Below are 83,547 nucleotides of genomic sequence, written 5' to 3'. Positions count from 1 at the left end.
GTGTGGCGGACGACCGCCTCACTCGCGGCGTACGTACGCGCCGAGGTGCGTCACCCGATGCCGGACGGCAGCCCGGGTCAGGGCAACACCATGGGCGACGCCCTGCTGTTCGGCCCCATGGCCGCGCTGACCAACCCCATCTTCCTGAACACGACGTCGCGAGGCTGACGTTCGGCCGTAGTTCCTGGGCGCGGCGGGGCTCACCCCTCGCCGCGCCCGGCCGGCGGCACGTCGGAGCCGACGTGAGGCGTCACTTCGGCGTGCTGCCCGGCGACGGAGCCGTCCTTGCGCGGTCCGTCTCCGACATCCCCGCACAGCACACCTAGGGCACATGCCTCCGGGCCCGCAGCGCCAGGCTGAGGGCCAGCACCGTCTGCGGGTCGTCGAGGTCCGTGCCCAGCAACTCACCGATCCGGGCGAGCCGGTTGTAGAGGGTCTGCCGGTTCAGATGCAGTTCGCGAGCGGTCTCCGCCTTGCGGCCCGCATGCGCCAGATACGTCTCCAGCGTGGGCAACAGCGGCGGCCTGGAGCGCAGGTCGTGCTCGCGCAGCGGGCCGATGGCACGGTCCACGAAGGCCGCCAGGTCCGGGTGGTCGCGCAGACGCCACAGCAGGAGGTCGATGTCGAGGCGGCGGGCGTCGTACCAGGGGTGCTCCGGCAGCCCCTGCGCCGCCGCCGCCGTCTCCGCCGCGTGCCGCAGCCCCGCCGACGCCGCCGCCCAGCCGCCCGCGACGCCGACCACGACGACCGGCGGCCGCACACCGGGGCGTTGTATCCCGGCCCGCTCCACTCCCGCCCGCAGCGCCGCCGCCACCCGGTCGGCGACCGCCGAGCGCTCCGACTCCGAACGCAGACCCAGCAGCAGCGGCACCCGGCCCTCCACCGGCCGGACACCCAGCAGGAGCGGCACGCCCACGGAGGCCAGTTCCTCCGCGACGGCCCGCGCCAGGACCGCCCAGCCCCCGCCGCCCGGCGCGAGGCCGTCCGCGAGCCGCATCACCACCGGCAGCAGGGGGCCGCTCCCCGGTCTGAAGCCGAGCACCCGGGCCTGCGCGGGTGCGTCCTCGGCAGCGATCCGGCCCTCGGCGAGGTCGGTGAGGAAGTCACCGCGCCCGCGCGCCGCCAGCTCCTCCTCCTGCCGGGCCTGCATCAGTACCACCGCGAGGATGCCCGCGGCCCGTTCGGCGGCGATGCGATGCACCGGCGCGACCGGCGCGCTCACCGGTAGCAGCACCAGCCTGGCCCGCACGGAACCGGTGCCTGGCCCGCCGCCCGGCACGTCGACGAGCGTCGTCCCGGCCGGGGGCTCGTCCTTGTGCTGGCCCCGCAGGCCCTCCCACACCTGGAGCGGGTCCGTGTCCGCCGGGCCCGTCCCGGCGGCGTACAGCAGCTGACCGTCGGCTGTCTCCAGGAACACCGGATTGCCGCTGAAGTCGGCCAGGATGGCGAGCACTTGGGGCACCCCGCCGCCGCCGAGCAGCGCCTCGGTGCAGCGGCGGTGCACCTCCTCGGCCTGCTGGAGCAGGGCGTAGTGGCCGTTGACGATCTCGGTGTGGATCTCCTCGGTGACCGCCACGAACGGCACCTCGCGGTGCAACTGGACGAGCGGCAGCCCGGCCGTGCGGGCCGTCTCGACGAGTGCGGCGGGCAGCCGGGCGAAGCGCGGGCCGAGCTCCACCACCAGGGCCGCGATACCGCGCTCGGCCAGCGTACGGACGAACGCGCGCTGGTCGGCGGGGCGGGTGCCGAGGCCGTAACCGGTGGTCAGGAGCAGCTCTCCGCCCTTGAGCAGCGAGGCGATGTTCGGGACCTCGCCCGCGTGCACCCACCGCACCGTCCGGTGCAGCCGGTCCGCGCCGGCCAGTACCTCCGGCAGCCCGCTGCGCAGCCCGGGCAGTTCCAGTGCCCGCCGCACGGTGATTCCGGCGCCCTGGGCGTCCTCGGGGTCGAAACGGCTGTCCATGCGGTGACGCTACCTGCGCAAAGGCCCCGGGCGCACCGCCGGCCCCGGTCAGGCGGGCGGGATGTTGTGGTTGTACCGGAACACGTTGTCCGGGTCGTACTGGCGCTTGACCCGGGCCAGCCGGTTGAAGTTCTCGGTGCCGAGGCCGGCCACCACCCGGTCCCTGCCCTCGTCCCCGATGAAGTTCAGATAGACCGCCCCGGTGCTCCAGGGCCGTACGTCGGCGCGCAGGTCCCTGACCCAGCGCAGAGCCTGCTCGTCGTCCGCCGGGTCCTCCCAGACGCCGAAGGGGTGCACGGTCCAGGCCGCACCCCGGTAGGGGACCGGGTACTCGCCGGGTCCGGAGGCGATCGCGCCGCCCTGTGGGAAGAGCACATGCTGACACTCGGAGGGCACGGGCATCGCGGGGGCGCGGGCGCAGAAGACGTCGACCAGTTCGTCGGGCAGGCCGGTCACGTACTCGACCGACCAGTAGTTCCGCAGCCCGGGCGGGTCGTCGAGCATGCACTGCAGGTCGGCGTAGGGCATCGCGGCGACGACCTCCGCCTCGTGCGGCAGCGCCAGCAGCGGCTGGGCGATCTTGCGCAGGCCTTCCTCGCCGCCGACATAGGTGACCAGTGCGGTGCACAGCAGTGTGCCGACCAGGTGCTCGGGGACGAACGGCTCGGGCGGGCCCGTGATGTACAGCACGGCGCCGCCCACCTCCGGCGGTCCGGTGGCGATGATGTCGCGGTAGGTCCGCACCACCTCCGGGCCGGTCTCGGGCAGGAACACGAGCAACGCGACGGAGAACTCGGGCAGCTCGTGCAGCTTGAGGGTGAGCGCGGTGGCGACGCCGAAGTTCCCGCCGCCGCCGTGCAGGGCCCAGAACAGCTCGGGGTTCTCCTCGGCGGTCGCGAGCACCGTGGTGCCGTCGGCGGTCACCAGCTCCACGCCGAGCAGGTTGTCCACGGCGAGGCCGAAGGCGCGGTCCAGCCAGCCGTTGCCGCCGCCGAGCACGAAGCCGCCGACGCCGGTCGTGGAGACCCGGCCCCCGGTGGTGGCGAGAGAGTGCGGCTGGGTGGCGCGGTCCAGATGGCTCATCAGGGCGCCACCCTCCACCCGCACCGCCGCGGACCCGGGATGGACCGTGATCGCGTGCATCCGGCGCAGGTCCACGACCAGGCCGTTGTCGTTCAGCGCCATGCCCGCGACGCTGTGACCACCGCCGCGGACCGCGATCTTCAGATCCAGATCCCGGGCGAAGCGCACCGCCCGGACGACGTCGGCCGTCCCCTCGCACTGCGCGATCACGGCCGGGTGGCGGTCGATCAGCGCGTTGAAGACGGTCCGGGCCTCGTCGTAGCCCGAGTCACCGGGGGCGAGGACCTCGCCCTCGAGGTCCTCACGGAGCACGGCGAGCGCCGCGCCCGCCTTCGACGAGGAAGCCATGGCAGCCTCCCCTTCCAGCGAGGGGACACATCTGCCATCAGCCTAGGCGGGCAGGGCGCACCGGTCTTGTTCGGCGGCGGCGTGCGGAGGGGACGGACTCAGCCGCCGTACGCGCCGGATGCGGTCAGCCGCAGGGCGGTGTCGATCAGCGGGACATGGCTGAACGCCTGCGGGAAGTTCCCGACCTGCCGCTGCAGGCGCGGGTCCCACTCCTCGGCGAGCAGGCCGAGGTCGTTGCGCAGGGCGAGCAGCTTCTCGAAGAGCTTGCGGGCCTCGTCCACACGGCCGATCATCGCGAGGTCGTCGGCCAGCCAGAAGGAGCAGGCGAGGAACGCGCCCTCGTCACCCGGCAGCCCGTCCACGCCCTCCTCCGCGCCCGCGGTGGGGTAGCGCAGGATGAAGCCGTCGGGAGTGGACAGCTCGCGCTGGATCGCCTCGATCGTGCCGATCACGCGTTTGTCGTCCGGCGGCAGGAAGCCCATCTGCGGGATCAGCAGCAGCGAGGCGTCCAGTTCCCTGGATCCGTAGGACTGTGTGAAGGTGTTGCGCTCCTTGTCGTAACCCTTCTCGCACACGTCCCGGTGGATGTCGTCGCGCAGCTCGCGCCACTTCTCCAGCGGCCCGTCCGCGTCGCCGGACTCGATCAGCTTGATCGTGCGGTCGACGGCGACCCAGGCCATGACCTTGGAGTGCACGAAGTGGCGGCGGGGCCCGCGCACCTCCCAGATGCCCTCGTCCGGCTCGTCCCAGTGCTGCTCCAGGTAGCGGATCAGCTTCAACTGGAGCAGCGAGGCGTAGTCGTTGCGGGCCAGGCCCGTCATATGGGCCAGGTGCAGGGCCTCGGTGACCTCGCCGTACACGTCGAGCTGCAGCTGGTGGGCGGCGCCGTTGCCGACGCGCACCGGGGCCGAGTTCGCGTAGCCGGGCAGCCAGTCCAGCTCGGCCTCACCCAGTTCCCGCTCGCCCGCGATGCCGTACATGATCTGCAGGTTCTCGGGATCGCCGGCGACGGCCCGCAGCAGCCACTCGCGCCAGGCGCGGGCCTCTTCGCGGTAGCCGGTGCGCAGCAGTGAGGACAGGGTGATCGCCGCGTCGCGCAGCCAGGTGTAGCGGTAGTCCCAGTTGCGCACGCCACCGATCTCCTCGGGCAGCGAGGTCGTGGGTGCGGCCACGATGCCGCCGGTCGGCCCGTAGGTGAGGGCCTTCAGCGTGATCAGGGAGCGGACCACCGCCTCGCGGTACGGACCGTGGTACGTGCAGTGCTCCACCCACTCGCGCCAGAAGTCCTCGGCCGCCTCGAGCGACTGCTCGGGCTCCGGCAGCGGTGGCGGCTTCTGGTGCGAGTGCTGCCACGAGATGGTGAACGCGATCCGGTCGCCCGGCGCGACCGTGAAGTCGGCGTACGTCGTCAGTCCCTTGCCGTAGGTCTCGGCCTGGGTGTCGAACCACACAGAGTCGGGTCCGGCGACGGCGACGGTGCGGCCCTCGTGCTTGTGGACCCAGGGCACGACCCGTCCGTACGAGAACCGCATGCGCAGCGCCGACCGCATCGGCACCCGGCCGGTGACGCCCTCCACGATGCGGATCAGCTGCGGGGCGCCGTCACGCGGGGGCATGAAGTCGACGACCCGGACCGTGCCGCGCGGGGTGTCCCACTCGGACTCGAGGATCAGGGAGTCACCGCGGTAGGAGCGCCGGGTCGCCGTCGGCGGCTGGGCGTTCGGCGCGTGGGCAGGACCGAGCCGCCAGAAGCCGTGCTCCTCCGTGCCGAGCAGTGCTGCGAAGACGGCATGGGAGTCGAATCGGGGCAGGCACAACCAGTCCACGGTGCCGTCCCGGCAGACCAGCGCCGCGGTCTGCATGTCTCCGATGAGTGCGTAGTCTTCGATGCGCCCGGCCAATTGAACTCCAGTCGAACGGCCACGTCGCCCTCGAGGGGCGGTCGCTCTTGCGGTCATGGGGTTGGTGAGAAAGTTCGTTGTCCACCGACCCATTCGGAAAAGAAGCAGTCGATGTTCAACGATCTGACGAGCTCTTGTTGTTCCGGTGACGGGCGGGGGGTGGTGCCCTTTTCCGGATGTGCTCGGCAGCGAGTGTCCGAGCAGGATACGACGCACCTCCATGATCCGCGCGCCGCTCCGGATAACGCGAGTGCGCCGAACGAGTGGGGCGCGGGTGACTGTCGCGCGTCTGTGGTGACACATGCGCGGAGCGTGGCCGGAAGCAGTCCCGCCCGGGCGCTGATACGCTGGTAGCCCGTGGACCGGTGGGCACGAAACCCCCGAACCGCAGCGACGGCACCCCCGACATCCCTCGGAGGACCAGCCGTACCGCACCAGACCGCGACCACGGGAGCCCCCTCTTGGCCATGCCGCCCGCTGCTTTCCGAACCAGCAAAGCCACGACGACCAAGCACATCTTCGTCACCGGGGGTGTCGCCTCCTCGCTCGGCAAGGGCCTGACGGCGTCAAGCCTCGGCATGCTGCTCAAGGCGCGGGGCCTGCGCGTCGTCATGCAGAAGCTCGACCCGTACCTGAACGTGGATCCGGGCACCATGAACCCCTTCCAGCACGGTGAGGTGTTCGTCACCAACGACGGCGCCGAGACCGACCTGGACATCGGCCACTACGAGCGCTTCCTCGACCGCGATCTGGACGGCTCCGCGAACGTCACCACCGGGCAGGTCTACTCGACGGTGATCGCCAAGGAGCGGCGCGGCGAGTACCTGGGCGACACGGTGCAGGTCATCCCGCACATCACCAACGAGATCAAGCACCGCATCCGGCGCATGGCCACCGACGAGGTGGACGTGGTGATCACCGAGGTCGGCGGCACGGTGGGCGACATCGAGTCGCTGCCGTTCCTGGAGACGGTGCGCCAGGTCCGCCACGAGGTCGGCCGTGACAACGTCTTCGTGGTGCACATCTCACTGTTGCCGTACATCGGTCCCTCGGGCGAGTTGAAGACCAAGCCGACCCAGCACTCGGTGGCCGCCCTGCGGAACATCGGTATCCAGCCGGACGCGATCGTCCTGCGCTGCGACCGCGAGGTCCCGACCGCGATCAAGCGCAAGATCTCCCTGATGTGCGACGTGGACGAGGCGGCGGTCGTGGCCTGCCCCGACGCCCGCTCGATCTACGACATCCCGAAGGTCGTGCACACCGAGGGCCTGGACGCCTATGTCGTCCGCAAGCTGGACCTGCCGTTCCGCGACGTGGATTGGACGACCTGGGACGACCTGCTCGACCGCGTCCACAACCCGGAGCACGAGGTCACCCTCGCCCTGGTCGGCAAGTACATCGACCTGCCCGACGCCTATCTGTCGGTGACCGAGGCGCTGCGCGCGGGCGGTTTCGCCAACAAGGCCCGCGTGAAGATCAAGTGGGTCACCTCCGACGACTGCAAGACCCCGGCGGGCGCCAAGAAGCAGCTGTCCGACGCGGACGCGATCTGCATCCCGGGCGGGTTCGGCGACCGCGGTGTGTCCGGCAAGGTGGGCGCCATCCAGTACGCCCGCGAGAACAAGATCCCGTTGCTCGGACTCTGCCTCGGCCTGCAGTGCATCGTGATCGAGGCGGCGCGCAACCTGGCCGACATCTCCGACGCGAACTCCACCGAGTTCGACGCGGCCACCGGCCACCCCGTCATCTCCACCATGGCCGAGCAGCTCGACATCGTGGCGGGCGAGGGCGACATGGGCGGGACGATGCGGCTCGGCATGTACCCGGCCAAGCTGGCCGAGGGCTCGATCGTGCGCGAGGTGTACGACGGCAAGGAGTACGTCGAGGAGCGCCACCGCCATCGCTACGAGGTGAACAACGCCTACCGGGCCGAGCTGGAGAAGAAGGCGGGCATCGTGTTCTCCGGTACGTCGCCCGACGGCAAGCTCGTCGAGTACGTCGAGTACCCGCGCGAAGTGCACCCTTACCTGGTGGCGACGCAGGCGCACCCAGAGCTTCGCTCCCGTCCGACCCGACCGCACCCGCTCTTCGCCGGCCTGGTCAAGGCGGCCGTCGAGCGCAAGAACGGCAAGTGACACAAGAGCTGTACGGTGGCCGGGGTGCGCGTCCCGCGGGAGGCGTACCCCGGTTCGTGCGAGGGCGTGGGAGGAACAGGGCGACATGACGATCAAGGACACCCCCGAGGAGTGGGAGGTCAGGGCGAGTCAGACCCCGTTCGTCGGCAAGAAGACCTCGGTCCGCACCGACGATGTGGTCATGCCCGACGGCTCGGTCGCCCGCCGCGACTACCAGGTGCACCCCGGCTCGGTGGCCGTCCTCGCCCTGGACGACGACGACCGGGTCCTGGTCATCCGCCAGTACCGCCACCCGGTGCGCCACAAGCTCTGGGAGATCCCGGCCGGACTCCTCGACGTCCCCGGTGAGAACCCGCTGCACGCCGCCCAGCGCGAGCTGTACGAGGAGGCGCACGTCAAGGCCGAGGACTGGCGTGTGCTGACCGACGTCTACACCACCCCCGGGGGCTGCGACGAGGCGGTGCGCATCTTCCTCGCCCGAGGTCTGTCCGAGGCCGACGGCCGGCGCTTCGAGGTGGAGGACGAGGAGGCCGACATGGAGCAGGCCAGGATCCCGGTCCAGGAACTGGCCCGGGGCGTGCTCGCCGGCGAGCTGCACAACAACTGCCTCGTGGTCGGCGTCCTCTCACTCCTCGCCGCGCGCGGCGGCGACGGTCTCGACGCCCTGCGTCCGGCCGAGGCGCCGTGGCCGGCACGGCCCTTCGAGGCCTGACCACCTCTGAGGCACCTTCGCTCACGGGCCTCACAACCCTCCGACCATGGCGGTCGTACCATCGGCTGATCCGATCGGGGGATGTGCCCGCCGTGGTCCACCGGGATCGTCGCAGAGCGTCAACTAGGCTCTGGGAACGACCCGCCCCAAGGCATCGGCGGGCCCGTGTGCGCAGTGGGACGGGAGCGTGGCCCGTGGCGGATCAGGCGGTGGAGACACCCGGCGTCGAGCTGTGCCGGGGCGAGCGGCCCGCCGCCCCCGTGGACGGTCAGTTCCTCGGCCGCACACGGGAGTTGAAGGAACTCATGCTCGACATCGAGCGTGCGGGACTCGACACCCTCTCCGGCCGCAAGACGCCCCGGGCCCGGGTGCTGCTGATCGCCGGCCGCCCCGGTTGCGGCCGCACCGCACTCGCCGAGGAACTGGTGCGCCAGGTCGCACACCGTTACGAGGACGGCGTGCTGCGGGCCCGCCTCAGAGAGCCCGACGGCACACCCGTACCGACCGAGCGCACCGCCCGCGAACTGCTGACCGCCCTCGGCCTGCCCGCCCCCGCGGGCGCCGACGGGGACGAGCTGGGCCAGGCGGTGCGCGAGGGCCTGGCGGGTCGTCGCGTGCTGCTTCTGCTCGACGACGCCATGACCGCCGAGCAGGTGGACCCGCTGCTGCCCGAGGCTCCCGACTGCCTCGTCGTCGCCGTCTCCGAGGGCCCGCTGACCGGTATCGCGGACGTCCGTCCCTGCACCCTCGGCGGACTCGACACCAAGTCGGCCCAGGAACTGCTCACGCGGTACACCGGATCGGTGCGCGTCACCGTCGACCCGAGCGCCGCCGAACGGCTGGTCGAGGAGTGCGCAGGCCACCCCGCCTCACTCGTCCTGGCCGGCGGCTGGCTGGCCGCCCGTCCCAAGGCGGGCGTCGCCGACCTCGGCAAGCAGCTGCGGGCCGGCGGCGACGAGGGACCGCCACTGGCCCGGGTCTTCCGGCTCGCCCACGCGGGGTTGCCGGGCACCGCCCAGCGGATGCTGCGCCTGCTCCATCTCGCCCCCGTCGGCCTTGTGGACCCGCACACCGCCTCCGCGCTCGCCGGCTGCTCGATGGACGACGCCCGCACCGCCCTCGAGGAGTTCACGGCCCACGGTTTCCTGCGACGCGTCGCCTGCGCCGTACCGCAGTACGACGTACCCGGCTGTCTGCTGCCCCTGCTGCGAGGCCTCAGCGGCAGCCAGGACCGCCCGGCCGAGCTGCAGCTGGCCCGGGCGCGGATGCTGGAGCGGACCGTACGGCTGCTGCAGTCCTGCCGCGCGATCACCGAGACGGACAGCCCGCAGGCCCGCGAGAAGCTGGCCGGACTGCCCAAGGCCCTGCGCTTCGAGAGTCCCCGGGCCGCGGAGGACTGGTTGCGCGTACGGCAGCCCGCGCTGCTGGCCGCGGCCCGCCTCGCGGTCGCCGACGGCGAGCTGGACACCCTGGCCAGGCGCCTCATGGCCGCGCTGGTCAGGGCCGTGGTGGCGCACTTCGGTACCCAGGCCGCGGCGCCCGAGCTGTACGGCATCCACCGGCTGGTACTCGATGTCGCCGAGCGCCGCGACCTGCCCCGTGAGCAGGCGGCGGCCCTGCTGAACCTCGCTGACCTGGACGCCCAGACCGGCCGTACGACGGAGGCGCTGGCCCGCTACCGGGCCGCGCTGGACGCCGGACGGCGCGCCGAGGACCCGTATGCGACGGCGCGCGCAATGGAATCCGTAGCAGGCGCCCATCAGGAGCTGGGCGACTACGACCGGGCCGCCGACTGGTACGGCCGGGCGCTCGCCCAGCGGCTCGCCCGCGACGAGGGCGCGGACGCCGCCCGGCTCTACGGCCGCATCGCGGCCGTCCACACCTACGCGGGCCGCTACGGCGAGGCGCTCCGCAATTGGCGCGCGGCGGTGGCGGGACACCGCAGGAACGACGATGTCGCCGCCCACGCACGGGCCTTGAGCGAGCTCGCCCGGGTCCAGGAGTACGCCGGCCGGCCCGAGGAGTCGCTGCGCACCTGCCAGGAAGCGGTGGAGTGGGCGCGGCGCGCCGAGGATGTACGGCTCCAGGCGGCGCTGCAGCTCAGGCTGGCCGACACTCTCGAACGCCTCGGCGACCCTGCGGCCGCCGGTCTGCAGCGGGGGGCCGCCTCGCGAATGCTGGGTGAAGTGGGTCCGGAAGACGCCGAAAACCAGGAACCCGCCGGTAACGCCTACGAAATCCGCATTGCATCAGCTGAAGATTGATGCAATGAAAGGCTAGACAGCGGGAACACCTTCATTAGACTGGCTCTGCCGCACATTCTCCGCGGTGTCTCCCGATGTGCCCCTGCACGTCCGGGTATGCAGTTCAATGCCCCACATTCCCTGAGTCAAGGACCGTGATCGACGTGAAGGTCGGCATCCCCCGCGAGGTCAAGAACAACGAGTTCCGGGTGGCCATCACCCCCGCCGGCGTGCACGAGCTGGTGCGCAACGGCCACCAGGTCGTCGTCGAGCGGAACGCCGGCGTCGGCTCCTCGATCCCGGACGAGGAGTACATCGCCGCAGGCGCCCGGATCCTGGACACCGCCGACGAGGTCTGGGCCACCTCCGACCTGCTGCTGAAGGTCAAGGAGCCCGTCGCCGAGGAGTACCACCGCCTGCGTAAGGACCAGATCCTCTTCACCTACCTGCACCTGGCCGCCTCCAAGGAGTGCACGGACGCCCTCCTGGAGTCCGGCACCACGGCCATCGCGTACGAGACGGTCGAGCTGCCGAACCGGGCGCTCCCGCTGCTCGCCCCGATGTCCGAGGTGGCGGGCCGGCTGGCCCCGCAGGTCGGCGCCTACCACCTGATGGCCGCCAACGGCGGTCGCGGTGTGCTGCCCGGCGGTGTCCCGGGCGTGCCGGCCGGCAAGGCCGTCATCATCGGCGGTGGCGTCTCCGGCTGGAACGCCGCGCAGATCGCCATCGGTCTCGGCTTCCACGTGACCCTGCTCGACAAGGACATCAACAAGCTGAAGGAGGCGGACAAGATCTTCGGCACGAAGATCCAGACGGTCGTCTCCAACGCCTTCGAGCTCGAGAAGGCCTGCCTCGACGCCGACCTCGTCGTCGGCGCCGTCCTCATCCCGGGTGCCAAGGCCCCGAAGCTGGTCACCAACGAGCTGGTCTCCCGGATGAAGGCGGGAAGTGTCCTTGTCGACATCGCGATCGACCAGGGCGGCTGCTTCGAGGACTCCCGTCCCACCACGCACGCCGAGCCGACCTTCAAGGTCCACGAGTCGGTCTTCTACTGCGTCGCCAACATGCCCGGTGCCGTCCCCAACACCTCCACCTACGCGCTGACGAACGCCACGCTGCCCTACATCGTGGAGCTCGCCAACCGCGGCTGGGCCGAGGCGCTGCGCCGCGACGCCGCGCTGGCCAAGGGCCTCAACACCCATGACGGCAAGGTGGTTTACAAGGAGGTCGCCGAGGCGCACGGCCTCGAGCACGTGGACCTGGAGACCCTCATCGGCTGAGCGGGCCGCGACCCGGGTTCGATTACCCGGCACTACAAGGCGATAGGTCAACACGCCTCGTCAACACCCGGCACCCGGCCGGACCTTGCCCGACAAGGTCCGGCCGGGTGTGTGTATGGTCACTTTGCGGCACTCGTTCAACTCGCCTCGAACGCAACCCTTCCACCGTTTCGTACACCGGTGAAACCTGGCGAACGGTGCCCGGACACCCTTGACAGCGGGATGTTTCATTGCCGACACATCGGGCCGGGTCCGGCGGATTGTGTTGCTGCGGACCGCCGACACGCCATAGAGTCGCCAACCGTCGGCATGGTGCCACGCTGACCTATCTAGAAGTTTCCTGGTCACCAAGGAGGTAAGACGACTTGTGAATGAGTCGACATTTGCTCCCGGGGGTGGTCAACCAGGAATGCCTGCGCGGGGCACGGGCCCCACGGGGCTCGAGGCTGTCGGCTCCGTCGCTGTCCGTACCTTCGCTGCCCACCAGAGCCAGAGCCCTTACCTGGCTGAGACAGCACATCAAAGCTTGGATGGCCAACACGTGAACGCCATGGCCGGCAACGGAAGTGGCGGGGTCCACAACCACTTCGCCGACTACGACGAACTGCCCGAAGGGCACTTCTACGACCCCGACGCCGAATACGAGCCCGATCCCGAGTACGCGGCCACGCTCGCGCCCGACGCGGCCCGCCAGCGCCGCGAGCGCATCGGCCCGACGGGCCGTCCGCTGCCGTACTTCCCGATCCCGGGCCCGCTGACCGACCACGGCCCGGCGAAGATCATCGCGATGTGCAACCAGAAGGGCGGCGTCGGCAAGACGACGTCGACCATCAACCTGGGTGCCGCGCTCGCGGAGTACGGCCGCCGTGTGCTGCTCGTCGACTTCGACCCGCAGGGCGCGCTGTCCGTGGGCCTCGGCGTCAACCCCATGGAGCTCGACCTCACGGTCTACAACCTGCTCATGGAGCGGGGCATGTCCGCGGACGAGGTCCTGCTGAAGACCGCGGTCCCGAACATGGACCTGCTGCCGAGCAACATCGACCTGTCCGCGGCCGAGGTCCAGTTGGTGTCGGAGGTCGCGCGCGAGTCGACGCTCCAGCGGGCGCTGAAGCCGCTGATGCCCGACTACGACTACATCGTGATCGACTGTCAGCCCTCGCTCGGCCTGCTCACCGTGAACGCGCTCACCGCCGCGCACAAGGTGATCGTGCCGCTGGAGTGCGAGTTCTTCGCGCTGCGTGGTGTCGCGTTGCTCACCGAGACCATCGAGAAGGTCCAGGAGCGACTCAACCCCGAGCTCGAACTCGACGGCATTCTCGCCACGATGTACGACTCCCGGACCGTGCACAGCCGTGAGGTTCTCGCGCGTGTCGTCGAGGCATTCGACGACCACGTCTACCACACGGTGATCGGCCGGACCGTACGCTTCCCGGAGACCACGGTCGCCGGCGAGCCCATCACCACGTACGCCTCCAACTCCGTCGGTGCCGCCGCCTACCGCCAGCTCGCCAGGGAGGTGCTCGCCCGGTGTCACGCCGAGTGAGTCTGCCCGGGGCCGACGAACTGTTCCGTACCACCGGGGGAATGGCGCTCCAGTCGTCCTCTCCCAGGCGCCAGGCCAACGGCGAGGCCCGGGTGCCGGCTCCTGCGGGCGAGAGCGACGCGACGGCCGCGACGGAGGACGCACCGCCGTCGGTGCCCGTCCAGGGTGGTGACGGGGAGGGTGACGAGCACGTCGCGGCGGACACGGCCGAGGCGGAGGCGGGGGAGTCCCGCACGCGGTCCCAGGCCGCGGAGCGGTCCGCGCGCCGGCAGGCGGCGCAGGAAGGTTCTCCCGCCTCTTCGACGGCCCAGTCGCGCAAGCGGGCGCGCGCGGCCGGGCGGCGGCCCAGCGGGCGGGAGCGGCACGACGAGAAGATCACCGTGTACGTGTCCGCGGAAGAACTGATGGACCTCGAGCACGCACGTCTTGTGCTCCGGGGTGAGCACGGGCTCGCGGTCGACCGCGGGCGCATCGTGCGTGAGGCGGTCGCCGTCGTACTGGCGGATCTGGAGTCCCGGGGGGACGCCAGCATCCTCGTGCGTCGGCTCCGGGGGCGATGAGCAGGTAGCCTGCGACGGCTATGACCTCGTACGACGGCTCCTCATCCGCCCCCGGCTCCGCCGGCCGCCGGCGTGCGCTGGGGCGCGGGCCGGGCGCCGCACCGGTGGCCCAGGATGTGTCTCCCGCGGAAGCGGAGCCCCTCGATGAGACCCCGCTCGGCCCGGGTCCCGAACCGGAGGCCGACTCTCAGGGGAGCGAGCCGCAGGCCGCTCCCCAGGATCCCGAAGCCGGACAGGACCGCCCGTCCGAGGGGCCCGCGCGGACAGCCCTGTCCCGCACGCCCGCGCCCACCGTCCCCTCCCGAGCAGGGGCGGAACTCCCTGTCGCCGACGTGCCGGGGCCTGGTTCCGCGGCGGAGGAGTCCGGGACCGGCACGTCGTCGGTGCTCGAAGCGGAGGCTCCTGCCGAGACGGAGCGTGAGCGGGGAGCCGCCCCGGAGGAGTCCCGGGTCACCGTCCCCTCGGCCGCAGCGGACGTCTCGGAGGCGGCCGGGGCGGGTGTCGCAGCACCGGAGGGCGAGCCGGAGGCCGTGCCCGGCCCGGCGGCCGTCGTGACGTCGGTACCGGAGCCCCGCCCCGCCGTCGCCGCCGAGGCGACCCCTGTCGCGGTGGTGACCGCGCCGGGTTCCGGATCCTCAGGCGAGGCCGCCGGCACTCCCGGCGCACTCCCGGCCGAGCAGGAGCCCGACGACGGTGTCTTCAAGGTCCGGCTGTCCAACTTCGAAGGGCCCTTCGACCTTCTGCTCCAGCTGATCTCGAAGCACAAGCTCGACGTCACCGAGGTCGCGCTGTCCAAGGTGACCGACGAGTTCATGGCCCACATCCGGGCGATGGGGCCGGACTGGGACCTCGACCAGACGACCGAGTTCCTCGTCGTCGCCGCGACCCTGCTCGACCTCAAGGCGGCACGGCTGCTGCCCGCCGCCGAGGTCGAGGACGAAGCGGACCTCGCGCTCCTTGAGGCACGCGACCTGCTGTTCGCGCGGATCCTGCAGTACCGCGCCTACAAACAGATCGCCGACATCTTCAACCGGCGCACCGAGGACGAGGCCCGGCGTTACCCCCGTACCGTCGGCCTCGAACCCCACCACGCCGAGTTGCTGCCCGAGGTCGTCATCAGCATCGGAGCCGAGGGGTTCGCGAAGCTGGCGGTCAAGGCGATGCAGCCCAAGCCCAAGCCTCAGGTCTACGTCGACCACATCCACGCCCCGCTGGTGTCCGTGCAGGAGCAGGCCGGGATCGTGGTCGCGCGGCTACGGGAACTGGGTGAGGCGAGCTTCCGCGTGCTCGTGGAGGACGCCGACGACACGCTCACCGTCGTGGCGCGCTTCCTGGCCCTGCTGGAGCTGTACCGGGAGAAGGCGGTGGCGCTGGAGCAGGAGACAGCCCTCGGCGACCTGGTCGTGCGCTGGACCGGCGGGGTCGGCGAGGAGGCACCGGTGGTGACGGACGAGTTCGACCGGCCGCCCGAGGATCCCGACAAGAGCGGCACGAAGACGGAGGAGAAGGCGTGAGCGAGAAGACCGCCGAGGTTCCGGCCGGCCTGAACACGGTGGCCGGACTCGACCTCAAGCCCGCCCTGGAGGCCGTCCTCATGGTCGTGGACGAGCCCGCCACCGAGGAGCACCTGGCGAAGATCCTGGAGCGTCCCCGGCGGCAGATCGCCGACGCCCTGCGCGAACTCGCCGACGAGTACACGGTGCAGGGGCGCGGCTTCGAGCTGCGGTTCGTCGCCGGCGGCTGGCGCTACTACACTCGGGCCGACTACGCGCCCGCGGTCGAGCGCTTCGTGCTCGACGGCCAGCAGGCCCGGCTCACCCAGGCCGCACTGGAGACCCTGGCGGTGGTGGCCTACCGCCAGCCGGTCAGCCGCAGCCGCGTCTCGGCGGTCCGCGGAGTGAACTGCGACGGGGTCATGCGCACCCTCCTCCAGCGCGGTCTGGTCGAAGAGGCGGGCACGGAACCCGAAACAGGTGCGATCCTGTACAGGACGACGAACTACTTTCTGGAGCGGATGGGCCTGCGCGGCCTGGACGAGCTCCCGGAACTCGCGCCCTTCCTCCCGGAGGCGGAGGCGATCGAGGCCGAGACCCAGGAGGGCGTTCCGTCGTTCGACCCGGACGCACTCGATGCTCCGGACGCGGACGGCGATCACACGACCAACACGACGACGGAATTTTGATGCGAAGCAGCGGCAGCGGCAGGAACGACGGGCGCGGCAACTACCGCGGTGCCGGTAACAACAGGGACGAGCGGCAGGGCCGCCCCCGCAAGCCCCGCCCCGAGGAGCGCCGCTACGACGTGGGCCCCGGGGCCTCCCAGGACGGCCCGAAGTCGGGTCGCGGCTCGGACGCGCGGGGCGGCGCCAAGGGCGGTCCCAAGCAGTCCCAGCAGCGTGGCGGCCGTACGACGCCCTCGCGCTCCCGTGAGTACGAGGCGCGGACCGAGGAGCGCAACCGCGAGCGGTACGCGGGCAAGCCGAACCTCAAGCTGCCCAAGACCTTCCCGGGCGCCGAGCAGGAGGGCGAGCGGCTGCAGAAGGTGCTCGCTCGCGCGGGCTACGGCTCCCGGCGTGCCTGCGAGGAGCTGATCGAGGAGGCCCGGGTCGAGGTGAACGGCGAGATCGTCACCGAGCAGGGCCTGCGGGTCGACCCCGACAAGGACGAGATCAAGGTCGACGGGCTGACCGTGGCCACACAGTCGTACCAGTTCTTCTCGCTGAACAAGCCGGCCGGTGTCGTCTCCACCATGGAGGACCCGGAGGGCCGTCAGTGCCTCGGCGACTACGTCACCAACCGCGAGACCCGGCTCTTCCACGTGGGCCGGCTCGACACCGAGACCGAGGGCGTCATCCTGCTCACCAACCACGGCGAGCTGGCCCACCGGCTGACCCACCCCAGGTACGGCGTGAAGAAGACCTACCTCGCGCACATTGTGGGCCCGATCCCGCGCGACCTGGGCAAGAAGCTCAAGGACGGCATCCAGCTGGAGGACGGGTACGCGCGCGCGGACCACTTCCGGGTGGTCGAGCAGACCGGCAAGAACTACCTCGTCGAGGTGACCCTGCACGAGGGCCGCAAGCACATCGTGCGCCGCATGCTCGCCGAGGCCGGCTACCCCGTCGACAAGCTGGTGCGGACCGCCTTCGGCCCGATCACCCTCGGCGACCAGAAGTCGGGCTGGCTGCGCCGTCTTTCCAACACCGAGGTGGGGATGCTGATGAAGGAAGTCGAACTCTAGCCACGCTCCACGCCCGAGCGGCCGGTTCCCGCGGTGCGGGAGCCGGCCGTCCTCTTGTGCGCTGACGTCCGCTCTGTTTATAGTCAATGCGACCATTAACGGGGTGGGGGTCGTGGGGACCGTGCAGGCCTATGACAAGTACGCCTTCGAACCCTTCGCCGTCACCGTCGACCTGGCCGTCCTCACCCTCCGCGCCGGCGCGCTCCACGTCCTGCTCGTCGAGCGCGGGCAGGAGCCCTACGCGGGCCGCTGGGCGCTCCCGGGCGGCTTCGTGCGGCCCGAGGAGTCCGCGGAGGACGCGGCCCGGCGGGAACTCGCCGAGGAGACCGGGCTCGCGGACGTCTCCGGGCTCCATCTGGAGCAGCTGCGCGCCTACAGCGACCCCGGCCGCGACCCCCGTATGCGGGTCGTCTCCGTGGCCTTCGCCGCGCTGCTGCCCGACCCTCCCGAGCCGCACGGCGGCGGCGACGCCGCGCAGGCCCGCTGGCTGCCGTACGAGGCCGCCGGGCCGCTCGCCTTCGACCACGACCGGATCCTCGCCGACGCCCAGGAACGCGTCGGCGCCAAGCTCGAGTACACCTGTATCGCCACGGCCTTCTGCCCCACCGAGTTCACCCTGGGCGAGCTGCAGCAGGTCTACGAGACCGTGTGGGGCACCTCGCTCGACCGCCCCAACTTCCGGCGCAAGGTCCTCGCCACCCCCGGCTTCGTCGAACCGGTCCCGGACGCCGCCCGGCTGACCGGCGGCCGCGGCAAACCCGCCGCGCTCTACCGTGCGGGCGGCGCCACCGCCCTGCACCCGCCCCTGCTCCGCCCCGCCACGGAAGGACGGCTCTTATGACCGGCACGGCCCTCGCCAAGCACGCCGCCACCGGATCCCTGATCGGGCTCGCTCTCGGCGACGCCCTTGGATTTCCCACCGAGTTCAACGATGTGCCGGCGATCCTCGCCAAGTGCGGGCCGTGGCGGGAGATGGAGCTGCCGAGGCCCGCGATCGTCACCGACGACACCCAGATGACGCTGGCGCTCGGACGCGGGCTGCGCACGGCCATGGACCGCGGTGTCCTGGCGCCGAAGCGGATGCAACGGCCGGTGCGCGAGGAGTTCGTCGACTGGTACCACTCGCCGGACAACAACCGGGCGCCCGGCCGGACCTGCCTGGTCGCCTGCAATCTGCTCAACGACGAGAGCCGGCCCTGGCAGCAGGCCAGCCAGATCGGCTCCAAGGGCTGCGGGGCCAACATGCGTGTGGCGCCCGTCGGGCTCGCACCGGGGCTGAGCGACGAACAGCGGGCCGGCGCCGCCCAGTTGCAGGCCGCGCTTACACACGGCCACCCCACGGCGCTCGCCGCCTCCGATCTCACCGCCCGCGCGATACACCTTCTTGCGCAGGGTGCCGAGCCGACCGGCCTGGTGGGACTGCTGCGGTCGTACGCCTACGAGAACCGCAGCCGCTACCACGAGGAGTGGCTCGGCGATCTGTGGACCCGCGCCCAGGACCCCACGCCCGAGCACTTCATCGCGCGCGGCTGGGACGAGTGCCTGGAGATCCTCGAACGCCTCCAGGAGGCCGTGCGGACCGTCTCGGCCGAGATCGACCCGTGCCTGGCGACCGGCGAGGGGTGGATCGCGGAGGAGGCCCTCGCCACCGCTCTGCTGTCCTTCCTGCTCTTCCCGGACGAGCCCGTCACCGCGCTGCGCCGGGCCGCGTGCACCTCCGGCGACTCCGACTCGATCGCCTGCCTCGCGGGCGCCTTCGCGGGCGCCCACCTCGGCGCCGAATCCTGGCCACGGGAGTGGGCGGACCGCATCGAGTACGGAAGCGAACTGCAGGCGCTCGGGGCACTCTGGGACGCGTGACCCCCGGTAGACGCTGCCCTCGACCGGGATCCGCTCAGCGGGCAGCGGGCGTGTCGCCGCCCCGGGCGCCCCGACATGCCCGCTGGGCCACCGGTCCCGGTGAGCCGGCCGCCGCCCCGGCGCCGAGGGGCGCACGGGGGCGTTCGCGTCGCGGCCGGGTGCCGTCTCGCCAGACGGGCGTCGCGCACCAGTACGTTCCGGGCTGACTACGCTGGAGTGATCAGAGGTTTCCGTAGATCAGCGAGGAGCGACACCGTGGCGGTACGAGCGGTCCGGGGCGCCGTCCAACTTGAGCGGGACGAGGCCGGGCACATGAGCGAGCAGGTCGGCGCCCTGCTCACCGCCGTCCTGGAGCGGAACGGCCTCACCACCGACGACCTGATCAGCATCTGGTTCACCGCCACACCCGATCTGCACAGCGACTTCCCGGCGGCCGCCGCGCGCAAGCTCGGCATCGTGGACGTGCCACTGATCTGTGCCCAGGAACTCGACGTCGAGGGTGCGATGCCCCGCGTCGTCCGCGTCCTCGCCCACATCGCGTCCGACAAGCCGCGGGCCGACATCGTGCACGTCTACCTCGGTGCCGCCGCCCTCCGCAAGGACATCGCCCAGTGAGGTCCGCGCTCGTCATCGGTGCCGGACTGATCGGCACATCGGCGGCCCTGGCGCTCGCCTCCCGCGGTGTCACCGTGCACCTGACCGACCGCGACCCCGAGCAGGCCCGTACGGCCGCCGTCCTCGGTGCCGGCACCGACGAGGCCCCCGAGGGGCCCGTCGACCTGGTCGTCGTCGCGGCCCCGCCCGCCCATGTGGCCGCCGCGCTCGCCGACGCCATGCGGCGCGGTCTCGGACGCGGCTACCTGGATGTGGCCAGCGTCAAGGGCGGGCCCCGCCGCGAACTGGAGACGCTCGGCCTCGACCCGGACCTCCTGTCCCGGTACATCGGCTCGCACCCCATGTCGGGCCGTGAGAAGTCCGGTCCGCTGGCGGCCACCGGCGATCTCTTCGAGGGCCGCCCCTGGGTGCTCACCCCGACCCGGGACACCGACACCGAGGTGCTGAACCTCGCCCTCGAGCTGGTCTCGCACTGCCGTGCGGTGCCGGTCGTGATGGACGCGGACGCCCACGACCGGGCCGTCGCGCTCGTCTCGCACATGCCCCACCTGGTCTCCAGCATGGTCGCCGCACGCCTCGAGCACGCGGAGGAGACGGCCGTACGGCTGTGCGGACAGGGCATCCGCGATGTGACCCGGATCGCCGCCTCCGATCCCCGCATGTGGATCGACATCCTCTCCGCGAACCCCGGCCCGGTCGCCGACCTGCTCTCCGACGTCGCCGCCGACCTCGAAGGGACCGTGCGGGCCCTGCGCGCACTGCAGTCCTCCGACGAGGACAAGCGGCGCGAGGGCGTCGACGGGATCCACGACGTTCTGCGCCGCGGCAACGCCGGCCAGGTCCGGGTGCCCGGCAAGCACGGCGCCGCCCCGCGGGTCTACGAGACCGTGGCCGTCCTCATCAGCGACCAGCCCGGTCAGCTGGCCCGCATCTTCGCGGACGCGGGAGCGGCGGGCGTCAACGTCGAGGACGTCCGCATCGAGCACGCGACCGGGCAGCAGGCGGGTCTGGTCCAGCTCATGGTGGAGCAGAAGGCGGCCCCGCTGCTCAGCGCGGCGTTGCGGGAGCGGGGCTGGACGATTCGCCAGTAGCGGTGGGCCCGCCGTCCGTCAGTCATACCGGGTCCGGCGACCCAGTAACCTTGTGCGGGGCGCCCCGGACGCTGTGGCCGTATCCCGCCTGCCCCGCCCGCCCTCCGGGCGGACGACGGGAGGGCGACGACAGGGTCTGTGTACCCCCGCACCCACCACCTCGCACCAGGAAGGTGTCCTCACCGTGGAAAACGGCGCCGCCCGGACCGCCCAGGCAGTGATTGTCGCCATCGACGGCCCCTCCGGCACGGGCAAGTCGAGCACCTCGAAGGCCGTGGCCGCGCAGCTCGGGCTGAGCTACCTGGACACCGGCGCCCAGTACCGCGCGATCACGTGGTGGATGGTCAGCAACGGCATCGACACCGCGGACCCGACGGCGATCGCGGCGGTCGTGGGCAAGCCCGAGATCGTCTCCGGCACCGACCCGTCGGCGCCCACCATCACCGTGGACGGAACGGACGTCTCCGGCCCGATCCGCACCCCGGAGGTCACCGCCAAGGTGAGCGCGGTCAGCGCCGTGGCCGAGGTGCGGGCCCGGATCACCGAGCTGCAGCGCTCCCTCGCCGCCGCCGCGGAGACCGGCATAGTGGTCGAGGGCCGCGACATCGGCACGACGGTGCTGCCGGACGCCGACCTGAAGATCTTCCTCACGGCCTCCCCCGAGGCGCGGGCCGCGCGACGCAGCGGCGAGCTCAAGGGCTCGGACGTCCATGCCACCCGTGAGGCGCTCGTCAAGCGGGACGCGGCCGACTCCAGCCGCAAGACCTCCCCTCTCGCCAAGGCGGACGACGCGGTCGAGGTGGACACCACCGAGCTCACCCTCCAGCAGGTCGTCGAATGCGTCGTCACGCTCGTCGAGGAGAAGCGGGCGGCCAAGTGAGCACCCGTCCGTCACCCGGCCGTGACGCCTCCGCGAGGCGCCCGGAGCCGCCCCTGACCCCCGCGTCCGAGCGGGGCGCCGAGGTCGGGCGGCGCATCGGCGTACCCCTGATGCGCGGGCTGTGGAAGCCGCGTGTCCTCGGCGCCTGGAAGGTCCCGGTCACCGGTCCGGCGATCTTCGCGGTCAATCACTCCCACAACATCGACGGTCCGATGGTCCTGTCCGTGGCGCCCCGGCCGACGCACTTCCTGATCAAGAAGGAGGCGTTCATCGGCGTGCTCGGCTCCTTCCTGACCGGCATCGGTCAGGTACAGGTGGACCGCACGGTGACCGACCGCACGGCGATCACCCGGGCGCTGTCCGTGCTGGACAACGGCGGTGTGCTCGGCATCTTCCCCGAGGGCACCCGGGGCGAGGGCGACTTCGCCTCGCTGCGCGCCGGGCTCGCCTACTTCGCGGTGCGCAGCGGAGCGCCGATCGTGCCCGTGGCGGTGCTGGGAAGTTCTGAGCGGCGCGGCCGGTTGATAAAGGCGCTGCCGCCGCTGCGCAGCCGCATCGACGTCGTCTTCGGAGATCCGTTCGATGCGGGCGACGGGACCGGCCGGCGTACGCGCAGGGCGCTGGACGAGGCGACCGAGCGCATCCAGAAGCAGCTCACCGAGCACCTGGAAATGGCCAGGCGCCTCACCGGGCGCTAGGCGACACTTGAGTAGTGGATCACCGCGGTGCGGTGCTCCACCGATCACCACGATGAACGAGGTACGGACTTCATGAACGACCACATCCAGCCCGACGGCTCGGCCGAGCACGAGTACGAGCACGGGGCGCTCGGCGACGCCGAGTACGCGGAGTTCATGGAGCTTGCCGCGGAAGAGGGCTTCGACCTCGAGGACGTCGAGGGCGCCATCGAGGCGGCCGGACACGGTCCGCTGCCCGTGCTCGCCGTCGTCGGCCGCCCCAATGTCGGCAAGTCGACTCTGGTGAACCGGATCATCGGCCGTCGTGAGGCGGTCGTCGAGGACAAGCCCGGTGTCACCCGCGACCGTGTCACCTACGAGGCCGAGTGGGCGGGCCGCCGCTTCAAGGTCGTCGACACCGGCGGCTGGGAGCAGGACGTCCTCGGTATCGACGCCTCCGTGGCCGCGCAGGCCGAGTACGCGATCGAGGCGGCCGACGCGGTCGTCTTCGTCGTCGACGCGAAGGTCGGCGCCACCGACACCGACGAGGCGGTCGTGCGCCTGCTGCGCAAGGCCGGCAAGCCCGTGGTGCTGGCCGCCAACAAGGTCGACGGCCAGAGCGGCGAGGCGGACGCGGCATACCTGTGGAACCTCGGTCTCGGCGAGCCGCACCCCGTGTCCGCCCTTCACGGCCGCGGCACCGGTGACATGCTGGACGCCGTCCTGGAGGCGCTGCCCGAGGCGCCCGCCCAGACCTTCGGTGCCGCCGGGATCGGCGGACCGCGCCGCGTGGCCCTGATCGGCCGTCCCAACGTCGGCAAGTCCTCCCTGCTGAACAAGGTCGCGGGCGAGGACCGCGTGGTCGTCGACGAACTCGCCGGCACCACCCGCGACCCGGTCGACGAGCTGATCCAACTCGGCGGCAAGACCTGGAAGTTCGTCGACACGGCCGGCATCCGCAAGCGGGTGCATCTGCAGCAGGGCGCCGACTACTACGCCTCGCTGCGCACCGCGGCCGCCGTCGAGAAGGCCGAGGTCGCCGTCGTGCTGCTCGACGCCTCCGAGAACATCTCGGTCCAGGACCAGCGCATCGTCACCATGGCGGTGGAGGCCGGGCGCGCGCTCGTCCTCGCCTACAACAAGTGGGACACCCTCGACGAGGAGCGCCGCTACTACCTGGAGCGGGAGATCGAGACGGAGCTCGCCCAGGTCGCCTGGGCGCCGCGGGTGAACGTCTCGGCGCGCACCGGACGGCACATGGAGAAGCTGGTCCCGGCGATCGAGACCGCCCTCGACGGCTGGGAGACCCGGGTTCCCACGGGCCGCCTCAACGCCTTCCTCGGCGAGCTGGTCGCCGCCCACCCCCACCCGGTCCGCGGAGGCAAGCAGCCGCGCATCCTCTTCGGCACGCAGGCGGGCACCAAGCCGCCGCGGTTCGTGCTCTTCGCCTCCGGTTTCATCGAGGCCGGCTACCGCCGGTTCATCGAGCGACGGCTGCGCGAGGAGTTCGGCTTCGAGGGTGCGCCGATCCACATCTCGGTGCGTGTGCGCGAGAAGCGCAGCAGGAAGAAGTGACGTAGGGACACCGAAGACGTCGAAGGGGCGGCTCCATGGCGGGCCGCCCCTTTCGCATCGTCCTCACAGCCCCCTGCGCGGTGCGGGCGGTAGCGCCGGGACGTGGTGCATGCCCCTCGCGTGCCGGGCCACCTGCTGCCAGACGTCGTTCGCCGTGGCCGACTGGCCGTGCTGGGCGGCCAGTTGCCCGGTCGCGTGCCGGGGGGTGCCGTGGCGGATGCCGTACGTCCCCGTGCCGTAAGAGTCCGTGTCCCGGGGGAAGTTGGCGAAAGGGACGAAGTCCGTGTCCTCCTCGCCGCTGCGGTCGCCCGGGAAGGCCTTGAAGGACGTGACGTACTCGTCGTAGAGCGCGTCGTAGATCGGCGTGGCCGATGAGCCGCCCGGGTCCTGGTCCGCTCGCCCGGAGGGGATCGGCTGGTAGGACTGGCGGCGGGGGACGTCATATGCGTGCACGTAGGTGCCAACGACACTGCAGCCCAAGGGATGCGGTCGATTAGTCCGCTTCGTCACAAGTAAAGCCCCCGCGCTCCGACTGGGGCGCGGGGGCTGTACGCAGGTGTGCCGCCGCCGTACAGGCACACCCGTCTATGGGGCGGGAGCCGCTGGAACAGGGTCGGGGAGCTGAGCGATCAGCAACCGCGGCACGCCACTTGACGGGCGAGCCCGCATCCCGTGAGGGGGTGCGGGAACCGTGCGATCGACCGCGGCGGACCCGCACCTCCCGACCCGGCCCTGGAACGGACCGTCCCGGAACCTCAGGTCCCGGCCAGCGGCAGCGCGGCGGCGACCAGCTTGCCGTTCGCCGCCGCCTTGTCCAGCGCGTCGCGCAGCAGATCCTCCCGGGGCTGGCGGCCGATCGAGCCCACCGGCGCGGCGAACATCAGGATCTGCTGGTGCTTGTTGGCGGCCGCCCGCCACCCGTCCGTGACCTGGAGCGGCTGGTGCGCCTGCCACCAGGCGACCGGCTGCCCGCCGTTCGCGCCGGGCTGCAGCACGGCGTGCAGCTGGCCCATGGCGAGCAGTACCGACCAGCCGTGCAGCACGGGCGGCACGGACTCGATCACGGTCAGCGGCATGAACCCCTGCTCGATGAGCAGGGGCAGGAAGTCGTCGCCGATCCCCATCGTGCCCGGGCGCACGATGGGCGCGGTGGGCTCCACGACCAGCGCCGGGTGCAACTCCCCGGCGATCAGCACCAGTCCGCTGGTGACGCCCAGCACGGCCTGCTCGGGGGCAGCCGTGCTGAATTGCTCGTCGGCGGTGATGGAGCGCACCGCGCCCTGCAACTGCTCCTCGGTGACCTGGACGACCTGGGAGGGCAGGCAGGTGGCATGGGCGAAAGCGAGGACGGCGGTCTCCTCGCCGATGAACAGGACGGTGCTGGTGCGCTCCTGTTCGGAGTCGCCGGGCGTGCGGCACGAGGTGCAGTCATAACTGCCCGGGGCGTTGTCTCCGGCGAGCAGCCGGTCGGCTTCTTCGTCGCCGATCTCGGCGCGTACGGCGTCGCTGACGTCGAGCATGCGCGGCACGGGTGGCTCCCTCGGGATGCGGTACGTGACGGTGCCGGGTGGCTCCCGGCCCATGAGCCCGGCGGTCCCCGGCTCATGAAGAAGACAACGGCCGATCTGTGGCCGGAGTCACGCCCGGGAGCGAACGGATTCGCACCATCCGCTGCGCTGGGTGAACGTGCCTGCGGAACCGGTTACTCCATGTCAACTCTTGCAGGGCTCAGGGAAGTTGATTGCGTGAAGTGGCTCACAGACCATCGAGCTGCCTGGCCGACAAATCCTGAAATCAGCGAATGAAGTGGGTGGCCGAAAATCGACGATACCGGGGGTAACGGCGAACTGGCCTGGAATGACTAGGAGTTGGTTGAAAACGGGCGGTGGATCTCCCTACATTCCTCCGCCGTGTGCAACGAGCACCGCCCGGGTACGTCCACCGGCCGCGCCGCACAGCCGGCGCGCAGCACCACCTCCGGTGGACGGGGCGGCACACGACGGCCGCGAATCATCCGCGGATCGACGTGTCCCGCCTTGGGGGATCCCGGGTTTGTGGAGAGGGAATTACATGTCTGAATGTGCCGACAACACCCGTAAGACCCGTACGACCCGTACGACGGCGGTCCTCGCCGGCGCGGCCCTGCTCGCCCCGCTCGGACTGCTCGCCGCGACCGGCAACGCCGCCGCGGCCGACGGCGGAGTGTGGGACCGCATCGCCCAGTGCGAGAGCGGCGGGAACTGGCACATCAACACCGGCAACGGCTACTACGGGGGACTGCAGTTCTCTGCCGGCACCTGGCGCGCGTACGGCGGAACGGCTTACGCCGCGACCGCCGACCAGGCTTCCAGGGAGGCGCAGATAGCCGTGGCCGCCAAGGTGCAGCACGCGCAGGGATGGGGCGCATGGCCCGTCTGCTCGGCGCGTGCCGGAGCCTACGGAAGCGCGCCCGCCGGGTCGGGCGGGCAGTCGGCCACGAGGTCGTCCTCGGGTTCCGCCACCACTGAGTCCGCCCCGACCACGCGTCCGGCGAAGGCGCCGGAGCACTCGGCGGGACACACGGCCCGCGGGGCGTCCCGCGGCGACTACACCGTCCGCAGCGGTGACACCCTCAGCGGGATCGCCGAGCGCCACGGGATCGACTGGCGGGAGCTCTACGCGCGCAACAAGACGGTCATCGGCGGCGACCCCGACATGATCGTGCCGGGACAGCGGCTCGCACTCTGAGCGTGTCCGTGCACCGGGCTCCGGCGTCGCATCGCGGCGCCGGAGCCCGGCGGCGTTCCGGCCACCATCCCTGTCGGGTCCGGCACCGGGCCCGGTCGCCGGCGGCGCGATGCGACGCCTGCCGGGGCAAGAGGCCGCAGGGCGGCGCGTGCGACCGCCGGCCGACGTCGCCGACAGGCAGCCGGTGTTCCGCCGTCCCAAGGCCGCGCTGCGGGTGGAGCAGGGAGAGGTCGAGGCCAGGCCGTTCTGGACGGCGGACCGCGATCTGCCGGTCTTCGTCAGCCCCTTGGCCCGTACCCCCTCGCGGACAGTCGCTGTCCGCAAGGGCTGGCAGACTCGGGGCCATGCTGGAGACCTCGGCACGACTGCTGCGCCTGCTGTCCCTGCTCCAGGCCCACCGTGAATGGTCCGGGGCCGATCTGGCCGAGCGCCTCGGCGTCAGCCCGCGCACCGTGCGCCGCGATGTGGACCGGCTGCGCGAACTCGGCTACCCCGTCAGCGCCAGCCCGGGCACCGGCGGGGGTTATCAGCTCGGCGCGGGGGCCGAACTGCCGCCGCTGCTCCTGGACGACGACGAGGCGGTCGCCGTGGCGGTCGGGCTGCGCACGGCCGCGGGACAGGGCATCGAGGGCATCGGTGAGACGTCCGTACGCGCCCTCGCCAAGCTCGAACAGGTCCTGCCGAGCCGGCTGCGCCGCCGCGTGAGCGCCCTCAACGCCTTCACCGTGCCGATGCTGCGCGGTCCCGGGCCGTCGGCGGTCGACCCGGCCGTGCTGACCGAAGTCGCCCATCTGTGCCGGGACGCGGAGCGGTTGCGCTTCGAGTACCGCGACCACCCCCGGTCCCGGACAGGCTCGGGCGGAGAGAACGCCCTGGGCGCCCTGACCCGCCGCACGGTCGAGCCGCACCGCCTGGTGTGCACCGAGCGCCGCTGGTATCTGGTCGCCTGGGATCTCGACCGCGACGACTGGCGCACGTTCCGCGTCGACCGCATGGTCCTCAAGCCGCCGCACGGACCCCGCTTCACACCGCGGACGCCACCGGCGGAGGACCTGGCCGAGTACGTCTCCAGGGGCGTCTCCACGCGCGCCTACGCCGCCCAGGCCGTCGTACGGCTGCTGGTGCCGCTGCACGAGGCGGCCGAGCGGATCTCGCCGTCGGCGGGCACCCTGGAGGCCGAGACCGAGGGCAGCTGTCTGCTGCGCACGGGAGCCCCGAACCTCGACGTGATGGTGATTCACGTGATGATGACGGGCCTCGAGTTCGAGGTGCTGGAGCCCGCCGAACTGACCGGGAGGCTCCGTGCCGCACGGGACCTGCTGTCCCGCGCCGTGGAACGGTCGTCGTAGCGCGAGGCGGGCCCGAGGCCGCCCGGCCGGGGTAGTGGATTCTGTGTTGAATCCGTGTACTTCTTATGCGGGACCGGATGCATACCGGCCGCCGAATGGGGAATGCAATCCGCTTGTTCGACCGGCACCGCGCATTCCGCGGTTATTCACACTCCTTCCGGTGATGGCGGAACAGTCCCGAATTACGTTCGAGGTGTTGTCCGTGGATGAGAACCCCTCGTACGTGTGACAGTCGCGTCGACGAAACGAGTGTCGTGATTCTGTGACACAAGCGTGACAGGAGAGGGATGTGTGGCAGAAGAGACGGCTGTGCACTTCCCCGGTGAGATCCCGCGGCCTACCGTGGCGGCATGGCACCCATTCACCCCCCTGGAGCCGAACCCGACGACATCCCCGAGACGTACGTCGGCCTGGCGGCCGATCGTGCCGAGCGGCTGGCCCGTGAGCGCGGCTGGAGCACGGTCCGTTCGCTGCCGCCGGGGACGATCATCACCATGGAGTACCGCGTCGGACGGCTGAACTTCGAAGTCGTGGACGGCACGGTCAGGCGCTGCTGGAAAGGCTGACAAAGGGCCCCGAGGCCCGGCCCCGGTGACGCCCACGGCGAAGGCCCCGGCTCGATATGAGCCGGGGCCTTCGCCGTGCGGGGAGGTCGTGCGTACCGGTCCCCGCGTCGTAGTCGCTGGTCAGCTTCCCGTCAGGGGCCGGGCCGAGGGGGTGCCGCGCGACACCCGGTCCGAGTTCGGCGGACGCCGGCTGCCCACCGGGGTCACCGGGGTGCGCTCGCCACGGCTCGTGTGCGGACCGGGGGCCATGTACACCGGCGCCTTGGTCGTCCGGGTGACCCCCACCGGTTCCCGGACCTGGGCCTCCTCCTCGCTCGGCACGCGCGGGGCGACGAACGCCGGGCGGGCGGCGACCGGGGCCGGAGCGGGCACGGGGACGGCACGGCGGCTGCGCCGACGGTCCCGCAGGGCGAGGATGGCGATCTCCGCGCGGGCGATCAGCGGCTCGAACCAGGGCAGCGCCAGCAGGATCAGCAGACCCGCGGCCCAGCCGAGGAGCACGTCGCTCAGCCAGTGCGTCCCGAGGTAGACCGTGGTCATGCCGACGCCCAGGGAGGTCACCGCGGAGAGCGCGGACAGCCAGCGCCTGGCCCGCGGCGTGGAGGCCAGATACGCCAGAATCCCCCAGGTCACCACGGCGTTCGCGGTGTGGCCGGAGGGAAATATATCGCCGCCGCGCCACATCTCGTTGGACCCGATGACGGTCGCGTAGTGCGGTCCAAGGCGGCCCATCCCGTACTTGGCGGCGCCCACCGTGATGTTGAGCAGGAGCAGCGCGGCGCCCAGGGTGAGCAGCGGGCGCAGGGTGTGCTGCCGCCAGGAGCGCCAGCCCAGCCAGGCCGCGACCATCACCGCGGTGGGGCCGCGCTGGCCCAGCACCACGTAGTAGTCGAGGAAGGCGTGGATCTGCGGCCACTGCTGGTACGGCCGGAAAAACATGACCTGCCAGTCGAGCCGGACCAGCCATGAGGAGACGACGACGGCCCACACGATCGCCGTGTAGAAGGCCAGAGTTGCCGAGAAGAGAACCACTCGGTGCCGGCTCATCCTGGGCACGTCAATGTGAGCTGGTCGTTCCGGCTCACGGTCCAACCGGGCGAACACCCGGTCTGGACGGCTCAGCTTTCGTTCGGTACGCACTCAATCGACGTTACAGCGAGTGAGCTCCACACCCACGCGAATCACCGGGGTTGTGATGACGATGTGATGTGGGATTCCTCTCAACAGCGGGTTTATTTCTATGGATTCCGCTATCGGGGTCACACTCGGCCTTCAATTCCATTGATCGACAACGCCTCCGTTTTATGCCCCTTATCTATTCGTTCACCGAATGCTCGGGCGGACTTACCCTGCCGGTCACCGGTCGTCGCGAACGATCACGGCGGACCGGAGCCGTTGAGCCAGAACGCTCCGTAGAGGGCCGACGCCACCGCGACACCGCCGAGGACCGCCGCCGACCTCGGCGGTCGCACCCGGGCGAGACCTCGGGCGAGGGGGAGCAGCAACGGGAAGGCGGGCAGCAGGAGACGGGGTTTCGAGCCGAAGTAGCTCGACGCGCACAGGGCGAGCGCGGTGACGACCCCCGCGTACACGAGCAGCGGCAGCGGCTGACCCTGCCGTACGCACACCACGTACAGCCAGACGATCGCGGCGACACCGATGATCAGCCCGATGCCCGCGAGGGCCGAGGGGAAGGAGGCGAAGGTGTTCGCGATGAAACGGGCGAAGGCGTAGCCGCCGTCGAAGCCGTTGCGCCACCCGGCCTGGACGTCCAGGTAGCCCAGAGGGCCCCGGCCGGTGCGGTGGCCGACCCACAGGACGTAGCCGGCGGCGCCGAGCGGGGCGAGAAGCATGCCGAGGGCCCGGCGAGGGAATGGTGGTCCGCCGGTCCGGCGCTCACGCCCGTCCCGTATGTACGAGGCGATCGCCGCCGCCCACACGGCCGCGACGACGGCCGCTCCCACCGGCCGGGTCAGACCCGCCAGCGAGGCGAGCACGCCCGCCGTCACCCAGCGGTCCGTCAGGACCGCGTACAGCGCCCAGGCCGCGAGCGCCGTGAACAGGGACTCGCTGTATGCCATCGACTGCACGACACCGACCGGAAGCACCGCCCAGAGCAGGGCCGCGCAGACGCCGACCCGGCGACCGTACACATGGTCGGCGACGGCGAAGATCCCCCAGGCGGCCGCGAGCGAGGCGAGTGTCGAGACGAGCAGACCCGCGTCGGCGTACGACAGAGGGGTCACCGCCGCGCCGAGCTGCTCCAGCCAGGGCAGCAGCGGGAAGAACGCGAGGCTGGAGTGGACGTCGCCGTTCGGGAGGCGGACCTCGTAGCCGTAGCCGAGGGCGGCGACCCGGGTGTACCAGAGGGAGTCCCAGCGTGCCGTGAGCAGGGTGTGCGGGCTCGCGCCGCGCGCCGCGCTCCACACCGCGAGCACGACCAGGCCCAGGGCGCGGACGGCCGCGTATCCCGTCAACGCGGGGGCGGCCCGGCGCAGGGCGCCGGTGCGGGTCGGCGCCGGGCGCGTTCCAAGATCGGTCACGCGCTCGATTATCAGTGCATTACGGAACCGCAGACGCCACCGGCCGCGTGATGGACGCGGGGGAGGTGGCGTACGCCACACCCCTCCCGGGGAATCATGAGAGGTCCGCCACGCGACGCCCGCGGGAACTCGCGTACGCTGACGACTCGCTCGCTTCGTCGCGTGGCCCCGGGACCCCGCTCCTCCCGGCCGCAGCCGCGGGGAGTCCCCACCCCGTCGATCCGCCGGAGCGAGGGACCATCTGGGAGGTACGTACATGTCCGGGACGACCACGGCCGCCGCTGGGCTGCGCCGTCGGGCGGCCGGGGCCGGTACCAACCGCTGGGTCGTTCTCTTCGTCCTCTGCGTGAGTCTGCTGCTCGTGGCCGTCGACGCCACCGTGCTGCACGTCGCGATGCCGGCCGTCACGGAGGACCTCAAGCCCAGCGCCATAGAACTGCTCTGGATCGTCGACACCTATCCGCTGGTCTGCGCCTCGCTGTTGATCCTGTTCGGCACGCTGGGCGACCGGGTCGGCCGCAGACGGGTCCTGCTGCTCGGCTACGGCCTCTTCGGCATCGCCTCCGGTCTCGCCGCGCTCTCCCGGGACCCGCAGGTGCTGATCGCGGCGCGGGCGCTGCTCGGTGTGGGCGGCGCGATGATCATGCCCGCCACGCTGTCCATCCTCCGGCAGGTCTTCCCCGACCGCCGCGAGCGGGCGACCGCGATCGGTATCTGGAGCGCGGTGGCCGCGGTGGGGGCGGCGGTCGGGCCGCTGCTGGGCGGCTTCCTCCTCGAGCACTTCTGGTGGGGTTCGGTCTTCCTGATCAACATCCCGCTGATGCTGGTCAGCCTGCCGGTCGGGCGGCTCCTGCTGCCGGAGTCGACGGGCGACCGCGACGGTCCCTGGGACGTGGTCGGAGCGCTCATGGCCGCGGGCGGTCTGTTCGGACTGGTCCTCGGCGTCAAGCGGCTCGGTGGCGGAGCGCCGCTGCTGAGCGCGTGGACGCTGCTGCCGCCGGTGGTGGGCGCGGCCCTGATGGTGGCCTTCGTACGGCGGCAGCGACGCCGTAGGCATCCCCTGGTGGATCTGCGGATGTTCGCGCGTCCGGCGTTCAGCACGTCGGTCGGCTGCATCGTGCTCGCGATGCTGGCCCTGGTCGGGCTCGAGCTGATCGCGGCCCAGTACCTGCAGCTCGTATTGCACCTCTCGCCCCTGGCGACGGGGCTGAGGCTGCTTCCGCTGACGCTCGCGGCGATGGCGGCCGGCCTGGTCGGCTCGAAGGCGCTGCGCCGCTTCGGTCCGCGACGCATGGTCGCGTTCGGTTTCTGTCTCACGGCCGCGGCGGTGATCACGCTGACGGCGATGGGCGACCGGGACAACCCGTCACTGCTGCTGTCCGGTTTCGTCCTGCTCGGCTTCGGTCTTGAGACGACGCTCTTCGGGGCGTACGAGTCGATGCTGAGCGAGGCGCCGCAGTCGCAGGCAGGCGGAGCGGCGGCGATCGGTGAGACCTCGTACCAGCTGGGCGCGGGCATCGGGATCGCGCTGCTGGGCAGTGTGATGAACGCGGCGTACGCGCCGGGCCTGTCCTCGGTGCCCGGGGTTCCGGCGTCGGCCTCCCGGGCCGCCGGTCAGTCGCTGGGGGAGGCGTACGAGGTGGCCGGCCGGCTGGGCGGGGCACGCGGCGCCGTCCTGCGGCACGCCGCGCGCGACTCCTTCGTCCACGGCCTGCATGTGACACTTCTGGTCAGCGCCGCGCTCTTGCTGTTGGGCGCGGTGATGGCACTGCGGCTGCCGAGGGCCATGAACTGCGAGGCGCCGCCCGCGCCCGGCTCGGCCGCGGTGCCCGCACAGCGCGAGGCCGCGGACTCACGCGTCACCGCCTGACGGTGCCCGCGGACCGGACGGCGCCCGATACTGGACGTACGGCCCGCCGCGACGTACGGTCGGGCCGTCCGGTTCGGTTAGCGCTGCTAGTTTTCAGTGTCACGGAGGCTGCTCCATGTCCGCGTCCTCGACGTTGCCGCCCTTCGACCCCGCCGATCCGCTCGGGCTCGACGACCTGCTGGAGGCCGAGGACCTCGCCATCCGCGACACCGTGCGGACCTGGGCGGCCGAACGCGTACTGCCGTACGTGGCCGACTGGTACGAGACGGGGGAACTGCCGGGGATCCGTGAACTCGCCAAGGAACTGGGCTCGCTCGGTGCGCTCGGCATGTCGCTGAGCGGGTACGGCTGCGCCGGGGCCAGCGCCGTGCAGTACGGGCTCGCCTGTCTGGAACTGGAGGCCGCCGACTCCGGCATCCGGTCCCTGGTCTCCGTCCAGGGCTCCCTCGCCATGTACGCGATCCACCGGTTCGGGAGCGAGGAGCAGAAGCAGGAATGGCTGCCGCGCATGGCGGCGGGCGAGGTCATCGGGTGCTTCGGGCTCACCGAACCCGACCACGGCTCCGACCCCGCCTCGATGCGCACCCACGCCAAGCGCGACGGCGGGGACTGGGTGCTCAACGGCCGCAAGATGTGGATCACCAACGGTTCCGTCGCCGGTGTCGCCGTGGTCTGGGCGCGCACCGACGAGGGGATCCGCGGGTTCGTCGTCCCGGCCGGCAGTCCCGGCTTCTCCGCCCCGGAGATCCGGCACAAGTGGTCCCTGCGGGCCTCCGTCACCAGCGAACTCGTCCTGGACGACGTGCGGCTGCCCTCCGACGCCGTACTGCCCGATGTCGTCGGGCTCAAGGGGCCGCTCAGCTGTCTCTCGCACGCCCGGTACGGCATCGTGTGGGGTGCCATGGGCGCGGCCCGGTCGTGTTTCGAGTCCGCCGTCGGGTACGCGAAGAGCAGGGAGCAGTTCGGCAGGCCCATCGGCGGGTTCCAGCTGACCCAGGCGAAGCTCGCCGACATGGCGGTCGAACTGCACAAGGGGATTCTGCTCGCCCACCATCTGGGGCGGCGCATGGACGCGGGACGGCTCCGTCCCGAGCAGATCAGCTTCGGCAAGCTCAACAACGTGCGCGAGGCGATCGAGATCTGCCGTACCGCCCGCACGATCCTCGGCGCCAACGGGATCTCGCTCGAGTACCCGGTGATGCGGCACGCCACCAACCTGGAGTCGGTGCTCACCTACGAGGGCACCGTCGAGATGCACCAGCTCGTGCTGGGCAAGGCGCTCACCGGACTCGACGCCTTCCGGTGACCGTGCCCGAAGCGGGCAGGGCCGGTGAGCGGCCCTGCCTCAGCTCTGGTTGAAGAAGCCGTTGTTCTGCCGGCTCGCGGCGTCGCCGCTGACGATCTCCGTGTTCGCGGGGGTCAGCAGGAACACGCGGTTGGAGACACGGTCGATCGAGCCACGCAGGCCGAAGATCAGACCGGCTGCGAAGTCCACCACACGCTTGGCGTCGGGCGACTCCATGTTCGTCAAGTTCATGATGACCGGGACGCCGTCCCGGAAGAGTTCGCCGATGACGCGGGCGTCCCGGAAGCTGTCCGGGGTGACCGTGCCGATCCGGCGGCCCTTCTCCTCCGCCGACTCGGAGGCGACCTTCACGTGCGGGTCGGTCACCCAGGTGTCGCCGTGCTCCTGGCCCTCGGCGTAGTCGTCTTCGTAGTAACGCTCGTCATCGTTGTCGTCGACGAGGCCCAGCCAGGCGCTCGCCTTGCGTACCGATCCCATGGACGCCTCCTCTCACAGCGGTCCTTCATGCTTTCCGCAACCCCATGGTCGTCCATGATGCGGATGCAGCGCCAAGTGGATAGACGGCGCGCGGGGGTTTCGTGACGGTACTGGTGCACGGCCAATACGTCGAGAGCCCGCGTACCCCAAGGGCTGTAAGACATACGGCTGCTGACTGAGAGTGAAATATTATGTTCGTTGGCGTTCGGGTGACGGTCGGAGCGTACGGGTGAACGAAGGGGTCGTTACGATGCCGCAGCTCAACGTCGAACGAGCCACGGGGGAGTGTCGTGTTCGGAATAGTCCGGCCCTGCCGTCACCGGCTGAGTGAGGGCCTGAGAACCCAGTGGATGGCGCATCTGTGCGGGTTGTGCCTCGCGCTGCGCGGCGACCACGGTCAGCTCGCCAGAGTCGTCACGAACTACGACGGTCTGCTCGTCTCGGTTCTGACGGAGGCTCAGTCGGAGCGGACCGCGGGGTGGCGGCGCACCGCGGGCCCCTGCCCGCTGCGTGGAATGCGCACGGCCTCCGTCGCCCGGGGTGAGGGGGCGCGACTCGCGGCGGCGGTCTCCCTGGTGCTCGCCTCCGCCAAGGTGCGCGATCACATCTCCGACGGTGACGGGCTGTTGGCGCGCAGGCCCGTGGCGGCCGCCGCGCGCCGGGTCGCCGCGAGCTGGGGCAGGGCCGGCGCCCGTACCGGATCCGCGGTCGGGTTCGACACCGCCGTACTCGTCGACGCCGTGGACCGGCAGGCCGGCCTTGAGGCGCTCGCCGGGCCCGGCACGGCGATCCTGACCGTCACCGAACCGACCGAGACCGCCACCGCCGCCGCCTTCGCGCACACGGCGGTCCTGGCCGGACGTCCCGGCAACGCCGAGCCGCTCGCCGAGGCGGGCCTGCTCTTCGGACGGCTCGCCCACCTGCTGGACGCCGTCGAGGACAGGGCGGCCGACGCCGCGTCAGGTGCCTGGAACCCTCTGACGGCCACCGGTACCTCGCTGGAGGAGGCCCGTCGCCTCGCCGACGACGCGCTGCACGGCATACGGCTCGCGCTGCGCGAAGTGACCTTCGCCGACAAACGTCTCGCGCACGTCCTGCTCGTCCACGAGCTGCGGAACTCCGTGGACCGAGCCTTCGGTACGACCGCCTGCTCGCACGACGCGCCCCGGCTGTACGGGCCACCGCCTTCGGGGCCGTACACGCCGAGCGGACCGTACGCGCCCGGCGGCCCCGGGGATCCGGGAGGCCCGCCGCCGGAGCCGCCCCGCCGCGACCGGCGCGGGCTCATCGCGGGCTGCGCGGTGTGGCTGGGCCTCGCCTGCACCTGCCAACTGTGCTGCGGGACGTACGAGGACCCCTGGAGCCGGGAGCGCAAGGAGGGGGCCTGCCAAGACTGCTGCGACTGCTGCGACGTGTGCGAGTGCTGCGGCAACTGCTGTGACGGCTGCGATGGTTGTGACTGCTGCGACTGCGGCTGCGACTGCTGAGGCGCTGCCGGTACGCCCCCTGACGGGGCATCGTGCTGGGAGAGCCGTCCGTCGATTCCGGCGGCGGGCCCGGTGATCACCGAGTTCGCCGCACGCGGTCAGGGACAGGGGCCGCCGGCACGGTGCGGACACAGGTGAAGAAAGCCGTGGCGGGAGCGTGAGGACGCACGCATGGTCTGCGGTCTCCTGGGAGCAGAAGGCGGAACAGCGCGAGGGAGGGGAAACGCGAAGAGGGGAGGGAAACGCGTGTGAAGGCGCGGGAGGTACGCGGAAGAGGCCCGGCAAAACCGGGGCGAGCAGGGGGTCGGCTCAACAGGAACAGGACCACACACGACCGAAGTCGATGTGGGAGCGGGTGACCAGCCGCTGCTGTCGATGCATGTGCCAAGTGGAACAGGCTTCCGTATCCACGTCAACCGACTTGAGACGCACAGCTCACAGTATGGACAGCCTTGACAGCCGGGGGAAACGCCCCCGTACCCTCGGTGGGCGGCCCTGCTGAGGGGCTCGGCCGCATGTCGCCTGTGTGAAGGCATCCCGTGTTCGACTCGACGCATCACGGAGCCTTCGCATGTCCTCCGACACCCTCGTCCCACCGGCCGCGGCAGCCGAAGAAGCCGCACCCCCGCGTATCGTCCCCCGGCACCGTCCGGGCCAGTGGACCGCGGGCTCTCTCGTCCCTGCGGGAGTCCTCCGATGAGGCCTTCTCTGGTGATCGTGGGAGCCGGGCCCCGGGGGACCGGTCTGCTGGAACGAATCGCCGCCAACGCGCCTGAGCTGTATGCCGGTTCGGAGCTCGACGTGCACCTCGTGGACCCGTACCCCCCGGGCGGCGGACGCATCTGGCGCGAGGCGCAGTCACCGCTGCTGTGGATGAACTCGCACGCGGAGGACGTGACCATGTTCACCGACGAGACGGTGACCATGGAGGGCCCCGTGCGCGGGGGGCCGACGCTGCACGAGTGGGCGGGCGTCGAGGGGCGCGTCTTCGCCGACCGGCAGCGGCAGGGCGCGTACCTGCGCTGGGTGTACGAGCAGACGGTCGCCGCCCTGCCGCCCGGTATCCACGTCCACCACCACCCCCGTCTCGCCCTCCGGGTCGAGGGGCCGCGTGAGGGCCGGCAGCTGGTGTGGCTCCAGGGACGGCCCGAGCCGCTTCTCGCCGACCTCGTCGTTCTCACGCTGGGCCATCTCGACGCCGAACTCGACGAGGAGCAGCGCGCCCTGGCGTCGTACGCGCGCACGCACGGCCTGGTCCATCTGCCGCCCGACTTCACGGCCGACACCGAGCTGTCCTCGCTGAAGGCCGGCGAATCCGTCCTCGTCCGTGGCTTCGGACTCGCCTTCGTCGACCTCATGGTGCTGCTCACCGAGGGGCGCGGCGGACGGTACGAGGGCGACGTCTACGTCCCCTCGGGCCGAGAACCGGTCCTGTACGTCGGCTCCCGGCGCGGCGTGCCGTACCACTCCAAGATCGGCTACGACTGGACGGGCGAGCGGCCGCCGCTGCCGCGCTTCTTCGGTCCCGCCCAGGTCGACGCCCTGCTCGCGCGCCCGGGAGGCTTCGACTTCCGGCGGGACGTGTGGCCGCTGGTCGAGAAGGAACTGGGCTTCGCCCACTACCACCGGCTGTTCACGGCCCATCCCGAGCGCACCGCCGCCGCCTGGACGGACTTCGAGGAGAAGTACGCCGTGGCCGACCCGGCGTCGCTGCCGGCGTTGGTCGCCGCCGCCGTTCCCGACCCGGCCGACCGGCTCGATCTCGCCGCGCTCGACCATCCGCTGGACGGAGTGCGCTACCGGTCCCACGAGGCGCTCCAGGACGGGCTGCGCGCCTATGTGGAGGCGGACCTGGCACGGCGGCACGACTCCGCGCACAGCCCCGACCTGGCCGTCTTTCTCGGACTGCTCTCCGTTTACGGGCAGTTGGTGCGGCTCGGCGACATCGGGTCCTGGTGGCACGGCTTCTTCAGCTATCTGGCGTCCGGGCCGCCCGGGCCCCGGCTGCGGCAGATGCTCGCGCTGTCCCGGGCCGGTGTGCTGAGGTTCCTCGGCGCCGGCATGACGGTCACCGCCGAGGACGGGGTGTTCCGGGCGGCGAGCGCCACCGTGCCCGGCGTGTCCGTCGAGGCCCGCGCGCTGGTCGAGGCGCGGCTGCCCCACCCCACGGTCGAGCGCACCCGGGACCGGCTGTTGCGGGAGCTGCATGCGGAGGGGGCCGCGGCCACCGCCGAGGGACTGCTCGCGGTGGACCCCGCCGACGGGCGTGTCCTTGACCGGTCCGGCCGCCCTCATCCGCGGCGCTTCGCACTCGGCCCGCACACCGACGGCCGGGGCTCGGGCGCGTTCACCCGGCCCCGCACGGGCGGACCGGCGTTCCGGCAGAACGACGCGGCGGCACGGTCCGCGCTCGACTTCCTGCGCCGGCTGTCCCTTCGCACCGCGGCCTGACCGTGCCACCGGACATCCGACGGACCGTCATGGAGACAGGCGGACGGCGGTGCTTCTCCGGTACTGCCGGGCCTTCGCCGCGGAGGCGGACGAGTTCGTCCGGACGGACGCGGCCGATGGGTTCATCCTCAAGCCCCGTCCGTCCCGGGCGGACGGGGCGAGTTCGCGGACCGGGCCGAGCCGTTGCTCCAGCAGCGCGGTCCGGTCCGAACGGAATACACGCGGGGCACGCTGCGCTCGCACCTCGGGCCTGCGGATCCCATATGGAAGGGTTGATCACATGACGACGGACGCATCCGACGAGTGGAAGCAGTGGCACGAGCACCGCACCGCCCAGGTGTCGGAGCCCTACGGGCCGCTCGCGCTGACCGGCACCTCCTGGCTGGAGGACTACCCGGAAGGGCGAATTCCGAACATTCCCGGCCAGTGGGCGGACGACGGTGACGCGGTGGTGCTGACGGCGACCGAAGGCGACGGTCTGACCGTCGACGGGAAGCCGTTCGCCGGCGAGGTCCGCCTCGACGCCGACCCCGGACCCGTGACCGCGGCCCGCGTCGCGGCAGGCGAGCACCGTCTGGTCGTCCTCGTCCGCGAGGGAGTCAGGGGCGTTCGGGACTACGATCCCGCCGCGCCCGCCCGCCAGGCATTCAAGGGCATCGACGCCACGCCCTACGAGCCGCGCTGGTCGGTCGAGGGCCACTTCACCCCGTACGGCGAGGACCGCACCGTACACGTCGAGAACGCCGACGGCCGGCATCGAGGCCTCGGCCTCGGCGGAGTGCTCGCCTTCACGCTCGAAGGACAGGACCTCACGCTCCAGGTGTCGGTGCAGGGCGACGGCTCCCTGTGGGCCGTCTTCGCCGACACCACCAGCGGGGACAGCAGTTACCGCTTCCGGTTCCTGCGGCCGCCCGCGCCCGACGCCGACGGGCGTACGACGGTGGACTTCAACCGGGCTCTGCTGCCGCCGTGCGCTTTCGCGGACCACTTCATCTGCCCCTTCCCGCCGCCCGGCAACACGCTGGGCGTCGCGATCGAGGCGGGGGAGCGCACCTTGCTGTAGAAGTCCCTCAATGTATCCGGCTCGTCCCTAAGTTGAACGCTGCACGGCCGAAAGGCGCCCTTGCGTCGGTCGGTCGTGTGGCCGAATACTCCCCCACAGCGCTTGTCAGGAGCACGACTTGTCCGGAATCCGGGCAGGGCGCCCTTGGCTGCGCCTCACGGGCCCCAACCCCACGTGGGCCCCCGACTTCCCTTGGAGGGAACGAAAAGTGAGGATCAAGCGCACCACCCCCACAAGCGGCATCGCGAGACGGACCCGGTTCATGGCCGTGGCCACCGGATTCGTGGCCGCTGCCGCGATCGCGGTCCCCAACGCGAACGCGAGCGACGTGCACACCTTCAGCGCGAACCAGCTCACCAAGGCGAGCGACTCGGTGCTCAACTCCGATGTCGCGGGTACCGCCTGGGCCGTCGACCCCGCGACGAACCGCGTCGTCGTCACCGTCGACAGCACGGTCTCCAAGGCCGAGATCGCGAAGATCAAGAAGGCTGCCGGCGGCAACGCCGGTGCCCTCACCATCAAGCACACCCCGGGCAAGTTCAACAAGCTGATCTCCGGCGGCGACGCCATCTATGCGAGTAGCTGGCGCTGCTCGCTGGGCTTCAACGTCCAGGACTCCAGCGGGAACTACTACTTCCTCACCGCCGGTCACTGCACCGACGGCGCCGGTACCTGGTGGTCGAACTCCTCGCACACCACCACGCTCGGCACCACGGCCGGCTCCTCCTTCCCGGGCAACGACTACGGCATCGTGCGCTACACCAACAGCTCGGTCACCAAGTCGGGCGCCGTGGGCAGCCAGGACATCACCAGCGCGGCCACGCCCTCGGTCGGCACCACCGTCTACCGCCGCGGCTCCACGACCGGGACGCACAGCGGCCGGGTCACCGCGCTCAACGCGACGGTCAACTACGGCAACGGTGAGATCGTCTACGGCCTCATCCAGACCACGGTCTGCGCCGAGCCCGGTGACTCCGGCGGCCCGTTGTACGGCGGCTCCACCGCCTACGGTCTGACCTCCGGCGGCAGCGGCAACTGCACCTCCGGTGGTACGACCTTCTTCCAGCCGGTCACCGAGGCGCTCAGCGCCTACGGGGTGCACGTCTACTGAGCCCGGCATTCCGGCATCCGGGCACGGCCCGAGCCCAGTCGGCAGCAGGTGGGCCCCCGCACGCAACTGGCGTGCGGGGGCTCGCCCTTGGGCGCACCGCGGAGTTACCGTCGAAGTACACGCGGTGAGTGCGGCGTGTTCCCCTCAACACGCCCGCTTCGGACCCCAGGGGGCCGGCATGGTCGAGGAGCTGTTGACGGCGGGAGCGGCCCTTGTGTCCGTGGGCGCCGTCTATGCGATGGCGGCGGCCAGGGTCGTCAAACAGTACGAGCGGGGCGTGGTGTTCCGTCTCGGGCGGCTCAGGCCCGGGGTGCGGGAGCCCGGACTGACGATGGTCGTGCCCTTCGTCGACCGGCTCCAGAAGGTCAATCTGCAGATCGTGACGATGCCGGTGCCCGCGCAGGAGGGCATCACCCGGGACAACGTCACGGTGCGCGTGGACGCCGTGGTCTACTTCAAGGTGACCTCGCCCGCCGACGCGATCGTCCGCGTCGAGGACTACCGGTTCGCCGTCTCACAGATGGCCCAGACGTCGCTGAGGTCCATCATCGGCAAGAGTGAGCTGGACGATCTGCTCTCCGATCGCGAAAAGCTCAACCAGGGGCTGGAGTTGATGATCGACAGCCCGGCCGTGGAGTGGGGCGTCACCATCGACCGGGTCGAGATCAAGGACGTGTCGCTGCCGGAGACGATGAAGCGGTCCATGGCCCGGCAGGCCGAGGCGGATCGTGAGCGGCGGGCCCGCGTCATCAACGCCGACGCGGAACTCCAGGCGTCCAGGAAGCTCTCTGAAGCGGCGCAGCAGATGGCCGCGACACCCGCGGCGCTGCAACTGCGGCTGCTGCAGACCGTGGTGGCCGTCGCCGCGGAGAAGAACTCCACGCTCGTCCTGCCCTTCCCGGTGGAGCTGCTGAGGTTCCTGGAGCGGGCGCAGCAGCCGGTGGCCGGGGTCCCCGGGCAGCAGGCCGCGGCGATGCCGGCCCCGCAGACCCCGGCGCCCCCGACGGCGGAGCAATCGGTGCAGGAGCAACTCCCGTCTGTCGTCCCTCTCTCGGATCCGGACCCCGAAGGGTCGAAATCAAGACAGGATTAGACCTCGTGCGGGGCAGAGGGATAACCCTTCCGGAACGTTTGCAGCGGGAATCGATCCGGAGGGTGAAGCAGAAGCGGTCATGGGGCGGGGGGCGTACGGCCGTTGGCCTGCGCGCGTCCTGAAGTCGACCTTGTGTGCTCCCTGTGGGCCTCGGAATAGTGGGGCCATACGGTGGGTGCGGACGTGGCTCGTGTGCCGCGCCGCCTCCGTACCCGTTCGCCTTACGGTCGTGGCGGTCCCCACAATCTCCGCGGCCGACCCCCCACAGGAGGACGTGAGTTGAAGCACCGACGCATATCCCGGCGGCGGGCCGCCATGGCAGGCGGGGCCGTCGCCGCGCTGATCGCCGCGGGTGTCACCTTGCAGAATGCGAACGCGAGCGAGACCGGCCAGGCCGAGGCGCCCCACACGCTCTCAGCCGTCGCGGCCGGAAAGCTCGCCTCGACGCTCGGTCAGGACCTGGGCACCGACGCGGCCGGAACGTATTACGACGCGAAGACGAAGCAGCTCGTCGTCAACGTGCTGGACGATGCGGCCGCGCGGACGGTCCAGGCCGCCGGCGCCCGGGCGAGAATCGTCCAGAACTCCCTGGCCGAACTGACGGGCGCCCGCACCACGCTCAAGAAGGACGCGACCATCCCCGGCACGTCCTGGGCGACCGACCCCACGACCAACACGGTCGTCGTCACCGCCGACAAGACCGTCTCCGGGACCGAGTGGGCCAAGCTCACCAAGGTGGTCGACGGACTCGGGGCCAAGGCCGAGCTCAAGCGCTCCAAGGGGGAGTTCAAGCCCTTCATCGCGGGCGGTGACGCCATCACCGGCTCCGGCGGGCGCTGCTCGCTCGGCTTCAACGTGGTCAAGGACGGGCAGCCGTACTTCCTCACCGCCGGGCACTGCACCCAGGCGATCTCCAGCTGGTCGGACTCCAGCGGCCAGGTGATCGGCCAGAACGAGCAGTCCAGCTTCCCGGGCAACGACTTCGGTCTGGTGAAGTACACCGCGCAGGTCGACCACCCGAGCGCGGTCGACCTCTACAACGGCTCCACGCAGACGATCACCAAGGCCGGCGAAGCGACCGTCGGCGAGAAGGTGAGCCGCAGCGGTTCGACGACCCATGTGCACTCCGGCACGGTCACCGGCCTGGACGCCACCGTGAACTACTCGGAGGGCACGGTCAGCGGCCTCATCCAGACGGACGTCTGCGCCGAGCCCGGTGACAGCGGCGGCTCGCTCTTCGACGGCGACACCGCGATCGGCCTCACCTCCGGTGGCAGCGGCGACTGCAGCGCGGGTGGCGAGACCTTCTTCCAGCCGGTCACCGAGGCGCTCTCGGCGGTCGGCGCCCAGATCGGCTGATCCTCCCGCCGTCGGCGCAGTCCCGCCCCCGCGCTCATGGGGGCGGGACTCCCTTTTGTCCCTGGGCTCCCGTATGCACGCTTATGTCCGGGACTCCCGTATGCGCTCCGGTGGGGCGGCCCCTCCGGTGGGCCCCACCGCACGGTCCAGGCGCCCGCAGTCGCGTGGCATCACCGTGTCCGCGCAGACCGGACACGCTCGACGGATGTCGCACGAGAGTTCGAAAATTGGTCTATGGTGGGGATGGGGGAGATGGGAACTGGCGTTCGAGAGCCGTGTGCGGAACTCACGGGTACGGGAGGTGCGTGTGCCGGGTTTCACGCATCTGCACACCGCCTCCGGGTTCTCCCTGCGCTACGGCGCCTCGCACCCGGAGCGGCTGGCCGAGCGCGCCGGTGAGCTGGGCATGGACGCCCTCGCGCTCACCGACCGGGACACCGTCGCGGGCGCGGTCCGGTTCACCAAGGCCTGCGCGGCGGCGGGCGTCCGGCCGCTGTTCGGGGTGGAGCTCGCGGTGGGGGAGCCCGGGCTCGTACGGCGGACGGGGGGCACCCCTGCTCCTGGGGGTTCCCCCGATCGAGCGAGGCCGGGAGCGGGGGACGAGTCGAGAGCTTGGGAGAGACGCCGTACTCCCGTACGCGGGGGTGCCTTCATCGACGAGTCGACACCGCGCGCGGTCTTCCTCGCCCGCGACGGCGCCCGCGGCTGGGCCGATCTGTGCCGGCTGGTCACCGCCGTCCATTCCCCCAGGCCCTCGGCTTCTCCCTCATCCGAGGGCACCCCGTTGCTGCCCTGGGCCGACAACCACGGCGACGGTCTGACCGTCCTGCTCGGCCCCGCCTCCGACGTGGGCCGCGCCCTCGCCGCGGGACGGCCGGACCGTGCGGCCAGGCTGCTGGCGCCCTGGCGCGAGATCTACGGCGACGCCCTGCGTCTGGAGGTCGTCTGGCACGGCCGCACCGGCACCGGACCCGGCTCGCTGCGCCTGGCCGCCCGCACCCTCGGCCTCGCCGTCGAGCAGGGCATCCGTCCCGTGCTCAGCAACGCCGTGCGGTACGCCGACCCGGGCCTCGGCCCGGTCGCCGACGTCCTGGACGCCGCCCGCCGTCTCGTCCCCGTCGACCCCACCAAGGAACTGGACTCGGGAGAGGCCTGGCTCAAGGACGCACCGGCCATGCTCACGGTCGCCGAGCGGATCGTCGAGGCCGCGGGCTACCGCCGTGACACCGCCCACCGCCTGCTGGAGCAGACCCGGGACACCGCCGCCGAGTGCCTGGTCGACCCCGAGGACGACCTCGGCATCGGCACGGTCCACTTCCCCGAGCCGTACCTGGTGGGCGCCGGCCACCGCACCGCCCAGCGCGCGCTCGCCTCCCGGGCGGCCGCGGGCATGGTGCTGCGCGGCTACGACACCAGGCGCGCCTACTGGGAGCGGATGCACGACGAACTGGACATCATCGCCCACCACGGGTTCGCGTCCTACTTCCTCACGGTCACCCAAGTCGTGGATGACGTACGGAAGATGGGAATCCGGGTCGCCGCGCGCGGCTCCGGCGCGGGCTCCCTCGTCAACCACCTCCTCGGTATCGCGCACGCCGACCCCGTCGAGCACGGTCTGCTGATGGAGCGCTTCCTGTCCAAGCGCCGGTTGGCCCTGCCCGACATCGACATCGACGTGGAGTCCGCGCGCCGGCTCGAGGTCTACCGTGCGATCATCGGCCGGTTCGGCACCGAGCGGGTGGCGACGGTCGCGATGCCGGAGACCTACCGTGTCCGTCACGCGATCCGCGACGTGGGCGCGGCCCTGTCCATGGACCCGGCCGACATCGACCGCATCGCCAAGTCCTTCCCGCACATCCGCGCCCGTGATGCCCGCGCGGCCCTGGACGAACTGCCCGAACTCAAGTCGCTGGCCGCGGAACGGGAGAGCTACGGAAACTTCTGGGAACTGGTCGAGGCCCTGGACGCCCTTCCGCGCGGCGTCGCCATGCACCCGTGCGGGGTGCTGCTCTCCGACGCCTCCCTTCTCTCCCGTACACCGGTCATGCCGACCAGCGGCGAGGGCTTCCCCATGTCGCAGTTCGACAAGGACGACGTCGAGGAGCTCGGGCTGCTCAAGCTCGACGTGCTCGGCGTGCGGATGCAGTCCGCGATGGCGCACGCGGTCGCGGAGGTGGAGCGGACGGCGGGGGAGCGGCTCGACCTGGACTCCCTGCCGCCGGGCGACCCGGCGACGTACGGCCTCATCCGCTCCACCGAGACGCTGGGCTGCTTCCAGATCGAGTCACCGGGTCAGCGGGACCTGGTGGGCCGGCTCCAGCCGGCCGACTTCCACGATCTCGTCGTGGACATCTCCCTGTTCCGGCCCGGTCCGGTGGCGGCCGACATGGTCCGGCCGTTCATCGAGGCGCGGCACGGACGGGCGCCCATCCGCTATCCGCACCGGGACCTGGAGGAGCCGCTGAAGGAGACGTACGGCGTCGTCGTCTTCCACGAGCAGATCATCCACATCCTGGACATCATGACCGGCTGCGGGCGCGACGAGGCGGACCGGGTGCGGCGCGGGCTGTCCGACGCGGAGTCGCAGGGGCGGATCCGGGTCTGGTTCGCCCAGCGGGCGGCGGCGAACGGATATGACACAGAAACGATTCGGCGTACCTGGGAGATCGTCGAGGCCTTCGGTTCCTACGGCTTCTGCAAGGCGCACGCGGTCGCCTTCGCCGTCCCGACGTACCAGTCGGCGTGGCTGAAGGCCCATCACCCGGCCGCCTTCTACGCCGGGCTGCTCACCCACGACCCCGGGATGTATCCCAAGCGGCTGCTGCTGGCGGACGCGCGGCGCCGGGGGGTGCCGATCCTGCCGCTGGACGTGAACAAGTCGGGGTCGGCACATCGGATCGAACTGGTGTCTGAATCCATGGGATCCACCGGGCGTTGGGGGCTCCGTCTCGCCCTCTCCGACGTGCACGGCATCAGCGAGGCCGAGGCGAAGCGGATCGAGGCCGGGCAGCCGTACGCCTCGCTGCTCGACTTCTGGGAGCGGGCCCGGCCGAGCCGTCCCGTCGCCCAGCGGCTCGCCCAGGTCGGCGGGCTGGACGCGTTCGGCGCCAACCGCCGCGACCTCCAGTTGCACCTGACCGAGCTGCACCGGGGCGCCCGGAGCGGAGGCGGCGGCCAACTCCCCCTGGCGGGCGGGCGGAAGACGGCCTCGGCCGGGCTCCCCGACCTCTCCGCGGCCGAGCGGCTCAGCGCCGAACTCGGCGTGCTCTCCATGGACGCCTCACGCAATCTGATGGACGACCACCGTGCGTTCCTCGACGAACTGGGCGTGGTCCCGGCACGCCGGCTGCGCTCGGCGCGGCACGGCGAGACGGTACTGGTCGCGGGCGCCAAGGCGGCCACCCAGACCCCGCCCATCCGCTCCGGAAAGCGGGTCATCTTCAGCACGCTGGACGACGGCACGGGTCTGGTCGACCTCGCCTTCTTCGACGACTCCCACGACGCCTGTGCCCACACCGTCTTCCACTCCTGGCTGCTGCTGGTGCGCGGAGTGGTGCAGCGGCGCGGACCGCGCAGCCTGAGCGTGGTGGGCTCCGCCGCCTGGAACCTCGCCGAACTGGCCGAACTGCGCGCCGAGGGCGGCCTCGACGTGGTGGCGGAGCGACTGGCCGAGCCCGCGCCGAGGCAGCCGGACGACGACGGCGACGGTGACGCGGCGAAGGGCCGCCGCATCCGGATGTCCACGGGGTACGAGATGAACCCCTGGGCCGATCTGCGTCCCGCGGGCGAAGGCCCGGCGGGTGGAAAGAAGTTGTGGCACCAGAGTCCGGGGAGTGCGGGATGACCATCCTTTGCGTACGTTTCCAGCTGCCTGTGATGTATGAGGCGGCGCTGCCGGGGCTGCTCGGACTCCTCGAGGAGTTCACCCCCGTCGTCGAGGCGCTGCCGCCCGACGGGGCGCTGGCCGATCTGCGGGGCGCCCAGCGCTACTTCGGACGGGACGCCGCCGAACTGGCCACACTGATCCGGGTACGGGCCCTCGCGCACCACGGGGTCGACTGCGCGATCGGCGCCGGGCCCGGGCCGATGCTGGCCCGTATGGCCCTGCGGGAGGCGGCGCCCGGGACGGTCCGCGTGGTCCCCGGGGAGCCGGACGCCGTCACCGCGTTCCTGGCCCCTCTGCCGGTCCGGGCCCTGCCCGGGGTCGGCGGCGTCACCGCCCGCACTCTGTGCGAGTACGGGCTCGACACCGTCGGCAAGCTCGCCGATGCGCCCCTCTCGGCGGTGCAGCGGCTCGTCGGCGCCCGGGCCGGACGCGAACTGCACGAGAAGGCGAACGGCGTCGACCGCGGCCGGGTCGTACCCAACGCCGTCTCGCGCTCGCTCTCCACCGAACGGTCCTTCGAGCGCGACGAACTGGACCCGGTCCGGCACCGGCGCGCCCTGCTGTCCGCCACCGAGGAACTGGGCACCCGGCTGCGCGACCTCGAGCGGGTGTGCCGCACGCTCACCCTCACCGTGCGCTACGCCGACCGCTCCGCGACGACCCGCAGCCGTACCCTCGCCGAGCCGACCGCGCACTCGGCGGCGCTCACCGCCGAGGCGTACCGCATGTACGAGGCGCTCGGGCTGCAGCGTGCCCGGGTGCGCGCGTTCGCCCTGCGCGCGGAGGGGCTGACCTCCGCCGAGCAGACGGCCCATCAGCTCACCTTCGACCCCGTGGACGAGAAGGTCCGCCGGATCGAGGAGGTCGCGGACCGCGCGCGAGCCAGGTTCGGGCCGCGCGCGGTGATGCCAGGGGCGCTGGCCGCGTAGCTGTTCCGCCGGTCAGCGGGCCCACGGGGGAGCGATCCGCGTACCGTCGGCGAGTTCCGCCTCCAGACCGATGGAGGTGGTGACCCAGGAGACGGCGACCTCACCCGTCGGATTCTCGACGCCGAGGGTCGTACCGGGATTGACGATCACCGTGTCCCCCGCGGTGATCCGCTCGGTGCGGCCGTCGAGCGTGATCAGCAGCTCACCGCTGAGCAGATGGAAGATCTCCTCCCGGCTGACCGTGTGCGAGGGGGCGCGGGTACCGGCGGGGATCTCGCCGCGCCAGGCGCACAGTTCCTTGCTGCCGGTCGAGGAAGTGGCGTACGCGACGAAACGGGCTCCGTGTATCTCGTGGGTGACGGCTTGGCGGGAACGGACGACGGGCATGGACGCCTCCGGAGAGAGATGGTCAAGTTGCTTGACTACCAGACTATGGTCAAGCAGCTTGACCATCTGGTCAAGGGTGTTTCAATGCCTGCGTGCAGAACTCCGAAGCCATGGCCCTGTCCGCCGCCCTGCTCGCCGTCGCGGGTGAGCTGACCCAGCGCATTCATGCCGGTGTTGTCGCGCGGGGCTTCGAAGGGCTGCGGCCCGCACACGGTTTCGCGTTCGCCCGGCTCGCCCCGGACGGCGCGACCGTCACGGAGCTGGCCGCCCACCTCGGGGTGACCAAGCAGGCGGCGAGCCAGCTCGTGGACGAGATCGTGCGCAAGGGGTACGCCGAGCGGCGGCCCCATCCCGGGGACGCTCGCGCCCGGCTGGTGGTGCTGACCGAGCGCGGCCGCGCCTGCACCCGGGCCGCCGAGGAGGCCGCGGCCGAGGCGGTGGGGTCGTGGGCGGAGCTGCTCGGAGAGTCCGAAATGCGCTCACTGCTGCGTCAGTTGCTGTCCATCGCACCCTATGGGCCGGTCAGGCCCGCATGGTGACGGGTCGTCACATACGTTCAGCCCATTACCAGATGCCGCTGGTGTGGTGGGCTATCGGTGAAAGTTTTTACTGACGCGTAACTTCCCAGAAGACCTACTCGTTCGTAACTTGACGAGTGCACAGCATCCTCGTGATCCGGATCACAGGACGTAGAGCCGTCGCACCCCCCATGAGCCACAAGGAGATCACCCGATGCTGCCCTGGAAACGCCTGCTCAGACCGCTTGCAGCGCTTCTGCTGACCGCCTCGGTCGCCATCGTCCCGGCCGCCACGGCCGAAGCCGCCGCCCCGAGCAGCGGCTGGAACGACTACTCCTGCCAGCCGTCCGCAGCCCACCCCCGCCCCGTCGTCCTCGTCCACGGGACGTTCGCCAACTCCGTCGACAACTGGCTGGCCCTCGCCCCCTACCTGGAGAGCCGCGGCTACTGCGTCTTCTCCCTCGACTACGGCCAGCTGCCGGGCGTCCCCCTCTTCTACGGGCTCGGCCCCATCGCCACGTCCGCCGAGCAGCTCCAGACCTTCGTCGACAAGGTGCTCGGCGCGACCGGCGCCTCCAAGGTCGACATCGTCGGCCACTCCCAGGGCGGCATGATGCCGCGCTACTACCTCAAGTTCCTCGGCGGCGCCGCCAAGGTGAACGCCCTCGTGGGCGTCGCGCCCGACAACCACGGCACCACCCTGAGCGGACTGGCCAACCTGCTGCCGTACTTCCCCGGCGCCGAGGAACTCCTCTCTGCCGCCACCCCCGGGCTCGCCGACCAGGTGGCGGGCTCCGCCTTCCTGGCCGAGCTCAACGCGGGTGGGGACACCGTGGCCGGCGTCCACTACACGGTCATCGCGACCAAGCACGACGAAGTGGTCACGCCGTACGGTTCGCAGTTCCTCAGCGGGTCCGACGTCAACAACGTCCTGCTGCAGAACCTGTGCGCGCTCGACCTCTCCGAGCACTTGCTGATCGGGCTCACCGACCGGATCGCCTTCCATGAGGTGGCCAACGCGCTCGACCCGGGGCACGCCACGCGGACGACCTGCGCGTCCGCGTTCAGCTGACCCCTGCTGCCTGCCGACCACCGCGAGACGTCCGCAGCCGTCCCCAGCGGCTGCGGCCGTCGCCAGGGCCTGTCCGACCTGAGCCGCCGGACAGGCCCCGGAGTCTCACCGCCCGCGCCGGCCGCCATCCGACGCGCGGTCACGGACCGACGCGGACAGGGCCGCGGTGAGCACGAGCGGGACCACGCCGACAGACGGCTCCACAGCCGGATGTGACCTGCGGCCGATCCCGTGGGGGGCGATCAGCAAGCTAGCCCCGGCAGCCGTCGAAGTCGCCTGCCGGGGGCGGAGGGAAGAGATCCTTATGGCGCCGTTAAGGCAGGCCTAACCGAGCGCTGAGGGAGAGGGGTTCGAAGGCCCCGGCTCACCTGCGTCTGTGCGGCGCCATCGTCCGTGGCAGTCCGTGTTCGTCCGCAACCAGACGCCGTGATGGGCTCCCAGAATGGCTCCCTCGCGCGGAGAGGACACCGGGACAGCACTGTGGCGCCCGCCCTTTTGCGGCTCACCTCCGCTCGATGTCGCCATCGATGCCGGATTCCGTGGTGCGCCCCCTCGTCGCGCCGGCCAGTCGCTGATTGCCGACGGCCCCCGTCCCGCGGATGACCCGTCTCGCCCCGTCCGTAGATGACCGCCCCGACACGGCCCGTTTCACGGATCGGCCCACCTCGCCCTGCCCCGTCCCACGGATGGGCCCCGGCCCTGCCCGCACGAAATGCAGCCCGCACCCTGAGAAAACGGGCAGGTCAACGAGATGCCCGGACCGGAGATGCGATCACCGGGGTTCGGCGATGCGATGGAGTCATGGCCACGACCAAGCGGGGCGCGGCGCGCCTGCACTGCCTCTTCGAAGCCAGCTGTGACCGGGTGCCCTCGGCAACGGCACTGGAGTGCGGGGAGCACGTCCTGACCTACGCCGAACTCGACGCCCGCGCCAATCGGCTCGCGCACCTTCTCCGTGGGCTGGGCATCGGCCAGGGGTCCCGGGTCGCGATCCTGCTGCCGCGATCGGTGGACATGTACGCCGCGCTGCTGGCGGTGGGCAAGGCGGGCGCCGCGTTCGTACCGGTCGACCCGACGGCGCCCCCGGACCGGGTCGCCTTCATCACGGCGGACGCGCAGGTGGACGCGGTGCTGACGGTGTCCGAGCTGGCGGCCGGGCTGCCGGCGGAGGTGTCGGCGGGGGTGTCGGACCGCGTGAAGCCAAGCCTCAGGAAGCCGAACCTCCGGGAGCCGAACCTCCGGGAGCTGGACCGCGAGAAGCCGGACCTCGGGGAGCGGACGCGGCTGGTGGAACTCGACCGGTGCGGGGCCGCGTTGGCCTCCGTGCCGGCCACCCGGCCGGACACGCCGCATGTCCGGGATGGGGCGACAGGCGTCCGGCGGGGAGCGGCGGGCCTGCGGGCCGACGAGCCCACCGCCTGCACGGCCGGCGACGACCCCCTCGCCTACATCATGTACACCTCGGGCTCCACCGGCCGTCCCAAGGGCGTGGCCATCGCGCACTCCAGCATCTGCAACTTCCTCGACGTCGTCCCGGACATCTACGACATACGTCCGGAAGACCGGGTCCACCAGGGCATGATCATCGCGTTCGACTTCTCCATCGAGGAGATCTGGCCGACCTGGACGGTCGGCGCAACCCTCGTCGCAGGGCCTGTCGGCTCCGGAACCGGGCTGTTCGGCGCCGAACTGGCCGACACGCTGGAGGAGTCCGGGATCACGGTGCTGTACTGCGTGCCGACGCTGCTGGCGACGATCCCCAGAGACCTGCCGGGGATCCGTACCATCGTGGTGGGCGGCGAAGCCTGCCCGGCTCAGCTCGTCGAGCGGTGGAGCCGGCCGGGGCGCCGGATCCTCAACACGTACGGGCCGACGGAGACGACCGTCACCGCGACCGTCACGGAACTCCGGCCGGGGCGGCCGGTCACGATCGGCACATCGCTGCCCACCTACACGGTGGTGCTGCTGGACGACCGTCGCCGGTTGGTCCCCGCGGGGGCGGTCGGCGAAATCTGTGTCGGCGGTCCCGGTGTCGCCCGGGGCTATGTGGGGCGTCCGGAACTGACCGCGGAACGCTTCATCGAGCACCCGCTGGCCCCCCGGGACAGCCGGCTCTACCGCACCGGCGACCTCGGCCGGCTCACGGTGGACGGCGAGATCGAGTTTCTGGGGCGGGCCGACGACGAGGTCAAGGTCCGGGGATACCGCGTCGATCTCGGCGAGATCGACAATGTGCTGCTCGAAGATCCCGGCGTGGCCGAGGCTGCCACCGCGCTCGTCGCGATACCGGACCAGAACGGAGCGGGGAACCGCCGGGAACTGTCCGCATACGTGGTGCCGACGGCACATGGCACGGCGCGGCGGACCGGCACGGTACGGTCCGGGACGGGGGACGAGGATGCCCTGATCGCCCGCCTGCACGGGCACCTGCGGCAGCGGCTCCCCGCCTATATGGTCCCGCACTTCCTCGACATCCTGCCTCGGCTGCCCGCCTTGCCGAGCGGCAAGGTGGACCGGAAGCAGCTGCCCGCCCCGACCGGCCGACGGCTGGTCAGCGGGGGGCGTGTGAAGGCCCCGCGGGGCGAGTTGGAGACCCAGGTGCGGGACGTCTGGGCGGAGGTCTTCGGCATCGCCCCCGACGCGCTGTCCACCGAGGCGGACTTCTTCGTCGATCTCGGCGGGCACTCGCTGATCGCCGCCCAGGCCGTGTCGCTGCTCCGCGGCCGGGGCATCGGGGCCGGCGTCGGCCCCACCCTGCGCGACCTCTACGCCAACCCGACCGTGGGCCGGCTCGCCGCACGCCTGGACACGCCGGACGACACCGCCAGGATGCGCGGCGAGGGCCCGGTCACCGCTGTCGACGGCTCGCCCTCGACACCCCTGGCCCGCCCCGGTCCGCTCCGGCACGGCAGCGGCCGGATCGCCGCCGCCGGTCTGGTCCAGGCCGGAGTGATCTACCTCCTGCTCTCCCTCGTCACCCTCCCCTTCGCCGGTGTCGACAGCTGGCACGGGGGACACGTCACCAGCGGGACGGTCCCCGTGCAGTCCGTACTCGCGGCACTCATCAGCTACTTCGCCATCCGCTGGCTGCTGCCCGCCGTCCTCGCCCGCCCCCTCGCCGCCGGCATCCGGCCGGGCCGATACCCCCTGTGGGGCGCGACCTACATCCGCCTCTGGGCGCTCGCCCTGCTGCTGAGAGTCAGCCCGCTGCCCGAGCTGAGCGGCTCCCCCCTGGTGGGGTGCTATCTGCGGCTGCTGGGCGCCCGGATCGGGCCGCGGACGACCCTCGCCACCAGCGCCGTCCCGCTGCCGTCCCTGCTCCAGGTCGGCGCGGACGCCTCGGTCGGCTACGGCGTCACGCTGGGCGCCTGGCGGGTGGCGGACGGCTGGGTGACGGTCGCCCCGATCGACATCGGCCCCCGCGCCTACGTGGGCGCGCACGCGGTACTGGAGCCGGGCGCCCATATGGAAGCCGGTTCCGGGCTCGGCGAGCAGTCGGTGCTCGGCGAGGGCGAGGTGGTGCCGGCCGGGGCCCGCTGGGCCGGATCGCCGCCGGTCCCGGTGGAGGCGCTGGCCCCGCACATCGAGGACATGCTGCGGGCCGGCGGCACGGCCGAGCGCCGACGGCCCCGGTATGTCGCCGCGGCGCAACTCGGCGTCGTCCTCCTCGAAATCCTCAGGCTGGCCGTCGCGCTGCCGAGCGCCGCGCTGATCTGGTTCACCTGGCTCGCCTGGGGCACTCCGCTCGCGGTCCTGGCCGCCCTCGTCCTGGCGGGCCCGCTCTACGTCGTCACCGCCTGCGCCGCGATCGCCCTCGCCAAGCGGCTGGTGCTGCGCCGCTCCCCGGTCGGCACCCACCCGGTCCGTTCGGCCCTGGGCATCCGCAAGTGGCTCTCCGACAAGCTGCTGGAATCCAGCCTCGCCATCACCAACTCCCTGTACGCCACCCTCTACACCGTCCCCTGGCTACGGCTGCTGGGTGCGCGCATCGGCCCCGGTGCCGAGGTCTCCACCGCCTCCCATCTCGACCCGGACCTGCTCGCGCTCGGCGAGGGCAGCTTCGTCGCGGACATGGCGGGGGTCGGCGGCGCCGCCTTCGCGGGCGGCCGAGTCGACTGCCGACCCACCGAGATCGGCCGCCACGCGTTCGTCGGCAACGCCGCGTACCTGCCTGCCGGGACGCGGACCGGGCCGGGCTCCCTGATCGGCGTCGGCACTGTTCCTCCGCAGGACGGGGTGCCCGCCGGCACCTCCTGGCTGGGCTCGCCCGCGATCCACCTTCCGCAGCGCCAGAGCAGCGGCAACTTCCCCGAGGAGCTGACGTTCCGGCCCACGCCCAAGGCGGTCCGCCGCCGCCTGGCCATCGAGTTCTTCCGCGTCACCATGCCCGCGTCCGTTCTGGGTGTGACCGCCTTCCTCTTCTTCCTCGGCCTCTCCGGCGTCGCCCACGACACCGGCCCGGCCCTCTCCGTCCTCCTCGCCCCCCTCCTCCTCATGACCGCAGGCCTGACCGTCATCGCCTACTGTGCCCTGCTCAAACGCCTCGTCATCGGAACCTACGAGCCGCACGTCGCGCCCCTGTGGAGCTGGTTCGTCCGCCGCACCGAGTTCGTCACCGGTCTCTACGAGGCGGCCGCCGTCCCGGCCGGTCTCGCCACTCTCACCGGCACCCCGTTCCTGCCGCCCGCGCTGCGCCTGTTCGGCGCGCGGATCGGCCGGCGCACGTGGATCAGCACCACCTTCCTCACCGAGTTCGACCTGGTCGAGGTCGGCGACGAGGCGGAGATCGGCCCAGGCGTAAGCCTGCAGACGCACTTGTTCGAGGACCGGGTCATGAAGATGTCGAAGGTCACCGTCCGGGCAGGCGCCACCGTCGGCAGCCGCACGGTCGTGCTGTACGACGGGGTCGTCGGCGAAGGCGTCTGGCTCGACGCTCTCTCCTTGGTCATGAAGGGCGAGTACCTCACCCCCGGCACGGCATGGCGCGGCGTCCCCGCCCAGGGCCGGGCCCTCCGTCCCGCCGACGACCCGTCACCCCAGCCGACCCCTCGCCACACCAGGCGCTCCCGGTGACGACCACCAACCGTGGCGGTGAGTATCCATGCCACCTGCTTCCGACTTCCTCGACTCCCTTCGCCGGGCCTTCGGTGCCCGGAGCACCCCGGAACAGCCTCCGCTCCCCGCTCCCGGCGGGCGCCCCCTGGCCCTCGTCTACCGAGGCCCGGCCGCCCGCCCCGCCGGCTGCTCCGAGGCGGTCGCCGCACTGCTCGCCTCCGGCCCCTGGGACCTCGACGTCCGCTACACCGGACCGCACGAGGAGATCCCGCTCTCCGCCGCGGCCCTGGCCCACGCCCACGTCTACGCCCAGCCCGGCGGGGGCTCCCTCTCCGCCGCGTACCGCCGCCTGAAGAAGCACGCCGACGAGATCCGCGACTACGTCCACGGCGGCGGGCGTTACCTGGGCTTCTGCCTGGGCGGCTATCTGGCCGGCGCCACCCCCGGCTTCGCCCTCCTCCCCGGCGACACCGACCAATACATCGCCACACCCGGCGCCACCGTCCGCAACGACCGCGACACCCTGGTGGAAACCACATGGCGCGGCATCCCCCGCACTCTCTACTTCCAGGACGGCCCGCACTTCATCCTCGACCGCGACGCCGGCGTCACCATCCTCGCCACCTATCCGAACGGCACCGTCGCCGCCCTGGTCACCCCCTTCGGCAACGGCCGCGTCGGCGTCGTGGGCCCCCACCCGGAAGCCACCGACGCCTGGTTCCTCGACGAGGGCCTCTCGGTCCACCACACCCACGACCTGGGGCTGGACCTGGTGGGGGCAGTGCTGGAGTGACCAAAGCCCGCTCCCGCACGGCAAGTTGAATGCCCGGCGTACGGGGTGGAACGCGTCGTATCCCTCGGTCGCCGCCCGGGGCCCTCGCGTTTTCCGGACAGGTGTCTGACCGTCCGTTTCACGCGGGGATCCGCAACTTCTCGTACTCGGCGTGGACTACGAAGGTCGTACGGTCCGTCGCCGAGGATCGACGCCCGACCACCACCGAAGCCGACAGAGGCGCCCGGGTCCTCAGTTGCCGAGGACCTCGACCGGGTGAACCATGTCATAGGTACGGTTTGTCACGCTTCGAGTAATAAGGATGAGGTTTCGTCGAGGATTGCACGTGCGACCTGTGGAGGACTCATGTACACGACTCGATTCCGTGCACGTTCCGCCGCCGTCTGCGCCGCCACCCTGTGCGTCATGGGTGCCACGTCGCTCCCGGCCCTCGCTTCGTCGTCGTTCTCGCTGTCACCGGTCTCCACCCTGGACGGGCAGCTCCTGACCGCGGCCCATCAGGGAAACCTGTGGGAAATCACGGTCAGTCAGCAAGCTCAGCGCGCCGCGACCACCGCCTGTGTCAAGCGGGTCGGCGCCGACTTCATCCACGACCACACCGCCCTTGACGCCGGTGTCGTCAAGACCGCGGCAAAACTCGGCGTGGTACTTCCGTCCGGGCAAACGGACGCACAGCTGAGGCAGACCGCCGCCCTCGAGGCCCTCGCCGGGACGCCCGCCTACGATGCCGCGTGGCTCAAGGCCCAGTACCCCGCCCACGTGGAGACCCTCGCGCTCATCGACAAGGAGATCACCTCGGGTACCAACCCGCTCGTGAAGTCCCTGGCCAAGAGCGCGCGCCCGGTGGTCGCACGTCACACCCAGATGGTCAACAACGGCATGTGCCATGCGTAGGGGCCCTCATCCTCGGCCGCACCGCGGCTACTCTGACGCCCAGAGCGGTTCAGCGACCTGGCGCGGATGCCGAACTGGCTTCCATGCCAAGCACTTCGGTTGATGCCGCAACGTAGGGGGCGACTCACGGGCGCGTACAGGTGCGCCTGGGCGCGGACAGGTGCAGGCTCCGGTCGCCGCCCGATCCTCAGCCCGGGGAGACGAAGCCGGACTCGTAGGCCGCGATGACCGCCTGTGTGCGGTCCCGTGCGTCAAGTTTCGCCAGTACGGAGCTCACGTGCGACTTGACGGTCTCGGTTCCCACGACCAGGCGCGCGGCGATCTCCGCGTTGGACAGGCCACGCGCCATGAGACGCAGCACGTCCCCCTCCCGCTCGGTCAGTGCGGCACGCTTCATGGCGGTCCGGGCCGCAGCATTGCCGTGGTCCCGGCCGTAGGAGGCGGCCAACTGCCGCACCGCGGCCGGGAACAGCAGGGAGTCGCCCTCGGCCACCAGCCGTACGGCGTGCACGATCTCCGCCGGCCGTGCCCGCTTGAGCAGGAAGCCGTCGGCGCCCGCGCGTAGTGCCCCGTACACGTACTCGTCGTTCTCGAAGGTCGTCACCACCACGATCTTCGGCGGGTCCGGCACCGTGCGCAGCACCGTCTGCGTGGCCTCGATGCCGTCCATCAGAGGCATGCGTACGTCCATGACGACGACGCCGGGGCGTAGTTGCCGTACCAAGGGGATGACGGCGGCCCCGTCGGCGGCCTCGCCCACCACTTCGATGTCCGGTTGGGCCTCCAGCACAGCGCGCAGGCCGGCCCGTACGAGCGGCTCGTCGTCGACCAGGAGAACGGTGAGCGGCATCCGGTCAGCCTAGATCACCGCAGTGGCAGATCGACGTGCAGCAGCCACTGGCCGCCGTCCTGCCCAGCCCGGGCCTCGCCGCCGAGCATCGCGGCACGCTCACGGATTCCGCGCAGCCCGCTGCCACCGCCCGTGCCGGCCATCGATGCCTCTGCAGGCAGCGGATTGCGTACCTCGAGGCGCAGACGCGCCTCCTCCACAGCGATGCGGACGCCGATGCGGACGGGGCCTGCGTGCCGCAGCACATTGGTGAGAGCCTCCTGGAGCATCCGGTAGGCCTCACGGGAGACCGGCCCCGGAAGGTGCTCCAACGTCCCGGTCACCTCGGCGTCCACCCGCGCACCCGAAGACCGCGCGGACTCCAGCAGACGGCTCGCCTCGCCGAGAGCCGGCCGGGTACCGGCCGGCCGCCCCGTCTCGCGCAGCACGAGCAGGACCCGATCCAGGTCCTCCAGCGCGGCCCGTCCCGTCTCCTCGATGGCCTCCAGCGCCCGATCGGTGAAATCCGGGTCGCCTGCCGCCCGGGCAGCACCCGCCTGCACCACGGCCAGAGTCAGCGCGTGGCCGAGGGTGTCGTGCAACTCCCGTGCGATGTGGTTGCGTTCCAGCAGTTGTTCGGTGCGCTTCTCCAACTCGGACAGACGCTCCTTGACCGACGGCCCGAGCAGCCGGCGAGCAGCCCGGGCCATGAGCGCACCCGCCCCTGCGGCCACCATGACGAGCGCCAGCACGGGCACCGGTGCCAGCAGGACGTACACCCAGCCCGCACCGGAAACGTGCAGGATCGGGTCGGCGAGGCCGGGATCCTCGGCGGTCGCCCCGGCAAGCGACAGTGCGAGCGTCATCAACTCGTTGGTCACCAAGGCCATGGCGAGCCCCGTTTCCAGACGCAGGACCAGCCAGGCACCGGTTCTGGCCCGGTCGGTCCATGAAGCGGAGGAGACGGTGGAGACACCCGGGTCCTCGTCGGTCCTCACACGAGCGTGAGGACCGGGAAACAACATCAGCCGCGCCTGCAGCCCCTCCGCACGGCGGACCGAGGGCACCACGGCGGCGGCCAGGACCAGGGGGACCGGAAGGACCGCGATCAGCAACCAGTCGTCCAGCGACGGGTCAGTCAGCCCCGGATAGACCATGGCGCAGGCGAACGGCACGATCGCACCCACCAGCATGTGCAGCCAGCGGGTGTACGTCACCGCACGTGTCAGCGGCAGCAGGAGGCCAGGCATGCCGTCATCGTGGCAGAGCGGCAGGGGCCGGCGTCTCCCCCGCGTGGGGGAGACGCTCTCCTCCAGCGGGGGATGCCCGGCCGCGCTGCCCCGGCCACGCTGAGGCCATGACCAGCATCGACGTCGAAGACCTCACCAAGGAGTACGGCGGCACCCGGGCCGTCGACCGTCTGACGTGCAGCATCGGACCAGGCCGGGTCACCGGGTTCCTCGGGCCCAACGGCGCAGGCAAGTCCACCACCATGCGACTCGTACTCGGCCTCGACCACCCCACCTCCGGCACCGCCACGGTCGACGGCCGCCCCTACGCAGCGATTCACGAGCCCCTGCGCACGGTCGGCGCCCTGCTGGACGCGCAGGCGGCCCACGGTTCCCGCACCGCCCATGACCAGCTGCGCTTCCTCGCCGTCAGCAACCGCCTCCCGACCCGCCGCGTGGACGAGGTCCTTCAGGACACTGGTCTCGCCCCCGTGGCACACCGCCGCATCAGAACCTTCTCGATCGGCATGCGCCAGCGGCTCGGCATCGCCACCGCGCTCCTCGGTGATCCGCCCGTGCTCATGCTGGACGAGCCCACCAACGGCCTCGACCCGGAAGGGATCGTCTGGATCCGCCACTTGCTGCGCCGACTCGCCCGCGAAGGCCGTACGGTCCTGGTCTCCAGCCACCTGATGAACGAGACCGCGGCCTTCGCCGACCACCTCGTCGTCCTCGGCCGCGGCCGGCTCCTCGCCGACATCCCCACACGGGACTTCATCGAACAGCACAGCCACGCACGCGTACGCATGCGCACCAGTGACCCCGCCCGGCTGCGGGCCACACTGCTGGCCCAGGGACACACGGTCGCGGAAGACGACGACGGCCGATGGGTGGTCGAAGGCGCCACAGCCGAGCAGGTCGGAGCCGTCGCCGCCCGGGAGGGCATCCCCGTTCTCGAACTCACCGACGAACGCGCCTCCCTGGAGCAGGCCTATTTCGCTCTCACGACGGCCGAGACGGAATTCGCCGCCGCGGCTCCCACGTCCGCGACCGTCCAGCAGGAGGCCTGACCATGTCCGTCACCGCGGTGCTCCACTCCGAGTGGATCAAGATCAGGTCCGTCCGGGCGAGCTTCGGATCGCTCATCGCGGTCTTCGCCGCCACGCTGGCCATCACCCTGCTCGTCTTCGCCACCGTCGGCCGGGCGGAGGCGCAAGGTGGCGGGGATCCCGTCTTCGGGGCCTTCTACGCGATCAACTTCGCGCAGATCGCCGCGATCGCCTTCGGGGCCACCGCCGTCTCCTCCGAGTACGCGGGCGGTGCCCTGCGGATCTCCCTGTCGGCCGTGCCGCACCGGGGCCTGTTCTACGCGGCCAAAACGGCAATCGTGGCCACCGCCGCCCTCGTCGTAGGGCTCGCCACCGGGTTCACCACTTTCCTGGTGGGCCAGGCGTTCCTGGGGCAGTACGCCATCGGCCTCGGCGAGCCAGGAGCACTGCGGGCCTGCATCGGCGCGGGGATCTACCTCACTTTGATGGCCCTGTTCGCCGCGGGACTCACCTTCCTGCTGCGCAGCGCCGTCGCGGTGCTGAGCCTGCTCGTCCCGTTCATCCTGATCGTGTCCTTCGTGGTCGGAGACATCGCCGAGGGCGCCGCCGCCTGTCTTCCGGACCGTGCTGGACAACAAGTCCTGCACCAGGACCCGGCGGGAGGCCTCGGCCCTTTGACAGGTCTCGCAGTGACGGCGCTGTGGGCGGCAGCCGCGCTCCTGGCCGGTTGGCGGGCCGTGCGCCGACGCGATGCCTGACACTCCGGTACGTGTCACTCTCGCCGAGCGGGTGACGGCACCATGAGCGAGTTCATTTCAACCTGGCGGCGCGGTCCGTCCCGTTCGGTCCTTGGGGGGTCCTTTTCTGAACTGGCCTTCCGGGCGGGTGGTGTTGGACGGCCCGTCGAGTTCGACGCGCATTCGACCGGCACGCTCCGGCCGTGCGGGATGCTGCCGGTCCGAGGGCATCTGCATCGCCCGGGACGGGGTGTGTGGCGGGCGCGGCCTCTTCACCTCGGCCTCTCGGCTGCGGCCGCAGCTATTCCCAAGCAACTTCGATCAATAACTCACAGTGACTGTCTCATCACTCTAACGGGTGGCATCGGATGGCGGCTCCATCCACCCCGTTCCTAGCCTGGGCTCATGCGTTCGATTCGACTGGAACGCATGAACCACTCAAGGAGGTCAAACCATGACCCGCACCAAGTTCCTCGCCCTGGCCGCCGCCCCCGCCCTGGCCGTCGCCCTGGCGTCCCCCGCACTGGCCATGAGCATGACCGACCCGCCCCCCGTCGCGAGCAGTTCGGTCGAGTCCATCGCCGGTGGCCAAACCAAGGTCGTCACGGTCACCTGCCCCGCGGGCACCGGCGCCCTCAGCGGTGGCTGGAACGTGTCCTCCGCCAGCATCGACGTGACGGGCAACCGTGCGGTGAGCCCGACACAGTGGCAGATCCAGTTCCAGAACGAGTCGCAGCAGTCCGGCAGCGTGCAGGCTTTCGCTCGCTGCGCGCTCTGACGGCGGACACTCGCCGTGGCAGGCCTTCCCGTTCACCGCCAGGGGCGCTGAACGGGAAGGCCCTCGCCGCCGCGGACTCGATCCTGGCTCAGGGCATGAGGAGCAGCTTGCCGACGATCTTGTCGACGCGGCTGCGCGGGCCGACGATGCTGACCGCGCAGTAGTCCATGTCCTCGGTCTGGGTCTTGCCCACGGCGGCGATGAAGTCGCTGTAGACGCGGGTGCTCTGAACGCCGCGAAGCCGCCGGCGTGCAGACCACGATGGTCTACGAGCACGTTCAGCCCCGCTGCATCGAGCCGACCCGTCCGGATCGCCCCCGCTCCTCGCGCAAAGTCCGCTGACTGGTCTCCTCACCGCGCTCGCGCATCCGACCGCCATGACCACCGGCACGGCGGCAGGCCTGATTGAGCGATCAGGAAGGGCGGTTGAAGGAGCCGGCCGGCTCAGGACGGTGGACCTCAGGCTCAGGGGCGAAGTCAGAGAGACAGCGCACGCACGAGCGCGGCTCGGTCTGCCGGTGCCCCGTGCGCCGGGAGCACGACCTCGACCGGCAGCGCGAGCAGCGGGCGCAGTCTTTCGACGACCTGCTGGCGTGTGACGCCGCCCCGCAGCCAGTCGTTGATCTGCAGGCCGTGGCCGAAGTCGACCAGAGTGTCTCCGGGGATCAGGGCCGCTGCGCGGTCGGCCCAGAGCCCAAGGTCGTTGTGCTCCCTGCCGGCAAGCGCCTCGATCCCCATCGGCAGCCGGTCGCCCGCCGCGTACAGACGCCCTTTGCCGCTGTCCCCGGTGAAAAGCCAGGCGACGTCAGGGCTGCCTCCGCCGGCCTGCTCGTGCGTGATGCCGAACTTGCGTACGAGGTCGTCGGCGGTGTCGGGCGGCGGCACGAACACCGGCGTGTCGAGGCTCTCGACCAGGCTCCGCGTGTCGCGCTCGTGCCACGGCGCGGTGAGCACCACCACCGGCTCGCGGTCGGCGGCGAGTTCGAGGAGTTCGTCGGGAACGGACAGCGGGTCGAAAAGGAGAAGGCGGGCGCCGTCGTCGATGGCGTACGACGAGACCGGCTCCGGCCACCGTTCGTCCGGCGTCCAGTCCGGGTGCGGCGCGTGCCAGTGCCAGACACCGGTCGCCACTTCGCGCATGCGTGGACCCTACTGGCGCTCGGCGTCCGGTGAACACCCCTTCAGAATCCGCGAAGTCACGGCTGACGGAGCCGCCCGAGGCCCCCTCCCGGCCCGGAGGAGGGGGCCTCGTGTGAGCTGAGCGGCAAGGCATTTGGCCCCCGCGCGGCCCGTCCGGCCCGGAACCGGCGGGCCGACGTCGCGGGGTAAGCGGAACCTACGCCTCCCTCGACCGAAACGGAAGACCTAATTCCTCTTGTTCTTCGACGTGCACCGACGCAATCTGAACCCCCCACGCACTGCACAACCTGAACCCCCCACGCACTGCAAGGGAGCAGACCATGGGCCGCGCCACTCAGACCCACCGCGTCGTCGAGTACTGGACGGACAAGGGCACCCACGTGATCTTCCCGGTCGAGCGAAGCGAGGAAGTCGACCGCATGACCGACCGGCAGGTGATCGCGAAGTACGGGGACCCCGAGGCCGGGGCGGTCAAGCGCGTCGCCTCATAGGCGGGTCGCCGACTCGCCGCGTGCGCGGACGGTCCACGGAGCCGCGCGGCCGACGTGGTGCCGGGCAGAGGCAGCTGCCCTTCAACACGGGCGCGGGGCAGGGGTGGCGAGCGGACCGGCTCAGCCGTCCGGCCACCACACACGTGCGATGTCCTTGCGCACCTCTTTGCGCTCGACCGGGCGCTCGTCGGCCCCGTCGCGCACTCGGCGGGAGTCGGACCTCTTCAGGGGCTTGTGCACGGTCACTCGGCGCATGGCTGCCTCCTTGTGTCTACCGGGTTCCGCGTTTGGGTGGAGGTAGACCCTTTTGGCGAGGGTTGCTCATAGATGGCTGTCTGTCTGTGGCGGCTGTCACGATTCGACTGTCAGTGGTGCCTGTCACCCTGGGGTCATGACCAGGCATATGACCAGGTACATGACCAAGAACATGGCCAGGAACAACCGCTCCGAAACCTCGGGGGGTGGCTCGGGCGTGGACTGGGACGCCGCGGCCGCCGCCTTCGACGACGAGGCGGACCACGGGCTGCGCGATCCCGTGGTGCGTGAGGCGTGGGACGCGCGCATGGGCGAGTGGCTGCCGCAGCAGCCCGGTGACGTGCTGGACCTGGGCTGCGGCACCGGCAGCCTGTCACTCCTCGCCGCCGAGCGGGGGCACCGGGTGACCGGCGTCGACCTGTCTCCGGCCATGGTCGCCCTCGCCCGGGCCAAGCTGGCCGGCCGTGACGCCGTGTTCCTTGTCGGTGACGCGGCGGCCCCTCCCGTCGGCGAGCAGCTCTTCGACGTCATCCTCGTCCGTCATGTGCTGTGGGCCCTGCCGGATCCGGGCCGGGCGCTGCGGCACTGGCGGGGACTGCTGCGTCCCTCGGGCACCTCCCATGCGGTCGGCAGCGGGGGAGGACGTCTGGTCCTGGTGGAGGGAGTATGGGGGACGACAAGTCCGGTGGGCGTGCCCGCGGACCGCCTGACCGCCCTCCTCGCACCCCTCGTGCGGGACATACGTGTCGAGCCGCTGTCGCACGACGCCCGGCTGTGGGGGAAAGAGGTGGACGACGAGCGGTACGCGGTGGTGGCGGTGACCTGACCGCCGGCGGCTCAGGCCAGCAGGTTCCCGAATCCGTCCCCGCGGGCGAGGAGTTCGAGGGCGTCCAGGGCGCGCACGGCGGCCTCGGCGGCGTGCGGGTCCCGTGCCGCCAGGCCGCTCGCCGCGAACTCGTCCTCGTCCAGGCGGAGTACGGTGCCGCCGTCTGCTGAGCGCCACAGGTCCAGGTCGAGGTCCTCGACGACCAGTTCGCCGCCGGAGAGCGCGGCGGGGCGGGTGATGTCGCAGTACCAGCCCTTCAGGGTGCCCTGCCCCGTGCGTACCTCCTTGACGGCGTACCAGCGATCGCGCCAGTAGTACTCGGTGAAGACGTCACCGGGCTCGAACCGCACGAAGCCGAAGTCGCGCACGCCGTCGCCCGCCCAGGGCGCGCGGACGGTGATCCGGGTGCCGTCGTCGTGCAGCAGCTCAGCGGGGTAACGGATCTTCACACGGCCCGACTTGACGAGGGCGACGTCCACCCGGTCCGCGGCGTCAGCCGAGTTCGCGGACATGGCGCACCTCCGTCGCGCGGATCTCGTAGCCGAACCACTTGTTGATCGCGATCATCGGGCCGTTGCCGGCGTCGTTGCCGGTAAAAGCCTCGGTGTACCCGGCGGCCCGGGCGCGGTGCAGGGAGTGGTTCTTGGCGAGCTTGGCCAGGCCCCGGCCGCGGAAGGCACGGGCGGTGCCGGTCATCACCGTGCCGTAGCGGACGCCTCCGTCGGTGCGGGCCATGCTGAAGGCGACGGGGCGGCCGTCGACCACCGCGACCGAGGTCAGCTCCGGGCTGAACAGGGGGTGCCGCCAGGTCTCCTCGAGCCAGACCTCGTATTCGGTGAACTCATGGCCGATGTCGCTCGGTTCGTCGGAGATCGTCTCCGCGTCGAGACGGAACAGGGGACGGGGGTCGTCGGCGAAGTCCGATCCCGTGCGCAGTTCGACACCCTGCGGGGCCTCCTCGAGTGGGGGAAGGTCGTGGTTCGCGAGGTCGAGGCGGAGGAAGTGCGCCGAGCGGCTCGGGCGATAGCCGTGCCGTTCGGCGAAGGCGCGGTTGCCCGGCTCGTCCAGGACCCAGGCGAAGACGGTGGTGGCGCCCACGGAGGCCAGATACTCCTCACCGGCCCGCACGAGAAGCGATCCCGCGCCGCGACGGGTGCGATCCGGCTGCACGTAGATGTTGAGGTACGCCTGGCCGGGCTCCGAGCTGTCGTGAGCGAGACCCACCTGGGCCGTCCCGATCGTCTCGCCGTCCTCCTCGGCCACGAGCGGGCGGTAGTGGGCGTCGGGGTGCATATGGCCGATGTCGTAGCCGATCGACTCCGGGGTGAACAGAACGAAGGGGAGGGCCAGTCGCCGGACCCGGGCGAATCCCTCGGCGTCGGCTCGTACGGAGGGGCGTAGGTCGCGCACGCTGATGGTCATGGGCGTGCACGCTACGCGGGGCCGGTAGGGGAGTCCTCCCAATTTTCCGCGGGTGCGGGACAATCGGCGCGTGACCTTGAAGATCCACATCACGGAGGCGGGTGCGCCGTACGAGCAGGTGCGCGCACAGATCGCCGAACAGGCCCGGTCGGGGGCGCTCCCGGTGGGATACCGGCTGCCGACCGTGCGCGGGCTCGCCGAGTCGCTCGGTCTCGCGCCCAACACGGTGGCCAAGGCCTACCGCGCGCTGGAGACGGACGGGGTGATCGAGACGCGGGGGCGCAACGGCACGTTCGTGGCTGCCGCAGGCTCGGCCGCGGAGCGGGAGGCGGCGGCAGCCGCGCAGGCCTACGCCGAGCGGGTGCACCGCCTCGGGCTCAGCGAGGCCGAGAGCCTGGCAGCGGCCCGGGACGCCCTGCGGGCGGCCTACGGGGGGTAGCCGCACCTTCCGGGGCCGGGTTCACAGCTGTGCCGTGTCCGCCGTCCGCAGACGCCGTGGCGTGCGGGTCACCGCCAGCCCTCCCGTCGCCGCCACCCGGGCGAACACCGACGCGTCCAGGACCGCCGCCGCGTGCGGGTCGTTGTTGAAGTAGGCGTAGACGTCCTGTTCGTCGGGCCAGGCGGCCGCGATGCGGTGGACCCAGGAGATCAGGGACCGGCGGCCGTAGTGCGGCCACGGCCGGGCGCGGCCCGCGTGGAAGCGGACGTATCCCCAGTCGGCGGTCCGCCACAGCGGGGTGACCGGGCGGGAGAGCACATCGGCCCAGCACAGCGCCGCGCCCCTGGCCTCCAGCACCTCGCGCACCTGCGGGGTCCACCAGGAGTCGTGGCGCGGTTCGACCGCCACCCGGGTGCCCGGCGCGAAGCAGGCGAGGCAGTCGTCCAGGAGGCCCGGGTCGGCGCGCAGACTGGGCGGCAGCTGGAGCAGGATGGGGCCGATCCGGTCGCCGAGTCCCGCCGCGTGGCTCATCAGGCGGTGCACCGGCTCCTCGGGCTCCTTCAGCCGCTTGATGTGGGTCAGATAGCGGCTCGCCTTGACCGCCACCACGAAGTCCGGCGGAACCCGCTCCCGCCACGCCTCGAAGGTCTCCTGCGACGGCAGCCGGTAGAACGCGTTGTTGATCTCGACCGTGGCGAACCGTCGCGCGTACTCCTCCAGCCACAGCCGCATGGGTACGTCGGCGGGGTACAGGACGTCGCGCCAGTCCTTGTACTGCCACCCCGACGTGCCGACGAACAGGGTCATACGTCCATCAAAGCACCGACAGCGGGCTTCCACCGGCAGGGCTACAGGTACAGCCCCGAGTCCGCTCCCGCCCGCGGGTCCGGCACCGACGCCGGAGATGTGCCCCGCCGCAGCGCGTACAGCTCCGCCAGCGACGCCCCGTCACGGCCGACGCCCTCGTCCCGGCCCAGCCAGCCCACCGCCTCGGAGCGGGTCAGGTGGCCGACCTCGATCCGGGCCAGGCAGCGGCCGGGGCGGACGACGGCCGGGTGCAGGCGCTCCAGGTCCTCGTTCGTGGTGACGCCCACCAGGACGTTCCTGCCCTGCCCGAGCAGTCCGTCCGTCAGGTTCAGCAGCCGGGACAGCGCCTGGCCCGCCGTGTGCTTGGCCTCGCCGCGGATCAGTTCGTCGCAGTCCTCCAGCAGGAGCAGACGCCAGCGGCCCTTGCCCGCCCCGTCCTCCTCGCCGATCGCGATGTCCATGAGGTAACCGACGTCTGAGAACAGACGTTCGGGGTCCAGTACACAGTCCACCTGGCACCAGTCACGCCACGAGCGGGCCAGTGTGCGCAGCGCCGAGGTCTTGCCCGTGCCCGGCGGACCGTGGAGCAGCAGCAGACGGCCCCCGATGTCCTCGGGCGTCGTCTTCATCAGACGGTCCATGGCGTCCGCCACCGGCGCCGTGTAGTTGGCCCGGACCTCCTCCCAGGTGCCGGCCGTGATCTGGCGTGTCGTGCGGTGCGGGCCCCGCCTCGGCGACACGTACCAGAACCCCATGGTCACGTTCTCCGGCTGCGGCTCGGGTTCGTCCGCCGCGCCGTCCGTCGCCTGGCTGAGCACCTGTTCGGCCAGTTCGGCGGTGGTCGCGGTCACCGTGACGTCCGCACCGCGGTTCCAGCGCGAGATCAGCAGCGTCCAGCCCTCGCCCTCCGCGAGCGTGGCGCTGCGGTCCTCGTCGCGGGCGAGCCGCAGCACCCGGGCACCCGGTGGCAGAAGCGTGGCCCCGGAGCGTACGCGGTCGATGTTCGTCGCGTGCGAGTACGGCTGCTCGCCCGCCGCGAAGCGGCCGAGGAACAGCGCGTCGACGATGTCGGAGGGTGAGTCGCTGTCGTCGACGTTGAGCCGGATCGGCAGCGCGTCGTGTGGGTTCGCGGACATGCCGCCATGATCCGTCACGTGGGCGCCCCGTGCATCCGGTTTCCGAGGTGCGTCGGGTGTGTCGGCTGTGTCCCGTGCTTCCGGTACGTCCTGTTACGGGGATGTCGTATGACAAAACCTGCCCCTGGGTCGACCTCCGCCGTTACTGTTGTCCATGATGGGATGTCATGGGTGGGTTTCGGGGGGTCGGTGGTGGCGCCTCACCGCGCTGCTGGGCGCGGCCGTGGTCGCACTGGCCCTGGCGGTGACGCTCGGCACGCTGCCCGACGGCGGAAGCCTCAGAGGTACCACCACCGAGGGCGAAAAGGTGCACGGCACACCGGGCACCCCGCCCGAGAACACGGCACCCGACGTCGGCTGGGGCTTCACCCACACCCAGTTCAGCGCCGACGACGGCAGCGACGGAGCCACCCGGCGGGTCGAGGACCTGCTGTCGGCGAACCGGATGCCGCAGAACCAGCACCTCATGGGCTGGGGTGCCGGCAACCCCGAGCCGGTCAAGGGGCATTACGACTTCGCGGAGATGGACCGCCGCATCGACTTCATACGGGAGTCGGGTAGCACCCCGGTCGTGACGCTGTGCTGCGCCCCGGACTGGATGAAGGGCGGCCGAGCGGGCGTCGACAGGACCGACTGGAGCCAGGCCGCGCTGGAGACCGCCCCGACCCGCGACCACTACAAGGACTTCGCGGCTCTCGCCGCAACCGTCGCCAAGCGGTATCCGGACGTCCGCCACTTCGTGGTCTGGAACGAGTTCAAGGGCTTCTGGAACAACTCCCGGGCCCGCTGGGACTACGAGGGCTACACGGAGCTGTACAACCTCGTCTACAAGGCGCTCAAGCAGGTCAACCCCAAGATCATGGTGGGTGGACCGTACCTCGTCATGGACAGCGTCGACCCGCGGCAGCAGCACGACGCCTCCACCACCCTGCGCGGGCCGTGGGGGGCGATGGACCAGCGGGTCCTCGACGCCTTCGACTACTGGAACGAGCACAAGGCGGGCGCCGACTTCGTCGTCGTGGACGGCTCCAGCTACACCGACGAGAACGAGCTGCTGCCCGACGAGTTCGGTGCCACCGACAAGCTCACCGATGTCAGCGCCTGGGTACGGCGCCAGACCGGCGACCTGCCCCTGTGGTGGGCCGAGTACTACGTGGAGCCCTCCGACGGCAACGACGACCGCAAGGGCTGGAGCGAGGACCACCGGGTCGCCGTGCAGGCCGCCGGGATGATCGCCATGGTCAAGGGCGGCGCCACGTCGGGTTTCTACTGGAACCCGGAGGAGGAGAGGGGCCCCGGCTGCCCCGGCTGCCTGTGGTCGCCGACCGACTCCGCGAACGGCGGAAGACCGCTGCCCATGTACGACCTCGTCTCCCGGTTCGGCAAGGAGTTCCGGCCGGGGACGAAGTACACGACGGTCCAGGTCGCCGAGGACGTGACCCCCGATGTGCGCGTCCTCGCCACCGACAAGGCCGTTCTGGTGGTGAACACCCAGGGCCGGACGATCAGCGCCGGGATCGACGGCAAGAAGTTCGACATGAAGGCGTACGAGGTGAAGTGGCTCGAGCGGTGAGCCGCCGCACCCCGTAAGCCGGTTGACGCTCAGCCCTTGCCCAGGGTCAGGAACCGCTGGACCAGCGAGGCCAGCAGCACCGCCACCAGAGGCAGGGAGAACCAGAAGCCGGCCCGCAGCCATCGCAGCCGCCGCGCACCGGGCCGCACCGCGACCCGCACGACCTCCCGTGCCGTGAGCAACGGGACCAGTACCAGGGCCGCGAGAGCCCCGATGACCGACCACCGCGTCCAGGTCACCCGAGGGCCGATCGGACCCGTTTCCGGCTCCGCCACCGCGCCCGCGGGCTGCTCGCGCAGCGCGTACAGGGTGACGTCGTCGTTGACGAGAACCTTCGTCAGTTCCTGGCGGTCGTCCAGGTTCGCGATGAGCCGCGACTCCCAGGTCGGCGAGTAGCCCGCGCCCATCTGCAGAGAGACCACCTGACTGGCGTTGACCATGAGATACGAGTTCGGGCCCGCGTCCTTGAGCGCCTTCACCAGGCCCGACACCAGGACCGGATCGACCGGCGCGAGCGTCGGCACGTACTGCACCTTCTCCATGTCCCTGGCGCCCCACGGCATCGCCGGAGTGACGTCGTCGGACGTGTCGTTGCTCAGCCACAGCAGCCGTACGGTCGGGTCGTCGTGCGCGTACACGTAGTCCATCGCGGCGACCTCGCCCGCGCGGACCCGCTCGAACGGCTCGTTGCCCCAGCGCGCCACCAGGAAACCGCCCATCAGCAGCAGGCCCGTCAGGAGAGCCGCGACCGGGGCGAGGTGCCTTCGGTCCTCGGCCCGCTCGGCAGCCGTCACCCCTGTGCGCGGGAAGAGGGCGAGCCCGGCGAGCAGGGCCGCGCCGGGCACGGCGAACATGAAGACGCGCAGGGCCATCTCGCCGCCGTACGACTGCATGCCGAAGCCCAGGAACGGGACGAAGGCGAGGACGAGCAGCGACCGCTCCCGGTACTTGTACGCGCGCCGCCGCCACCAGCCCCAGCACGCGAAGGCCAGCACGAAGCCGGCCAGCATCACGCGCGTGTACAGCACGAGCTTGTGAGTCGGGTCGCCGCCCTGGATGCGCCCCGAGACGGAGGTCGACACATTGCTGCCGAGGCCGCCGACGCCGCCGAAGAGTTCGTCGAAGTGCCCGGACCAGTACGGCTCGGCCATGAAGCAGACCCAGAACGCGACCAGCACCGCGAACAGCAGGGGAAGCCCCCGTAGTTCGCAGCGGCCCACCAGGACGAGTGCCGCGAGCACGCCCAGCATCATGAACGGGGTGAGCTGATGCGCCGGGACGCTCGCCGCGTACAGCCCGATCAGCACCGTGAGCAGCACCGCCCGCTGCCCGCGCCCGGCCGGTTCGACCTCCGCCTCACCTGGCCGTGCCGTCGTCCAGAGCACGCGCGGGGCCCGGAACCACACCAGCAGCATGGCCACGAAGACCAGGTAGAGCAGATAGGTGAATCCCTGCGGGGAGAAGTAGTCCTGGCCGACCCAGCCACTGAGCACGAAGATCCAGATTCCGGACCACTTGGCCCGCCAGCTCGCTCGCAGTGAGCGGACCAGGAGGAACATGGGCGCCAGATACAGGAGCTGGATGGCGAGCGGCCACCAGCGGATGACCTCGGTGAGGTCGGTGACGCCGCAGGCCTTCGCGACGAACGCGGTCGCCGCGAAGAAGCCGGGCCAGCTCCAGCGCGCGTCCAGGTCGGGCACGGCCGACCCGGTCCGGTCGATGTAGTCGAGGAAGCCGAGGTGCTGCCAGGCCGTCGGGAACCGCGGTTCGGTCTCGATCACCGCGGGCAGCGCGTGCAGCGAGACGACTGTGACCAGCAGCGTGGCCAGCAGCAGAACCCTGGACTCGCGCTCGCGCCGCAGCAGCGCGGCGAAGACCACGACCAGCAGCGCGGCCCCGGCCAGGGTCGGCAGCGGCAGGACCGAGACAAGGCCCAGACCGTCCATCCGCTCCAGGGCGGCGTCGTCCAGTCTCAGCGCGGGCACCCAGTACAGCAGCAGCGCGCAGGCGAGCAGGCAGCCCAGCAGAAGCCCCGCCCGGGTCGGGCGGAACCGGTGGGCTCCGCCGGGAGAACCGGAGGAGAGCGGGTCGTCCGTGAGCGGTGCGTCGTCCGTGGCTTCTCGCGCCGGGGCAAGGAAGGACTCGTCTGCCTCCGAGCCCGCCTCCCGGCCCCGGTCTCGCTCGACCGGGGGAACCTCCGGCTCGGTGCGCTGGTCCACCTGACCGTCGGGTGCCGGGAGCCGCAGCGCCGGGGCCGGTCCGTCGTGACCGCCGGACACCGCTGGGATCCCGGTGGGCGGGGTGCCCGGGCCGGGGCGCACGTCCGGCCGGCGTTCCCCATGGTCGAAGTCGACATGGATGCCGAGCGCGAGGGTGTCTGGGTCCGGGTTCTTCGCCCAGGACGGCCCGCTCCTCGGCGCGGGGACTTCGCGCGCCCCCAGGTCGGCGAGGTCACCGTCCGGTGCCGCGTCCTCGGGCGCGGTGTCCGCCGGGGACGCGCGCAGGATCTTGTACAGCTTCGGCGCCGCGATCGCCACGATCACCGCCAGGCTGGAGATCTCCGCGACACCCGCGCCGGTCAGCCCCATACGGGGGAGCAGCAGCAGGGTCAGCCCGAGCACCAGGACGCACAGCAGGCCCTGGAGATAGGCCAGTCCCGAGGTGCGGCTCTGGGCGCGCAGCACCGCGAAGTACGTCTCCATGACCACCCGCAGCGCCGCGCCGACCGCGAACCAGCGCAGCAGCGGAGTCGCCGCCTGGGCGTACCCCGCGCCGAAGACGTGCAGGATGAAGGGTGCGCCGATGAACAGCACCGCGCACACCGGCAGCAGGATGCCGGCTATGCGCTTGAGCGCGGCCCGGGTGTTGGCGGCGAGCCGCACCGGGTCGTGCGAGCCCTCGACGGTGAGCGAGGCGCCCATGTTGACGGCGAGCAGGTTGATGGTGCCGCCGATGGCGGTCGTGACGTAGAAGTACGCGTTGTCCGCCGCACTGACCTGTGAGGCCACGATCACCGGGACGAGGTAGACGACCGCGAGCGAGAACAGTGAGCCGGTGTAGTCGCCGGCCAGGAACCGCCCGATCTCCTTCGGCGACGGCGGGTCGGTGTGCTCCGCGGTCGCCTTGGCGTGCCGGGGCACCAGGCGCCGGAACACCAGCCAGCCGAGCGGGACGACGGACGTGGCGATGGCCGCGATCCAGGAGACGAAGACGCCGGTCGTCGGGATGGCCACGGCGAAGGCCACGAGCAGCCCGAGCTTCACCACGGAGAAGACGCTGTTGCCCACCGGGACCCACGGCGCGCTGCGCAGACCGGTCAGCACACCCTCCTGGAGGGTGAGCAGGTTCCAGGCCACGACGGCGAGGACGAAGCCGAGTCCGTAGACGGTCCCGTGCAGAAAGCGGTACGAGGGCCCCCAGGCGTGCAGGGTCAGCAGGAAGACGCTCGCGGCGCAGGCCACGACGACCGAGCTGCCCACATACGTACGCAGGATCAGCCGCCGGGTGCTTCGCCCCGAGACCGGGATGAAGCGCGCCAGCGCGCCGGTGAGAGTGACCGCGGTGAGCCCCGCGAGGAACTTCATCGCCGCGATCGCTGCCGAGCCCTGGCCGACCGCGGAATCGGAGTAGTAATGGGCCGCTACGAGCCAGTAGCCGAGGCCGAGCACCGCGGAGATACCGGTGTTGAGCATCAGCGCGTAGGCGTTGCGGAACAACTGGTTGCCGCCTCCGCCACGTCCGCGAAGGCGCAGGCGGCGTCCGGACCGCTCGGGTGACGCGGTCGTGGACTGAGCGATCTGGGCTGTCGTCGTGTCAGACACGGGAAAGGACGGCCTTCCGGCGAACCTGTCGCGCTCGTCGGACCACGGCGTACCCCTTGGTCAGGGCGCGGTCCCTGGCGAAGTTGCGGGCGATCGCACGGCCCTGGACGAGCCGTTCGAACTCGTCGGCGCCGGTGCTGCGGCGCACGGTGACGCGTTGCAGCGCGTACGGGCCCTGGCGGCGGCGCGCCAGGGCGTTGCCGACCGCGAGCGACTGGCGGTACCCCGTCTCCCGCACCGCGCGGCGCACCCGGCGGCTCGAGTAGCCGTACGGGTAGGCGAACGACATGGGGCGCGTGCCCAGTTCGCCGGTGATGATCTCCGCGCAGCGCAGCAGTTCGAACCGGAGAGGGTCGTCGGCGAGCTGGTCCATCTCCGGATGCGTGTGGCTGTGCCCGCCGATCTCGACCCCGGCGGCCGCCAGTTCGCGGACCTGGTCCCAGTCGAGCATGGTGTCCAGGCCGCCACCGGTGTCGTGGGCGCCCCGGATCCAGCCGGTGGAGACGAACAGCGTGGCTGCGAAGCCGTGCTTGGCGAGCACGGGCAGGGCGTGCCCGTGCACGCCCTCGTAGCCGTCGTCGAAGGTGATGAGGACGGGCCGCTCGGGCAGCGGACCGCCGCGCCGCCAGCTGCGCGCCAGGTCGGCGGTGGTGACCGGGGTGAATCCCAGGTCCGCGAGTTGGGCCATCTGCTCCACGAACGCCTCGGGCGCCACCGACAGGGCCCGCGTCGCGTCGTTCGGTGCGGTGGCGACCGAGTGGTACATGAGGATCGGTACGGCTTGGTCGTTCATGCGGTGTCCCCCTCTTGATCCGCGATGTCCACCACCGAGAAGGTGGTGCCGCCCCTGCGCGCCCGGACACTGCCGAGGACGTAGCCCCCGGCGGCCGTGAGCACCCCGGCGACGATCGCGCCCGTCCGGCCCGCGCCGCCGGGGCGGGCCAGCAGGGCGTCGCGCAGTCCTCGGGCCACCCCCGCCGGCAGCACCCGGGTGGTGTAGCGGCGCTCCGACTCAAGGCCCTTGCCGGAGCCGACGCTGCAGGCCACGAGTGCCTTGGAGAGGCCCTCCGCGTAGGTGCGGGTGCGGAAGTAGGCGAAGTGCTCGCGCGGTTCGGGCACCCGGTGGTGGATCACCGCGCGGTCGTCGATCAGCAGGATCGCGTCGGGTCTGGCCCGGGTGAGGCGGATGCACAGCTCCGTCTCCTCGCAGCCCAGCGGGCGCTTGTCGCCGTCGCGCCCGATACCCGTGGCGAAGCCGCCCGCCGCTGCGAACGCGCTGCGCCGGAAGGAGGCGTTGCCGCCGAGGACGTTGCGCACCCGGACCCGTCCGGGCGGCAGGCCCCTGTAGGTGCAGCCCACCACCCAGTCGAACTCCTCCGGGAACCAGGCCGGGCGGCGGCCGGACGCCCAGATGGGCATCGTGCGGCCGCCGACGGCCATCACCCGCGGGTCCTCGTACCCTTCGGCGAAGTGCTTCAGCCAGTCGCGCTCGGCCACGGCGTCGTCGTCGAGGAAGGCGACGATCTCACCGTGCGAGGTGGCGATTCCGGTGTTGCGGCCCGCGGACAGGCCGCGGGGGCCCGCGTTGGCGAGCACGCGGACCTCCTCGACCTCCTTGTACTCATTGGTCAGCCGTTCCAGCAGGGCCTCGTTGTGGTCCACGACCAGCAGCGTCTCGAGAGCCGGCCGGGACTGCGTCCGCACCGAGGCGACCGCCGCGAGGATGTCCTCCCAGCGGTCCTCGGTGTAGACGCATATCACCACGGAGATGTCCGGATTGTTCACGACGCCTCCCCCTGATCCGAGTTGAGTGCCACGGCGCGCGGGCGGCGACGCAGTGAGCGGCGGTTGGAGCGCTCCTGGAGGATGACCTTCAGCACCCGCAATCCGTCGCGTACCGCGCGCAGATTGCTCGATCCGTGGATGCGCAGGTACTCGTGGCTGGGAATCTCCTGGACCTTCAGCCCTGCCTTGACCACCCGGATGTTCATCAGGGTCTCGACCTCGAAACCCGTGCAGTCCAGCTCGATCTTGTCGAGGCAGTGCCGCCAGAACGCGTTGTATCCGTAGCAGAGGTCGGTGTAGCGGGCGCCGAACTTGGCGTTGACGACCGCGCACAGCACCCGGTTGCCCAGCTTGCGGATCGGTGTCATGTCCGAGGTGCCGCCGCCGTTCGCGAACCGCGAGCCCTTCGCGAAGTCGGCGCCCGACACCAGCGCGGAGACATAGCTGACGATCTCCTGCCCGTCGGCCGAGCCGTCCGCGTCGACCATGACGATGATGTCGCCGGTGCAGGCCTCGAACCCGGTGATCAGGGCGTCGCCCTTGCCCTTGCCCCGCTGCCCCACGACCTTGACGTCCGGCCGCAGATCACGTGCGACCTCGACGGTGTTGTCGGTGGAGTTGCCGTCGACCAGAACCACTTCGTGGATCCAGTCCGGAAGGGTCTTGAAAACGTAGGGGAGATTCTCCGCCTCATTCAGGGCGGGGATCACCACGCTCACCGGCGGCGCAATGGCCAGGTGAGAGGAGATGGGGCGGTACTTTCCCTGAGTTAACGGATCTTGATCCGAAACTGCGGGGCGCAGAACAGAACTCATGATGGTGTCCCTCTCGTCCGGTGGACCGTCCGCCCCTGGATGGTCCGGCTGTTTATCCGGTTCGAAAGGGGGGTTTCTCACTTGCGGAATGCCGAAATGGATCTCCGGGCACGCCGGGTGAGCTGGCAAAGCTGGCCGACTGCCGTTGAAAGGCAGCCAGTCGCGCGGCACGACTCGTGCGACCGAGATCGCGGAGTACGTACGCCCCTACCGCGCCCCGCGACGGAACCATCGCGGTACTCAAGCCCTCCCCTGGACCGCTGGATGATGGACCGATGCGGGTAGGTGTAAGACGGTGTTGACGATTACGACTTTATGGCAAGATCTGGAACATGTCCCCCTATTTCGGCGGTATGGCCATAAAGTCAACCCCCCGAACGGATTTTCCCCATCCGTTTGAGGAGCCGGTCGGCCGGCCCGAAGAGCTCCGGCCGTGACAGCACCGTATTGCGCAGCGCCCGGACCGGGGCGCGGTGCGCCCTGTGCCCGATCGCGACCGGGTGACGGCGAGTCACCCACCCTTCGGACACGAACAGCTCGCGTGTCTTCAGGGAGTCCTTGAAACCCTTCTGGCCCCGCCCGAGATCCAGATAGGCGATTCCGTCGGCGGCGGCCGCCTCGGCCATCCGCAGAAAAAGGATCAACCCGGGGGAGTACTTTCCGAATGCCGGGTCGTACGCCGGGAACCAGCAGGACAGCACCCGTTCGGTGCGCAGTCCGAAGTGCGCGGCGATGGGCCGGCCCTCCGCGTAGAGCACGGAGAGGATCCCCGCGAACGACTCCGAACGGGTGTGGAAGAGCTGGTGCACCAACTGGTTGATCCAGTCGTGCGCGAAGCGGTCGCTGCGTCCGGTCCGTCGGTACTGGGCGGACTTCCAGCCGAGCAGCGTGCGCAGAACCGCCGGATCGCGTTCGTCATGGACGTAGTGCACCTGGGCGGCGTCGCGTCCGAGCTTGCGCTCCTTGGTCATCGTCCTGCGGGTGAACACCGGTGATGTGGTGCGCAGCCGGCGAATATAGACGTCGTAGCCCTGGTCGAGGTCCATGACCGGAGAGGGGAACGTGCCGGAAGCTCCCGCCTCGAACGGCGCCTGGCCTTTTACCAGGTGGTCGAATTCCCAGATGGCGAGATCGCAGGCCCGCAGCAGCTCCTGCGTGTCGCAGATGAAGCCGGGCCGGTGCACCATGCCCTGGCAGTCCGAGAGGCCGAGGCCGACGGCGCGTCCGACGCCGGTGCTGGTTCTCTGGTACGGGAAGAACCCGGCCGGCTCACCGTCCTCGTGCAGGACCGCGATCCGTACGTCGCGTCTCGTCCGTCCCACGGCGAGCGTGAACTCGGGGGAGAGGAACGGGTTCGCCAGTTCGGGGTACCCGTTCAGACGGGCCTTCGACTGCAAAGCGCTCCACACCGCCCGGTCGGCGGCCGTGAGTTCGCCGGGGCGGTACACGCTGATGTCCATGTCTTCAGGCCTGGTTTCTCGCCGCGCGGCGGAGCTGTCGTCGTACCACTGCCAGCAGGAGGGCCAGCAGGCTGATCACGGTCACCGCGACGATCCCGAGGCGGACCGACCACCAGTGCATCGCCAACATGCCTTGTGCGATCAGCAGGTCGGTCGCGATCGCTCCCGCGACGGACACCACTGTGCGGGGCCAGGGTTCGAGCCCCCGCAGAGCGGCGCCGACGGCCGTTGCCGGTGCGGCGAGCAGGAAGAACAGGGTGAACGGGCCGCGCAGCGGAGAGTCGGCGTCGCTGAGCGCGAGGATCGCTCCGACCACCGCGACGGCGAAGGCCGCGCCCGCGAGCAGCGGGAACAGGTTCCTCCCCGGGTCCCGTCCCGACCGCCCGTGCTTACCCGATGAAGGTGGCTTGATACGTAAGGTCTGCATTGGCGACTTTGCCCCCCGATGCGCCGGATGCCGGGCTTCAATGTCGCAAAGCGTAGAGGGGCCGTCAAGGTGGGGACCGGCCGTGCGCGGGTTCTTGGCCTGGTCTAAATATGTGTTCCCCCTTGGAGCGGTGACCTCCTGGGAGCAGTCGTTCGAACCTCGACCGGTGGTGCGAGAGTGTGCCCAAACGGTCTTGGCATGGACACTTCCAGTCAACTCGCGCAGCTGCTACGACGGTTGTGGCAGACATCCTGCTAAAGGGAGGTTCCATGAGACGTTCCCGACTTGCGGCGTACGTGACGTCACTCCTCCTGGCCGTCGGCTTCGCTCTCACCGGGGCGGCCGCGGCACAGGCGTCCCCTCTCGCGGCGGCCACCGGCTATGTGGCCCTCGGGGACTCGTACTCCTCAGGTGTCGGCGCCGGCAGCTACATCAGCTCCAGCGGCGACTGCGACCGCAGCACGAAGGCCTACCCGTACCTCTGGCAGGCCGCCCACGCCCCCTCCTCGTTCAGCTTCATGGCCTGCTCGGGCGCCCGTACGACCGATGTGCTCAACAATCAGCTCGGCACGCTCACCACGTCGACCGGTCTCGTCTCGATCACCATCGGCGGCAACGACGCGGGCTTCGCAGACGTCATGACGACCTGTGTGCTCCAGTCCGACAGCGCCTGCCTGTCGCGGATCGCGACGGCCAAGGCGTACGTCGACTCGACCCTGCCCGGCCAACTCGACAAGGTCTACTCGGCGATCACCGCCAAGGCCCCCTCAGCCCGCGTGATCGTGCTGGGCTACCCCCGCTTCTACAAGCTCGGCACCTTCTGCCTCGGACTGTCCGGGACCAAGCGGTCCGCGATCAACGGGGCCGCCGACTACATCGACGTCGCGATCGCCAAGCGAGCCGCCGACCACGGCTTCACCTTCGGCGACGTGCGCACCACGTTCAGCGGCCATGAGATCTGCTCCGCAAGCTCCTGGCTGCACAGCGTCAGCTGGCTGAACATCGGCGAGTCCTACCACCCGACCGCGGCCGGCCAGTCCGGCGGCTATCTGCCGGTGCTGGCCGGTGCGGCCTGACGGTCACGAACTGGAGGGGGAGGCCCCGTCCGACGGGGTCTCCGTCTCGCAGGTGACGGTGAAGGGCACGGAGTTCGAGGTGACGTGGAGCGGGCTCCGCACCTCCACACCGATCTCGTTCTGCACCGAACCCCCGGCGTCGTACGCGGAGACGACGACCTGCCGCTGTGCGGTCCTGCCACCGCCCGCCGGGAACGACAGGGTCTTCCACCCCGGGTCCGACACCTGCCCGGTCCTGGTGACCCAGCGGTAGGACACGTCCACCGGCACACTGCCCACCGTGAACGTGGCGGTGAACGTGGGCGCCTGGGCATCCGGCGGCGGACAGCTCCCGTGGTACTCGGTGTGCGTCCCGGTCACCGTCACCCGGACCGTCTGCCGCACCGGCGTGGAGCCTCCCCCGTACCCGCTGCCGGAGGTGGACGCGCCGCTGGGCGTGGCGCCGGCCGTGGTGCTCTGCTCGGAACTGGCGGAAGGCGATCCGCCGGCTCCGGCGCCGGAGCTGTGCGTCGCCCCGCCGCTCGCACTCCCACCCCCGGTGTCGTAGCGGTTCACCAGGGCGTACGTCAGCCCGGCCAGGGCAAGCGCGAGCGCGGCGAGGCCCGCGACCAGCACCACCGCCGCACGCCGACTGCGCTGCGGCGGCTCGGAAGGCGCCGGGTGACCGGGCCGGGACACGGCGGTGGTGAACGGCGTGGGCTGCGGAGGCGTCGGCGGGCCGGCCGGGAACGCCGCGACCGTCGGCGTGTACGCCGCGGTGCCCGTGCGCGGGGTGCCCCCCGCGCCGATGAGCCGGAGGTCCTGCTCGGCCCGGTCGGCCGGGATGCGCTCCGCCGGATCCTTGCGCAGCAGCCCCTCGATCACCGGGGCAAGCGGACCGGCCCGCCGCGGCGCCGGCAACTCCTCGTCGACCACCGCGCGCAGCGTGTTGAGCGGAGTGTTCTGCCGGAACGGAGAGTTGCCCTCGACAGCCGCGTAAAGAAGCACGCCGAGCGACCACAGATCGGACTCGGGTCCCGGAGTGCGACCGAGCGCGCGCTCCGGCGCGAGGAACTCGGGTGAGCCGATCACCTCGCCCGTCATGGTGAGCGCGGAACTGCCCTCGACCGTGGCGATGCCGAAGTCGGTGAGCACCACCCGCCCGTCGTTCGCCAGCAGGACGTTGCCCGGCTTGACGTCGCGGTGCAGCACCCCGGCCCCGTGCGCCGCGCGCAGGGCGGTCAGCACCTCGGCGCCGATGTGCGCGGCCCGTTGAGGGGAGATCGGCCCTTCCGCGTCCAGCAGGTCCGACAGGGCGATGCCGCGGATCAGCTCCATCACGATCCAGGGACGGCCGTCCTCGTGGGCCACGTCGTAGACCGTGACGACGTTCCGGTTGGCCACCCGTGCCGCCGCCCACGCCTCGCGTTCCAGCCGGGTGTACATGCGCTCGACCTCGGTCGAGGGAAGCCCGGCCGGGGCACGCACCTCCTTGACGGCCACCTCCCGGTGCAGCACCTCGTCACGGGCCCGCCACACCGTCCCCATGCCGCCATGGCCAAGGGCGGACAGAAGACGGTAACGGCCCGCGATCACACGTTCATGGCCCGGTTCTTCGGACACGGGCGCCCCCCATTCGCATCCGCGTGATGTATCCACTGCGCGCGATTTCTCCCCAAAAGTAGCTCAACCGAGTGCGGATGCCGCCCCCCTGAACACCAGTCCTGCGCCGAGGGCCACGACGACGAAGGCGGATCCCAGTGGTGCCGTCCTGCGGACCAGCGCCGCCGCCGGGCCCGCGGTCCAGCGCGGACGCCGGTCCAGTACCCGGTTCATCCCGCCGCCGAGCTTGACCACGGCGAACCCGGCCGCGGTCAGCGTCAGGGCGAGCCCGACTCCGTAGGCGACGACGAGGAGGAGACCGAACCAGGCCTGGCCGAGCGCGGCGGCGCCGACCAGGACCACCACGGCGGAGGGGCTGGGCACGAGCCCGCCGGCGAAGCCGAGCAGGATCGTGCCGCGAAGGGTCGGGGCGGCGGGGTGGGTGTGGGTGACGCCGCCATGGGTGTGGGGGACGCCGTGGCCGTGGCCATGTGCGTGGTCGTGTGTGTGGCCGTGACCGGCGTGGGAGGGGGCGTCGTCGTGCGCGAGGTCCGCATGGCTGTGCGCAGGGCCGTGCCCGTGCGCGGTCCCGTGGCTGTGTCCATGGCCACGGTTACGCCACGCCCGGCCTACGAGCGAGGCGCCCGCCAGGGTGACCAGGACCCCGCTCGCCAGGCCCAGCCACGCGATCACGGACGGTGTCGCCGCCGACCCGGCCGTGACCAGGAGGCCGAGGGCGACGACGCCCAGGGTGTGGGTCACCGTCACCGAAGCGGCCAGGGGCAGCACGTCCTTGAGCTTCGCCCGGCCGCCGCGGGCCGCCGCTGTCGCGGCCATCAGAGTCTTGCCGTGTCCCGGCGCGAGCGCGTGCATCGCGCCGAGCCCGATCGCGATGACCAGGGCCAGCGCCGCGAAGCCGAGGGTCAGGTGGTGCCGGGCGACCAGGTTGTCGAGGGCCTGCGTCCAGCGGTCGGCGCCGCGCGGCAGCACGGAGGCAGCCGGCCCGTCCCGCCGCTCGTCGGCCAGGACGGGACCACCGGGGCGCACCCGCAGCGACGCCTTGACGGTGTCGGCCGGTGAGGAGAGAAGCTCCTTGGGATAGCTGGTCAGTTCGCGGGAGACGGAGGTCTTCGGCACGTCCGACGCGATCAGCGTCATACGGTCGCCCCGCGCGGTGATCTCCCGCCAGCCGGGTCCGGTGCTCGCGCCCGCACCGTGGAAGCCGAGCAGGACGGTGTCCGCCTTGGGCAGCGGCGCCGTCAGCCGGCACTCCACGCGCAGAGTGTGAAGGCCCGCCTGACCGGGTCGCAGTTCGGCGTGGCTCGTGCCGACGGTGAGCGGCGCCGTACGCCCGCCCACGGTGAGCCTGCTGCCGTCGGCGGCCTGCGCGCACCGCTGCCGGGCCCACTCCGTCAGGCCGAGCTTCTCGATGTCGGGCTTGGCCTGCGTGGCCGGGATCTCCGCGAGGTCCTCGACATGGTCGACGCGCAGGTGCCCCGGAGCGGCGATCAGGCCGTCGTAGCGGTTGACGGTGAAGTTGCCGAGCGGATGGGCGCTCGCGGAGCCGGCGGGGGCCAGCAGGAGTGCGCAGGCGGCGGCGAGGACCGCCGTGACGGAGGCGACGGCGCGACGGAGCTTCACTTCATCGCCTCCAGCGCCTTACGGGCCTCACGCGCACCCAGTGGCGAGAAGCCGGCGTTGAGCCTCAGTGCCGCGGTGAGCGAGGCGCGGGCCTGGACCCGGTGACCGGTGGCGCGCTCGATCATGCCGCGGTGATAGAGGAAGGCCGCGTTGCGGTAACCGGTGGCCGTGGCCCGCCGGGCATAGGGAAGGGCCTCCTGGTCACGGCCGTTGACGTGCAGGGCCCAGGCGAGGGCGTCCGCGGTATGCACGGTGTGGCGACGCGCCCATTCGTCCTGGGCGGCCTTCAGCGCGGCCTTGCGGTCGCCGTGGTCGGCGGCGGCCAGAGCGGTGTCGAGGTCGGCGTCGACGCCGTTGGCGCGAGCGAGCGCCACCCAGGCGTCCACGAGGGCGTACTGGTCATGGGCCTTGGCCCGATCGCCCTCCTTGCCCCGGACCTCATACAACTCGCCCAGCTCCACCAGGGGTTGGGGCAGTGGGTAGCGGTCGACGACCCGCTCCATGGCGCGGATCGCATCTGCGGTGTCGCCCTGGGCAGCCTGCGCCCGGGCGCGGCCCTCCAGCGCCGGGAGATACGAGTCGTCGGCGGCGAGGGCCCGCGCGTACTGGTCGAGGGCCGTCTTGTAGTCGCCCTGGTTCCAGGCGAGTTGGCCGAGCGCGGTGGCCACGTACGCGATGTCGCCGCGCGTGGTGGCCGTGCCGAGGGCCTGCTCCAGGACCCGCCAGGCGGTCTTCACGTCCCCGCGCAGTTCGTGGACGTAGGCGTAGCGGGTGAAGACGGGGACGCCGGGACGGCGGGAATCGGCCAGGTCGGCGGCCTTCGCGGCCTCGGGGTAGCGGCCGAGTTCCACGAGGGCGTCGATACGGGAGGACAGGGCGCGCTCGCTGTACGGGTTCTGCTTCAGGGCCAGGTCCGCGTACGTCAGGGCGCCGGTGAAGTCATGGCGGGCCGCGGCGAGGGCGGCCCGGCCGGCGAGCGCGGCGTCGTTGTCCGGGCGGAGCCTCAGCGACCGGTCGAGGGCGCGCTGGGCCTGTGGGTAGCGGGACGGGTCGCCCTTGGTGCGGGCCTGCTCCACGTACGCGAGTCCGAGGGTCGCCCAACTGCCGTGGTCCCGTGGCTGGGCCCGGAGATGGGCCTGCAGCGCGCGGATGCTCGGGTCCAGGTCACCACTGGCCAGCAGTTCGGGCGAGATGCCGCCCGGCGAGGAGGCGACCGGGGCCGCACCGCCGCCGTCCCGCACCGCGCCGACGACCACGGCGCCGGCGGTGAGCGCGACGGCCAGCGAGGCGGCACAGAGCCCGAGCTGTACGGCTCGCCAACGCCGCCCCGAAGCGGAGAACCGCCGCAGCGCGAGGACCCGTTCGTCGGAGCCGCCGGACGGGGCGGGGGCGGGGGCCGTGCCGCCGGCTTCCTGGCCCGCCGCCCCAGGGCCGGGGTCGGGGGCGGGCCGGGCGGAGGTCGTGGGTCCGGTGGGTGTGCCGGTCGCCTCCCGGGCGGGGGCCGTTGGGCCGGCGTCCTGTCTGATCGCCTTGGGGCTGGGGGCGGATCGGGCGGAGGTCGTGGGTCGAGTGCGTGTGCCGGTCGGCT

Annotated in this window: 69 protein-coding genes; 42 read left to right on the top strand and 27 right to left on the bottom strand. The window is 71.2% G+C overall.

Annotated elements, in window-relative coordinates:
- Positions 1-322 precede the first annotated feature (322 nt).
- The 3 genes from ABZ904_RS02200 to ABZ904_RS02190 form a co-directional block, all read right to left on the bottom strand.
- Entirely contained in the window at positions 323-1,963 is a 1,641-nt protein-coding gene (locus ABZ904_RS02200; RefSeq protein ID WP_359391639.1) for a PucR family transcriptional regulator ligand-binding domain-containing protein, read from the bottom strand.
- A 48-nt stretch (positions 1,964-2,011) separates the two neighbouring features.
- On the bottom strand, positions 2,012-3,394 hold the full coding sequence (locus ABZ904_RS02195) for an FAD-binding oxidoreductase (protein WP_360994153.1): 1,383 nt from the start codon (positions 3,392-3,394) through the stop codon (positions 2,012-2,014).
- 98 nt (positions 3,395-3,492) lie between these two features.
- Positions 3,493-5,295 carry a glycoside hydrolase family 15 protein gene (locus tag ABZ904_RS02190; RefSeq protein ID WP_359391641.1) on the bottom strand — a complete coding sequence of 601 codons (1,803 nt, stop codon included), beginning with the start codon at positions 5,293-5,295 and terminating at the stop codon, positions 3,493-3,495.
- A gap of 467 nt (positions 5,296-5,762) precedes the next feature.
- Here ABZ904_RS02190 and ABZ904_RS02185 point away from each other — a divergent pair, with 467 nt between their 5' ends.
- From ABZ904_RS02185 to der, 16 genes are all read left to right on the top strand, one after another.
- Positions 5,763-7,430, top strand: a complete 1,668-nt coding sequence (locus ABZ904_RS02185; protein WP_359391758.1) for a CTP synthase — start codon at positions 5,763-5,765, stop codon at positions 7,428-7,430.
- A gap of 85 nt (positions 7,431-7,515) precedes the next feature.
- Positions 7,516-8,142: an NUDIX hydrolase gene (locus ABZ904_RS02180; RefSeq protein ID WP_359391642.1), complete on the top strand. Its 627-nt coding sequence runs from the start codon at positions 7,516-7,518 to the stop codon at positions 8,140-8,142.
- A 230-nt stretch (positions 8,143-8,372) separates the two neighbouring features.
- Positions 8,373-10,406: a tetratricopeptide repeat protein gene (locus ABZ904_RS02175; RefSeq protein WP_360994395.1), complete on the top strand. Its 2,034-nt coding sequence runs from the start codon at positions 8,373-8,375 to the stop codon at positions 10,404-10,406.
- 134 nt (positions 10,407-10,540) lie between these two features.
- Positions 10,541-11,665 (top strand): alanine dehydrogenase, encoded by a 1,125-nt coding sequence (ald, locus tag ABZ904_RS02170; protein ID WP_359391643.1) that lies wholly within the window; start codon positions 10,541-10,543, stop codon positions 11,663-11,665.
- 409 nt (positions 11,666-12,074) lie between these two features.
- A complete protein-coding gene (locus tag ABZ904_RS02165) occupies positions 12,075-13,208 on the top strand; it encodes a ParA family protein (RefSeq protein ID WP_359391644.1) in 1,134 nt (377 codons plus the stop codon).
- Complete coding sequence (locus ABZ904_RS02160) at positions 13,193-13,768, top strand: hypothetical protein (RefSeq protein WP_359391645.1); 576 nt, start codon at positions 13,193-13,195, stop codon at positions 13,766-13,768. Before ABZ904_RS02165 ends, ABZ904_RS02160 begins: the two co-directional genes overlap by 16 nt.
- A 20-nt stretch (positions 13,769-13,788) precedes the next feature.
- A complete protein-coding gene (locus ABZ904_RS02155) occupies positions 13,789-15,282 on the top strand; it encodes a segregation/condensation protein A (RefSeq protein WP_360994159.1) in 1,494 nt (497 codons plus the stop codon).
- Complete coding sequence (gene scpB / locus ABZ904_RS02150; RefSeq protein WP_359391646.1) at positions 15,279-15,950, top strand: SMC-Scp complex subunit ScpB; 672 nt, start codon at positions 15,279-15,281, stop codon at positions 15,948-15,950. The genes ABZ904_RS02155 and scpB overlap by 4 nt, the downstream gene beginning before the upstream one ends.
- Complete coding sequence (locus ABZ904_RS02145) at positions 15,950-17,008, top strand: pseudouridine synthase (protein WP_359391647.1); 1,059 nt, start codon at positions 15,950-15,952, stop codon at positions 17,006-17,008. Before scpB ends, ABZ904_RS02145 begins: the two co-directional genes overlap by 1 nt.
- Before the next feature lie 121 nt (positions 17,009-17,129).
- Positions 17,130-17,849, top strand: a complete 720-nt coding sequence (locus ABZ904_RS02140; RefSeq protein WP_360994398.1) for an NUDIX domain-containing protein — start codon at positions 17,130-17,132, stop codon at positions 17,847-17,849.
- Complete coding sequence (locus ABZ904_RS02135) at positions 17,846-18,868, top strand: ADP-ribosylglycohydrolase family protein (RefSeq protein ID WP_360994163.1); 1,023 nt, start codon at positions 17,846-17,848, stop codon at positions 18,866-18,868. The genes ABZ904_RS02140 and ABZ904_RS02135 overlap by 4 nt, the downstream gene beginning before the upstream one ends.
- A 255-nt stretch (positions 18,869-19,123) precedes the next feature.
- Positions 19,124-19,483 carry a chorismate mutase gene (aroH, locus tag ABZ904_RS02130; RefSeq protein WP_361820597.1) on the top strand — a complete coding sequence of 120 codons (360 nt, stop codon included), beginning with the start codon at positions 19,124-19,126 and terminating at the stop codon, positions 19,481-19,483.
- The gene (locus ABZ904_RS02125) at positions 19,480-20,574 is read left to right on the top strand and encodes a prephenate dehydrogenase (RefSeq protein ID WP_359391650.1); all 1,095 of its coding nucleotides are present in this window, start codon (positions 19,480-19,482) and stop codon (positions 20,572-20,574) included. The genes aroH and ABZ904_RS02125 overlap by 4 nt, the downstream gene beginning before the upstream one ends.
- 184 nt (positions 20,575-20,758) lie before the next feature.
- The gene (gene cmk / locus ABZ904_RS02120) at positions 20,759-21,454 is read left to right on the top strand and encodes a (d)CMP kinase (protein ID WP_359391651.1); all 696 of its coding nucleotides are present in this window, start codon (positions 20,759-20,761) and stop codon (positions 21,452-21,454) included.
- Between the two features lie 110 nt (positions 21,455-21,564).
- Entirely contained in the window at positions 21,565-22,152 is a 588-nt protein-coding gene (locus ABZ904_RS02115) for a lysophospholipid acyltransferase family protein (protein WP_359391762.1), read from the top strand.
- 72 nt (positions 22,153-22,224) lie between these two features.
- Entirely contained in the window at positions 22,225-23,706 is a 1,482-nt protein-coding gene (gene der, locus ABZ904_RS02110; protein WP_359391652.1) for a ribosome biogenesis GTPase Der, read from the top strand.
- A gap of 63 nt (positions 23,707-23,769) precedes the next feature.
- Here der and ABZ904_RS02105 read toward each other — a convergent pair whose 3' ends face one another.
- Entirely contained in the window at positions 23,770-24,159 is a 390-nt protein-coding gene (locus ABZ904_RS02105) for a hypothetical protein (protein WP_359391653.1), read from the bottom strand.
- Positions 24,160-24,461: 302 nt separating this feature from the next.
- Complete coding sequence (locus ABZ904_RS02100; RefSeq protein ID WP_360994171.1) at positions 24,462-25,235, bottom strand: hypothetical protein; 774 nt, start codon at positions 25,233-25,235, stop codon at positions 24,462-24,464.
- 541 nt (positions 25,236-25,776) lie between these two features.
- Between ABZ904_RS02100 and ABZ904_RS02095 the strand changes: the two genes are divergently transcribed.
- The 3 genes from ABZ904_RS02095 to ABZ904_RS02085 all read left to right on the top strand — a co-directional run bounded on the left by ABZ904_RS02095 (position 25,777) and on the right by ABZ904_RS02085 (position 28,348).
- A complete protein-coding gene (locus tag ABZ904_RS02095; RefSeq protein ID WP_359391655.1) occupies positions 25,777-26,433 on the top strand; it encodes a transglycosylase family protein in 657 nt (218 codons plus the stop codon).
- A 344-nt stretch (positions 26,434-26,777) separates the two neighbouring features.
- Positions 26,778-27,782, top strand: coding sequence for a YafY family protein (locus ABZ904_RS02090; RefSeq protein ID WP_359391656.1), 1,005 nt, complete (start codon positions 26,778-26,780; stop codon positions 27,780-27,782).
- A 350-nt stretch (positions 27,783-28,132) separates the two neighbouring features.
- Positions 28,133-28,348, top strand: a complete 216-nt coding sequence (locus ABZ904_RS02085) for an I78 family peptidase inhibitor (RefSeq protein ID WP_359391657.1) — start codon at positions 28,133-28,135, stop codon at positions 28,346-28,348.
- A gap of 120 nt (positions 28,349-28,468) precedes the next feature.
- Here the strand turns inward: ABZ904_RS02085 and ABZ904_RS02080 are convergent, their stop codons facing one another.
- Both ABZ904_RS02080 and ABZ904_RS02075 read right to left on the bottom strand, forming a co-directional pair.
- Positions 28,469-29,488, bottom strand: coding sequence for a phosphatase PAP2 family protein (locus tag ABZ904_RS02080; protein ID WP_359391658.1), 1,020 nt, complete (start codon positions 29,486-29,488; stop codon positions 28,469-28,471).
- Between the two features lie 236 nt (positions 29,489-29,724).
- Positions 29,725-30,891 carry a glycosyltransferase family 39 protein gene (locus tag ABZ904_RS02075; RefSeq protein WP_361820589.1) on the bottom strand — a complete coding sequence of 389 codons (1,167 nt, stop codon included), beginning with the start codon at positions 30,889-30,891 and terminating at the stop codon, positions 29,725-29,727.
- A gap of 256 nt (positions 30,892-31,147) precedes the next feature.
- On the opposite strand from ABZ904_RS02075, the gene ABZ904_RS02070 reads away from it, so the two are divergent.
- Together ABZ904_RS02070 and ABZ904_RS02065 are read left to right on the top strand one after the other, a co-directional pair.
- Positions 31,148-32,761 (top strand): MFS transporter, encoded by a 1,614-nt coding sequence (locus ABZ904_RS02070; protein ID WP_359391660.1) that lies wholly within the window; start codon positions 31,148-31,150, stop codon positions 32,759-32,761.
- A gap of 115 nt (positions 32,762-32,876) precedes the next feature.
- On the top strand, positions 32,877-34,067 hold the full coding sequence (locus tag ABZ904_RS02065; protein ID WP_359391661.1) for an acyl-CoA dehydrogenase family protein: 1,191 nt from the start codon (positions 32,877-32,879) through the stop codon (positions 34,065-34,067).
- A gap of 39 nt (positions 34,068-34,106) precedes the next feature.
- Here the strand turns inward: ABZ904_RS02065 and ABZ904_RS02060 are convergent, their stop codons facing one another.
- Positions 34,107-34,544 (bottom strand): cell division protein SepF, encoded by a 438-nt coding sequence (locus ABZ904_RS02060; RefSeq protein ID WP_359391662.1) that lies wholly within the window; start codon positions 34,542-34,544, stop codon positions 34,107-34,109.
- A gap of 290 nt (positions 34,545-34,834) precedes the next feature.
- Between ABZ904_RS02060 and ABZ904_RS02055 the strand changes: the two genes are divergently transcribed.
- The 8 genes from ABZ904_RS02055 to ABZ904_RS02020 all read left to right on the top strand — a co-directional run bounded on the left by ABZ904_RS02055 (position 34,835) and on the right by ABZ904_RS02020 (position 47,923).
- Positions 34,835-36,031 (top strand): DUF5685 family protein, encoded by a 1,197-nt coding sequence (locus ABZ904_RS02055; protein WP_359391663.1) that lies wholly within the window; start codon positions 34,835-34,837, stop codon positions 36,029-36,031.
- A gap of 696 nt (positions 36,032-36,727) precedes the next feature.
- Positions 36,728-38,482, top strand: a complete 1,755-nt coding sequence (locus tag ABZ904_RS02050; protein WP_361820584.1) for an FAD/NAD(P)-binding protein — start codon at positions 36,728-36,730, stop codon at positions 38,480-38,482.
- Between the two features lie 280 nt (positions 38,483-38,762).
- Entirely contained in the window at positions 38,763-39,545 is a 783-nt protein-coding gene (locus ABZ904_RS02045) for a DUF1684 domain-containing protein (RefSeq protein ID WP_361820581.1), read from the top strand.
- 208 nt (positions 39,546-39,753) lie between these two features.
- The gene (locus ABZ904_RS02040) at positions 39,754-40,656 is read left to right on the top strand and encodes a S1 family peptidase (protein ID WP_359391666.1); all 903 of its coding nucleotides are present in this window, start codon (positions 39,754-39,756) and stop codon (positions 40,654-40,656) included.
- A 178-nt stretch (positions 40,657-40,834) separates the two neighbouring features.
- Positions 40,835-41,749, top strand: coding sequence for a slipin family protein (locus tag ABZ904_RS02035; protein ID WP_359391667.1), 915 nt, complete (start codon positions 40,835-40,837; stop codon positions 41,747-41,749).
- Between the two features lie 279 nt (positions 41,750-42,028).
- Complete coding sequence (locus tag ABZ904_RS02030; protein WP_359391668.1) at positions 42,029-43,108, top strand: S1 family peptidase; 1,080 nt, start codon at positions 42,029-42,031, stop codon at positions 43,106-43,108.
- 307 nt (positions 43,109-43,415) lie between these two features.
- Positions 43,416-46,952 carry a DNA polymerase III subunit alpha gene (gene dnaE, locus ABZ904_RS02025; protein WP_361820577.1) on the top strand — a complete coding sequence of 1,179 codons (3,537 nt, stop codon included), beginning with the start codon at positions 43,416-43,418 and terminating at the stop codon, positions 46,950-46,952.
- Entirely contained in the window at positions 46,949-47,923 is a 975-nt protein-coding gene (locus ABZ904_RS02020; protein ID WP_361820574.1) for a hypothetical protein, read from the top strand. Before dnaE ends, ABZ904_RS02020 begins: the two co-directional genes overlap by 4 nt.
- 12 nt (positions 47,924-47,935) lie before the next feature.
- Here ABZ904_RS02020 and ABZ904_RS02015 read toward each other — a convergent pair whose 3' ends face one another.
- The gene (locus ABZ904_RS02015) at positions 47,936-48,310 is read right to left on the bottom strand and encodes a cupin domain-containing protein (RefSeq protein ID WP_360994195.1); all 375 of its coding nucleotides are present in this window, start codon (positions 48,308-48,310) and stop codon (positions 47,936-47,938) included.
- A 92-nt stretch (positions 48,311-48,402) separates the two neighbouring features.
- On the opposite strand from ABZ904_RS02015, the gene ABZ904_RS02010 reads away from it, so the two are divergent.
- The 5 genes from ABZ904_RS02010 to ABZ904_RS01990 all read left to right on the top strand — a co-directional run bounded on the left by ABZ904_RS02010 (position 48,403) and on the right by ABZ904_RS01990 (position 56,642).
- Complete coding sequence (locus tag ABZ904_RS02010) at positions 48,403-48,849, top strand: MarR family winged helix-turn-helix transcriptional regulator (protein ID WP_359391672.1); 447 nt, start codon at positions 48,403-48,405, stop codon at positions 48,847-48,849.
- Between the two features lie 193 nt (positions 48,850-49,042).
- Entirely contained in the window at positions 49,043-49,900 is an 858-nt protein-coding gene (locus ABZ904_RS02005) for an alpha/beta fold hydrolase (RefSeq protein WP_359391673.1), read from the top strand.
- A gap of 801 nt (positions 49,901-50,701) precedes the next feature.
- Positions 50,702-54,973 carry a Pls/PosA family non-ribosomal peptide synthetase gene (locus ABZ904_RS02000; protein ID WP_361820570.1) on the top strand — a complete coding sequence of 1,424 codons (4,272 nt, stop codon included), beginning with the start codon at positions 50,702-50,704 and terminating at the stop codon, positions 54,971-54,973.
- Between the two features lie 28 nt (positions 54,974-55,001).
- Complete coding sequence (locus tag ABZ904_RS01995) at positions 55,002-55,748, top strand: BPL-N domain-containing protein (RefSeq protein WP_359391675.1); 747 nt, start codon at positions 55,002-55,004, stop codon at positions 55,746-55,748.
- Between the two features lie 345 nt (positions 55,749-56,093).
- A complete protein-coding gene (locus ABZ904_RS01990) occupies positions 56,094-56,642 on the top strand; it encodes a DUF4142 domain-containing protein (protein ID WP_360994207.1) in 549 nt (182 codons plus the stop codon).
- A 187-nt stretch (positions 56,643-56,829) separates the two neighbouring features.
- Here ABZ904_RS01990 and ABZ904_RS01985 read toward each other — a convergent pair whose 3' ends face one another.
- Both ABZ904_RS01985 and ABZ904_RS01980 read right to left on the bottom strand, forming a co-directional pair.
- Positions 56,830-57,492 (bottom strand): response regulator transcription factor, encoded by a 663-nt coding sequence (locus ABZ904_RS01985; RefSeq protein WP_359391677.1) that lies wholly within the window; start codon positions 57,490-57,492, stop codon positions 56,830-56,832.
- A gap of 14 nt (positions 57,493-57,506) precedes the next feature.
- Positions 57,507-58,721: a histidine kinase gene (locus tag ABZ904_RS01980; protein ID WP_359391678.1), complete on the bottom strand. Its 1,215-nt coding sequence runs from the start codon at positions 58,719-58,721 to the stop codon at positions 57,507-57,509.
- A gap of 107 nt (positions 58,722-58,828) precedes the next feature.
- Between ABZ904_RS01980 and ABZ904_RS01975 the strand changes: the two genes are divergently transcribed.
- The 3 genes from ABZ904_RS01975 to ABZ904_RS01965 all read left to right on the top strand — a co-directional run bounded on the left by ABZ904_RS01975 (position 58,829) and on the right by ABZ904_RS01965 (position 61,264).
- The gene (locus tag ABZ904_RS01975; protein WP_361820565.1) at positions 58,829-59,770 is read left to right on the top strand and encodes an ATP-binding cassette domain-containing protein; all 942 of its coding nucleotides are present in this window, start codon (positions 58,829-58,831) and stop codon (positions 59,768-59,770) included.
- A gap of 2 nt (positions 59,771-59,772) precedes the next feature.
- Complete coding sequence (locus ABZ904_RS01970) at positions 59,773-60,507, top strand: ABC transporter permease (RefSeq protein ID WP_360994217.1); 735 nt, start codon at positions 59,773-59,775, stop codon at positions 60,505-60,507.
- Positions 60,508-60,940: 433 nt separating this feature from the next.
- Positions 60,941-61,264 carry a hypothetical protein gene (locus ABZ904_RS01965; protein WP_361820563.1) on the top strand — a complete coding sequence of 108 codons (324 nt, stop codon included), beginning with the start codon at positions 60,941-60,943 and terminating at the stop codon, positions 61,262-61,264.
- Positions 61,265-61,352: 88 nt separating this feature from the next.
- Here the strand turns inward: ABZ904_RS01965 and ABZ904_RS01960 are convergent, their stop codons facing one another.
- Together ABZ904_RS01960 and ABZ904_RS01955 are read right to left on the bottom strand one after the other, a co-directional pair.
- On the bottom strand, positions 61,353-61,457 hold the full coding sequence (locus ABZ904_RS01960) for a DUF2000 family protein (protein ID WP_360994220.1): 105 nt from the start codon (positions 61,455-61,457) through the stop codon (positions 61,353-61,355).
- 284 nt (positions 61,458-61,741) lie between these two features.
- The gene (locus tag ABZ904_RS01955; protein WP_361820559.1) at positions 61,742-62,404 is read right to left on the bottom strand and encodes an MBL fold metallo-hydrolase; all 663 of its coding nucleotides are present in this window, start codon (positions 62,402-62,404) and stop codon (positions 61,742-61,744) included.
- A gap of 320 nt (positions 62,405-62,724) precedes the next feature.
- Here ABZ904_RS01955 and ABZ904_RS01950 point away from each other — a divergent pair, with 320 nt between their 5' ends.
- Complete coding sequence (locus tag ABZ904_RS01950; protein ID WP_360994226.1) at positions 62,725-62,895, top strand: hypothetical protein; 171 nt, start codon at positions 62,725-62,727, stop codon at positions 62,893-62,895.
- A 120-nt stretch (positions 62,896-63,015) separates the two neighbouring features.
- On the opposite strand, the gene ABZ904_RS01945 is transcribed toward ABZ904_RS01950, so the two are convergent.
- Positions 63,016-63,150, bottom strand: a complete 135-nt coding sequence (locus tag ABZ904_RS01945; protein ID WP_359391685.1) for a hypothetical protein — start codon at positions 63,148-63,150, stop codon at positions 63,016-63,018.
- A gap of 172 nt (positions 63,151-63,322) precedes the next feature.
- Here ABZ904_RS01945 and ABZ904_RS01940 point away from each other — a divergent pair, with 172 nt between their 5' ends.
- Entirely contained in the window at positions 63,323-63,976 is a 654-nt protein-coding gene (locus ABZ904_RS01940; protein WP_359391763.1) for a class I SAM-dependent methyltransferase, read from the top strand.
- Between the two features lie 11 nt (positions 63,977-63,987).
- Here ABZ904_RS01940 and ABZ904_RS01935 read toward each other — a convergent pair whose 3' ends face one another.
- Complete coding sequence (locus tag ABZ904_RS01935) at positions 63,988-64,488, bottom strand: DUF402 domain-containing protein (RefSeq protein ID WP_361820556.1); 501 nt, start codon at positions 64,486-64,488, stop codon at positions 63,988-63,990.
- Positions 64,469-65,398, bottom strand: coding sequence for a GNAT family N-acetyltransferase (locus ABZ904_RS01930; RefSeq protein ID WP_361820553.1), 930 nt, complete (start codon positions 65,396-65,398; stop codon positions 64,469-64,471). Before ABZ904_RS01930 ends, ABZ904_RS01935 begins: the two co-directional genes overlap by 20 nt.
- Before the next feature lie 70 nt (positions 65,399-65,468).
- Here ABZ904_RS01930 and ABZ904_RS01925 point away from each other — a divergent pair, with 70 nt between their 5' ends.
- Positions 65,469-65,837: a GntR family transcriptional regulator gene (locus ABZ904_RS01925; protein WP_359391688.1), complete on the top strand. Its 369-nt coding sequence runs from the start codon at positions 65,469-65,471 to the stop codon at positions 65,835-65,837.
- Positions 65,838-65,858: 21 nt separating this feature from the next.
- On the opposite strand, the gene ABZ904_RS01920 is transcribed toward ABZ904_RS01925, so the two are convergent.
- Positions 65,859-66,644: a DUF72 domain-containing protein gene (locus tag ABZ904_RS01920; protein ID WP_360994235.1), complete on the bottom strand. Its 786-nt coding sequence runs from the start codon at positions 66,642-66,644 to the stop codon at positions 65,859-65,861.
- Between the two features lie 41 nt (positions 66,645-66,685).
- Positions 66,686-67,780, bottom strand: coding sequence for a DUF5925 domain-containing protein (locus ABZ904_RS01915; protein WP_359391690.1), 1,095 nt, complete (start codon positions 67,778-67,780; stop codon positions 66,686-66,688).
- 157 nt (positions 67,781-67,937) lie between these two features.
- On the opposite strand from ABZ904_RS01915, the gene ABZ904_RS01910 reads away from it, so the two are divergent.
- Positions 67,938-69,353 carry a xylan 1,4-beta-xylosidase gene (locus ABZ904_RS01910; RefSeq protein ID WP_361820619.1) on the top strand — a complete coding sequence of 472 codons (1,416 nt, stop codon included), beginning with the start codon at positions 67,938-67,940 and terminating at the stop codon, positions 69,351-69,353.
- Between the two features lie 29 nt (positions 69,354-69,382).
- On the opposite strand, the gene ABZ904_RS01905 is transcribed toward ABZ904_RS01910, so the two are convergent.
- The 6 genes from ABZ904_RS01905 to ABZ904_RS01880 form a co-directional block, all read right to left on the bottom strand.
- Complete coding sequence (locus tag ABZ904_RS01905) at positions 69,383-73,174, bottom strand: lipopolysaccharide biosynthesis protein (RefSeq protein WP_361820549.1); 3,792 nt, start codon at positions 73,172-73,174, stop codon at positions 69,383-69,385.
- Positions 73,167-73,967, bottom strand: a complete 801-nt coding sequence (locus ABZ904_RS01900) for a polysaccharide deacetylase family protein (protein ID WP_361820546.1) — start codon at positions 73,965-73,967, stop codon at positions 73,167-73,169. Before ABZ904_RS01900 ends, ABZ904_RS01905 begins: the two co-directional genes overlap by 8 nt.
- On the bottom strand, positions 73,964-74,959 hold the full coding sequence (locus ABZ904_RS01895) for a glycosyltransferase family 2 protein (protein WP_361820543.1): 996 nt from the start codon (positions 74,957-74,959) through the stop codon (positions 73,964-73,966). Before ABZ904_RS01895 ends, ABZ904_RS01900 begins: the two co-directional genes overlap by 4 nt.
- The gene (locus ABZ904_RS01890) at positions 74,956-75,774 is read right to left on the bottom strand and encodes a glycosyltransferase family 2 protein (protein ID WP_359391694.1); all 819 of its coding nucleotides are present in this window, start codon (positions 75,772-75,774) and stop codon (positions 74,956-74,958) included. Before ABZ904_RS01890 ends, ABZ904_RS01895 begins: the two co-directional genes overlap by 4 nt.
- Before the next feature lie 365 nt (positions 75,775-76,139).
- Positions 76,140-77,234, bottom strand: a complete 1,095-nt coding sequence (locus ABZ904_RS01885; protein WP_361820540.1) for a GNAT family N-acetyltransferase — start codon at positions 77,232-77,234, stop codon at positions 76,140-76,142.
- Between the two features lie 4 nt (positions 77,235-77,238).
- A complete protein-coding gene (locus ABZ904_RS01880; RefSeq protein ID WP_359391696.1) occupies positions 77,239-77,661 on the bottom strand; it encodes a hypothetical protein in 423 nt (140 codons plus the stop codon).
- Positions 77,662-77,930: 269 nt separating this feature from the next.
- Here ABZ904_RS01880 and ABZ904_RS01875 point away from each other — a divergent pair, with 269 nt between their 5' ends.
- Positions 77,931-78,737: an SGNH/GDSL hydrolase family protein gene (locus tag ABZ904_RS01875; RefSeq protein ID WP_361820537.1), complete on the top strand. Its 807-nt coding sequence runs from the start codon at positions 77,931-77,933 to the stop codon at positions 78,735-78,737.
- Positions 78,738-78,740: 3 nt separating this feature from the next.
- Here ABZ904_RS01875 and ABZ904_RS01870 read toward each other — a convergent pair whose 3' ends face one another.
- The 3 genes from ABZ904_RS01870 to ABZ904_RS01860 form a co-directional block, all read right to left on the bottom strand.
- Complete coding sequence (locus ABZ904_RS01870) at positions 78,741-80,339, bottom strand: serine/threonine-protein kinase (RefSeq protein ID WP_361820534.1); 1,599 nt, start codon at positions 80,337-80,339, stop codon at positions 78,741-78,743.
- 63 nt (positions 80,340-80,402) lie between these two features.
- A complete protein-coding gene (locus ABZ904_RS01865; protein WP_361820531.1) occupies positions 80,403-81,959 on the bottom strand; it encodes a nickel transporter in 1,557 nt (518 codons plus the stop codon).
- The coding region (locus ABZ904_RS01860) for a tetratricopeptide repeat protein (protein WP_361820528.1) at positions 81,956-83,547 on the bottom strand (1,592 nt) is incomplete at its 5' end. The genes ABZ904_RS01865 and ABZ904_RS01860, both read right to left, overlap by 4 nt.

The sequence above is a fragment of the Streptomyces sp. NPDC046900 genome (assembly GCF_040644975.1).
Classification (GTDB): Bacteria; Actinomycetota; Actinomycetes; order Streptomycetales; family Streptomycetaceae; genus Streptomyces.
The sequence above is the reverse complement of the archived record's forward strand: the minus strand, read 5'-3'. Positions and strand labels throughout refer to the sequence as shown.

What these genes read in the sequence shown, in the direction of transcription:
- ABZ904_RS02015 (WP_360994195.1), bottom strand. Translation starts at nt 48,310, where the DNA reads ATGCCCGTCGTCCGTTCCCGCCAAGCCGTCACCCACGAGATACACGGA.
- ABZ904_RS02070 (WP_359391660.1), top strand. Translation starts at nt 31,148, where the DNA reads ATGTCCGGGACGACCACGGCCGCCGCTGGGCTGCGCCGTCGGGCGGCC.
- ABZ904_RS01880 (WP_359391696.1), bottom strand. Translation starts at nt 77,661, where the DNA reads ATGCAGACCTTACGTATCAAGCCACCTTCATCGGGTAAGCACGGGCGG.
- ABZ904_RS02135 (WP_360994163.1), top strand. Translation starts at nt 17,846, where the DNA reads ATGACCGGCACGGCCCTCGCCAAGCACGCCGCCACCGGATCCCTGATC.
- ABZ904_RS01915 (WP_359391690.1), bottom strand. Translation starts at nt 67,780, where the DNA reads ATGTCCGCGAACCCACACGACGCGCTGCCGATCCGGCTCAACGTCGAC.
- ABZ904_RS02085 (WP_359391657.1), top strand. Translation starts at nt 28,133, where the DNA reads ATGGCACCCATTCACCCCCCTGGAGCCGAACCCGACGACATCCCCGAG.
- ABZ904_RS01965 (WP_361820563.1), top strand. Translation starts at nt 60,941, where the DNA reads ATGACCCGCACCAAGTTCCTCGCCCTGGCCGCCGCCCCCGCCCTGGCC.
- ABZ904_RS01940 (WP_359391763.1), top strand. Translation starts at nt 63,323, where the DNA reads ATGGCCAGGAACAACCGCTCCGAAACCTCGGGGGGTGGCTCGGGCGTG.
- ABZ904_RS01955 (WP_361820559.1), bottom strand. Translation starts at nt 62,404, where the DNA reads ATGCGCGAAGTGGCGACCGGTGTCTGGCACTGGCACGCGCCGCACCCG.
- ABZ904_RS02145 (WP_359391647.1), top strand. Translation starts at nt 15,950, where the DNA reads ATGCGAAGCAGCGGCAGCGGCAGGAACGACGGGCGCGGCAACTACCGC.
- ABZ904_RS01990 (WP_360994207.1), top strand. Translation starts at nt 56,094, where the DNA reads ATGTACACGACTCGATTCCGTGCACGTTCCGCCGCCGTCTGCGCCGCC.
- ABZ904_RS02045 (WP_361820581.1), top strand. Translation starts at nt 38,763, where the DNA reads ATGACGACGGACGCATCCGACGAGTGGAAGCAGTGGCACGAGCACCGC.
- ABZ904_RS02195 (WP_360994153.1), bottom strand. Translation starts at nt 3,394, where the DNA reads ATGGCTTCCTCGTCGAAGGCGGGCGCGGCGCTCGCCGTGCTCCGTGAG.
- ABZ904_RS02005 (WP_359391673.1), top strand. Translation starts at nt 49,043, where the DNA reads ATGCTGCCCTGGAAACGCCTGCTCAGACCGCTTGCAGCGCTTCTGCTG.
- ABZ904_RS01980 (WP_359391678.1), bottom strand. Translation starts at nt 58,721, where the DNA reads ATGCCTGGCCTCCTGCTGCCGCTGACACGTGCGGTGACGTACACCCGC.
- ABZ904_RS01935 (WP_361820556.1), bottom strand. Translation starts at nt 64,488, where the DNA reads ATGTCCGCGAACTCGGCTGACGCCGCGGACCGGGTGGACGTCGCCCTC.
- ABZ904_RS02095 (WP_359391655.1), top strand. Translation starts at nt 25,777, where the DNA reads ATGTCTGAATGTGCCGACAACACCCGTAAGACCCGTACGACCCGTACG.
- ABZ904_RS01910 (WP_361820619.1), top strand. Translation starts at nt 67,938, where the DNA reads ATGGGATGTCATGGGTGGGTTTCGGGGGGTCGGTGGTGGCGCCTCACC.
- ABZ904_RS02060 (WP_359391662.1), bottom strand. Translation starts at nt 34,544, where the DNA reads ATGGGATCGGTACGCAAGGCGAGCGCCTGGCTGGGCCTCGTCGACGAC.
- ABZ904_RS02065 (WP_359391661.1), top strand. Translation starts at nt 32,877, where the DNA reads ATGTCCGCGTCCTCGACGTTGCCGCCCTTCGACCCCGCCGATCCGCTC.
- ABZ904_RS01945 (WP_359391685.1), bottom strand. Translation starts at nt 63,150, where the DNA reads ATGCGCCGAGTGACCGTGCACAAGCCCCTGAAGAGGTCCGACTCCCGC.
- ABZ904_RS01975 (WP_361820565.1), top strand. Translation starts at nt 58,829, where the DNA reads ATGACCAGCATCGACGTCGAAGACCTCACCAAGGAGTACGGCGGCACC.
- ABZ904_RS02050 (WP_361820584.1), top strand. Translation starts at nt 36,728, where the DNA reads ATGAGGCCTTCTCTGGTGATCGTGGGAGCCGGGCCCCGGGGGACCGGT.
- ABZ904_RS01930 (WP_361820553.1), bottom strand. Translation starts at nt 65,398, where the DNA reads ATGACCATCAGCGTGCGCGACCTACGCCCCTCCGTACGAGCCGACGCC.
- ABZ904_RS02020 (WP_361820574.1), top strand. Translation starts at nt 46,949, where the DNA reads ATGACCATCCTTTGCGTACGTTTCCAGCTGCCTGTGATGTATGAGGCG.
- ABZ904_RS01885 (WP_361820540.1), bottom strand. Translation starts at nt 77,234, where the DNA reads ATGGACATCAGCGTGTACCGCCCCGGCGAACTCACGGCCGCCGACCGG.
- ABZ904_RS02180 (WP_359391642.1), top strand. Translation starts at nt 7,516, where the DNA reads ATGACGATCAAGGACACCCCCGAGGAGTGGGAGGTCAGGGCGAGTCAG.
- ABZ904_RS02165 (WP_359391644.1), top strand. Translation starts at nt 12,075, where the DNA reads ATGCCTGCGCGGGGCACGGGCCCCACGGGGCTCGAGGCTGTCGGCTCC.
- ABZ904_RS01875 (WP_361820537.1), top strand. Translation starts at nt 77,931, where the DNA reads ATGAGACGTTCCCGACTTGCGGCGTACGTGACGTCACTCCTCCTGGCC.
- ABZ904_RS02185 (WP_359391758.1), top strand. Translation starts at nt 5,763, where the DNA reads ATGCCGCCCGCTGCTTTCCGAACCAGCAAAGCCACGACGACCAAGCAC.
- ABZ904_RS02200 (WP_359391639.1), bottom strand. Translation starts at nt 1,963, where the DNA reads ATGGACAGCCGTTTCGACCCCGAGGACGCCCAGGGCGCCGGAATCACC.
- ABZ904_RS02115 (WP_359391762.1), top strand. Translation starts at nt 21,565, where the DNA reads ATGCGCGGGCTGTGGAAGCCGCGTGTCCTCGGCGCCTGGAAGGTCCCG.
- ABZ904_RS01920 (WP_360994235.1), bottom strand. Translation starts at nt 66,644, where the DNA reads ATGACCCTGTTCGTCGGCACGTCGGGGTGGCAGTACAAGGACTGGCGC.
- ABZ904_RS01995 (WP_359391675.1), top strand. Translation starts at nt 55,002, where the DNA reads ATGCCACCTGCTTCCGACTTCCTCGACTCCCTTCGCCGGGCCTTCGGT.
- ABZ904_RS02035 (WP_359391667.1), top strand. Translation starts at nt 40,835, where the DNA reads ATGGTCGAGGAGCTGTTGACGGCGGGAGCGGCCCTTGTGTCCGTGGGC.
- ABZ904_RS01970 (WP_360994217.1), top strand. Translation starts at nt 59,773, where the DNA reads ATGTCCGTCACCGCGGTGCTCCACTCCGAGTGGATCAAGATCAGGTCC.
- ABZ904_RS01985 (WP_359391677.1), bottom strand. Translation starts at nt 57,492, where the DNA reads ATGCCGCTCACCGTTCTCCTGGTCGACGACGAGCCGCTCGTACGGGCC.
- ABZ904_RS01890 (WP_359391694.1), bottom strand. Translation starts at nt 75,774, where the DNA reads ATGAGTTCTGTTCTGCGCCCCGCAGTTTCGGATCAAGATCCGTTAACT.
- der (WP_359391652.1), top strand. Translation starts at nt 22,225, where the DNA reads ATGAACGACCACATCCAGCCCGACGGCTCGGCCGAGCACGAGTACGAG.
- ABZ904_RS01900 (WP_361820546.1), bottom strand. Translation starts at nt 73,967, where the DNA reads ATGAACGACCAAGCCGTACCGATCCTCATGTACCACTCGGTCGCCACC.
- ABZ904_RS02155 (WP_360994159.1), top strand. Translation starts at nt 13,789, where the DNA reads ATGACCTCGTACGACGGCTCCTCATCCGCCCCCGGCTCCGCCGGCCGC.
- ABZ904_RS01950 (WP_360994226.1), top strand. Translation starts at nt 62,725, where the DNA reads ATGGGCCGCGCCACTCAGACCCACCGCGTCGTCGAGTACTGGACGGAC.
- ABZ904_RS02000 (WP_361820570.1), top strand. Translation starts at nt 50,702, where the DNA reads ATGGCCACGACCAAGCGGGGCGCGGCGCGCCTGCACTGCCTCTTCGAA.
- ABZ904_RS02090 (WP_359391656.1), top strand. Translation starts at nt 26,778, where the DNA reads ATGCTGGAGACCTCGGCACGACTGCTGCGCCTGCTGTCCCTGCTCCAG.